This is a genomic window from Xanthobacter autotrophicus, assembly GCF_005871085.1.
GTDB classification, from domain to species: domain Bacteria; phylum Pseudomonadota; class Alphaproteobacteria; order Rhizobiales; family Xanthobacteraceae; genus Xanthobacter; species Xanthobacter autotrophicus.
Genome location: NZ_VAUP01000015.1, coordinates 674644 through 774583, shown reverse-complemented (window position 1 = coordinate 774583; position 99940 = coordinate 674644). Strand labels below are relative to the sequence as shown.

The window sequence follows — 99940 nt, the reverse complement described above, 5'->3', positions numbered from 1 at the left end:
CAAACTCGTCAAGCGCCAGATGTACGGCAGAGGAAAGCTCGATCTCCTTCAGGCCCGTCTCGTCGGTGCGCCTTAGATCTTCTTCACCAAAACTGCGTCAGACCCAGGTTTCCGTGCCGATTGACACCCTTGCCCCACGACGTCTTCATGCAAGCCCTTTGTGAGGCGATCGGAGCAAACACCTTTCCAGCCAGGAACGGCACTCACCGTGGGCTTCCGGGCGCACCCCAAGACGGAGTGAGCTGAGGCAAGAGGCCGCAGTACGACAACAGGTCCGGTGGCGTTCTCGCTTTGGAGGAGGCAACGCTCTGGGAGATCCCATCCGTCCGGCATGTGCGCGACCGGATAACACGCTCGGAGGTACTGGCTCACTCGGGTCGGACCACGCGCTGCTGACCCTTCAGATCACGGTGCGATCTGAAGGGTGCATGGTTTCAGTTCATGGCCGGAGGAGAAAAGACGTCAGGGGAGCGCGGCGTGTGCCGGGTGCTCTGTATCCGCCGTGGCCGCTCAGCGGGGCTTCAGGAAGGACATGAGGAAGTTCTCTTCCTTCGGTGCGTTCCCAAGCTGGGCAACCACAACCATCTTCTTCACCTCGCCCCGTTTGAAGGCGGTGAGGAACTTGTCGTAGTCCTTGAAGGAGACGCAGCCGTTGGAATCCCCGCGCGGACCGAGCAGGTAGGTGTGGGCGAGGATGCCGGTGCGCCCGTACATCTTGCCGGTGCCAACCGGATTGAGGCGAACTGCCTCCACGCCGTGGAAAAGAGATTCGCGCATGGTCAGCGAATAGGTGTTGGGCGGCGTCGGACCCACCATGCGCTTGGAGACGTGGCGCGGGTCGTCGAACATGTCGCCGTAGCCCGAATGGGCTTCGAGCTTATCACCATTGGGCATGTACACGACCTTGCCCTTGATGTCGTAGAGCGCATAGCCCGAGCCCGGCGTCGGCAGCGCCACCTCGCTGTCCGACTCGAGCGGCGTATCCGTGGCGGCAGGCGCGCTGGGAGCGGCAGGCGTGTCGACGAGCGGCGCGGACGGATCGGGCAGAGAAGCGTAGGCGAGGCGCTGTTCGCGCACCAACGGGTTGCGCTGGGGCAGCGGCGCGCCACCCTGGTCAAGCTGCTGGAGGGCGCGGATGCCGTCGCCGGCCGCCAACTGTGGGCTGCGGTTGGGCAGGGGATTCGCCTGGGGCAGCGGTATGGCGCGAGCGAGCTGGGTGTCCATGTTCGCGGGCGCGGAGGCTTGCCGTACGGCATTCGATGTCATGAAGGGCCCGCCTTCGATGGACAGGCTGGTCAGGTAGATGCGCCCGGGCTTAAGCTCCAGCGCACCGGAGGAGACGATCAGGGATACTTCGGTGACCGTCGTTCCGGCTGGGGCGAGCGCAAGCTCGCGTACAGGGCGCTCCACCACCTGCGGCTCGGAAACGCCGAATGCGAACGAGCCCTGGGTCACCCAGACGGCACCGGCCGCCACCAGCAAACCGGCGAAAATGCCAGTGCCGATACCGACAAGAGTCGCGTGCCTTGATCCGCTGCGCGGACGGCCCTCCGGACCCAGCGGGTCGAAGGGGGCGTCCTCGTCCGGTGTCCAGCTCGTATGCCTCATGGTCCCCGCTATCAGCGTTGCCGGACGTTTCCGGCGCTCATTCCTCATGGGCAGGGTCCCACGCTGCGGGTGCGACGAACGCTCTTGCATCGCACAAACCTCGCCCCGTGCGGATCGCTCCGCCCGAATCGCCGGCTTGGTGAATGCGCGGCCCGGATTGTCCCGAACCGTTCGCCAGCCCCGCAAACCTGCCTAAACTCGGTAACTTTTCCCTTTACGACCTCCGTAACACCAGATCACGAAGGCGAGAACAAGGCCATCGAAGGCGGACTTTAGCAATCGACGGCCAGCTTGGCGAGGGCACCCTATTCCGCTGCGTTACGCCGCGGCGCGCCATCACGGACCCGAGATCCGACCCGCGCCGGTGCGCATGATCGGGCTGGCCGATGCTCGCCCCGGCGCGAGGCTCAGCCGAATTTCGCCGCGTAGTCCTCGGGCTTGAAGCCCACCAGAAGGTCGCGTCCCGTCTCCAGCACCGGGCGCTTGATCATGGAGGGCTTCTCCAGCATCAGACCGATGGCCTTGGCCTCGTCGATGCCCTCCTTGTCGGCGTCGGGCAGCTTGCGGAAGGTGGTGCCGGAGCGGTTGAGAAGCTTTTCCCAGCCCACCTTCTTTACCCAGCCTTCCAGCGTTTTCCGCTCGATACCGGCGGTCTTGTAGTCGTGGAAGGCATAGTCGATTTCCTGCGCCTCAAGCCAGCTGCGCGCCTTCTTCATGGTCTCGCAGGCCTTGATTCCGTAGATCGTCGTTGCCATCGCAATGCCCCGTATTGAAAGCGCGGACTTTACCTGAGCCGGGCGCAGGGCGGTATCGTGTGCATCAAGTCCGGTGCGGACCTTGCGAGCGGTGTAAAGTCGCGGCAACAGCGGCAAAAAGCGAGGGAGGAGAACGTGATCGCCATCATCTTCGAGGTCTGGCCGGCCGAGGGCCAGAGGGAAACCTATCTCGATCTCGCCGCCCGGCTGCGCATCGAGCTGGAGAAGATGGACGGCTTCATATCCGTGGAGCGCTTCGAGAGCATCACTGAGCCGGGTAAGATGCTGTCCCTGTCCATCTGGCGGGACGAGGAGGCGGTGAAGACCTGGCGCAACTTGCCCTTCCATCGCAAGACGCAGGCGGCCGGGCGGGCCGGCATCTTCCGGGATTACCGGCTGCGCGTCGCCGCCGTGCTGCGCGACTACGGCCTCGAGGCCCGCGAGGAGGCGCCCGAGGACAGCCGCGCCGCGTTCCGCCCCCGTATGGAGCCCGATCCGGCCTTCTGATGGCTGGCCGCTTGCCGGTCGCGGGGCGCTGCTAGCGCAGCTCTGGCGGCCAGGCGAGGCCCGAGCGGCCCTCGCCTTCATCCGGCGCAGCGGCGGCGCGGGCCTGTTCGTCGCTGAGCCCGATCTCGCGCAGAACCTCGGCGGTGCGGTCGGAGAGATCCAACGGGCGCGCCTCGGCCGGAGTGCGGGACAGGCGTGGCACGGCGGGCACGCGGTTGGGGCCGCATGCGGGGTGGCGCGCGGCGACGTGGGGATCGTTCCACACCTCGTCGGGCGCCAGCACTGGGGCGACGCAGGCATCGGTGCCGGCGAACAGAGCGGTCCAGTGGTCGCGTGGCGCGCCGATGAAGGTCTCCGCGAGCTGGCGCTCAATTTGCGGCCACAGGTCGCGGCGCATGTGGTCCGGCGGTTCGCCAAGGCCGAGGGTGCGCCACAGGGTCTCGAAGAAGCCGCGCTCCAGCGAACCGACAGCGATGAAGCCGCCGTCGGCGCAGGCATAGGTGCGGTAGAACGGCGCCCCGCCGCCCAGCAGCCCATCGCCGCGCTCGGGCCAGTGGGGCGTCTTCCACAGGGGCAGGTGCATGGCCATGAGCGAGAGCGCGCCGTCCATCATGGCGGCATCGATGAACTGGCCGCGTCCCGACGCTTTGGCCTCGATCACCGCCGCGAGGATGCCGATGGCGGCGATGAGGCTGCCGCCGGCGAAATCCGCCACCAGGTTCAGGGGCGCCTCCGGCGGCGCTCCCTTGGGGCCGAGGCCGCCAAGCACGCCGGACAGGGCGAGATAGGTGATGTCGTGGCCGGCCTCCTTCGCCCGCGGGCCATCCTGGCCGAAGCCGGTGAGGGCGCAAAAGACGAGGCGGGGGTTGAGCGCCGACAACTCGGCATATCCCGCGCCGATGCGCTCCGCCACGCCGGGGCGGAAGCCCTCCACCAGCACGTCAGCCGTCTTGACCAGCGCATGGAGCGCGGCCCGGCCTTCGGGGGCCTTGAGGTTGAGGGCCACGTGGCGCTTGCCGCGGGAGAATTCCGCGATGGCCACCCCGGCGCGCCCGCCGCCGACCACGATCACCTCGGCGCCGAGGTCCGCCAGCAGCATGGTGCAATAGGGGCCGGGCGCGAGGCGCGACAGGTCGATGACGCGCACCCCCGCCAGCGGGCCGCGCGGGGCGGGGGAATGGGAGGGGATGGCGTCCACCATCACAGCCCCCGCGCGATGACGATGCGCTGCACGTCGCTGGTGCCCTCATAGATCTGGCATACCCGCACGTCGCGATAGATGCGCTCCACCGGGAAGTCGGCGAGATAGCCGTAGCCGCCGTGGATCTGGATGGCGGCGGAACACACCTGCTCGGCCATCTCGGAGGCGAACAGCTTGGCCATGGAGGCCTCGGTGAGGCAGGGCTGGCCGGCCTCGCGCAGCGCCGCCGCGTGCAGCACCATGTGCCGCGCCGCCGCGATGCGCGTCGCCATGTCGGCGAGGCGGAAGGCCACCGCCTGGTGCTCCATGATGGGCTTGCCGAAGGTGATCCGCTCGCCGGCATAGGCCTTGGCCGCCTCGAACGCCGCCCGCGCCATGCCGACGCACTGGGAGGCGATGCCGATGCGCCCGCCCTCAAGATTCGAGAGGGCGATCCTCAGCCCCTCGCCCTCGGCGCCGAGGCGCAGGTCGGCGGGGATGCGCATATCGTTGAAGGCGAGCTGGCAGGTGTCGGAGGAATGCTGGCCCAGCTTCTCCTCCACCCGCACCACCTCGTAGCCGGGGGTGTCGGTGGGCACGATGAAGGCGGAGATGCCTTTCTTGCCCGCATCCGGATCGGTCACCGCGAAGACGATGACGAGATTGCCGTTCTTGCCCGAGGTGATGAACTGCTTGGCGCCGGAAAGGATGTAATGGTCGCCGTCGCGCCGGGCGCGGGTCTTCAGGTTGGCGGCGTCCGAGCCCGCCTGCGGCTCGGTGAGGGCAAAGCCGCCGATCCATTCGCCGGAGGCAAGCTTCGGCAGGAAGCGCTGCTTCTGGTCCTCGGTGCCGAACTTCACGATGGGCATGCAGCCCACGGACGAATGGACCGCCACGATGGTGGAGCACGCCCCGTCCGCCGCCGCGATCTCCTCCAGCGCAAGGGCATAGGAGACAAGATCGGTCGCCACGCCGCCCAGGGCCTCCGGCACCAGCATGCCAAGGAAGCCGAGCGCCCCCATCTCGGTCAGCTCGTCGCGGGGAAAGCGGTGCTCCCGGTCGCGGGCGGCGGCGCCGGGGGCGAGGCGCTCCTGCGCGAAGGACCGCACCGCATCACGGATCTCTGTCTGGGTCTCGGTGAGGATCATTGGCGTGTTTCCTCCGGGTTTTTGTTTTGGTGGTGGCGTTCTCTCGCCCCGCCTGCGCGAGAGGGGGCAGGTGTGGGGTCGAAGACAGGGTTCGCGTAGCTCAGAGCCGGCGAACCCTCTCCCGCTTGCGGGGGATGGCAGGGTGGGGGCGGGCCCTCTCCGCATTCCCTATGCTGGTATTCTGCCCCGGCGCCTCTGCCCCCACCCCAACCCTCCCCCGCAGGCGGGAGAGGGGGCCGTTCTGCTCGGGGTGGAGGGAACGGTTGGCACCTACTTGAGAAGCTTCCCGCGCCAGCCTCAGTGCGCCAGCTCCAGCGCCACGGCCGTGGCCTCGCCGCCGCCGATGCACAGGGAGGCGATGCCGCGCTTCAAGCCGTATTTCTGGAGCGCCGCCAGCAGCGTCACCATCACCCGCGCGCCCGAGGCGCCGATGGGGTGGCCGAGCGCGCAGGCGCCGCCGTGAACGTTCACCTTGTCCGCCGACAGGCCGAGGTCGTGGATGGCGGCCATGGGCACCACCGCGAACGCCTCGTTGATCTCGAACAGGTCGACGTCTTTCAAGTCCCAGCCGGTGCGCTCGGAGAGCTTGCGCACCGCGCCGACGGGAGCGGTGGCGAACAGGTTCGGCGCCTGGGCGTGGGTGGCATGGCCGACGATGGTGGCGAGCGGGGTGAGCCCGCGTGCTTCCGCCTGCGACCGGCGCATGAGCACCAGCGCCGCTGCGCCGTCCGAGATGGAGGAAGAATTGGCCGCCGTCACCGTGCCGCCCTCGCGAAAGGCGGGCTTGAGGGTGGGGATCTTGTCGAGCTTCGCCTTCGGCGGCTGCTCGTCGGCGGAGACGATGCGCTCGGCCTTGCCGGCCTTCACCGTGACCGGGGTGATCTCGGCGTCGAAGGCGCCGTCCGCCATGGCCTTCTGAGCCTTGGTCAGGGAGGCGATGGCGAAGGCGTCCTGCGCCTCGCGGGTGAACTGGTAGGCCTCGGCGCAATCCTCGGCGAAGGTGCCCATGAGGCGGCCCTTCTCGTAGGCGTCCTCCAGCCCGTCGAGGAACATGTGGTCGAGCACCCGGCCATGGCCCATGCGATAGCCGGCGCGGGCGCGGTCGAGCAGATAGGGGGCGTTGCTCATGCTCTCCATGCCGCCCGCCACCGCCACCTCGGCGGAGCCGGCCAGCAGCAGGTCATGGGCGAACATGGCCGCCTTCATGCCGGAGCCGCACATCTTGTTGACGGTGGTGGCGCCGGTGGAGAGCGGCAGGCCGGCCCCCAGCGCCGCCTGGCGGGCCGGAGCCTGGCCCTGTCCGGCGGGCAGCACGCAGCCGAACACCACCTCGTCCACCGCTTCCGGCGCGAGGCCGGCGCGGGCCAGCGCCGCGGCGATGGCGGTTGAGCCGAGGATGGGGGCGGCGACATCCTTGAAGTCGCCCTGGAAGCCGCCCATGGGGGTGCGGGCGGCGCCGACGATGACGATGGGGTCTTCGGAAAGCGACGGCATGGCGTGTCCTCCTGTTGGTTGAGGGTCAGCGCGGCGGCAAAGTCAGCGCGGGGGCATGCGCAGGGCGCCGTCGAGGCGGATGACCTCGCCGTTGAGCATGGTGTTCTCGCAGATGTGCCCGACGAGGGCGGCATATTCCGCCGGCCGGCCGAGCCGGGGCGGGAAGGGGACGGTCTTGCCCAGGGAATCCTGCACGTCCTGCGGCAGGCCCGCCATCATGGGCGTCTCGAAGATGCCCGGCGCGATGGTGACCACGCGCACCCCGAAGCGTGCCAGCTCCCGCGCCACCGGCAGGGTGAGGGCGGCGACACCGCCCTTGGAGGCGGCATAGGCGGCCTGGCCGATCTGGCCGTCGAAGGCGGCGATGGAGGCGGTGTTGATGATGACGCCGCGCTCGCCATCGGCGTCGGGCTCTTCCTTCACGATGGCGTCGGCGGCAAGGCGCAGCATGTTGAAGGTGCCGATGAGGTTGATGCTCACGGCCCGCGCGAAGCTGTCGAGCCGATGCGGCCCCTCGCGGCCCACCACCTTCTCGCCGGGGGCGACGCCGGCGCAATTCACCAGGCCATGGACATGGCCGAAGGCCTCGCGGGCCAGCGTCACGGCGGCGAGGCCGTCCGCTTCGCTGGTCACGTCCGCGCGCTGGAACCGGGCCTTGTCGCCCAGCTCGGCGGCGACGGCGCTGCCGGCCCCGGCATTGATGTCCACGATCACCACCCGCGCGCCTTCGCCCACCAGCATGCGCGACACCGCCGCGCCAAGGCCGGAGCCGGCGCCGGTGACGATAAAGACGCGACCGTCGATCTTCATGAGGTCCTCCCCGTGATGGCTTCTATGGGCTCTTGCGGCCGTTCCGGTTCGCAGGGCCGGTTGCTGTCTCATCTAGCGAAAGGCGAAGTGGCATTCGATGGCGCAATCGATCTAAAGTGATGAGCGGTTTTGCCATGTAGGAGCCTCGCCTTGGAACGGCGCATGATTTCCGCCGGCTTCGTGGACGACGCGCTGGACTGCCTCGTTCGGCGCGGCATCGATCCCGCGCCGGTATTGGCGCAGGCGGGGCTTGCCGTGCCGTTCGGGGCCGCGGTCTCCGCCGAGCAGTATGGCGCACTGTGGCTGGCCGCGTCGCAGGCGCTGGACGACGAATTCTTCGGCCTCGGCGGCCGGCCCATGCGGCCGGGCAGCTTCACGCTGTTGTGTCACGCGCTGATGGGGGCGGCGACATTGGAGCAGGCCCTGCGCCGCGCGCTGCGCTTCCTGAAGGTGGTGCTGGAGGATCCCGAAGGCGAGCTTCAGGTGGCGGACGGGCTCGCCGCCATCGTGCTGAAGGACACCGGCGCCGCGCGCTCGGCCTTCGCCTATCGCACCTACTGGATCATCGTCCACGGCATCACCTGCTGGCTGGTGGGCCGGCGCATCCCGCTGCGGCAGGTGGATTTCCGCTGCGGCCCGCCGGAGCATGGCGCCGACTATCGCCTGTTCTTCGGCGCGCCGGTGCGCTTCGACCAGCCGCAAAGCCGGCTCGCCTTCGATGCCGCCTTCCTCACCCTGCCGGCGACCCGTGGCGCGCGGGCGCTTAAGGATTTCCTGCGCGGGGCTCCGGCCAATATCCTGGTGCGCTACCGGCACGACCAGGGCCTTGTCGCCCGGGTGAAGGCGCGCCTGCGCGCCGTGCCGGCCGCCGCCTGGCCCGGCTTCGAGGACCTCGCCCGGCAACTGCGGCTTCCCGCCTCCACCCTGCGCCGGCGCCTCGCCGACGAGGGAAGCACCTATCGCGACATCAAGGATGAACTGCGCCGGGTGCTGGCCGAGGCGCTGCTGCGGGACGGCGCAAAGCCGGTGGGCGAGATCGCGGCGGAGCTGGGATTTTCCGAGCCCAGCGCCTTCCATCGCGCCTTTCGCAAATGGACGGCCCAGAGCCCCGGCGCCTATCGGCGGGGCTCAGCCTGAGGCGCTGTCAGCCCGCCAGGGTCTGCGCCTGTGCGGCGACGGTTGCCTGGCCAATCTCCTTCAGGTGCTCCTGGAGGGCGAGGCGGTCGAGGCTGCTCAACGGCAGCGCGACAAAGATGGCAATGCGCCGGTGGAGCAGCCGGTAGGCATCCGCGAAGGCAAAGGACAGCTCCGTGGCGGTGCCATTTGCAAGCTTGGGGTCGGGAATGCCCCAGTGGGCCGACATGCGCCGCCACGGCTCGCCGGGCAGCACCGGGCAGGTCTCGTTGCCGGCATCGTCGCAGACGGTGAAGACGAAATCGAAATGCGGCGCATCCGGCCCGGTAAATTCGGCCCAGCTCTTCGAGCGCAGGCCGCTGACGTCGTAATTGAGGCCGGCGAGAAGCTTTGTCGTTTCCGGATGGACCTCTCCGGTGGGAGCGATTCCGGCGGAATAGGCCTTGAAATGGCCTTGGCCGAGCCGGTTGAGAATGCTCTCGGCCATAAGCGAGCGCGCCGAATTGGCCATGCACAGGAAGAGGACATTGAAGACGTGATCGTCAGGCATGCTTTCCTCCACCGACCTTTTTTACATGATGGTGCTGGTCTGGCTAAGTAACGCAAGCGCTGCTTTGCCCGGCTGTCAACTCGCGGTGCCGCAAATCTTGGGTACCCGTGAATCGCGGCGGTACGGGGCGGGGCGAAACCGTCCGACAGCGCCACCTTCGGTGGCCTTTCGCGCGGGGCATTTGACGGCTGGCCGCGCCCTCACTACCTCTTGCCCGGTTCGGCGCCGGTGCGGCGCACTGGAGGCCGTGTTGTCCGTCGTCACATCCATCCGCAAGTCGCTGGTTCCCATCCATCGCGAAGGCTACCCCTTCATCGCCATCGCGGTGGTGATCGCGCTCGGGCTCATGGTCTTCTCCACCTTCCTCGGCATGATCGGGGTGGGGCTGGCCATCTGGACCGCCCTGTTCTTCCGCGATCCGCCGCGGGTGACGCCGGTGCGCGACGGGCTGGTGGTGGCGCCGGCCGACGGGCGCATCTCCCAGGTGGGCCTCGCCCGGCCGCCGCGGGAGCTGGACCTCTCCGACGAGCCGCTGCTGCGCGTCTCCATCTTCATGAACGTGTTCAACGTGCACGTGAACCGGGCCCCGGTGACCGGCCGCATCGAGCGCCTCGCCTACAAGCCCGGCCTGTTCCTCAACGCCGACCTCGACAAGGCGAGCGAGGACAATGAGCGCAACGGCCTCGTGATCTCGACGCCCTTGTGCCGCGTGGGGGTGGTGCAGATCGCGGGCCTCATCGCCCGCCGCATTGTCTCCTTCGTGCGGGAGGGCGAATCGATCGGCGTCGGCGAGCGCTTCGGCCTGATCCGCTTCGGCTCGCGGGTGGATGTCTATCTGCCGGTGGGGACACGGGTTCTGGTGTCCGAAGGCCAGCTGACGGTGGCCGGCGAGACGGTTCTGTGCGATCTGTCCGCCCAGCAGCCGCGTGAGACGGCCTACCGGGTGAGCTGATGGAAACCCCCTTTCCCCCGTTCGATCCGGAAGGCCGGCCGCGCCCCCGCTTCGGCCGCCTCGGCCGGGTGCCGCTGCGGGTGCTTTTGCCCAATCTGGTGACGCTGCTGGCCCTGTGCTCCGGCCTGACGGCGGTGCGCCTCGCCATTGAGGAGCGGATCGAGCTGGCGCTGGCCGCCATCGTCTTCGCCGCCCTGCTCGACGGCATCGACGGCCGGCTGGCCCGGGCGCTGAAGGGCACGTCGCGCTTCGGCGCGGAGCTGGACAGCCTCGCCGACTTCGTGAACTTCGGCTGCGTGCCGGCGCTGATGCTCTATTTCTGGGGGCTCAAGGAGACCGGCTCCGTGGGCTGGATCGCCGCGCTCGCCTATGCCATCTGCGCCGCGCTGCGCCTCGCCCGCTTCAATGTGATGCTGGACGATCCCCACAAGCCGCCGTTCGCCGGCGACTTCTTCACCGGCATCCCGGCGCCGGCGGGGGCCATCACCGTGTTGCTGCCCATCTATCTGGAGCTGATCGGCGTGCCCCACGGCGGGGTGAGCGCGCCTATCGCCCTTCTTTATTGCCTGGCCATCGGCTTCCTCATGATCTCTACCGTACCGGCCTGGTCCGGCAAGACGCTGGGGCGGCGGGTGCGGCGGGACATGGTGCTGCCGCTTTTCGTGGCGGTGGCGATCTTTTTTGCGCTGCTGGCGAGCTATCCATGGATCGTGCTCTCGGCGTGCTCGATCATCTACCTCGCGCTGCTTCCGGTTTCCACCTTGCGATACCGTCGGCAGATGGCGGCATGGCGCGCCGCGCGCCCCGAGGACCTCCCCGCCGCCTGAGGGCGGGGAGAGAGGTCGAACTGTCGGCAATCAGATTGCATGCAATTGGCGCAATAATGCATAACTATTGTGCATAACGATCCGCTTTCGCGTGGCGTGGAGCCCTATGCAAGCCACCCTAGGTGCTTGATATTCAATATAAGTCACATTTTTGTATGCAATTGGCACGCGGTTTGAATGGGGAGGGGCGACAGTCACCATTGGGGATGCCGTCCGATGAACCGCCGCGAATTCGTGAAGTCTGCTTCTGCCACCGCCGTCGTCACCGGAACCGGTGTTGCCGCCCCGGCGGTCTTCTCCTCGGCGCAGGCGCAGGCGCGCAACGAGACGCTCCTGATCGTTTCGGAAAGCGGCCCCAACAACCTCGACATCCACGGCGTCGGCACCAACGTGCCGGGCTATGAGGCGAGCTGGAACACCTACGACCGCCTCATCACCCACGAGATGACCGAGAAGGACGGGGTCCGCTACTACGACCGCGACAAGCTGAAGGGCGAGCTGGCCGAGGACATGAACATCGGCGACATGTCGGTGACCTTCAAGCTGAAAAAGAACGCCACCTTCCAGGACGGCACGCCGGTCACCGCCAAGGACGTGAAGTGGTCGCTGGACCGCGCGGTCTCGGTGGGCGGCTTCCCCACTTTCCAGATGAAGGCCGGCTCGCTGGAGAAGCCCGAGCAGTTCGTGGTGGTGGACGACCACACGGTGCGCGTGGACTTCATCCGCAAGGACCGCCTCACCATCCCCGACCTCGCCGTGATCGTGCCCTGCGTCATCAATTCCGGGCTAGTGCAGAAGAACGCCACCGAGAAGGACCCGTGGGGCCTCGAATACACCAAGCAGAACACGGCGGGTTCCGGCGCCTACCGCGTCACCAAGTGGACCCCCGGCACCGAGGTGGTGTTCGAGCGCTTCGACGACTGGAAGGGCGGCCCGCTGCCCAAGATCAAGCGCGTGATCTGGCGCATGGTGCCCTCCGCCGGCAATCGCCGGGCGCTGCTGGAGCGCGGCGACGCCGACATCTCCTATGATCTGCCCAACAAGGACTTCGTGGAGCTGAAGCAGGCCGGCAAGCTGAACATCACGTCGGTGCCCTATTCCAACGGTGTCCAGTACATCGGCATGAATGTGAAGAACCCGCCCTTCGACAATCTGAAGGTGCGCCAGGCCATCGCCTACGCCATTCCCTACCAGAAGATCATGGACGCCGCCCTGTTCGGCCTTGCCAAGCCCATGTTCGGCGCCCCGGCGGATGCCCAGACGCAGGTGGCCTGGCCGCAGCCCACCAAGTTCGTCACCGACCTCGCCAAGGCCAAGCAATTGCTGGCGGAAGCGGGCTATCCCAACGGGCTGGAGACGACGCTCTCCTTCGACCTGGGCTTTGCCGGTGTGAATGAGCCGCTGTGCGTGCTGCTGCAGGAAAACCTGGCGCAGATCGGCATCAAGACCACCATCAACAAGATCCCCGGCGCCAACTGGCGCACCGAGCTGACGAAGAAGGTGCTGCCGCTGTTCACCAACGTCTTCTCGGGCTGGCTGGACTATCCAGAATACTTCTTCTTCTGGTGCTACCATGGCAATAATTCGATCTTCAACACCATGAGCTACCAGTCGGCGGCCATGGACGCCTTCATCGACGCCGCCCGCGCCTCCGCCGCCAATGGCGACAAGGCCGCCTACGACGCCAATGTGAAGGGCATGGTGGACCTCGCCTTCGCCGACGTGCCGCGCATCCCGCTCTACCAGCCCTATGTGAACGTCGCGATGCAGAAGAACATCACCGGCTACGAATACTGGTTCCACCGTCGCCTCGACTATCGCGCCTTCCAGAAGGGGTGAGGGTTCCACGCATCCCGGGCCGGCGCGCGTGGTCGGGTTTTTCAACCGCCGTCATCCCCCGGCTTGACCGGGGGATCCACGGAGCGGCCGGGCCGGCCGCTGGAAATCTGGTGCGCTTTGACGCCGGGTGCTTTTGCGGCCCGGCGTGGATGCCCCGGTCAAGCCGGGGCATGACGGGGTGAGACGTTTTGGGAGAAGGGCCGGCGGGCTATGGGCGGTTCCCGCCCTAGGACAACAGGCGGCCTCCGCCTTCGGACAACAGGAGACACCATGCTGAAGCTCATAGGCAGTCGTCTTGCCACCGCCGTGCCGAGCCTCATCGGCGTGGTGATCGTCACCTTCATGCTTACGCGGGTGCTGCCGGGCGACACCGCGGCCTATTTCGCCGGCCCCGCCGCCACGGCCGAATCCATCGCCGAGATCCGCACCAAGCTCGGCCTCGACAAGCCGCTGCCGGCGCAGTTCGTGGATTATGTCTCGGCGCTGGCGAAGGGGGATCTGGGAAGCTCCCTCTCCACCGGCCAGCCGGTGGCGGCGGAGATTTCCGCCCGACTCCCGGCCTCCGCCGAGCTGACGCTGGCCGGGCTGGTGCTGGCATTGGCCATCGCGGTGCCGTTCGGCATCATGGCGGCGGTGAAGCAAGGGTCATGGGTGGATCATGCCTGCCGTCTCATCACCACGGCGGGGGTGTCGCTGCCGGTGTTCTTCACCGGCCTGCTGCTGGTCTATGTGTTCTACTTCAAGCTCGGCTGGGCGCCGGCGCCGCTGGGGCGGCTGGACGTGTTCTTCTCGGCGCCCGAGACCGTCACCGGCTTCTATCTCATCGACAGCCTGATCGCGCGGGACTTCGAGACCTTCCGCGCCGCGCTGGCGCAGCTCGCGGTGCCGGCCATCACGCTGGCCATCTTCGCGCTGGCGCCCATCGCCCGCATGACGCGCGCTTCCATGCTGTCGGTGCTGTCCTCCGAGTTCGTGCGCACGGCGCGGGCGGCGGGGCTGACCGATACCACGGTGATCATCACCTATGCGTTCCGCAACGCCATGCTGCCGGTGGTGACCACGCTGGGCATGGTGTTCTCCTTCCTGCTCGGCGCCAACGTGCTGGTGGAGAAGGTGTTCGCCTGGCCCGGCATCGGCTCCTATGCGGTGGAGGCGCTCATCACCTCCGACTACGCGCCGGTGCAGGGCTTCGTGCTCGCCATGGCGATCCTGTACGTGGTCCTCAACCTCCTGATCGATATCGCCTACGGCATCATCGACCCCCGCGCGCGGAGCGAAGCATGACCCTCGCCACGGCCGACACCCCCGCCCCCCGCGGCCTTGCCGCGACGCTCGCCCACGCGCGCTACGTCATCTCCGACAACCCGGTCACCGGCATCGCCTTCGGCATGTTCCTGGTGCTGGTGGTGTGCGCGCTGCTGGGGCCCTTCATCGTGCCCTATGATCCGCTCGCCAGCGACACGGCGGCCGCGCTCCAGGCGCCGTCCGCCGCCCACTGGTTCGGCACCGACAACCTGGGGCGGGACATCTTCTCCCGCGTCATCGTCGCGACACGGCTCGACATGGCCATCGCAGTGTTCTCGGTGGCGCTGGTGTTCGCGGCGGGCGGCATCGCCGGCATCGCCTCGGGCTTCTTCGGCGGGTGGACCGACCGCATCATCGGCCGCATCTCCGATACCATCATGGCCTTCCCGCTGTTCGTGCTGGCCATGGGCATCGTGGCGGCGCTGGGCAACACGGTGACCAACATCGTCATCGCCACCGCCATCATCAACTTCCCGCTCTATGTGCGCGTGGCCCGCTCGGAAGCCGCCATCCGCCGGCAGGCGGGCTTCGTGCAGGCAGCGCGCCTCACCGGCAACTCGGAATGGCGCATCCTGCTCACGACCATCCTGCCCAACATCATGCCCATCATGATGGTGCAGATGTCGCTGACCATGGGCTACGCCATCCTGAACGCGGCGGGCCTTTCCTTCATCGGCCTCGGCGTGCGCCCGCCCACCCCGGAATGGGGGATCATGGTGGCGGAAGGCGCAGCCTACATCGTCTCCGGCGAATGGTGGATCGCCCTTTTCCCCGGCCTCGCGCTCATGTTCGCGGTGTTCTGCTTCAACCTGCTGGGTGACGGTCTGCGCGACATCGTCGACCCCCAGCGTCGCACCTGAGGGAGGCGAACATGCATGGCATCGTGGACGTGACGGCGCAGGCCGCCAAGACCTCCGAAGCCCCCAGCGGCCCGCTGCTGGAGGTGCGCGACCTCACCGTCGAATTCGCCACCCGCCGCGGCGTGGTGACGGCGGTGAGCCAGGTCAACCTCACCCTCGCCAAGGGCGAGACCCTCGGCATCGTGGGCGAGAGCGGCTCGGGCAAGTCGGTGACCTCCTACACGGTCATGCGCATCCTCGACCGGGCGGGGCGCATTGCGGAAGGCTCCATCACCTTCTCCGGGATCGATGTGGCCCACGCCCCGGAAAGCGCCATGCGCGACCTGCGCGGGCGCGAGATGTCCATGATCTTCCAGAACCCGCGCGCGGCGCTGAACCCGATCCGCACGGTGGGCCGGCAGATCGGCGACGTGCTGCTCCAGCACGTGCAGGCCGACGCCCGCAACGTGAAGGAAAAGGTGATCGACATCCTCAAGCAGGTGCGCATCGCCCGGCCGGAGGAGCGCTACCACGCCTATCCGTTCGAGCTGTCGGGCGGCATGTGCCAGCGCATCGTCATCGCCCTGGCGCTGGCCTGCCGGCCGCAGCTGATGATCGCCGACGAGCCCACCACCGGCCTCGACGTGACCACCCAGAAGGCGGTCATGGACCTCGTCACCGAGCTGACGCGCGAGCGCGGCATGTCCACCCTCCTCATCACCCACGACCTGGGCCTCGCCGCCGCTTATTGCGACACGGTGATGGTGATGGAGAAGGGCAGGGTGGTGGAGACCGCGCCGGCCGAGCGCATCTTCCGCGATCCCCAGCACCCCTACACCCGCAAGCTCATGCGCGCGACGCCCCGCCCGGGCATCACGCTAAAGGATCTTTTGCCCGAAGAGCCGGATGTGCCGCCCGCCCCGGCGGAGAACCCTCTCCCGCTTGCGGGGGAGGGCAGGGTGGGGGCTGGTGCTTCCACCATGGCCACTGTATCGGGCGCAGGCGCCGTCCCCCTCCTCAAAGTCGAAAACCTGCTGAAGGAATATCCCCGCCAGGGTGCGCCCTCGGCGTTCCTCTCCGGCCTCTTCGGCAAGAAGGCGCCGCCGGAGGAGCGCATCTTCCGCGCGGTGGACGGCATCTCCTTCGAGGTGAAGAAGGGCGAGAGCGTCGGCCTCGTGGGCGAGAGCGGCTGCGGCAAGTCCACCACCTCCACCATCGTCATGCGCCTCATCGATCCCACGGCGGGGAAGATCACCTTCGACGGCGAGGACATCAGCGCTATCCCGGCGAAGGATTTCGCCCACCATCCCCTGCGCGGGCGCATCCAGATGGTGTTCCAGGACCCCACCGAGAGCCTCAATCCCCGCTACACGGCGGAGCGCGCCATCGCCGATCCGTTGCTGCGGATGGGCGGCATGTCCGGCGGGGCCAAGCTGCGCGCCCGCGTGGCGGAGCTGGCCGAGATGGTCGGCCTGCCGCAGAACCTCCTGGAGCGCTTTCCCCACCAGCTGTCGGGCGGGCAGAAGGCGCGCATCGGCATCGCCCGGGCCATCGCGCTCGACCCCGACCTCGTCATCCTCGACGAGCCCACGGCCGCCCTCGACGTGTCGGTCCAGGCGGTGGTGCTCAACCTGCTGGAGGAGCTGAAGCAGCGCCTCGGCATGAGCTACCTGTTCGTGTCCCACGACCTGCATGTGGTGGGCCTGCTGTGCGACCGGGTCATCGTCATGCGGCAAGGGCGCATCGTGGAGGAGGGCAGCTCGCAGCAGGTGCTCGACGCTCCCAAGGACGCCTATACCCGCGAGCTGATCGCCGCCATTCCCCATCCCCCGGTCTGAGGTCCCCCATGAGCAAGGAATTGGAACTCCCAAGGGTGGAGGACACGGCGCTGGAGCAACTGCTCGACGGTGCGCTTAGCGCCCATGCCATCGCCCCGCGCCCGGAATGGCGCGCCGAGGCGCTGTCCTATCTGCGCGCCATCGCCGATGCGGCGACCCTGGTGCGTAGCCTCGACCTCGGCGACGCCGAGGAGCCGGCCCCCGTCTACCGTCCCTGAGGCCGTGTCCATGAACGCCCCAATCAACGCCCCGATAAATGCAACCGCCGACGCCGCCAGCCTTGCCACCGCCACCGCCGCCGAGATCGCGACGGCCGTCGCCTCCGGCGCCGTCACCGCGCGTGCGGTGATCGAGGCGACGCTGGCGCGCATCGCCGCCGTCGACCCGAAGGTGAACGCCTTCACCGACGTGACCGCCGAGCGCGCCCGTGCGACCGCCGATCGCATCGATGCCCGCCGCGCCGCCGGCGCGCCGCTGGGACCCCTCGCCGGCGCGCCCTTCGCGGTGAAGAACCTGTTCGACGTGAAGGGCCTGCCCACCCTCGCCGGCTCGAAGATCAACCGCGACCTCAGCCCGGCGGATGGCGACGCGACCCTGATCGCGAAGCTGGAAGCCGCCGACGCGGTGCTGGTAGGCGCCCTCAACATGGGCGAATACGCCTATGACTTCACCGGCGAGAACGTCCATGACGGCGCCTCGCGCAACCCCCACGACCTCACCCGCATGACCGGCGGCTCTTCGGGCGGCTCGGGCGCGGCGGTGGCGGCGGGGCTGGTGCCCATCGCGCTCGGATCCGACACCAACGGCTCCATCCGTGTGCCGTCCTCCCTGTGCGGCACGTTCGGGCTGAAGCCTACCTATGGCCGCCTGACGCGGGGCGGCAGCTTTCCCTTCGTGACGGCGCTGGACCATCTCGGCCCGCTCGGCCGCTCGGTGGCCGACCTTGCCGCCTTCTACGACGCCATGCAGGGCGAGGATGCGCGCGATCCGGGCCAGACGCCGCGCCCGTTCGAGCCGGTCTCCGGGCTGATCGGGCAGGGGGCCGACGGCCTGCGCATTGCCATCGCCGGCGGCTGGTTCCGCTCGCGGGCGCTGCCGGAGGCGTTCGCGGCGGTAGACCACGTGGCCGCCAGTCTCGGCGTCACCGAAGTGGTGGACATTCCCGACGCCGCCCGCGCCCGCGCCTCGGCCTTCATCATCACGGCGGCGGAGGGCGCGAGCCTCCATGCCCGCCGCCTTGCCGCCCGTGGAGGGGATTTCGATCCCGCCGTGCGCGATCGCCTGCTCGCCGGCCTTGCCATCCCCGCCTCGTGGGTGGATGCGGCCCAGCGCTTTCGCCGTCATTTCCGCGAGGAGATGCTGAAGCTGTTCGAGGCCTGCGACGTGCTGCTGGCCCCTGCCACCCCCTGCCGGGCGCCGAAGCTGGGGCAGAAGACCTTCGTGCTCGATGGCGAGGAGATGCTGGTGCGGCCCAACATGGGCCTGTTCACCCAGCCCATCTCCTTCATCGGCCTGCCGGTGGTGGCGGTGCCGGTGCGGGTGGATGTGGGGGAGGCGCCGGAGCTGCCGCTGGCGGTCCAGGTCATCGCCCCGCCGTGGCGGGAGGACCTGGCGTTGCGGGTTGCGGCGACCTTGGAACAGGCCGGCGTCGCCGCCGCGCCCGTGGCCTCACTGTGAGTGGGAGAGCGTGGTGGAGATCGACATTCCTGAGGTGAAGGCCGAGGTCGAGAACGCCTTCGCCCGCTACGAGGCGGCGCTGGTGAACAACGACGTGGCCACCCTCGAAGCCCTGTTTCACGACGACGGCCGCACCATCCGCTATGGCGGCGGTGAGAACCTCTACGGCATGGACGCCATCCGGGAGTTCCGCCGCGCCCGCTCGCCGGTGGGGCTTGAGCGCACGCTGGCACAGACGGTGATCACCACCTACGGGCGCGATTTCGCGGTGGCCTCGACCCTGTTCCGCCGGGACAACGCGCCGGGCCGCATCGGGCGGCAGCAGCAGAGCTGGGTTCGCTTTCCGCAGGGCTGGCGGGTGGTGGCCGCCCATGTGTCGGTGATCGTGGACGCATCGGTGATCGCCGACGAGGGAGTGGCGTGAGAATTGCTTTTTGTCCTGTGTTCTTTAGCGCGTTCTCTTTTCTCACGTTTAGGGACGGGCTCGCTGATCAGCCTGCTTCAAGCTGGTCGGTTCTTCCGGCTCTAAGCCGCGCCTTTTCCCGGTTCCCCCGCATCGGGGCAGGGGCGCGGCAACCAAGGCGGGGAGGGGATGCGGCATGGTCCGGTTTCCTCCCCGTCAGGATTTCACCGGAATTCGCGCGGCCATCGAATCCAGGTAGCTTGTAACGTCATGACCCTGCTTCCGCCGCAGCCGCTCAAGGCTTCCACTGCCGCTTCCCGCCCCCGCCGGCGTCGTGCCGCGGGCCGGCCGGTGACGCGGACGGAAGAGCTGCGGCTCCAGATCGCCGACGATATCGTGCGCGGTCGCCTTGCCCCGGGCACGCCGCTGGAGGAGGTGGAGATCGCGAAGCGCTATGGGGTGTCCCGCACTCCGGTGCGCGAGGCGTTGCGCGACCTTGCCGCCTCCGGACTGGTGGAGGCACGTCCCCATCGCAGCGCGCTGGTGGCCCAGCCGTCGCTGGAGCGGCTGCGCGGCATGTTCGACGTGATGGCGGAGTTGGAAGCCCTGTGCGCCGGCCTGTGCGCGGTCCACATGACGGCGGCCGAGCGGGCCGGGCTGGAAGCCACCCATGCGGAACTCGCGGACCTGACACGCCGCGGCGACGAGGGCGGCTATACGGTGCTCAACGAGCGCTTCCACACCACGCTCTATGCCGGCTCCCACAATGATTATCTGGCCGAACTGACACTGGCGACCCGGGCCCGGCTCCAGCCGTTCCGCCGCGCCCAGTTCCGCACCCTGGGGCGGCTGGCGCGCTCCTACGAGGAGCATGACCGGGTGGTCACCGCCATCCTGCGCGGCGACAAGGCCGAGGCCGCCGCCGCCATGCGCGCCCACATCCTCACCGTCGAGGTCGCCTACGAGCGTTACGCCGAGAGCGTGTGAGGGCGGTGCGGCGTGACTGGCGTCACTGCGCCGCTTCGGCGTCGGTGAGGTTGTCGAGACCCTGCACGATGTGCTGGGCCAGCGCGTCCGCCAGCAGCGACGGCTCGTGGCGATTGCGCAGCAGGCCGATGTCGCACGGGGGCAGGGGCGGATAGCCGTCGGCGCTGCCGAGCACGCGCATGCCGGTGCGCAGCGCCGATTCCGGAAATACCGAGACCGCGAGCCCGGCCAGCACCGCCGCCGCGACCGCACCGCTGTTGGGGCTGGTATAGAGGATGCGGTGGCTGCGCCCCGCTCCGGCGAGCCGGGAGACGGCGATGTCGCGCCACTGGCAGGTGGTCCGGCCCAGCGCCAGCGGCACCGGCGTTTCCAGATGCACGCTGTGCCGCGCCGAGGACACCCACAGCAGCCGCTCGCGGCGGATGACATGGGCGTTGCGGGCGGTGATCTCGGTGGCGGTGATGATGGCGAGATCGATGGTGCCGGCGGCGATGTGCTGCACCAGCTCGCTCGACGGCTCGCACAATACGGTCAGTTCCACGGAGGGATGGGTCCGCGAAAAGCGGGCCATGATGTCCGGTAGGTAGCGGTCGGCATAATCGTCCGGGACGCCCAGGCAGACCCGCCCCGACAAGGCGGCGTCGGCGAAGCTCAGCACCGCCTCCACGTTCAGCTTGACGATGCGGCGGGCAAAGTCGAGCAGGCGCTCGCCATCCTCGGTTAGGCGCGAGGCGCGACCGTCTCGCATGAAGACCGGCCGGCCCACGCGCTCCTCCAGGCGCTTCATCTGCATGGAGACGGCGGACTGCGTCTTGTGCACCACTTCCGCCGCGCGGGTGAAGCTGCCGGTCTCGGCAATGGCCACAAACGTGCGCAGCTGATCGGGGTCGAGCATCGCCGTCATGGGGGGTGGTTCCAGTCTATTCATCACGAGGAATGATACGTGAGATGAAAAACATTCGCTAGCGTGATTCATTCCGGGGAGTCACAAAGGGCGCGCCGAAGCGGCGGGATGCGAAATCGGGTGGCTCAAAGAGCTCCCGGGCTCCACGAAAGGACAGTCCGCGATCCCCACCCCGGCGATGGAGATGAAGATGAGCGTTCATGGTGAAACCCGGAAGATTGCCTTTGCCCCCGCGGGCGAGATGCTGGCGGCCCTGTGCCTGGCAGCCGTCTCCCTGGCTGGTCACGCGGCGAAGACGGCGGGCGTCATCGGTCGCGCCATCGACCGTCGCCGTGTCATGTCTGAACTCGCCAATCTTGATGATCGCATGCTGCGCGACATCGGCGTGACCCGCTCGGACCTGCGCGACGCCACCTCCGGCCCGCTGCTCGATGACCCGACCCGCGTGCTCATCCTGCGCGCCACCGAGCGCCGCGCGGCCGCAAGGCTTGCAGGCCGCGCACAGCAGCACTGAGGTTTTCGCGCAGCTTAAAGCGAAACGGATGCCGTGGGCGTGATGCGCACGGGCCAAATCAAATGCTTGGAGCGCGATCCGGCCGGGCGGTTTCAAGCCGGCTGGGTCCGTCCAGAAAGATCCGGCGGGAACGCCCCTCGATTCCGCCGAAACTCGACCCGCGCCGACCGCAACCGGCGCGGGTCGTTTTGTGTCTGGAGGTCTCGTCTCGTCGCGCCGGCGCGACGCTATTTCGCGTCGCGGCCGCCGGTGCGGTTCTGGGATGAGGTGTTGACCAGACGGGGCCGCTCGGGCGGCAGGGTCTCGGCTTCCTGCACCGGCTGCGCGGGGTAGGTCCCTGCGGAACGCATGATGTCCAGCCAGAAGTCCGGGATGGAATAGCCCCGCTGCTGTCCGTCCGTGCCCGGAAAGGCCGGCGGGAAGCCCTGCGCGAACAACTGGGCGAAGAAATTCTGGAACGGGGCCAGCGGCGGGGGCGGCGGCTCCGGCGGCGGGGTGCGCGCGGGGGGGACGCCAGCCTGGGTCATGGTCTTGGTCATGGCGTTGACCACGTCCTGCCAGGCGTCCATCGGATTGGTGCTGCGCTGCTGCGGTGCCGGCTGGGGCGCGCGCTGGAACATCATCTGGGCATAGGCATCGGCCCAGGGATTGCCGGTGGCGAAGGCCTTGGGGCTCTGCTCGGTCGCCGTGCTGGTGAAGGCCAGGAAGGCGTCGATGAAGGGATTGCCGGAGGAGATGGGCGCGATGCGCTGCGTGGTCTGGCCGGGCATGCGGCTCAGCATGGCCGCGAGCATCTGCTGGAGCGCGCCGGAGGCTGCCAGCGACTTCGCCAGACCGCCGACCACGAGGGTGGCGAAAGTGGGCATCATCTGCCGCACCACGGTGACGCCCAGGCCGGTGGATGAGGCCACGTGCGCGGCCACGGCCCGGCTCACGTCGGACGATCCGAACACCGTGTCGAGCGCCTCGGTGCCGGCACGCGACAGCTCTGCCGGCGCGGCGGGCTGCTGGGTATAGAAGGCGCCGTAGGGTCCGCTGGTCATCAGCGCCATGAGCGAGGCGAGGGCTTCGGGAGACTGGGTCGCCTGCTTGAAGGCCTCGGTGAAGGCCGGCATCACCGCCTCGGCCGTCGCCTGTGCCTGCTGGGGCGAAAGGCCGTACATGCGCCCGATATTCTCGAGCCCGTGGCCGCCCTGTGCCGCCCGGAGCATCTCCAAGAATTGATCCATACGCCAACTCCGCAGGAGCGCGGCGTCCAGATGTGCGATCTGGCGAGCCTGTCCGTCCCGTTTCCCGTTGCCCGATCGCGAACCCGGTGCTGCGACCTTACGCCATCGTCTCGCCGAAATCACGAAATGGTTGCAACAGCCTCGGGGCTATCCAAAGACTCCGGCGGGCCCGGCCGCAGCCGCGTCCAGGCTGCCACGGCTCAGCCGGAGAATTCGGTTTCGTGGGACAGGATGTCCTGCGCCTCCGGGTTCAGCGGGCGGGCCGGTTTCTCGGGCTGGGTCAGCGGCTCGGGCTCCACCTTGTGGCCGCTGAACACCTCGGCACCCGCGAAGATGCCTTCCTCCAGCTGGCGCTCCAGGCGGGCACGGTCGCGCACGCGGACGTCGGCGATGCGGGCGGCGGCGGCGGTCTGCGTCACGCCCAGCGCCTCCAGGGTGCGGGCGCCGAAGGACAGGGCCGATTCGAGGGTCTCGCGCAGCTCGAAATCCACGCCGAGGCGCAGCAGCTCCATGGAATGTACCCGGTCGAAGCTGCGCACGAACAGGCGCGCGTTGGGAATGGAGGCACGTACGATCTCGACGATGCGATTGGCGTCTTCCTTATTGTCCACGCACACGCAGATGACTTCCATGGTCTCCGCGCCCGCAGCCCGCAGCACGTCGAGCCGCGTGCCGTCGCCGTAATAGATGTGCACGCCAAAGCGCCCGGCGCTCTGGATCATCTCCACATCCTTGTCGATGATGGTGACGCTCACGTCCTGGGCCAGCAGGCACTGGGAGACGATCTGCCCGAATCGGCCGAATCCGATCACCAGCACCGAGCCATCCGCATCGGCGAAGTCGTCGGCCGGTGGCTCGGCCACAGGGCGTGCGAATCGCGGAAGCAGGCGTGACAAGGCGGCAAACAGCAGCGGTCCGAGGATCATGGTGAGCGCGGCCAGGGCGATCAGAAGGTCCGCCTGCTCGGCTTTCAGGATGCCGTTGTCGAGCCCCAGTGGGAACAGCACGAAGGCGAATTCGCCGGCGGACAGCAGCGCCACCGCCGCGCGCATGGAATCCTGGGGAGCGATGTTGTCGGCCCGGAACACCAGATAGACGATCACCGACTTGACCACCGCCACCGCCAGCGTCCCCACAAGCAGGCTCGGGATGTGGCCCAGCACCACGTTGATGTTGAGCGACATGCCGATGCTCATGAAGAACACGGCGAGCAACAGGCCGCGGAAGGCGTCCACATTGGCTTCCAGCTCGTGGCGGAACGTGCTTTCCGACAACAGCAGGCCGGCGAGGAAGGCCCCGAGCGCCGCCGACAGGCCCGCCGCCTCCATCAGGCCGGCGGCGCCCATCACCACCAGCAGGGCCGCTGCCGTCATGGCCTCACGCGCCCCGGAGCGAGCCAGCACGCGGAATAGCGGATTGAGCAGGTAGCGCCCGGACACCACGATGACGGCGATGGCCGCCACCGCGATAGCGGCCGCCAGCAGCGTCGCCTTGGGATCGCGCGTCACCTCGGCCTCGCCGCCCGGCGCCAACAGGGGCACCAGCGCGAGCAAGGGCACCACCGCGATGTCCTGGAACAGCAGGATGGAGAAGGTGCGCTGGCCATAGGGAGAGGCAAGGTCGCCGCGCTCGCCCAGGAGCTGGAGGGCGATGGCGGTGCCCGAGATCGACAAGGCGAGCCCGCTGATCACCGCTGCGGCCACGCCGAAGCCGAGGCCGAAATAGGCCAGGAGCGCGAATGCCAGCGATGTGAGCATGAGTTGCGCGGTGCCCAGGCCGAAGATGAAATGGCCCATGGACAAAAGGTTGGATGGCTTGAGCTCGAGCCCGACCAGGAACAAGAGCATGACCACGCCCAGCTCGGCGACAGTGGAGACCACCCCCGGATCGGCGACGTTGAACCCCACCGGACCAATGGCGATGCCGACCAGGAGGTAGCCGACAACGGGGGAAAAGCCGAGACGCTTGGCGATGGGAACGGAGATGACTGCTGCGGCTAGGAAGGCGAGCGCCGCGCCGAAAAGTGCGTGTTCATCCCCGTGCATCCACCTCTCCCTGCCGGCCCCCGAAGCCATCTGCTCCGGCGCCGCTCAGGTCGCCCCAACGACCCGAACGTCGCTACCCCGCTCCGCTCCAGCTTTGTGCGCAGCAAGCATGTCCAAACCGTGCCGATGCTGCGGCGCAGCGATGGCTCCGCGCAAGCCATCCGCTGGTATAGCCCCAGAGCACTCGCCTCTGGAGCGTTCGTCTCTAGCGCACTCGCCTGCGGTGCATTTGCCATCTGGCACGTCGTTCCGCCCGCCCGGCCTGTCTGCCGGGCGATTTCACGCAGCATGCATCTGCCCGGCGCGTTCCTGCTCTCCGGCCATCGGCCGGCGCCGGTTCAGCGCAGGGTGTCGAAGCCCGGTCCGAAGCCGTTGAGGCTGAGGGGGACGCCGATGCCTTCTTCCGGGGTCTGGAAGATGATGAAGGTCGCCTGCTTGCCGGCCTTCAGGCGGGCAACGAGCGTGTCGTCCATCACCACCTCGGCGACACAGCCGTTGGGTAGGCAGCGGACGAATCCGGCCCGGCCCACGTCCTGTTCGTCGATCTTCAGGCCGAGGCCCGCCGGCAGCAGTACGCCGAGGGGCGCCAGGACGCGCAGCAGGCGGCTTTTCTGGTCAGCGGTCTTTAGCACGATGACCGTGAGGCCCACGTTCGGCCGGTCTTCCGCCTGAACCGACTGGAGCAGGACGCATTGCTCGCTCTGGGCGCCCGGCGGCGTGTCGCAGCGGATCTGCCACTCGCCGTGCACCGACTTCACGACGCCCTGCGCAACCGCAGGCTGTGCTGACGCGAAGGCGGCCGCGACGAGCGCGCCGAAAAGAATAAGCAGCGCACCAGCACTCGTCCCGGACCGGGCCCTCGCGGCACGGCCCGAAAGGAAGAGGCGGCGGGCAGGGAACGACACGACCATCGCAAGCTCCGGCAGGAACCCGGCGGGCGCCAGGCAAACCTGCCTTATCTGATTTAGTGAACCAATGCCTTAATGGCCTAGCCATCCTGTCAACAATGCGGCAGCAGCGTGGCGTGGATGCATGCCAGGGGGATTCTCCCATGGCTCGGTTCTCAGGCGTAGCAGAGGCGCCTTGCGACGGTATTTAGAAACCAATCGGGCGCGCCATTTTGTCTCTGTCACGTCGCGGCATACCCCGGTGCCGACCCGGAGCCGCCACGGCAGGGGTACCTGCCGACCAAGGCAGCACAAGGGGCAGTGCAGGACCCGATGAGGAGGCTCCTGTATCAGGCGTCAATCCGCTGTCTTATTGTCGCACCGAGGGCGAAGCTTGGGCGATTGCAAGGCGGACCCAATTATGTTTGATGAACCATAGGGAGAGTGACTGCCTATAAAACAGTGCACCTGCCAGCGGTTTTAGCCAGATGGGTTTGTTCATTTGAACAAGTGGTCCCGGTGGCACGTCGCTGAGCGTGCAGGGCGGGTCCAGTAAGACGGTGGTTCGATCCGCCGGGCCAGGGAGAGCCGTTGAAGATGAAGTCGTTCCTTCGCTCCGCTGCCCTTGTCATGGGCACGTGCGCCGCGGGCCTTTTCGCGGGCGCCGCCTCCGCCGAGACCGGACAGCCATCACCGTGGCAGATCAATCTCCAGGCCGCCGTGACGCCGGTGATGGAGAAGATCCACGACTTCAACACGTTGATGCTGATTATCATCACCTCCATCGTGCTGTTCGTGCTGGTGCTGCTCGCCATCGTGGTGGTGCGCTTCAATGAGCGTGCCAATCCGGTGCCCTCCAAGACCAGCCACAACACCCTCATCGAGGTAGCCTGGACCGTCATCCCGGTGATGATCCTGGTCCTCATCGCCATTCCGTCCTTCCGGCTGCTGCACCTCGAGCTGAACATTCCCAAGCCGGACATCACCGTGAAGGTGACGGGGCACCAGTGGTACTGGTCCTACGAATATCCCGACAATGGCGCCTTCGGCTTCGACTCTTACCTGGTGCCGGAAAAGGACCTGAAGGCTGGCCAGCCGCGCCTGCTCGCGGTGGACAATGAGGTGGTGGTGCCGGTCAACAAGATCGTGCGCATCCAGGTCACTTCGTCCGACGTGATTCATTCGTTCGCGGTGCCCTCGTTTGGCGTGAAGATCGACGCCAACCCCGGCCGCCTGAACGAAAGCTGGTTCAAGGTAACCCGCGAGGGCATCTATTACGGCCAGTGCTCCGAGCTGTGCGGCCGCGACCACGCCTTCATGCCGATCGCGGTGCGGGCGGTGAGCGAGGCGGACTTCGCGGCCTGGGTCGCCCAGGCCAAGGCCAAGTTCGCGTCCGCGGCCGATGCCGCCGGTCAGCTGGCCGACGCCGGCGAAACCGCCACTCTGGCTGCCGGCCCTCTGGCGCGCTGAGATTTTGGCCGGCGCCGGGCGCCGGCGCCTCATGAAATTGCGTCACCGGTCGCGTCCGGTGATGGGAGCAGGCAAGCGACGGCGTGGCGAGACGGGCGCCAGTGCCGGCAGACAAGGATAGCGGGAATGGCCACCGAGGCAGTCACCCACAGCCACTACGGTAACGACGACCACGACGCGCACATCCCCACCGGTTGGAAGCGCTGGGTCTTCTCGACCAATCACAAGGACATCGGGATCATGTACCTGATCTTCGCCATCGTGGCGGGGATTGTGGGCGGCATCCTGTCGATTGCCATCCGGATGGAGCTGCAGCAGCCTGGCTTGCAGATCTTCTCCAATCCGCAGACGTTCAACGTCTTCACCACGGGCCACGGCCTCATCATGATCTTTTTCATGGTGATGCCGGCCCTGATCGGCGGCTACGGTAATTATTTCGCCCCGCTGATGATCGGCGCGCCGGACACCGCCTTCCCGCGCATCAACAACATCGCCTTCTGGCTGCTGCCGCCTTCCTTCATCCTGGCGCTGTCGTCGCTGTTCGTGGAAGGCGCGGCCGGCTCCAATGGCTTCGGCGGCGGCTGGACTATCTATCCCCCGCTGTCGTCCAAGCTCGGCCATCCCGGCCCGGCCATGGACCTGCTGATCTTCTCGTTGCACATCGCCGGCGCGTCCTCGTTGCTCGGCGCCATCAACCTGATCACCACCATCTTCAACATGCGCGCGCCGGGCATGACGCTGCACAAGATGCCGCTGTTCGCCTGGTCCCAGCTCATCACCGGCTTCCTGCTGCTGCTGTCGCTGCCGGTCCTGGCGGGCGCCATCACCATGCTGCTGACCGACCGCAATTTCGGCACCACCTTCTTCGATCCGGCCGGCGGCGGTGACCCGATCCTGTTCCAGCACCTGTTCTGGTTCTTTGGTCACCCCGAGGTGTACATCCTGATCCTGCCCGGGTTCGGCATCGTCTCCCACATCATCTCCACCTTCTCGCGCAAGCCCATCTTCGGCTATCTCGGCATGGCTTACGCCATGGTCGCCATCGGCGTGGTGGGCTTCGTGGTGTGGGCGCACCACATGTACACGGTGGGCCTCTCCAGCGGCACGCAGTCCTACTTCGTGGCCGCCACCATGATCATCGCGGTGCCCACGGGCGTGAAGATCTTCTCCTGGATCGCCACCATGTGGGGCGGCTCGCTGCAGTTCCGCACCCCCATGCTGTGGGCCATCGGCTTCATCTTCCTGTTCACCGTGGGCGGCGTGACGGGCGTGGTGCTCTCCAACGCCGGTATCGACCGCTCGCTGCACGACACCTATTACGTGGTGGCCCACTTCCATTACGTGCTGTCGCTCGGTGCCGTGTTCGCCATCTTCGCCGGCTGGTACTACTGGTTCCCCAAGATGAGCGGCTACATGATCCCGGAATTCTGGGGCAAGCTGCACTTCTGGGTCACCTTCGTGGGCGTCAATCTGGTGTTCTTCCCGCAGCACTTCCTCGGGCTCGCCGGCATGCCGCGCCGCTATGCGGACTATCCCGATGCGTTCGCGGGCTGGAACTTCGTCTCCTCCATGGGCTCCTACATCTCTGGCGTGGCGGTGCTGATCTTCCTTACCGGCACGGCGCTCGCCTTCATCCGCAAGGAAAAGGCCGGCGACAATCCGTGGGGTCCCGGCGCCAGCACGCTGGAATGGACGCTCTCGTCGCCGCCGCCCTTCCACCAGTTCGAAGTGCTGCCGCGCATCAAGTGAAGCCTTGGCCCATGCGGCCATGATCCAGGGGAGCCGCGGGCGACCGCGGCTTCTTCCGCCTTCCGGCTCGAACGGCGCCGCCACTCGCGACGCCCTGCCGGAAAGGCACTTTGAGACAGGGGTTCGAAGCGCCCAAAGAGGCGCGTGGGATCCCGCCGGACCAAGCGTAGCCGGGTCGATCGTCCCAATGCGCAAAATGGTTTGGGCAGGCCGGGTTTGAGGGAGTTTCGGGATGCGTGACGAACCAGCGAGCCTGACCAATTCCGAGCCGTATGCCTTCGTGGCGGCCGGAGAGGGCCTAGCGTCGCCGCGCGACTATTTTGAGCTTCTGAAGCCGCGCGTGATGTCGCTCGTCATCTTCACGGCGCTGGTGGGTCTCGTCCGTGCGCCGGGGGATGTGCATCCGGTCATCGCCTTCACCGCCCTTTTGTGCATCGCGGTCGGCGCGGGCGCGGCCGGCGCCCTCAACATGTGGTGGGATGCGGATATCGACGCCATCATGTCGCGCACCCGCAAGCGGCCAGTGCCGTCGGGCCGGGTCTCCGCCCGCGAGGCGCTGGCCTTCGGACTCACCCTCTCGGCGTTTTCGGTGGTGGTGCTGGGTCTGCTGGTCAATGCGCTGGCCGGCGCCCTGCTCGCCTTCACCATTTTCTTCTACGTGGTGATCTACACCATGTGGCTGAAGCGCTCGACGCCGCAGAACATCGTCATCGGCGGCGCCGCCGGCGCCTTTCCACCGCTGGTGGCCTGGGCGGCTGCATCTGGCACCGTTTCGCTGGAGCCGGTGCTGCTGTTCGCCATCATCTTTTTCTGGACCCCGCCCCACTTCTGGGCCCTCGCCCTCTACCGGGCGGATGACTACGCCCGCGCCGGCGTGCCCATGCTGCCGGTGACGGCGGGCCCGGACGAAACGCGCCTCCAGATCCTGCTCTACACGCTCTTCCTTGTGCCGCTTGCCGCCAGTCCCTCCGTTCTCGGCTATGCCGGATACGCTTATGGCGCCGTCGCGGTGCTGGCGGGGGCCTGGATGATCACGCTTGCCTGGCGGGTCTTTCGCCGCCGCGAGGGGGAAACCGCCGTCAGGGCGGCAAAGAGCCTGTTCGGCTTCTCGATCGTTTATCTGTTCGCGTTGTTCGCCACACTCCTCGGCGAGGCGGTGATTGGTGGGCTGCTGCGATGAACGCTGGAAAGAAGATGCCGCGTCCTCCGGAAGAGGAGGGCGTGGTCTTGACGCCGGAACAGCTCAGGCGGCGACGGGCGCGCAATATCGCCATCGCCTCGGTGCTGGGGTTCCTGGCGGTGCTGTTCTACGTGGTGACCATCGTGAAGCTGGGACCCAACGTGCTGAACCGGCCGCTTTGAGACGGTCAGTCAAAAGGGGCCATTCGACAGGGTGTGATGACGGGGGAAGGGGATCGGGGGCGATCCGGATGGTGAGGGTGAAGGATGGACGCGGGCAAGGCTGAGGCCGCAGCAGGCAAGGAACGTGGCACCAACGGGCAGAGCGCCCGCCGCGACGGCCGCCGCCATGTGGTCGTCGCATCGGCCTGCGCGGCCTTCATCGCCGCCATGGTGGGTGTCACCTATGCGTCGGTGCCGCTTTACGCCATGTTCTGCGCCCTGACCGGCTTCGGTGGTGCCACGCGGGTGGGCGCGGCGCCCTCTGCCGCCCCCATTGATCGCGAGATCACCATTCGCTTCGATGCCAATGTGGCGCCCGGCCTGCCTTGGGCCTTCGCGCCGGTGGAGCGCGACCTGACCATCAAGGTGGGGGCCACCAGCCTTGCCCACTACACAGCGGCGAACCGCTCCGCGCTGGAGACGCACGCCAACGCCACCTACAACGTCTCCCCGCCCCAGGCGGGGGCCTATTTCGTGAAGCTCCAATGCTTCTGCTTCGACGAGCAGACGCTGGGGGCGAACGAGAAGCTGGAGATGCCTGTCGTCTTCTACGTGGACCCGGCCATCGCGCAGGATCCGGATCTGAAGACGCTGACCGATATCACACTGTCCTACACATTCTTCCCCGCCAAGACAGCCGACAAGCCGGTGGCGCGGGCGAGTGGAACGGGGGCTGACGGCAGGCCGCTCTGACGTCGGCGCAGGCGCTCCGCACGGCGCGGCGCAATGTTTTAAGGCGGCCGAAAGGGCCGTCGATCAGGGATGGGGCCACGCGCCGGGTCTTCGGCGGGGCCTTCACGTGACAGGGGAAGGGAGGCCTTTCGCGATGGCCGAGGCACACGTCAAGAAACACGATTACCACGTCGTTGATCCGAGCCCCTGGCCGATCATCGGGGCCGTCTCGTCGCTCATACTCACCGCCGGCGCGGTGGTGTGGATGCATGGCGGCACCGCCATTGCCATGGCGGTGGGCTTCCTCGGCGTCCTCTACACCATGTTTGGCTGGTGGCGGGACATGGTCCATGAGAGTCGCGCCGGCTTCCACACGCGCGTGGTGGTGCTGGGCCTGCGCTACGGCATGATCCTGTTCATCGCCTCCGAGGTGATGTTCTTCGTCGCCTGGTTCTGGGCGTTCTTCGATGCTTCCCTCTTCACGAGCGAGGCCATCAACTTCCAGCGGCTGGAGTTCACCGGCGGCGTTTGGCCGCCCAAGGGGATCGAATCGTTCGACCCCTGGCACCTGCCCCTGCTCAACACGCTGATCCTGCTGACCTCCGGCACGACGCTCACCTGGGCTCACCATGCCCTCGTGCACGGCGACCGGCAGGGCATGAAGTGGGGCCTGTGGTGCACCGTGATCCTTGGCGTCCTGTTCTCGACGCTCCAGGCCTACGAATATGCCCATGCCCATTTCGCCTTCGCCGGCAACATCTATGGCGCCACCTTCTTCATGGCCACGGGCTTCCATGGCTTCCACGTGATCGTCGGCACCATCTTCCTCGCGGTGTGCCTGCTGCGGGCCTATCAGGGCGACTTCACCACGCAGAAGCATTTCGGCTTCGAGGCGGCGGCCTGGTACTGGCACTTCGTGGATGTGGTGTGGCTGTTCCTCTTCACCTTCATCTATGTGTGGGCGTCCGGCGGTTCCGCCGGTCACTGACCAGAGAACTGGCAGGGCAGGGCGGCACGTCGAACCCGCCCTGCCTTCGGTCCGCGCTGAGACGTTCCGTCCGTCAGCTCGGACGCAAGGATAGCGATCATGCCCCTCGACCCTCATTTCGCGCCGATCTCCCCGTGGTCGGCCGGTCTCGGCTGCCGCTGCCCCCGGTGCGGGCGCGGGCCGCTATTCAAGGGGTTTCTGGATCTGGCGCCGTCCTGCTCCGCCTGCGGGCTTGATTATAGCTTTGCCGACTCGGGCGACGGTCCGGCGGTCTTTGTCATCTTGATCGGCGGTTTCGTGGTGGTGGCGCTCGCCTTCTGGGTGGAGATGAAGTTCGAGCCGCCGCTCTGGGTCCATGCGCTACTTTGGATCCCGGCCATCCTGGTGGTGACGCTGGGCCTGCTGCGCCCCTTCAAGGGCGTGATGGTGGCGCTGCAATACCGCAACAAGGCCGCCGAGGGGCGGCTTGATTCGCACACTCCGTGAGCGCCGCGCCGGACGATGCTGCCGCTCGCGTCCGGCGGCCGGCTGGTGGCTTGGTGCTGCCGGCCATCGTCGCCCTGGCGGCCTTCCTCATCCTGATCGGCCTTGGAACCTGGCAGTTGGAGCGGCTCGCCTGGAAACAGGAATTGCTTGCCCGGGTCGAGGCGCGGGTGCATGCGCCGCCCGTGGCTGTTCCAGCGCCCGCGCTCTGGCCCAATCTCACCCGTGAGGAGGACGAGTATCGCCGTGTCCGCGTGCGCGGCACCTTCGACCACGGCCGGGAAACCCTCGTTTATACGGTGCGCGGCGAGGATGCGGCTGGTCCCGTGAAGGGGCAGGGCTATCTGGTGGTCACCCCGCTGCTGCGCTCCGATGGGCCGCCGATCCTGGTCAACCGCGGCTTCGTCCCGTCCGACCGGCGCGATCCCGCAACCCGCGCCGCCGGCCAGGTGACGGGCGAGGTGGAGGTGGTCGGCCTGCTGCGCCTGCCGGAGGAGGCGAGCTGGTTCGTGCCGGCCAACGATCCGGCGCGTGGCGGTTTCTTCCGCATGGATCCCGCCGGCATAGCCGCGGCCCGCCGCGTCCCGGGCGCGGCGCCTTTCGTCGTCGACGAGGAAGCGAATGCGGTGCCGGGGGGGCTGCCCCTGTCCGGGGGCACCCGCCTCGCCTTCCCCAACCGCCATCTGGAATATGCGCTCACCTGGTATGGCCTTGCCGCGGCGCTGGTGGGTGTGACAGCCGCATTCCTGTGGACCCGGCGCCGGGGCGGTGGTTCGGGTTGAGCACCACCCTCCGTGGCGTCGATCCAGCGTGGCGTTTTTGCAACGCCCTTCCGCTATCGCCGGCAAGCTCTTGACGCAACACGTCGTTAGCCATCTTTTCGTTGAGCTACCTTTGGGTTCGCTCCGTTCGGAATTTGCAAACGGCTCGGCCGCAGGATGGCCGCGGTTCAGTCAGAGGTCTTTCATGCATCGGTCGCTGCGTTTCGCCCTTCTCGCCACGGTGTTTTCCGTGGGTGGGTTGGTTTCCGCCACGGCGGCCGACCTGTTCTCGCCGCCGCCGGCCACCCCGGTGGCGCCCTCGGCGCAGGAGGACTGGTATCTCACCATCGGCGGCGCGGGCCAGCTGGAGCCCAAGTATCCCGGCTCGGACGACTACACGGTGCGGCCCGGCCTCATCTTCTCCATCAGCAAGGCCAGCCAGCTCAACGTCTTCCGCAGCGTGGACGACAATCCCTCCATCGCCCTGTTCGATACCGGCACCTTCCGCGTCGGCGCGGTGGGACGGCTCGACTGGGGGCGCAACGCGAGCGATGCGGATACGCTCACCGGCCTCGGTGATATCGGCGTGTCGGTGGAAGCCGGTGGCTTCGCCGAGTGGTACGTGACGCCCTGGCTGCGGACCCGCGCTGAGCTGCGCTATGGCGTCGGCGGCTTCGAGGGTGTGCGGGGCCTTCTCGGCGCGGATGTCATCGTGCCTTATGGCCAGTGGCGCTTCGCCGTCGGTCCGCGCCTGACCTACGGCGGCTCGGGCTATATGGAGACCTATTTCGGCGTCACGCCGGTGCAGTCGGCGGTGGCCACGGCATTCGGCAATCCGCTGCCGGTTTATAGCGCGGGCGCCGGCTTCGACCTGGTTGGCGCCACGGCCCAGCTCACCTACAATTTCCGCAACGGCTTCGAGGCGGGTGTCTACGGCACTTACGGTCACCTGCTCGGGGACGCCTCGTCCTCGCCGCTCACCAACGATGCCAACCAGTTCATGGCCGGCCTTTCGCTGAGCTACACCTTCAACATCGGCAAGGCCTGGTGGTGATCAGGTACCGGGCGCTCTGAGCTGCCCGTCTTCGGTCACTCCTTGACGTGCGTCGGGACGACCTGACGCTCGCGGCCATCGCCGCGCCTGAAGGGCGAAGCCGTCTCGAAAACATCTCTACCGCGAAGCAATTATCCGATCCGCTGCGATGCAATCTGAGCGCCGGTCAGCCTAACCGCCGCCACCAGAACCCGAATCGCCACCGGAATCCGGCCCGTGGCCGTGCCGCTGGCCGGCCTCGGTGGATTCGCGCTCGCCCGCATGCTGCCGCGCCGCCTCAACGGCAAGGATGAAGGCACCGCCGGCGGCTGCCGCAGCCGCGCCTGAAGCGGGGGCGGCCGAGGCCTGATCCGCGGTGGGGGCCGGTGCATCATGGCCTTCCCGCGCCATGCCGAAATCGGCGGGCGGCCGGCGCACCGGCACAGCGAGCGCGACCTGCCGCTCCGCCTTGGCCGGTCCCTTGGTTCGGCGCAGGGCGAAGAACATGGCCAGCGGCACGCCGACCACCAGCAGCGTCACGAGAAAACCGATGGCGTCCATGGGCAACGGCGGCTCCGTCAGCGCTGTTCGCGGCGGGCGAGGAAGGCCAGGCGTTCGAATAGGTGCACGTCCTGCTCGTTCTTGAGCAGTGCGCCGGCCAGCGGCGGAATGGTCTTGCGCAGGTCCTGCTGGCGCAGGGTCTCGCTGTCCACATCCTCGGCCAGCAGCAGCTTCAGCCAGTCGATCAGCTCGGAGGTGGAGGGCTTCTTTTTCAGGCCGGGCACTTCGCGCAGCTCGTAGAACAGGCGCATGGCCTCGGCCACGAGCCGCTGCTTGATGCCGGGAAAATGCACCTCGACGATGGCGCGCATGGTCTCGGCGTCGGGGAAGCGGATGTAGTGGAAGAAGCAGCGGCGCAGGAAGGCGTCCGGCAACTCCTTCTCGTTGTTGGAGGTGATGATGACCAGAGGACGCTGGCGCGCCTTCACCTGCTCGCCGGTCTCGTAGACGTGGAATTCCATGCGGTCGAGCTCCAGCAACAAATCGTTGGGGAACTCGATGTCGGCCTTGTCCACCTCGTCGATGAGCAGCACCGGCCGCACGTCCGAGGCGAACGCCGTCCACAGCTTGCCACGGCGGATGTAGTTGGTGATGTCGTGCACCCGGGGGTCGCCGAGCTGGCTGTCGCGCAGGCGCGCCACGGCGTCATACTCGTAGAGGCCCTGCTGCGCCTTGGTAGTGGACTTCACGTGCCATTCGATGAGCGGCGCGCCAAGCGCCCCGGCCACCTCCTGCGCCAGCACGGTCTTGCCGGTTCCGGGCTCGCCCTTCACCAGCAAGGGGCGTTCGAGCACGATGGCGGCGTTAACCGCCACCTTCAGATCATCGGTCGCCACATAGCTCTGCGTGCCCTCGAAACGCATGGATACACGTCCTCCCGGCGGCCATCTCGCCGCACCGCAGCAGGGTCGGGGGCCGAGCGCGCGGCGTCAAGCCCCGAGAACCCTGCGATGCCGGTTGTCGGAAACCTGCGGCGTGGATATAAGCGCCCCCGACAATGGAGCGTCATTCCTGTCCGGAAGGGTCCGGCTCCGCCGGCCAGGTCGCCAGGAGGTCGCTTCAGGTCGTTGACTCGGCACGGTTCGCCCGGATCCTGCATCCTTGGGATGCAAGGGCCCGAAGCGACACCGTGCCAGGGGTCAGCGACGCTTATTGAGGACCTTGCTGATGTCGATCCAAATCGACGAGGACTATCGGCCCCGCGAGGACGAGCCTTTCATGAACGACAGGCAGCGCGAGTATTTTCGCGTGAAGCTGTTGCGCTGGAAGGAAGATATCCTGAAGGAGGCCCGCGAGACCCTGCAGCACCTTCAGGACGAGAATCAGAACCATCCCGATCTTGCCGATCGGGCCTCGTCCGAGACCGACCGGTCCATCGAGCTGCGCGCCCGCGACCGCCAGCGCAAGCTCATCGCCAAGATCGATGCCGCGCTGCTACGGATCGAGGACGGCACATACGGTTATTGCGAGGACACCGGCGAGCCCATCTCGCTGAAGCGCCTGGAGGCCCGCCCCATCGCCACCCTTTCGGTGGAAGCGCAGGAGCGGCACGAACGGCGCGAGCGCGTCTATCGCGACGACTGACGCCTGCGACGAACGCCGTCTCGGGCACTTGGGTAAAACAAAAAGGGCCGGCGATGCATTGCGTCGCCGGCCCTTTTTGTTCAATCGGCCTACCTCATGCCGGCGGCGCCGATCCATGACCGGTGCCGAGACGCATTGCTCAATGCCCGCGGGCGCTGCTGCGGCCGAGCAGGTTGGCCATCTCCGCATCGAAATCGTCGAGCGGATCCTTCGCCTTCGGCTCCGGTGCTACAACCGGGGCATCAGGAGCGGTCTCGGTAGCCTTGGGCGCGACGGTCGGGATGAAGCCGGCACGGGACGGGGCATCTTCCTCCGCCTTGGCCTCGGCTTTCACCTCGTTGGCGGTCTCGGTCTTGGTGTCGACGGTGCCCTGCGGACGGGGAAGGGTCGCTGCGGGCTCGCTGGTGCGCAGCGGTTCGCGGGTGATCTCGCGCAGGGCCGGCGGTTCGCGGCGGGACGCGTCCAGGGCAGACGCCTCCCGGGTCGCGGGTTCGCGGGGGCTGGCTTCCAACGGGCGGAACGCGAACTCGCGCGGACGCAGCGGCGGCTCGACGCGGGCGGGTGCGGCCGGGCGGGCGCCATCCTCCGACGGGCGCTCCGCCCGGAGCGGATCCAGACGCGGTCGTACCTCGTCGCCGACGCGGGGCTCCGAACGGGAGCGCGACTGGTAGAGGAAGCGCGACAGCGGGCGGTCAGACGGGCGCACCTGCGGGCTGTCGATCGCGGGCTCGGGCTGGATGGCCGGTTCGGGCGCAGATTCGGACTTGTGTGCCACTCCGGGTTCCGCCTTGGGGGCGATGTCCCTGGGGGCGGTCTCCTTGGCTGCGGCGTCCGACTCGACGGGCTTTTCGGGCGTCTCGCCGAGCAGATCGGCCAGGCTCAACTGGGGCTCGGGGGGGGCGGGGTGCGCCGGCGCGGAATGGGCGAGGGCCGCATCAAGGCGATGCGCCAGATCGTCGAGACGGCCATCGATGGCCGGGGCTTCGGACCGGGCGGGTTCCATCCGCGGCAGAGGTGCCGGCTCGACCCGCGCGGGCGGCGCGAGCTCGATCTCGGGCGCCTTCCGGGGCTCGGCGGGCGCGAGCCGGACGGCGTCCGGCTCAACCGCCGGTGCGGGGGCCATCAGCGGCGACTGTGACGCCGGCCGTGCCGTGTACGCAGAGGGCGCGGGAGGGGTGATGGCTGGGGCCTCGGCAGCAGGGCGCACGGCCCGCGGCGCCGATGCGGGGCTTTCGTTGCGCAGCAGGGGGCGGCGGGAGGGCAGGGGGCGCCGGTCCTCGCGGGGGGCGGCCGGTGCGGGCGCAGTGGCGGCGGGGGGCGGCGCAAAGGCCGCCGCAGGGGCGGGTTCCGGCGTCGGCAGGGTCGGCGCAATTTGGGGCGCAACGGTAGCTGCGGCGAGAGCTTCGGGAGACGGCGGCGCGGCCGGGGCCTGGAGGCCACGGCGTCCGGCGGCGCGCTGCAACGCGGGCGCCTCGCGGGAGGCAGCGAGGGCCGGTGCGGGAGAAGCCGCAATGGCCGCGTCCTCGTCCTCGACCGCAATCTGGTGCTCCACTACGATGTCGCTGGCGCCGCCCACGAGGAGCAGGTGTTCCACTTCGTCACGGCGCACCAGGACAAGGCGCCGGCGCTGGTCGACCGCCACGCTGTCCAGAACCGCAAGGCGAGGACCGGCGCGGCCGCTCCGGACGGGGCCGCGTCCACGGCTGGTGAGGCGTCGCATCACCAGCACTGTCACGGCCAACAACGCACCGATCACGACGACGGCGATCGCCAGGCGGATCGGAAGCGCCAGCTGGGACCCGAACAACTGCTGTAGCATCATGCCTCCGCTCTGATGTAAGGCGCTTTCGTGTGCCTGTGGACCACGAAACGCTGTCGGGGAAACCCCCATGCCGACGACGGCGGCTTTAACCTCAAGAAAGAGAATGCGTTATCCGAACAGATTGCGGTGCAATCCGATCAGCGCGCGCTCTAGCCTCTCGTCACCGGCTCGATATGTGCGTCAGCCTCGGACCCGCACACGCCGCCCGGCGCACAGGCTGTGATCCTGAAGCTCAAGGCCTAAGCTTTTGTTGATAATCATGGCAGGAATTAAGGCGTATGCGCATTTGGCGGCACAATGCAGGCGCACCATCGGGGAATGCTTCGTTCTGACCTTACGGAAGATGATCGGTTAACGTGTTCTTTTGTCATGAGTTTAGGGGCAGATTCACCAAATGGGCCGATTCACCCTCGTGGGATCGGATTTTTTGCGGTGCGGTGTGACGGAGCAGGACGGCTGCAATGAGCGGTGAGCGACGGACCGAAAATGGCACCGGCGGGCGGGTGAGCCGCGGCAGGGCGGCGAGCCGGGCAGCACGTTCTGTTCTGGCCGTCGTCGCGGCACTGGCCGGCGGCTTCGCGGCGGGGCTGTTCCTCGGCGAGGGGACGAATGCGGTGGTCTCGGCGCTGGTGGTGGCGCTTGCCGTGGTGGGCGGCATCGAGCTGGTGCTCGCCGTGCGGCGCGCGCTGACCGGCGGCGAACCGGAGGATCCCCTTGCGGGGGCCGTGCTGGCCGCCTCAGGCGACGCCATGGCGGTGGTGGAGGACGGTGAGCGGGTGGTGGAGTCCAACGCCGCCTATCTGCGCATGTGCCGCAGCGGGGTCGACGCGCCACCCGTGCCCGAGCGCTTCCTGGCGCGCATTCCCGGTAGCCAGCCCATGGTGGGTGAGCTTCTGAATGCGGTCGCGGCCAACGCCGAGGGCCGCAGCGCCGTCGCCTTCGCCACAGGTCCCGGCGGGCGGCGGCTGGAGGTCAGCGTGCATCCCCTGGGTTCGCCCCGCCGGGTGCTGTGGACGCTGCGCACGGCCCAGGACCCCCAGGACGTTGCGATGTCGCCCATCGCCCCCGAGGCCCCGGCGCACCCTGCGGTGGAGGCGCCGCAGATTTCCGAGCTGGTTCCCGGGGCGGATCTGGTGGCCGTCTGGGAACGGGCGCCGGCGGGTCTGCTGCATCTGTCGGGCGGCCGTGTGCTGGCGCCGAATCTCACTTTGTGCCGCATGCTCGGCTATGTCCTCGCCGATTGGGGACCGGACGGTCGCGATGTGCGCGAGGTGGTGGCGCCTGACGATCTCGGCCGCCTGGAACAAGCGCTGGCTGCTGGAACGGAAGCCGCCCTCGCCGTCGCGCTGACCCGCAAGGATGGCACGCGCCTTCCCGCGCTCCTTCGCCTCGCGCCGGCCCAGGCGCCGGCCGAGGGCATGGTGGCCGCCGCCATACCCCTCGACGGGCTCGCGCACGCATTGCCCGAGCGGGAGGGGGAGTCCCGGCGGGTGATGACCGACGCGCCGGCGGCATCATCGGACCTGTTCTTCCTGAACGCGCCGTTGGCTTTGGCATTGGTGGACCCGGCCGGCCACGTTCGCGCCGCCAATGCCGCCTTCGCCCGCCTGTTCGGCCGCGATGCCGCCGGACGGCCTCTGGGAACCCTTGTGGCCGATGCGGCCGGAGCCGAAAGTCTTCTGGCCGGCGCGGTACAAGGGGGCGAGCCGCCCGCGCCCTGCGACGTGACTCTCGCTGGCCCGGCCGGCCGCTCGGCCCGCCTTTACGCCGCCGCGCTCGGGCCGGGCGGGGGCGGGGACATCGCCCTGTGCGCCATCGACACCAGCGAACAGAAGCAGTTGGAGGCGCAATTCGCCGAATCGCAGAAGCTGCAGGCAGTGGGCCATCTGGCGGGCGGTGTCGCGCACGACTTCAATAATATCCTCACAGCGATTCTGGGCTATTGCGACCTGCTGCTGGTAAAGCATCGCCAGAGCGACCCGTCCTTCCCGGACATCATGCAGATCAAGCAGAACGCCAACCGTGCCGCCGGCCTGGTGGGGCAGTTGCTCGCCTTCTCCCGGCGCCAGACCCTGCTGCCGCAGGTGATCGAACTCACCGATGTGATTTCCGACGCGGCCGCCCTGCTGCGCCGTCTCATCGGCGAGCGCATCACGCTGGAGGTCCAGCACGCCCGCGACCTGTGGCCGGTGAAGGTGGACAAGAACCAGTTCGAGCAGGTGATCATCAACCTCGCGGTGAACGCCCGCGACGCCATGCCGGACGGCGGCACGCTGACGGTGCGCACGTCCAACGTCCCGGCCGCCGCCTCCACGTCCTACGGGCAGCGCCTGCCCGAAGGCGACTATGTGCTGGTGGAGGTTGCGGACACCGGCACCGGCATCCCGCCCGAGATCATGGGCAAGATCTTCGAGCCCTTCTTTTCTACCAAGGAGGTAGGCAAGGGCACCGGGCTCGGCCTCTCCACCGTCTACGGTATCGTGGAGCAGACCGGCGGCACCATCCTCGCCGAGAGCGAGCTTGGGGCCGGCACCACCTTCCGCGTGTTCCTGCCGCGCCACACCGGCGCGGTGGAGGAGGAGGCGCCGCGCCCCGCCGAGCCGGAATCCAAGGTCGCTGACCTCACAGGTCAGGGGCGGGTGCTCCTGGTGGAGGACGAGGACGCGGTACGGGCCTTCGCCAGCCGCGCACTGGCCAATCGCGGCTACGAGGTTCTGGCAGCGGCGAGCGGTGTCGAGGCGCTGGAGCTGTTCGAGGCCGCCGGCACTGTGGATATCGTGATTTCCGACGTGGTCATGCCGGAGATGGACGGACCCACCCTGCTGAGGGAATTGCGGGCGCGTGACCCTGCGCTCAAGGTCATCTTCATCTCCGGCTACGCCGAGGAGGCCTTCGCCCGCAACCTGCCGCCCAGCGAGCGCTTTTCGTTCCTACCCAAGCCCTTCTCCCTCAAGCAGTTGGTGGCGGCCGTCAGCGAGACGTTACGCGCTTGACCCGAGTAGACGGGGGCTCGGGAATTGCGCATTGTTTGGCGCGTGCGGGCCTTCGTGGCGGCCGATTAAGGGCTTTGCCCAGGTCTGTGCCAACCTGCCCGGGCCCCTGACGCGTGCGTTTTCAGGCGTCCGGGGACAAGGGAGGTCGTTATGGCAATGTCGGGTCGTCGCCGGGAACTCGCGGGCTGGTCGCGCCTCGCGGTCGCATTGGCATTCGGGTGGACCACCAGCGTTTATCCAGCCCTGGCGCAGTCGCCGCCGCCCGATGCGGGGCCGCCGGCCGTCGTCGCCCCGCAGCCACCGGTTGCCGCTCCGCCGGTGTCTGCTGCTCCTGTGCCGGCCGCTCCCATGCCGGCCCCCCCAGTGCCGGCCGCGCCGCCGGATGCCAGCGCCGCCGTGCCGCCCGCTCCGGCCGCGCAGGACACCCAGTTGCGCTATACGCTGGCTGAACTGGAGACGCTGCTCGCCCCCTATGCGCTCTACCCCGACACGCTGCTGGCGCAGATGCTGCCGGCGACCGCCTATCCCCTGGAGCTGGTGCAGGCCCAGCGCTGGATCGAGCGTAACAAAACGGCGGTGAACAAGGGCAACTTCGCTGGCGCCGATGCGCAGAAGTGGGACCCCTCAGTGAAGGCGATGGTGCGCTTTCCCACCGTGGTCGCCAAGCTGAACGAGGACCTGGAATCGACCCAGTCCATCGGCTTTGCCTTCGTGATGCAGCCCGAGGACGTGTCCGTGGCCATCCAGGCCCTGCGCGCCAAGGCCGAGGCCGTGGGCTCGCTCAAGACCAACGACAAGCAGGTGGTGACGCGGCGCGAGGAGGGCGGACGCAGCGTCGTCTACATTACCTCGTCCGATCCCACCGTGCTCTATGTGCCCGAGTATGACTATTCGACCATCTACACCGCCGCGGGCGTGGGGCTGCTGGCCTTCGGCGCTGGCGTGCTGGTGGGCAATGCCTGGAACAATTCGTGGAACTGGGGACGCGGCTGGGTCTATCCGCCGGTATGGCCCGGCTATCCCGGCTGGCGCCCGCCGCCGCCGCGCCCGCCGGGTGGCTGGCCGGGCGGTCCCGGTGGCCCCGGCGGCTGGCCGGGAGGCCCAGGAGGCCCCGGCGGTCCGGGAGGGCCCGGTGGTCCGGGTGGCCCTGGAGGTCCGGGAGATCCTGGTCATTGGGGTGGCCCGGGTCCCGGGGGCGGGCAGCCCTGGAAGCCGAATCCCGGCAAGCCGATGCCCGGCAAGCCCGGCGGTCCCGGCGGTCCCGGTGGTCCGGGCGGGCCGGGTAAGCCGGGCGGCCCCGGAGGCCCGGGTGGGCCAGGGTTCATCGGCGGTGCAGGTGGCCCGGGCGGTCCGGGCAAGCCAGGCGGACCGGGTGGTCCGGGAGGTGTCGGTGGGCCGGGCAAACCGGGCGGCCCCGGCGGTGTCGGCAAGCCCGGCGGCGCCGGTCAGTTCGGTGGTCCGGGCAAGCCGGGTGGCGCTTCAAGCCGGCCGGGTGGCTCTGCTGGCGGCCCAGGGAAGCCGGCCGGCGCCAGCGTGAAGCGCGCGCCCAAAGGCCCGCCCGGCGGCGGGGCGCAGCAGATCAAGAGGGGGGGCGGCGCGAGGCCGACCGCCCATTCTCCGCAGATGCGATCCGGCGGGGGGCACCCCGGTCGCGCGCCGCAGATGCGGTCCGGTGGCGCGCCGAGGAGTGGTGGCGCCGTCAGGCCGCATGGCGGCGGTGGCCGCGGCGGGCGTCGTTGACTCAGGCGATACCGGCCGGCGCGACTCACCTCGCGCCGGCCGGTATGCTGCGCTGCACATGAGTGCGCTCCAAAAACAGGCGTCCCGTGCTCGCCAGGCTCCGGGCCTCGCAAACACGGGTGATGCAATACGGGGCGGGGCCAACCATCCGATCCGGGCTTCGCGGGCATCCCCGTTCCGTCAGCCGCGGTCAGGAATTTGGTACGCGGCCCGGGGCATCGACAAGGCATTGTGTCGCATGGCGCCGTACAAGGCCCGAGGCCCCGGGTTGCCGGCTCATCATCCCAGGTGTCCGCGTGGGCTGTGAAGGCACATTCCTGTCCTATTTGCGCCCTCTCCAAGCTGAGACGAGGCCGCAAGCTGGGACGTCGCGCGCTGCCCGTTCCCCCTCGTTGCCGGGATGGGGCAGCACCTTCGCCGAAGCGCGCACTTGCCTCCCATCTGGCGCTGCGATAAGGCTGCGGCGTCGTTTCGAATTCCTCTAGCCGAACGGCGCGGTACCGCTTCAAGCGCATCGCCCGATCGTCGCGATGTGACGATCTGCGCCGCTTCTAGCCCCGATCCAGCGCCCCGAGGTGCGAGCAAAATGAACGCGTTGCTCATGGATTATCTGCCGGTGGTCATTTTCATCGGCGTGTCGCTGGTGATCGGGCTCGCCCTGCTCGCTTCGCCCTTCATCGTGGCCTATCAGAATCCGGATCCGGAGAAACTGTCGGCCTACGAATGCGGCTTCAATGCGTTCGACGATGCGCGAATGACCTTCGACGCGCGCTTCTATCTCGTCGCGATCCTCTTCATCATCTTCGACCTGGAAGTGGCCTTCCTGTTTCCGTGGGCCATCACATTCGGTGGCCTCGGCGACCTCGGATTCTGGTCGATGATGACGTTCCTCGGTGTCCTCACCGTTGGCTTCATCTACGAATGGCGCAAGGGAGCTCTGGAATGGGACTGACCCCTTCGGCCACCAAGCCCGAGATCGCGCCTGCCCCCAAGGGCATCGTCGATCCCTCCACCGGCCGCCCCGTGGGTGCGGATGATCCCTTCTTCAAGGAGATCAATGCCGAGCTGGCGGACAAGGGCTTCATCCTCACCACCGCCGACGATCTCATCACCTGGGCGCGCACCGGCTCGCTCATGTGGATGACCTTCGGCCTCGCCTGCTGCGCGGTGGAGATGATGCAAGTCTCCATGCCGCGCTATGACGTGGAGCGCTTCGGTTTCGCGCCCCGCGCCTCGCCGCGCCAGTCGGACGTGATGATCGTCGCCGGCACGCTGACCAACAAGATGGCCCCGGCACTGCGCAAGGTCTACGACCAGATGCCGGAGCCGCGCTACGTCATCTCCATGGGCTCCTGCGCCAACGGCGGCGGCTACTATCACTTCTCCTATGCGGTGGTACGCGGCTGCGATCGCATCGTGCCGGTTGATATCTACGTGCCGGGCTGCCCGCCCACTGCGGAAGCGCTGCTCTATGGCGTGCTGCTGCTGCAGAAGAAGATCCGCCGCATCGGCACCATCGAGCGCTGAGCCGGGAGCAATTCGATGGATGAAGCCCTCAACGACCTCGCGACGCACGCATCGGCGGCCCTTCCCGGCGCCGTGCTCGGCGCCGCCGTGGCCCATGGCGAGCTGACGCTGCAGATCGAGCCGGCGCAGATTGTGAAGGTCGCGACTTTCCTGCGGGATGATCCGGCCTGCCTGTTCCACTGCATCGTGGACGTGTGCGGCGTCGATTATCCGGCCCGCGAGAAGCGTTTCGACGTGGTCTATCACCTGCTGTCACTGAAGCAGAACGTCCGTATCCGCCTGAAGGTGGAGACCGACGAGGATACCCCGGTTCCTTCCATCTGCTCGGTCTTTCCCGGCGCCAACTGGTTCGAGCGGGAGGCCTACGACATGTATGGCATCCTGTTCACCGGCCACCCGGAACTGCGCCGCCTGCTCACCGACTACGGCTTCGACGGGCATCCCCTGCGCAAGGACTTCCCGACCACGGGCTTCGTGGAGGTGCGCTACGACGACGAGCAGAAGCGCGTGGTCTATGAGCCGGTGCGCCTGCCGCAGGAATTCCGCAACTTCGACTTCCTCTCCCCGTGGGAGGGCGTCGAATACGTCCTTCCCGGTGACGAGAAGGCCTCGGGCCAGCCGCCCGTTCCCCCCAAGGCCGGCTGAGGGAGCGCCTTATGGTTGACATCGCCGACGAGCTGAAGCCGGCCGACAAGGTCCGCAACTTCCAGATCAATTTCGGCCCGCAGCATCCTGCTGCGCACGGCGTGCTGCGCCTCGTGCTGGAACTGGATGGCGAGGTGGTCGAGCGGGTGGATCCGCATATCGGCCTCCTGCACCGTGGCACCGAGAAGCTGATCGAGGCCAAGACGTATCTTCAGGCCGTGCCCTATTTCGACCGGCTCGACTATTGCGCGCCCATGAACCAGGAGCACGCCTTCTGCCTGTCGGTGGAGAAGCTGCTGGGCATCGAGGTGCCCAAGCGCGGCCAGCTCATCCGCGTGCTGTATTCCGAGATCGGGCGCCTGCTCTCCCACCTCCTCAACGTGACCACGTTCGCCATGGACGTGGGCGCGCTGACCCCGCCTTTGTGGGGCTTCGAGGAGCGCGAGAAGCTCATGATCTTCTATGAGCGTGCCTCGGGCAGCCGCATGCATGCGGCCTATTTCCGGCCCGGCGGCGTGCACCAGGACCTGCCGCGGGCGCTGGTGGAGGACATCGGCGCCTTTTGCGACCCGTTCCTGAAGCTGCTGGACGATCTCGACGGCCTCGTCACCGAGAACCGCATCTTCAAGCAGCGCACCGTGGACATCGGCGTGGTGACGCTGGAAGACGCGCTGGCCTGGGGCTTCTCGGGCGTGATGGTGCGTGGCTCCGGTGCCGCCTGGGACCTGCGCCGCGCCCAGCCCTATGAGTGCTATTCCGAGCTGGATTTCGACATTCCCATCGGCAAGCACGGCGACTGCTACGATCGCTACGTGGTGCGCATGGAAGAGATGCGCCAGTCCACCAAGATCATGAAACAGTGCGTGGAGCGCCTGCTGAAGGAGACCGGCCCGGTCTCCACCACTGACAACAAGATCGTGCCGCCCAAGCGGGGCGAGATGAAGCGCTCCATGGAAGCGCTCATCCATCACTTCAAGCTCTATACTGAGGGCTTCCACGTGCCCGAGGGCGACGTGTATGCGGCCGTCGAGGCGCCCAAGGGCGAGTTCGGTGTCTATCTCGTCTCCGACGGCACCAACAAGCCGTATCGCTGCAAGATCCGCGCTCCGGGCTTCGCCCACCTGCAGGCGATGGATTTCCTCTGCCGCGGCCACATGCTCGCCGACGTTTCGGCGGTGCTGGGTTCGCTCGACATCGTGTTCGGCGAGGTGGACCGCTGATGGCCCGCCTTTCCGCTTCCCTCCGCCCGATGCCGGCGTGCGCTTCGCGCCCGGCTCGTTCCGGGATCTGACCCCATGTCTGTCCGCCGCCTCGCCGCCGAGCAGCCCGAGAGCTTCGACTTCACGCCGGAGCTTGAGGCCGTCGCCCAGAAGCTGATCGCGAAATATCCAGAAGGCCGGCAGGCCAGTGCCGTGGTCCCGCTCCTGTGGGAGACGCAGAAGGCCGCTGGCGGCTGGCTGCCTGAGCCGGCCATCCGCGCGGTGGCGGAGCGCCTCGGCATGGCCAACATCCGCGTGCTGGAGGTGGCGACCTTCTACACCATGTTCAACCTTGAACCGGTGGGGAAGTATTTCGTGCAGCTCTGCGGCACGACGCCCTGCATGCTGCGCGGCGCCGAGGCGATCCGGCATGTGTGCGAAAGGAAGATCGGCCACGAGCGGCACGTTTCCGCCGATGGCACCTTCTCCTGGCTTGAGGTTGAGTGCCTGGGCGCCTGCACCAATGCGCCCATGGTGCAGATCAACGACGATTACTACGAGGACTTGACGCCCGAGAACTTCGAGAAACTGCTCGATGATCTCGCCGCCGGTCGTCCTGTGAAGGTGGGCCCGCAGAATACGCGCCAGGGCTCCGAGCCAGAGGGCGGCGCGCGGGTGCTCATCGATCCTGCGCTCTATGCCTTCAAGTCCAACGTGCCCGGCTTCGCCGACGCTCCCGCCACCGAGACCCCGGACCTGCTCGCCGCGGGTCTGCCGCGCGCTGCGGCCGAGAGCCCGGTGGATCCCACGGCCGCCCTGTCTGCGGCGCAGGAGAAGGCGGCGGACGGAGCGGATACCCGCGAAAAGCGCGAGGCCGTCGCGGCCGAAGCCACCAAGCCGTCCGGCGCAGGGGAGTGACCGCCATGCTCGCCGACAAGGACCGCATCTTCACGAACCTCTACGGTCTCCATGACTTCGGCCTCAAGGGCGCCCTCGCCCGCGGCAACTGGGACGGCACCAAGGCCATCCTTGAGAAGGGCCGGGACTGGATCATCAATGAGATGAAGGCGTCGGGCCTGCGCGGCCGCGGCGGCGCAGGCTTCTCCACCGGCATGAAGTGGTCCTTCATGCCCAAGCAGTCCGATGGGCGTCCCCACTATCTGGTGGTGAACGCCGACGAATCCGAGCCCGGCACCTGCAAGGACCGGGAGATCATGCGCAACGATCCGCATACGCTGATCGAGGGCTGCCTGATCGCCTCCTTCGCGATGGGCGCGCATGCCGCCTATATCTACGTGCGCGGCGAATACATCTACGAGCGCAACCGACTGCAGGCAGCCGTCGATGAGGCCTACGAGGCCCGCCTGATCGGCAAGGACAATATCTACGGCTACCCGTTCGACCTCTACGTGCACCACGGCGCCGGCGCTTATATCTGCGGCGAAGAGACGGCGCTGCTGGAGAGTCTCGAGGGCAAGAAGGGCATGCCGCGCCTGAAGCCCCCGTTCCCGGCGAACATGGGCCTTTATGGTTGCCCGACCACGGTGAACAACGTGGAGAGCATCGCGGTTGCTCCCACGATCTTGCGGCGCGGGGCGGCCTGGTTTTCCTCCATCGGTCGGCCGAACAACGTGGGCACCAAGCTGTTCAGCCTGGCCGGCCATGTGAACACGCCCTGCGTGGTGGAAGAGGCCATGAGCATCCCGTTCCGGGAGCTGGTGGACAAGCATGGCGGCGGCGTGCGCGGGGGCTGGGACAATTTGCTTGGCATCATCCCCGGCGGCGCGTCCTGCCCGGTGATCCCGGCCGAGCAGTGCGCCGACCTGATCATGGATTTCGACGGCACCCGCGCGGTGAAGTCGTCCTTCGGCACGGCGGGCGTGCTGGTGATGGACAAGTCCACGGACATCATCAAGGCCATCGCTCGCATCTCTGCCTTCTTCAAGCACGAGAGCTGCGGCCAGTGCACGCCGTGCCGCGAGGGCACCGGCTGGATGTGGCGGGTGGTCAACCGCATGGCCGAAGGCCGCGCCCAGAAGCGCGAGATCGACATGCTGCTGGAAGTGACCACCCAGATCGAGGGCCACACCATCTGCGCGCTGGGTGATGCCGCCGCGTGGCCGGTGCAGGGCCTCATCCGTCACTATCGTCACGTGATCGAAGAGCGGATCGACCAATATGCCGCCAACCCGCATCCGGACCCGGTTGCGGTGGCGGCGGAGTGAGGTGATGAAGCAGAAGCTCGCTGTGCTGCTGATCGGCACTGGCATTGTCGCCGTGGCGGTGGCCCTCGTAGGGGGCATCGCCGCTGTCGGAAAGCTCGTGCTGCTTGTCTGCCTCGTCGCCGCATATGCCGCGCTTTCGCAGATCGCCGCGTTGCTCGGAGCGGCGACGTGGTTGTCGGCGGCGGTGATTTCGCCCGCGGTTTTCCTGCTTGTGTTCGGCTTCGTGAAGGCCTTCGTCCTGTCGGGTCCTATGAAGCCCGTGACCTACATGACGTTGACCATGATCGAAGCCGTCGGATTGCCCCTGTTTTCCGTGGTCGGTGCCTTGGCTCTGCTGAAGCTCGCACGGGCAACGAAAACTGTGCAAAGCTGACGCCGTGGCCCGTATAGCAGAGCTTTACCTCACCCTTCAGGCCGCCGATCCTGTGGCGTGGGGCATGCGCGAATTCCATTTGTGGGACCCGGACGGCAACCTGTTGCGTGCCGGCGCTCCCGTTGCAGCGCACGGCGCGGCTAAGGCGAGGTGGAAGTGATGGCGAAGATCGTCGTCGACGGCACAGAAGTCGATGTACCGGCCGAATACACGCTACTCCAGGCGTGCGAGGCGGCGGGCGTCGAGATTCCGCGCTTCTGCTTCCATGAGCGGCTGTCCATCGCCGGCAATTGCCGCATGTGCCTGGTGGAAGTGAAGGGCGGGCCGCCCAAGCCCACCGCCTCCTGCGCCATGGCGGTGAAGGACCTGCGTCCCGGCCCCAATGGCGAGCCGCCCGTGGTGCTTACCAAGAGCCCCATGGTGAAGAAGGCCCGCGAAGGGGTGATGGAGTTCCTGCTCATCAACCACCCGCTGGATTGCCCGATCTGCGACCAGGGCGGCGAGTGCGATCTGCAGGACCAGGCCATGGCCTACGGCGCGGACACCTCGCGCTTCGCCGAGAACAAGCGCGCCGTCGAGGACAAATACATCGGCCCGCTGGTGCGCACCTCCATGAACCGGTGCATCCAGTGTACCCGCTGCGTGCGCTTCTCTACGGAAGTGGCCGGCGTGCCGGACCTCGGCGCCATTGGGCGCGGTGAGGACATGGAGATCACCACCTATCTCGAGCACGCCATGCGCTCGGAGATGCAGGGCAACGTGGCGGACCTGTGCCCAGTGGGCGCCCTCACCCACAAGCCCTACCAGTTCCATGCCCGGCCGTGGGAGCTGATCAAGACCGAGTCCGTCGACGTGATGGACGCGGTGGGCTCCAACATCCGCATCGACACCCGCGGCCGTGAAGTGATGCGCATCCTTCCGCGCAACAACGACGTGGTGAACGAGGAGTGGATCTCCGATAAGTCCCGCTATGTGTGGGACGGCCTGAAGGTCCAGCGCCTCGACCGGCCCTATGTGCGCAAGGACGGCAGGCTGGTCGCCGCATCCTGGTCCGAGGCGTTCGCCGCCATCGCCGCCAAGGTGAAGGCGGCTCCGGCCACGAAGCTGGGCGCCATCGTCGGCGACCTCGCCAGCGTGGAAGAGGTGTTTGCCCTCAAGACGCTGATCGGCAAGCTGGGCTCGGCCAATATCGACTGCCGCCAGGACGGCGCGGCGCTCGATCCCGCGCTGGGCCGCGCGACCTATGTGTTCAACCCCACCATCGCTGGCATCGACGAGGCCGACGCCATCCTGCTGGTAGGCACGGATCCGCGCCACGAGGCCTCGGTCCTCAATGCGCGCATTCGCAAGCGCTGGCGGCAGGGCGGGCTCAAGCTGGGCCTCATCGGCACCAAGGTGGACCTCACCTACCCCTATGAGTATCTCGGCGCCGGCCCGGACAGCCTCTCCGATCTCGCCGGCACCGGCGCCTTCGGCGAGGTGCTGCGCAAGGCCCAGCGTCCGCTGATCATCGTTGGGCAAGGCGCTCTGGCGCGGCCGGACGGCGCCGCGGTGCTGGCGCTGGCGGCCCGCGTGGCGGTCGCCTGCGGCGCGGTCAAGGACGGCTGGAACGGCTTCGCGGTGCTCCACACCGCCGCGGCCCGTGTCGGCGCCCTTGACGTGGGCGCGGTGCCGGGCGTGGGCGGGCTGGATGTGGCGGCCATGACCGCCCCGGGCGGCCTCGATGTCGCCTTCCTCCTGGGCGCCGACGAGGTGGAGATCGCCCCCGGCGCCTTCGTGGTCTATCTCGGCACCCATGGCGACGCCGGCGCGCACCGGGCGGACGTGATCCTTCCCGGCGCGGCCTATCCGGAAAAGTCCGGCCTCTATGTGAATACGGAAGGCCGGGTGCAGTTCGCCAACCGCGCCGCTTTCCCGCCTGGTGAGGCCCGCGAGGATTGGGCCATCCTGCGTGCTCTGTCGGATGTGCTGGGCCAGACCCTGCCATTCGACAATGTGCTGGCGCTCCGGGCTCAATTGGTCGCCGCCTATCCCCACCTCGGCCATATCGACGAGGCGGTCGCGGCGGATCCGGCGGCTCTGGCCACCCTGGCCCAGGCCGGGGGTACCGTGGACAAGGCAGCGTTCGCGCTGCCCATCGACGATTTCTTCCTCACCAACCCCATCGCCCGCGCCTCCGCGGTGATGGCCGAATGCTCTGCCCTGCGCCTCGCGGCGACAGCGCAGGCTGCGGAGTGACGGGGATGGCTGCGTACGTGAACGGGACAGCTGCAAGCGGCACGGGATCGAGGACATGAACTGGCAGGATACCCTTATCCAGGTGCTGATCATCCTCGGGCAGAGTCTTGCTCTGCTCGTGGCGCTCCTGATTTTCATCGCCTTTATCCTGCTTGCCGATCGCAAGATCTGGGCGGCGGTACAGCTGCGGCGCGGCCCGAACGTGGTGGGTCCCTTCGGCCTGCTGCAGTCGTTCGCCGACCTGCTGAAGTTTGTCTTGAAGGAGCCCACCATCCCGGCGGGTGCCAACAAGGCGATCTTCCTGCTCGCCCCGCTGGTGACCTGCGTATTGGCACTCGCCGCCTGGGCGGTGGTGCCCATCGCCAAGGGCTGGGTGATCGCCGACCTGAACGTTGGCGTGCTCTATATCTTCGCAATTTCATCGCTGGGCGTGTACGGCATCATCATGGGCGGCTGGGCTTCGAACTCGAAGTACCCGTTCCTGGCGTCCCTGCGCTCCGCGGCGCAGATGGTGTCCTACGAGGTCTCCATCGGCTTCGTGATCATCACGGTGCTGATGTGCGCGGGGTCGTTGAACCTGACGCAGATCGTCGAGGCACAGAACGGCCGGTTCGGCTTCCTGAACTGGTACGTCCTGCCGCTCCTGCCCATGTTCGTGATTTTCTTCATCTCGGCCCTGGCCGAGACCAACCGCCCGCCCTTCGACCTCGTGGAAGCGGAGTCGGAGCTGGTGGCAGGCTTCATGACCGAATACGGCTCGACGCCCTACCTGCTGTTCATGCTGGGTGAGTACGTGGCCATCGTGACCATGTGCGCCATGGCGACCATCCTGTTCCTCGGCGGTTGGCTCTCGCCGCTGCCGTTCGCTCCCTTCACCTGGGTGCCGGGCCTTGTGTGGTTCGTCATCAAGGTGTGCTTCATGTTCTTCCTCTTCGCCATGGCGAAGGCCATGGTGCCGCGCTATCGCTACGATCAGCTCATGCGACTCGGCTGGAAGGTGTTCCTGCCGATCTCGCTGGTCGCCGTGGTGGTGGTTGCGAGCGTGCTGCACTTCACCGGGACGGCGCCGCGATGACCGCGCCCGCCCTTCTTCCGCACTGCCCTTCGGGAGAGCGTTCATGAAGCTCGATCAGGCCGCGCGCGGCCTCTTCCTGACGGAGCTCGTCTCCGGCTTCTTCCTCGCCATGCGCTATTTCTTCAAGCCCAAGGCGACGCTGAACTATCCCTTCGAGAAGGGGCCGCTGTCGCCGCGCTTTCGCGGCGAGCATGCGCTGCGCCGCTATCCCAACGGGGAAGAGCGCTGCATCGCCTGCAAGCTGTGCGAGGCCATCTGCCCGGCGCAGGCCATCACCATCGAGGCTGGCCCGCGCCGCAATGACGGCACCCGCCGCACCACCCGTTACGACATCGACATGGTGAAGTGCATCTATTGCGGCTTCTGCCAGGAGGCTTGCCCGGTGGATGCTATCGTCGAGGGGCCGAACTTCGAGTTCGCCGCGGAAACCCGCGAAGAGCTCTATTACGACAAGGAAAAGCTGCTCGCGAACGGCGACCGATGGGAGCGTGAGATCGCGCGCTCCATCGCCATGGATGCGCCGTATCGCTGAGCGCTTCCGGCCGGTGGCCGGAAGGCAGGAATTGATGTTGCCGGCTTTCGGCCGGCAGTGGGGGACAGCCGAGCGTCACGCGTCCTGCGCGACGACACGACAGTGGACTTTTGGGATGCGTCAAGGCAATCGACAGGCCGGCCGCCATTCGGGGCCGGACATGACCGGCGCGAGCGCGCCGCGGGGAGGGGGGCTTCGCGCATGAACGTCGCGGCAGCGTTTTTCTATCTCTTCGCCTTCGTGCTGGTGGCGTCCGCCTTCATGGTGATCTCCTCCCGCAACCCGGTGCAGTCCGTGCTGTTCCTCATCCTCGCCTTCGTGAACGCGGCGGGGCTCTTCATCCTGATCGGTGCGGAGTTCCTCGCGCTGATCCTGGTGGTGGTCTATGTGGGCGCGGTGGCGGTGCTCTTCCTCTTCGTGGTGATGATGCTCGACGTGGACTTCGTGGAGCTGCGCCAGGGCTTCCTGCAATATCTGCCGGTGGGCCTCGTGGTCGGCCTCATTTTCCTCGCCGAGCTTGTGCTCGTCGTCGGCGCTTGGGTGACGGGGCCGGGCGTCGCGTCCGCGGTTGCCTCGGCGCCGCCGTCCGCCGGTGACGTGGGCAACGTCCAGGCCATCGGGCGGGTGCTCTACACCGACTACATCTACTTCTTCCAGGCGGCAGGCTTTGTTCTCCTGGTCGCCATGATCGGCGCCATCGTGCTCACCCTCCGCCACAAGGTGAACGTGAAGCGTCAGAATATCTCGGCGCAGGTCGCGCGTACCGCCAAGACCGCCATGGACGTGGTCAAGGTGCGCCCCGGCCAGGGCCTTTGAGGGAGATGGGCATGGTCATCGGTCTCTCCCACTATCTGACGGTCGCGGCGATCCTGTTCACGCTGGGGACGCTGGGCATCTTCCTCAACCGGAAGAATGTGATCGTGATCCTCATGTCGGTGGAGCTGATCCTCCTCGCCGTGAATATCAATCTGGTGTCGTTCTCGGCATTTCTCGGGAACCTGACGGGCCAGATCTTCGCGCTGCTCGTCCTCACCGTCGCGGCGGCCGAGGCGGCCATCGGCCTCGCCATCCTCGTGGTGTTCTACCGCAACCGCGGTTCGATCGCCGTCGAGGACATCAACGCCATGAAGGGCTGAGGCCATGTATCAGGCGATCGTATTCTTCCCGCTCCTCGGCTTCCTCATCGCCGGCTTTTTCGGCCGCACCATCGGTGCGCGGGCGAGCGAGGTTGTGACCACCTCGCTGCTCTTCATTGCCTGTTTCCTGGCCTGGATCGCATTCTTCAGCGTCGGCTTCGGCGACCATGACACGCGCGTCCACGTGATGCAGTGGATCCATGTGGGCGACCTCAAGGTCGACTGGGCCTTCCGGGTCGACACCATGACCGTGATCATGCTGATCGTGGTCACAACGGTGTCGTCCCTCGTGCACCTGTACTCCATCGGCTACATGCACGAGGACCCCAGCCGTCCGCGCTTCTTCGCCTACCTGTCCCTGTTCACCTTCGCCATGCTGATGCTGGTGACGGCGGATAACCTGCTCCAGCTGTTCTTCGGTTGGGAGGGCGTGGGCCTTGCCTCCTACCTGCTCATCGGTTTCTGGTACGAGAAGCCGTCGGCGAACGCTGCGGCCATGAAGGCCTTCGTGGTCAACCGCGTGGGCGACTTCGGCTTCATGCTGGGCATCTTCGCCATCTTCGTGATGACCGGCTCCATCGCCTTTGAAGAGGTGTTCGCGGCCGCCCCGTCGCTGGCCGGCAAGACCATCCCCTTCCTCGGCCACCATTGGGACGCGCCCACGGTCATCGCCCTGCTGCTGTTCGTGGGCGCCATGGGCAAGTCGGCGCAGTTTCTGCTGCACACCTGGCTGCCGGACGCCATGGAGGGCCCGACCCCGGTGTCCGCCCTCATCCACGCCGCCACCATGGTGACGGCCGGCGTGTTCATGGTGGCGCGCATGTCGCCCATCTTCGAGCTGTCGCAGACCGCGCTCAACGTGGTGATGCTGATCGGCGCCACCACCGCCATGTTCGCGGCCACGGTGGCCCTTGTACAGAACGACATCAAGAAGGTGATCGCCTATTCCACCTGTTCCCAACTCGGCTACATGTTCGTGGCCATGGGAGCAGGGGCCTATTCCATCGGCGTGTTCCACTTGGTAACGCACGCCTGCTTCAAGGCCCTTCTGTTCCTCTGCGCCGGCTCGGTCATCAACGCGATGCACCATGAGCAGGACATGCGGAACATGGGCGGGCTCGCCAAGAAGATCCCCTTCACCTACGTCATGATGCTGATCGGGACCCTGGCCATCACCGGCTTCCCCTTCCTTGCGGGCTATTACTCCAAGGATGCCATCATCGAATCCGCGTGGGCCTCGAAGAATTATTTCGCCCTCTACGGCTGGGTCATGACCGTGGCGGCGGCGGCGCTGACCTCCTTCTACTCCTGGCGCCTGATCTTCCTGACCTTTCATGGCCACCCGCACGATCACCACCATTATGAGGCGGCCCATGAATCGCCCAAGGTGATGACCATTCCGCTGGGCGTGCTGGGCGTCGGTTCGGTGATCGCGGGCTTTGCGCTCTACAATGTGTTCGTGGGCGAAGGCGTGCACGACTTCTTCCGCCACTCCATCTTCATGGGTGCGGAGAACCACATCCTCCACGAGATCCACGAGATCCCGCTGTGGGCGAAATACCTGCCGACGCTGATGATGGTGCTCGGCTTCGTGATCGCCTACTGGTTCTACATCGTTGACCGGACGGTCCCGGCGGCGCTCGCCAAGTCCCAGGACGCGCTCTACCAGTTCCTGCTCAACAAGTGGTACTTCGACGAGCTGTACGACCGCATTTTCGTGAAGCCGGCGCTCTGGATTGGCCGGCTGCTGTGGAAGCGCGGTGACGGCACCATCATCGACGGCTTCGGCCCCAACGGCGTGTCGGCGCGCGTGCTCGACGTCACACGCGGGGTGGTTCGGCTCCAGACCGGCTACCTCTACCACTACGCCTTCGTGATGCTGATTGGCGTCGCGGCTTTCATCACCTGGTTCATGTTCGCCGGAGTGTGACGATGACCGACTGGCCCATCCTCTCCGTCGTCACCTTCCTGCCGCTTGTCGGCGCGCTCTTCATCCTGGTGGTGCGGGGCGACGACGAGGTCTCCGCGCGCAATGCCCGCTGGGTGGCGCTGTGGACGACCCTTGTGACCTTCGTGGTGTCGCTGCTGCTTTTGCCCGGCTTCGATCCCGCCGCGCCCGGCTTCCAGTTCGTGGAGAAGAAGGCGTGGCTCGGCGATCTCGCCGCCTACCATATGGGTGTGGATGGCATCTCGCTGCCCTTCGTCATCCTCACCACCTTCCTCATGCCCTTCTGCATCCTCGCCTCCTGGGAGAGCGTGCATAAGCGGGTGAAGGAATACATGATCGCGTTCCTGGTGCTCGAGACACTGATGATCGGCACCTTCTCGGCCCTGGATCTCGTCCTCTTCTACTTCTTCTTCGAGGGCGGCCTCATTCCGATGTTCCTCATCATCGGCGTCTGGGGTGGTCAGCGGCGCGTCTACGCGGCGTTCAAGTTCTTCCTCTACACCCTGGCCGGCTCGGTGCTCATGATGCTCGCCATCATGGCCATGTACTGGCAGTCCGGCACCACCGACGTGCCGACCCTGCTCGCGCATGGCTTCCCGTCGGGCATGCAGATCTGGCTGTGGCTCGCCTTCTTCGCCTCCTTCGCGGTGAAGATGCCCATGTGGCCGGTGCACACGTGGCTGCCCGACGCCCACGTGGAAGCGCCCACCGCGGGCTCCGTCATCCTTGCGGGCGTGATGTTGAAGATGGGCGGCTACGGCTTCCTGCGCTACTCCCTGCCCATGTTCCCCGAGGCGAGCCACTATTTCGCTCCGCTGGTGTTCACCCTGTCCGTGGTGGCCATCATCTATACGTCGCTGGTGGCCCTCGTTCAGGAGGACATCAAGAAGCTGATCGCCTATTCGTCCATCGCCCACATGGGCTTCGTGACCATGGGCATCTTCGCCATGAACGAGCAGGGCCTGCAGGGCGCCATGTTCCTCATGATCTCCCACGGCTTCGTGTCGGCGGCGCTGTTCCTGTGCGTGGGTGTCATCTATGACCGCCTGCATACCCGCGAGATCGCGGCCTACGGCGGGCTTGTGCACCGCATGCCGCTCTACGCCACGGTGCTCATGGTTTTCACCATGGCCAACGTGGGCCTGCCGGGCACCTCGGGCTTCATTGGCGAGTTCCTGACCATGCTCGCCGCCTTCGAGCGCAACACCTGGGTGGCCTTTTTCGCGGCAACCGGCGTGATCCTCTCGGCCGGCTATGCCCTGTGGCTCTATCTCCGCGTGGTCTTCGGACCGCTCGAGAAGGAGAAGCTGAAGACCATGATGGATCTTTCTCCCCGTGAGATGGTGATCATGGTGCCTCTGGTGATCCTGACCGTGCTGTTCGGCATCTGGCCTGCGCCCATTCTCAATATGACATCCCATGCGGTGAACGCGGTCGTCGCGCGTACCGATTCTGTGGCGGGTGCGGTGAAGACCGCCCTGCTGCTGAGCTTTTAATTCTCGAGGTCGGCTCAATGACGCAGCTCCTGCCACCCATCGGCGCGGTCCTGCCCGAACTGGTGCTTGCCATCTCGGCGATCGTGCTGATCCTGATCGGCGCGGTCCGCGGGGAGGGGTCGGCGAACCTCGTCACCGGTCTTGCCATCGCCGTGCTCGCGGCGGTCGGCGTGCTGGTGCTGCTTCAGCCAGCCGTCGAGGTCACCGCCTTCAACGGCTCCCTCGTGGTGGATGCCTACAGCCGCTTCATGAAGCTCCTGGCGGTGCTCGGTGCGGTGGTCTCGCTGATCATGGCCGTGGACTGGCAGGCGCGGGAGAAGCAGGCCAAGTTCGAATATGCCGTGCTGGTCGTCATCGCCACCCTCGGCATGTGCATGCTGATTTCGGCGGGTGACCTGATCGCGCTCTATCTCGGCCTCGAGCTCATGAGCCTGTCGCTCTATGTGGTGGCGGCGATCAACCGCGACTCGATCCGCTCCACCGAGGCTGGCCTGAAGTATTTCGTTCTCGGCGCCCTGTCGTCGGGCATGCTGCTCTATGGCGCCTCGTTCATCTATGGCTTCACCGGCTCGGTGAACTTCCTGCAGATCGCCGCCGTGGCCAAGGAGCCCAGCTTCGGGCTCATCTTCGGCATCGTGTTCCTGCTGGCCGGCCTGTGCTTCAAGGTTTCGGCGGTGCCGTTCCACATGTGGACGCCGGATGTGTATGAAGGTGCGCCGACCCCGGTCACGGCCTTCTTCGCCTCGGCTCCTAAGGTGGCGGCCATGGCCATCTTCGTGCGTGTCGTCATCGAGGCATTCCCTCACGTCACCCACCAGTGGCAGCAGATCGTGGCCTTCGTCTCGCTGGCCTCCATGGTGCTCGGCGCCTTCGCCGCCATCGGCCAGCGCAACATCAAGCGACTGCTGGCTTATTCCTCCATCGGGCACATGGGTTTCGCGCTGGTGGGCCTGGCAGCTGGCACGCCCGAGGGCGTGCGCGGCGTGCTGCTGTATATGAGCATCTATGTGGTGATGACCCTGGGTACCTTCGCCTGCGTGCTCACCATGCGTCGCAAGGGCCAGGCGGTGGAGACCATCGAGGACCTGTCCGGCCTTGCCCGCCGCAACCCGGTGATGGCGCTGGCGCTCGGTGCGCTCATGTTCTCCCTGGCCGGCATCCCGCCGCTCGCGGGCTTCCTCGCCAAATATTATGTGTTCGTCGCGGCGATCCAGGCGGGCCTCTACGGCCTGGCGGTGGTGGGCGTGCTTGCCTCGGTGGTCGGCGCGTTCTATTACCTGCGGGTCGTCAAGATCATGTATTTTGACGAGCCGGTGGACGACTTCGACCCCATGCCTACGGAGCTGAAGGCGGTGCTGGCGGTGAGCGGGCTTTTCACCATCTTCTATTTCGTCTATCCCGCTCCCCTTATCGAGGCGGCGGGTGCCGCTGCCCGTTCGCTCTTCTGATCGATGGCTCATTACGAATTCCAGGGTTCCACGGTTCCCATCGTCCGCTTCACCCAGATCGGCTCCACAAACGCTGAGGGGATGGCGCGCCTTGCCCGGAGCGAGACCTTTCCGGTCTGGCTGGTGGCCGACATCCAGACCTCCGGCCGTGGCCGGAGGGGGCGTCCGTGGACGTCGGAGCTTGGCAATTTGTTTGCCAGCCTGGTGCTGCCCAATCCCGCGCCGGTAGCCAATCTGGCGCAGCTCTGCTTCGTGGCTGGCCTCGCCCTGCGTGATGCGGTGCTCGCCGCTGCGCCGCAGATCCGGCCGGACGCGCTCAAGCTCAAATGGCCTAACGACCTGCTGCTGGACGGCGGAAAGGTTGCTGGTATCCTGGTGGAGGGCGGCAGCGACCCCTCGGGGCGGCCCGCTGCGGTGATTGGCTTCGGTGTCAACTGCCTCCACCACCCCGACGATCTCCCCTATCGCGCCACCAGCCTTGAGGCATCCGGCGCTCCGACGGCGCCTGATCGGCTGCTGGAGGCACTCGACCTTGCCATGGCGGTGCGGCTCAACCAGTGGAACGCCGGCGCGGGCTTTCCCGCCATCCGCACGGACTGGATGCGCTACGCGCTCGGCATGGGCGACCAGGTGAGCGTCAAGATCGGCGAGCGCGAGGTGGTGGGCCGCTTCGAGAACATCGATACCCGTGGGGCCATGATGCTGCGTCGCAAGGATGGCATCGCCGAAATCATCACCGCCGGAGATGTTTCGCTCGGCAAGTCGGATTGAGCGGCGCCGACTTCGTGCGGCCCCTTGCGTTGCGGCGCTTGCATTGCGGGCCGTGGCCCGCTTCATTGGGTTCGATCCTGATTGCCCGCCCCTGGCTCGAGCGGACCACGTCCGCCAGCCTCCTGATTTTCGGCGCGCCCGCCCGCGTGCTCCGGTCCTTGCCGGGGCCTTCTCGGCGCGGGTGCCGCGTTTGGAAGTGACGCTTTGATGGCACCCACGGACGAACTGGTCTTCGCACCCCTCGGTGGGGTCGGCGAGATCGGCATGAACCTCGGCCTGTACGGCTTTGGTCCGCGCAAGGCCCGCACCTGGCTCATCGTCGACCTCGGCATGAGCTTCGCGGGCGAGGAGGCACCGGGCGTCGACCTCGTCCTGCCCGACATCCGCTTCCTTGAGGGTGAGAAGAAGCACATCGCGGGCCTGGTCCTCACCCATGCCCACGAGGACCATATCGGCGCCGTGCTGGACCTGTGGCCGCGCCTGAAGTGCCCCATCTACACCACCCGCTTCACGGCCGGGCTGCTGGAAGCCAAGCGCGCGGGCGAGCCTGGCGCGCCCTCCCAACTGCCGGTTACCGTGGTGCGCAGCGGCGGCACTGTGGATATCGGACCGTTCGGGGTGGAATTCATCCCGGTGGCCCATTCGATCCCGGACAGCCACGCCCTGGCGATCCGCACCAAGGTGGGGTTGGTGGTCCACACCGGCGATTGGAAGCTCGATCCCACCCCGGTGGTCGGCCTGCCCACGGACATCGCCCGTCTCAAGGCGCTGGGCGACGAGGGCGTGCGCGCCATCATCTGCGATTCCACCAACGCCGTCCGTGACGGCGTCTCGCCCTCCGAGGCGGATGTGGGGGCCTCGCTCCGGGAGATCGTCGGCAAGGCGAAGCACCGGGTGGCTTTCACCACTTTCTCCTCCAACGTGGCGCGCATCCGTGGCATCGCCGAATCGGCCTATGCCAACGGCCGCGAGGTGGTGGTGGTGGGCCGCGCGCTGGAGCGCGTCATCGGCGTCGCCCGCGAGCAGGGCCTGCTGGATGGCGTGCCGGCCTTCCGCACTGCCGAGGCCTACGGCTACCTGCCGCGCGAGAAGGTGGTGGCCATCCTCACCGGAAGCCAGGGGGAGCAGCGCGCCGCGCTGCGCCGCATCGCCGATGACGACCATCCGGAGATTGCCCTGTCGCCCGGCGATCTGGTGGTGTTCTCCTCGCGCACCATTCCCGGCAACGAGAAGGTGGTGAACCACATCGTCAACGCCCTCACCAAAAGGGGCGTTGAGGTGCTGACGGATCGCAAGGCCCTGGTCCATGTGTCCGGCCATCCGCGCCGGGGCGAACTGGCGGAAATGTACCGGATGGTGCGGCCCCAGGTGTCGATCCCGGTGCATGGCGAGGCGCTGCACCTGCATGAACATGCGCAGCTCGCGCGCAGTCTCGGCGTGCCCGAGGTGGTCAATTGCTATGATGGCAACGTCATCCGTCTTGCTCCCGGTCCGGCCGAGCGGGTCGACGACGTGCCCTTCGGCCGTCTCTACAAGGACGGAAGGCTGCTGATCCCTGAGGGCGGTCGCTCGATTCCGGAGCGGCGCAAGCTCTCCTTCGTGGGCGCGGTGTCGGTCGCGGTCGCCGTGGACCGACAGGGTGGCCTGGCCGGCGACCCGTCGGTGGAGATCACCGGTGTTCCCGAGCGGGGGGAGGGCGGCATCGACATGCTCGACCACGTGCTCGACACGGTGGTGGCGACGCTCGACAACCTGCCGAAGGCCCGCCGCCGCGATCCCGATGCGCTGGCGGAAACCCTGGAACGCGCAGTGCGCAGCGCCGTGAACGCGGTGTGGGGCAAGAAGCCGGTGTGCCACGTCCACATCCTGGAGGTGTGAGCGGGGCCGGTCGGCTCCGTCTTCGACCTCCGGCGTGTTCCGCGCCGGCTCCGCTTGCGGTATGGATCGGAAGACCTGAGCGGAGGAAATCATGATCGGACGCCTGAACCATGTGGCCATTGCGGTGCGCGACATCGCCGCCGCCTCCGCGCTGTATCGCGATACCCTGGGCGCTGACGTTTCGGCCGCCGTGCCGCAGGAAGAGCATGGCGTGACCACGGTGTTCGTCACCCTGCCAAACACCAAGATCGAGTTCCTGGAGCCGCTGGGTGAGAACTCTCCCATCGCCAAGTTCCTGGAGCGGAATCCGGACGGCGGCATCCACCACATCTGCTATGAAGTGGATGACATCCTCACCGCCCGGGACCAGCTCAAGGCCACGGGCGCCCGCGTGCTCGGTTCGGGTGATCCCAAGATCGGTGCCCATGGCAAGCCGGTGCTGTTCCTGCACCCCAAGGACTTCAACGGCACTCTGGTGGAACTGGAGCAGGCCTGACCTGACGGTGGGACTTGCCTGTGGGTTCGGTCAAGTCCGCCTCTGAAGCTCAAAAGAGAGAACGCGTTGTCCGGTCCGGTGGCGGTGCTGTCGGATCGGTGCGTGCTCCAACGGGGAATGTCGCGTGTCGATTGGTGCCGTTGTCGCCATCTATTTCATCGTCTGGTGGATCGCGCTGTTCGCGGTCCTGCCTTGGGGCGTGCGCTCGCAGGCGGAGAGCCAGGACATCACGCCCGGCACCGAACCGGGCGCGCCGGTGCGTCCCGCCCTGCTCAAGAAGGCCCTCGCCACCACGATCCTCGCGGCGGTGATCACGGCCGGCATCGTCTGGCTCATCACCAGCGGCACCGTCTCACTCGAAGACCTGCCCATGCCCTTCGACACCAAGGACTGATACAGAGCCGCGCCGGTCGCCCCGGCTGCTGTCTGGGGGAAGGACCAGGCCGGGGTCAATGGAGCAGGGCGCTGCCCGGATGGGCGATCGCGACGACGATCTGTCCCCGTAGCGCGAGGTGCAGGAAGCGTTCGCTGGTTACTGCGCGGCCGAACAGGTAGCCCTGCCCATAGCCGCAGCCGCGTCCCTTAAGGAAGGCGCATTGCTCGGGTGTCTCGATGCCCTCCGCCACCACGTCGAGCCCAAGGGCGCGGGCGATGGAAATGATGGCGGTCGCGATTTCCGCATCTGCCGCGCGCGGCAGGTCGTGCACGAAGCTGCGGTCGATCTTCAGCTTGGAGATGGGAAAGCGCTTCAGATAGGCCAGGGACGAATATCCGGTGCCGAAATCGTCGAGCGCGATGCGCACGCCGCTGTCGCGCATGTCATGCAGCTTGCGCTCGGCTGACGCGGCGGCGCCGAACAGAACGTTCTCGGTGATTTCCACCTCCAGCCGCGCGGCGGGAAGCCCGGTGCGGCGCAGCACGTCTTCCATGTGCGCGCACAGGGCGCCCCGCTGGAACTGGCGCGGCGACAGGTTCACGGCGATGAAATCGAGGTCGGCCCCGGCCTCGGTCCAGTGCACCATCTGGCGGCAGGCTTGCTCAAGCACCCAGTCGCCCAGCGGCTCGATGAGGCCGGTTTCCTCGGCGAGCGGGATGAAGCGGTTGGGCGGGACAAGGCCAAGCGCGGGGCTCTGCCAGCGCACCAGCGCCTCGGCGCCGACGATGCGTCCGCTGGACAGGTCGACCACCGGCTGAAAGTTCAGGCGGAATTCCTCGCGGGCGAGACCGCGCCTGAGATCCGCCTCCATCTCCATGCGGACCCGGGCGCTGCGGGTGAGGGCCTGGGTGTAGAAGGCATAGATCCCGCGTCCCTGCGCTTTCGCCTCCGCTAAGGCGGTATTGGCGTGCTGAAGGAGCTGGGCGGCATCGTCGGCGTCGAACGGATGGAGGCTGATGCCCACGCTGGCGCCCAGATAGATTTCGCCGTCCCCGACGGTGAAGGGGCGCGCCAACTCGTCGATCAGGCGGGTGGCGGTCATGGCCGCATCATGGGGCCCTTCGATCTCCTCGAGGATCACCACGAATTCGTCGGCACCATAATGGCCGAGGGTCGCATCGCCATCGAGCGCGGCGTGGATGCGATCGGCTGCCGCCTTCAGCACGGTATCGCCGGCCATGTGGCCGAGGCTGTCGTTGACCGTCTTGAAGCGGTCCAGGTCCAGGAACAGCACGGCGCAGCTCTTGCCGGCCCGGCTGACGGCGAGGTCGAGGAGGGATGCGAGCAGGGTGCGGTTTGGCAGATCGGTGAGGGAATCGTAGTGGGCGATCCGGTCCAGCTCGAATTCGGAATGCTTGATCTGGGTGATGTCCTGGAAGGCGCCCACATAATTCTGCGGTGCGCCCTTGTCGTCATAGACCGTGCGGATGGCGAGCTGCTGGAGAAAGATCTCGCCGTTCTTGCGGCGGTTCCAGATCTCGCCCTGCCAGACGCCCGTCGACGTGAGCGCCCCCCACATGGCGCGGTAGAATTCGCGGTCGTGCCGGCCGGAATGCATGGTTCGCATGGTCTTGCCGAGGATCTCATCCTCAGCGTAGCCGGTGATTTGGGAAAACGCCGGATTGATCGCGGAAATCACCGCGTCAAGGTCCGTCACCACAAGGCCATCGTGCGAGCTGGCGAACACCGCTGCGGCGAGGCGAAGGTGGCGCTCGCTCCGCTTGTGTTCCGTGACGTCCGTGATCATGCCCACCACGCGGGTCACGACGCGCGCATCGTCGCGGATAGCGAGGCCATGCCACCGGACATCGCGACTTGCACCGTCGGGCTGGCGAAGGGTGATGTCGAGATCTATGGGGGTCTCGTTGCCCCTGACGAGAAGCTTGCGCGCAGCGGCCACCTTGCGCCGATCCACGCCGCCCAACAGCTGCCAGAAGGCATGGCGTACGTCGACCGGCGCGTCGGGTGGAAGGCCGAGGATGTCCCGGGCACGCGGCGAGAGATACAGGCCATCGCGGCGCACATCCATGTCGAAGACGCCCTGGTTCGACCCCCTGACCGCGAGATCCAGGCGCTCCTCGTTTTCCCGCAAGGCCATGTCTGTGCTGCCGGAGGCGCCCGAACCGGTCGCGGTGTGCTCAGGCGTGGCGCGGAGGCTGGCCATCAGGGCCATCGCCGCCGGTTCACGCTCACCGACGTACGGGCGTGGTTTCCGGATGAGCCTTCGCGCGATGACCAGTATCAGCAGAAGCGCACAACTCGCCAGGATTGCGACCTGAAGGGAGGGAAACCCTGGGGGCTCGGTCTCGCCATGCCAAGGCACGGCCGCCGCCGGACCGGTCCATACGGACAACAGGGTCAGACCCCATGAGAGGACGGAGAGGAACATGGCACCGCGGGCCTTCATTGTCCCATCAGTCCAGCACTCCGCCTATCGTCCAGCCGCAAGCGCCACGGAGCGGATCGCGTGGAGCATTTTAATACCTCTATAATTACAGATTCGATAGAGGTTTTTCGCATCAAAAACAACGGCTCAGCCACTTTGGCGTTGTGATGGACCTGCGTCATTTCGGACCGCTGTTCCCACCGGTGCCGGGAGCGCGATGGTCGGTTCGCGCCCATGCCCTCGGCTTCGATCTGGCCCTGTAGAGATCTGGAGCCTTGTGAGCGCGCCTCTCATCCTCCATTTAAGGGAGGTGCCCGCCGTCCTTGAAACGGCAAGGCTCGGAGATTTCCCATGAGCGTTGCTTCAGACCCGTCCGCCGCAGCTCCCGCAAAGACGTCCGCCAAGCGGAGCCTGCCGCCGATTATCCGTATCACCGATGCTGCCGCCGACCAGCTGCGCGAGATCCTCGCCGCGGCCGAGCCTGGCACGGCATTGCGCGTGGGCATCGAGACTGGCGGCTGTGCCGGCATGTCCTACAAGATGGATTTCACCACCGAGATCGCTCCCTTCGATTCCGTCGTGGAAGACAAGGGCGTGAAGGTGGTGGTGGATACCAAGGCCGTGCTCTTCCTCCTTGGCACCGAAATGGATTTCAAGACTGACAAGGTCTCGTCCCAGTTCGTGTTCAACAATCCCAACCAGACCTCGTCGTGCGGCTGCGGGGAATCGGTCGCGATCACGCCGGTCGATGCGGGTGCTCCGTCCGGACAGGGCTGAACGGCGGCTGATTTGAGGGTTCAGCTGCGGTTCATCGGCACTGGGACAAGAGGAGCGGGCGGTGCAGACCGTCCGCGTGAAGCGCGGGCGGGCGTCGCCGCGTTGTCTTAACAGCACGAAAGGTGCCATCTTGACCCCATCTCCTCTCGCCGCCCTCCTGGCGAGCCCCATCTTCGGCGTGGTCGCGCGCCTGCTGCTCACCTTCATCTTCTGGGGCGCGGGCCTCGACAAGCTGATGAACTATCAGGCCACATTGGCCGAGATGTCGTTCTTCGGCGTGGAGCCGGCAGGGCTGTTTGCACCGGCGGTGATCGCCCTGCTGCTGGTCGGCTCGGTCCTGGTGGTGCTGAACCGCGCGGCGTGGCTCGGCTTCGGCATGCTGGCGGTGTTCACGGCACTCACCATCCCCATCGCCCATCCGTTCTGGACCATGGACGGGGAGAAGCGTCTTTTCGAGTTCCACGTGGTGGTGGAACACATCAGCCTCATTGGCGGACTGATGGTGGGCGCGATCCTGTGCCGGAAGCTGGAGCTGGAGCGCCGCGTGCGAGACGGCCGTCCTGCGCGGGGCGCGGCATCGGCGCGGCAGGAGCCTGCGCGTAAGGTGTGAACCCGGGCGGCGGCCGCGTTGCCGGCGGCCGCCATCTTCCCTAAAGTCCCGCTCCCGGTCGTGATCGCGCGCCCGGTCCGGGCGGACGTGGCGAAACCGGTAGACGCACGAGACTTAAAATCTTGCGCCGCAAGGCGTGCGGGTTCGAGTCCCGCCGTCCGCACCAGTTCAGAAAATCTTTTAAAATCAGATATTAAGGGGCCATCCTGGCGGCGTTCGGAGGCGTGTGGCTGGCTGGCTCCGAAGGTCTAGCGGTCAGCCATGTTGCCTTGTCCATCAGCACCTGAATTCTGAGGAACGAGCGCCGGCGCGATGAGCGCCGGCGCTCGTTGTGGTTGGTGCGGCGGGAGCCGCTTGGTGGCTCAGTGGGCCTTATGCCCGCTGTTGGAGGCGCCGACGCCTTCCACCTGATACTGGACGGCGACGGTTCCGGCCTTCTCGAAGGTCAGGGTGCCGTCCACCTTGGTGCCTTCCTTCAGCGGTTCCTTCAGGTTGAGGAACATGATGTGGTAGGAGCCGGGCTTCAGGGCCACGGAGCCGCCGGCGGGAATGGCAAGGCCGTCCGGCAGGGCGCGCATGGTCATCACGCCGTCCTTCACCGCCATCTCGTGGATCTCCACCTTGCCGGCGAAGGGGGCGGTGGCCGAAATCAGCTTGTCCGGCGTCGCGCCGGTGTTCTTGAGCGTCAGGTAGCCTGCCGCCACGGTGGCGCCGCCGGGCGTGGCGCGGGACCAGGGATGGTCGACCTCGATGGCGCCGGCCTTGAACTCATGGGCCATGGGCGCTTGAGCGGTGAGCATGAGCGCGCCGACAGCCAGCGCCGCCGCAGTGAGGACGCCGCGCCGGGATGGAAAGCTGGTGGACATGGAAAACTCCTCAGGTTGGCCGCCGCCGGTGTCCCAGTGGCGGCAGGGCTAGGCTGGAGCAATCACCGTTCGCGCCGGCGCATGGCGATCGCTCCAAAATCTTGTGCTGGCGCCTGTTTCTTCGCGCGAACCGGTATCACTTGGCGGGAAGCCGCTTTGGCACGCGCGCATGGGCGAGGCCGTGATAAGCCGCGCTGCTGGGCGTGCCCTGGGGTGGCAGGAGCGACCCGCGATGGTGAGGGCGCGGCTCACAAGGAACCAGCGCGGGCGAAGGCGGCACGGCCGGTCTCGGCTGCTTCCGCGAGAAAGGTAGTGAACATGCCTTCGATCAGGGCCGTCACCTCCGCCGGCGCGCGCTGCGGCGTCCCGGCGTCGAATGGCGGCTCCGGCGCGTATTCCGCGAGCAGTTGCACCCCCTCCGCATAGGTTCGGTCGCGCAGGCTCCCCACCAGCGCCAGGCCGAAGTCGATGCCGGCGGTCACGCCGCCGCCGGTGATGCGGTTGCGGTCGCGCACCACCCGGCCAGCCGTCGGGATCGCACCAAACTCGGTCAGCAGCGGGCGGGCCGCCCAGTGGGACGTGGCCTTGTAGCCCTGGAGCAGCCCAGCGGCTCCCAGCAGCAGCGAGCCGGTGCAGACCGAGGTTACATATTTTGCCCGGCTGCCGCGATCCTTCAGAAAGCGCAGCGTGTCGTCATCCCGCATGGCGGCGAGCGTGCCCATTGAGCCACCGGGAACGCAGAGAATGTCGAGGTCCGCCGGGCAGTCCTCGAAGGTGGCGGACGGAGTGAAGACGAGGCCGGTGTCGCTCGTGACCGGCGCCTTGGTCTTCGCGATCGCATGCGTCGTCGCCCCCATGAGGCTCGTGAGCATGTAGTGCGGCCCCACCATGTCGAGGGCTGTGAACTGCGGATAGATGAGGAAGGCGATCTTCTCGCTACCCATCCAGTGCGCCGGCATGGCGGACATGTCGTGCGCCGCCGCAGGAGGCTCCGGCAAGGCGGCGGGGGTCTGCGCCTTGGCGGCAAACGGTGCCGCCTGGGCCAGAAGCGGGCCGAGCAGGCCGGCAAGGGCGATGTCGCGTCGGGTCAGGGTCATGGGAGGCCTCACTGGAAGGTCCAGGCGACCTTGCCGTAGATGCTCCTGGCATCTCCCGGCGCGATCCGACCGCCATAATAATTGTAGGGTACGAAATAGTCCTCGCCGGTGAGGTTCTTCGCGGTGACCTGAGCTTTGAAATTATCCTTCTCGTAGGCGATCTTCGCGTCGATGGTGAAATAGGACGAGGTCTCATACTCGTTGGCGAGGTCTACATAGGCGCCAGAGGCGGCATAGATGCCGGCGCCGACGCTCCAGCCCTTCAGCGGGCCGGGATCGAACTTGTAGTTCACCCACAGGCGCCCGGAGTTTGGCGGTACCATGTTGAGCTGGTTGCCCGCGGCGGCGACCCCGGGAATGGCGTCGACGACGGTGGCGTCCACATAGGCGTAGCTCGCGAGCACCTGCCAGTTGCTGTCGGGCTGCCAGAGTAGGTCCGTCTCGAAGCCGCTCGATCGCTGCACGCCGATGGCCTCGGAGGCGATGCCGGTGAATACCGGCACGCCGGTGCGGTTGATCTCGAACAGGGCGATGGAGCCGGTCAGCCCGTAGCCGAGATCGAACTTGATGCCGGCCTCGCTCTGCTCGGAATGCTCCGGCTGGGGGGCGCCCACATAGATCGTGAACGGGTTGGCCTTGAGGCCCTGCGAGTAGCTCGCATAGAGCGAAAAGCCCTTGAACACGTCCACCACGGCACCCACACGCGGCAGCAGCTCGGTCGTGTCCATGCTGGACGAGGTCTGGAAAGCAGGCGAAACGCTATCGATGCGCAGGTTGGCGAGCCGCAGCCCGCCGACAAGGTGCAGCCGCTCCCACACGGCGCTCTGGAGCTGCACATAGGCGCCGGCTGTGTTGTAGACGTTCTGCGCATCCGCGATGACGTTGCCGACGCTTTGCCCCGGCTCCACATAGGGCGGATAGACCGGGTTGAGCAGGTTCACGTAGCCGAGCGTGAAGATGTCGTTGAAGTCTCCATACATGTTGCCGTCGTCGGACACGCGGCTATAGTCGGCGCCGAACAGCAGCTTGTTCTCGGTCGGCCCGACATTGAACTTCGCCAGCGCGTTGGCGACGATGGTCGCCTCCTGCTGCTCCTGGTAGAGCGATATATTGAGTACGTTCCAGTAAGCGAGCGGTGCGGCCGGCGCATTGCCGGCGAAGTCGAAGCCGCTGGTGAAGTTCTGCGCCAGCTCCTTGTACTTGGTGTTGGAAATGCGGGCCTGGATGTTGGCGGACCAGACATCGTCGAAGCGATGATCGAAGGTGGCGGTCAGACTCTGCACCCGCGAGGTGGAATTGGGGATATCGGCAGGACCGATGAACATGTTGGGGTTGAGGCGGAACGCTCCGGTCACGGTCCCGGTGGCGGGAAGCCCCTGGTATTCCTGCTGCTCCCAGCTGGAGATCCGCCCCTGCAGGGTCAGGGTCGTATCGATCTTGTTGGTGAAGGTGAGCGCGGGATTGAACGAGTAACGCTCCGTTTCCAGCACGTCGATGAACGAGCCGGCGGAGGTGTACTCGCCCGTCATGCGGAACAGGACGGTGCCATCCTTGGTGAGCGGCGTGTTCACATCGAAATAGGGCTGCAGATAGGCATAGCTGCCGAAGGTGAGGCCGAGTTCGGCGAACGCCTTATCCGTGGGCAGCTTCGAAACGAGGTTGATGACGCCGCCAAGCGGCGCGCCGGTGCCGCCGCCATAAAGAATGGCGTTCGGGCCTTTCAGCACCTCGATGCGCTCCACGTTCACCAGCGAATCGCGGTCGCCGCCGTTGTAGAAGGTGGTCAGGCCGTCGACCCAATACTCTGCCGGGAAGCCGCGGATATAGGCTGACGTGAAGGCCGGGGTCTGGACCGGGTTGGTGCCCTGTACGCCGCTGACGTTGCGCAGGACCTCCGCGACGCTGAGAGCGTCCTGGTCGTCGATCACCGAGCGCGGGATCACCTGGATGGACTGCGGGATCTCCTGGATGGGGGTGTTGGTGCGCGTAGCGCTCGCGGCAGTCAGCGCGCGGTAGCCCTGCACCGGGCCGGCGGTGGTCTCGGTGACCGGCGGGCCGTTGGCATGCACGGTTTCGGGTGCCGTGGCGTCGGACTGGACGACGACGGTCTCGAGATCGAACTGGGATTGCGCCAAAGCGGCGTTCGGAATCAAGACGTGCGGCATGGCGACGAACGACGCCGATGCCGCCCACGCAAGGCGGAGCCTTCGGGGCATGGGACTACTCCTGCGAAAACATGAAGGTCGATGAGGGAATCGGCCGTCAGGTCGTCAGCGGGGGTCCCTGGGAGGTGCGTGGTTCGCGGCGTGCGTTTCGCGGCAGTGCGACGCGCGCGGCCGGCATCGCGGCCGTCGCGTGGAAGGAGAGCGCGGGCGCGACAAGGCCGAATGCTTCCGGCAGCAGGGGCGTGAGCGCATGGAAGGCGCAGATGGTGCAGCAGGACCGATGATCCGCCGGTGGCGTCTTGCCGGGATCGGTGTTGGTGCCGTCCGAGATGCAAAGCATCTCCTGGCCACCCGCCGCCGCAAAGCTCATGCGTTCGGCGGAGATTCCGGTGAAGACGACCTGGAACAGCAACGCGTAGGCAAGCGCAATGCAGAACGCATTGCGCAGCCACGCCGTCGTGCCGCTCCTCTTAGTCTCCACGCCCCGAACCGCCCCTGAGCAATCTTGTTCTTCGGCGATGATGGGTGGTCCTGTTTCCGGGTGCAACAACGTGTCGGCTGAAAAACATGGCCCGCGCCGTGCCGTTGCTATCGGGTTACACCCAACCGCGGGATGCCCGTCCCGCGCGCCGGGGTGTGGCATGCGGGGGTCTCTGGTGGGCAAGCGGGCCGGCAAGGCAAGCGCGTCCCGCAGCGGACGCGTCATGACCCTTGTGACACGGACGCCGGGTCACGGCTCGCCAGTTGCTGCTTCAATCTGTCTTCTGCAGCGAGGCCCGCGCCGCTTTCACCACCTCCGCTGCCGTCGGCGGATTGGCCGGGTGCCAGCTCAGGCAGAGGGCGGTCTCGATCTTCACCGGCCGGCGCACGCCCTCAGTGGAGAAATAGAAGACGCCGCGCCCGAGCCGGGCCAGGTCATCGGCGGCCCCGCCTTTGGCCGCCATGAGATCACGTGTCGCCTCGATGGTCGCGGGCGAGCTCATGCGGCCATACATGTGGGTGGTGCAGTTGGAGACGATGCCGCTGTCGATGCCGCGCGGCAGCTGGGTCGCGAACACCATGCCGAGCCCGTATTTGCGCGCCTGCGCCGCCAGCGAGCGGGTGCTGGCCTTGCAAGCCGTATTGGCCTGCGAGGGTGCGAAGTTCTGCGCCTCGTCCAGCACGTAGAGCCGGCCGGAGGGACTCGGGTTCTGCTTCACCCAGGTGAAGAGCGTCATCTGCAACTGGTTGACGAAGGCCTGTCGGGCCTCGTCGGTGGCAAGTCCGGCGAGGTTGATCACGGAAATGCGCGTGCGCGCCGGATCGCCGCCGTGGAACAGCCGCGCGGGATCAAGCTTCGGCCCGTTCGACTGAAGCAGCGGATTGGTGGCGATGGCCGCGCGCAGTTGGTCGGCCATGTCGCGGGCGAGCTTTTCCGCATGGCCGATCTCGCTGAGGCCTTCGGGCAGCTCGGAGAGCAGGGCGACGAAGTCCCGCAGCTCCTGCCCGCCGGCCAGGGCGAAGTGGCGCAGGGCGTCGGCGAGCACGCCCTGCTTCAGGTTCGCCTTCTGGCCGCCGCCGCCGAGATAGGGGGTGAGGGTGGCGCGGGCCATTTCCACGGCCTGGGAGCGTTCGTCCTCGCTCTCGGCGTCGCGGCCGCTGCCGATGGCGGAAAAGTCCGGCAGGAGCGCGAGGGCGAGCGGGTTGCCGCTGGAAATGCCGGGGGTCCAGACCACTACCTCCACGCCAGCGTGGTAACGCCCGGCCTTCGCCACGTCGTCGGGGGAGAAGTGCTCCGGCACCTGCGGCCACGCCTCGCCGAGGCGGGCAAGATCGTTGTTGATGTCGAGCACGATGGCGGGAATGCCGAGGAGGGCTGCCTCCTCCACCAGCCGCCGTAGCAGAACCGTCTTGCCTGAACCGGAGCCGGCGAAGATGGCCACGTGCCGGGGCAGCAGGGAGGCGGCGAACTCGACCGCTTCCCCAGCCCCCTGGGGCCCGACACGCCGGCCCACCATGATCTGCGTCGCGGCAACTGGTGGCGGCGCCTTCGTCGGCGTGTCGCGGCGCGGGGGAGTGGCGGGTGGGGTGGGGGGCGGCGGGGTGTCGCCGGCCGAGCTGCCCGCAGGCGTGCCGGATGGCGGTGGCTCCGGTGGGGCGGCGAGGAACGGCGGCGGCGCGAGCCCGGCCGCCTTGAACAAGGGCACTTCGAACAGCGGCTTGCGCTGCTTCAGCCAAGCGGCGAAATCGGGTCGTCCGGAGAGCGCGCGTAGGGCCAGGAAGGCACGCACGTCGTCCTCGGTAGGCACGATGAAGCGCCCGCCGGCCTTGCGGAACTCCGCCGTCAGCTGCTGCGATTTGGGCCCCTGCGGCGGCTCGGAGGTGCGCAGCAGCAAAAGATGGCGTCCCGGCAGCTTCGAGCCGATGCCCGATGCCGTCATCGCCGCCTTGATGCGGGACTGGAAGGCGAGGTGGTTGGGATGCGCCAGCAAGCGGAAGCAATAGTGCTGCTCAAGATCGCCTTCGGCCCGGAAGGTGAAGGACAGCCGGCCGTGGAGCGGCGGCGTCTTCTGGTTCGGATAGAACTGCACCGCCGCATCCACATCGTCCGGCAGGTCGAGCTGCCGCTCGAACAGTCCGAGCGCATGGGAGAAGATGTCGCGCAGCTCGTCTTCCCGGTCGAGATCGAGGAGGCCCGACACGTCCGCCTCTGCGCGGGCCTGATTGTAGTCGGTATCAAGGCCGGAGGGTGTGGGAACGGCGGTTGGCGGCTGCGCCTTGCCGCCGAACGCGGACAGCTCTTCCACCGCGCCCTTGGCTACGCAGGCAATGCGATGCGCCTCGCAATGCCGCAGCAGTTCGCGCGGCGAGAGGCCCACCGCCTGGGCGAATGCCTTGGGCCGGAACGGCCAGGTGGCATAAGGCGGCGTGAAATGGCGCGGGCCATAGGCGGCCGCGAGGCGCGCCTCGACGAGCGCGGCGGCGCGTGTCGCGTCGGGCAGGGCCCGCAGGGGCACCAGCGGAAAGAAGCGGGCGTCCACGGGGACGCTGGAGGTCTGCTCGATCACCTGCCAGGTGGCCTCGAGGCACGACAGCACGACCACCGCGCGATACTTCACCTCGTGAAGGTCCATGAGGCCCTGTGCCAGCGCCTCGAGGATGGATCGCGCCTCGGCCTTCTCCCCCTCAGACAGGGAGGCCGCCGCCTTCGAACCGGCATGGGCAGCGGTGACGATCGCGTCGATCTGGTCCACCGCGATCAGAGTCGGTCCAACGAGGCTCATGAGCCAGCACAGGCCCTTCACCACGGTGATGGGCGCGTTGTCGCCGACGAAGCCGAACTGGCTCACGTCCTGTGCCGTCGCGGGCATGCCCTGCAGCCAGGCATGGGCGATGCTCTGCTGGTCAAGGTCGTTGGAGGTCAGCAGGATCAGGGCCGTCAGCACGTCGCGATGGCGCAACGTGCCTTGCCGGTCGTAGCGGGCCAGCGCATTGCGGAACAGCGCCGACATGTCGTTCATGGCCGAGCGCGGATCGTCGTCGTGCCGCTTGGCGATCGCACTGGCCTGCTCGGCGATGCCGAGCTTGTCGGCGAGCTTCAGGATCAGGAGATCGTGCTGCGTCAGATTTTCGCTGCGGAGCGCATGAAGCGAGTCCAGGAAGCCGAGCGCGATCGAAGACCAGAAATCCTTCACGCCCACAAGGTCGAGGAGAACGAACCAGCCGTCGCGCTCCCACACCCCGGCCCGCAGCCGGCCGACCAGATGGGTCTTGCCGTATCCCGCCGGTCCCACGACCACGCGGCCGAGGGGCTCTGGGTCCGGCTCCTCCTCCCGGGTGCGCTCCTCGAAATAGGTGAGGATGTCGTCGATGCAGCCTTCATGCAGCGCCGCGACCTGGTGGGGAGGATCGCGCCAGACGCTGCGCAACTGCCGTGTCCAGTCGAAGCTGGTAGCGCGGAAGGCCGCGAACCCCGGCGCACCGGGCCCTTCGCTCATGTCGTTCATCGCTCGATCCAGAGAATGTGGCGGGGCTCGCCGGCGATCTCCACCGCCGCGGCGCGATCCGCTTGGGTGATCTCGGCACGGTCGTCGATGCGGTAGAGCCGGGCAGCCCCCTCCGCCTGCATCGCCTTCAGCGTAGCATCGAGCGTCTCGCCCGCGACGTCGGGCAGGTGAGGCCGGAGGCTCTTCAGCAGGGCGCGGGTGTTGAGGCGGCCGCCCGTCACCGCCAGATAGGCCGCCCGGATGCGCGCCGGGAGGTCCGAGGGCGCTGGGTCATCCGCTTCAGGCCCGATCGTTGCGCCGACAGACGCCGGTGGCGTGCCCCTCTGGGGGCCGAGCAGGTCCGAGAGTGCCACCTCCCGCGCCGCCATGTAGGCGGAAAGCCGCTCCAGCACCGCGCGCAGCACGGCGGAGGCGCCGTCCGCATCCTCGGGCAGCAAGGTGTGGAGCGCCGCGCCACCCGCATCCCAGCCCTTGTCCGTCACCTCTATGACATTGCCCCGTCCGCGCTTCGCGGTGCGGATCCAGCCCTCCCGCTCCAGCGGATGGCGCACCGCCGGCTCCGGGGCGGGGCGCAGGTCCTTCTGCGCGGCGATGCCGTCGGGGCGCGCCAGGAGCGCCAGCAGGAGCAGCCCCTGGCGCTCCTTCAGCCGACTCTCGGGGGATCGCGTCGGTTTGGTCGTCGCCTTGGTCGCCACCTATCTCTCCCGGAGCAGGACCTGCCGGCGTTGCCGGACGAGGTCGCGAATCTTCTCCAGCGCAAGCCAGCAGTCCTGCGCGATCTCGTCGTTGGGCAGGCGCAGCACCGCATAGCCGGAGAGCTGAAGCTCGAAATCGCGATGGCGATCACGCAGGAAAGCCGCGCGGGTGCCGTGGTCGGCATAGCCGTCCAGTTCCACCACGAGCCGGCCTTCGGCCCACAGCAGGTCCACCCGCGGCCGCGATCCACGTACCGTTTCCACGGGGATGTTGAAGCCGAACAGCGGTGCGAGTTCTTCATCCGCCTCGATCAGGCGGGCGAGGCGCTGTTCCACCGCGCTCAGGGGATGTGGCCGGCCGCGCCACGGCAGGAGCCATGGCTCCTCCGGTTCCGGTCCCGGCGAGGGCCGCTGGACCGCGTGGGCATCGGCTCCGGGATCGGCTGGCGCCGTTCCGCCCACATCCGCCGCGAAGCGCCGGACCCCGTGGCGAATGCGGTCGAAGGGTGACCTCTCCTCGGGCGGCTCGGGAAACACCACCACCATTGCTCCGCGCAGATGCCGTGCGACCCATTCGAGGCCGTGGACCAGCGCCTCCGCCCGTGGTGACGAGAGGGCGCCCCGGGGGATGTCCACCGCCAGCACCAAGCCGTCCGGACCGATCAGCCGCGCCAACTGGTCGAGCTGCGTCCCCGCCGGCGTCTGCGGAACCCGTGGCGGCCGACCGTCGAGCGCCAGCAGCGCCGCCGCCTCGACCCAGGCGGGTAGGACGCCGGGCATACCGGCGGCTACGCGCCGCGCCACGGCGATGACCGCTAAGCGGGCGAGCGTATCTACGCCCCGCCCGGGGAAGCTCACATCCCGATACCAGACCGGCCACAGCTTCAGGGCGATGTCAGCCAGGGCGGCGATGAGGTTTTCGGCCAGTGCCTCGGAGGAGTCCGCCGCCGCGAGCGGGAGGAAAAGCAGCCTCGACGCATGGGGCGGAAGTTCAATGTCCTCGAAAAGAGCGCGCAATCCGGCAAGGTCGATGCCGTCCACGCAGAGGAGCCCGCCGCGCGGTGCCTCCAGGATGAGATCCGAAAGGGCAAGCACCGACAAGCGGTCGGATGCGAAGCTCTCCTCCAAAAGGTTGCCCCCTCAACCTTGCGATCACCAGAACGCGCAGGGGATCGATAAAGGGGACGCGACGCGGGCGCAACCGCACTTTCGTTGCGGGAGGGGCTGCCCGTGACTTCAGCCGGTGGCCGGCCCTGCCGACGGCCCATCTGCTCACGGGCAGGCTGTCACCGCGTGCTCCCGGCACCGAGCAAGGTCCGAAGCGAGTTTGCGATTGGATGACAGATACGCCCCGGCCATGCCGTCGAGGGCTTTTCATTGCGCGGCGTACCTATCCACCGCAGTAATTTTTATCGTCCGACATAGCAGTCGCATGTTGAGTTTCTGGAATCAGAACTAGTACGCCAGTTTCCATCCCAGTGGTCGCGTCCGCTACAAGGTGCGGTACACTTCCGCTGGACCTCGAAATTTCCACAGATAATTCCTCATTTGACAACAATATTTATGGATAATAGACTTTTTTTTACAAAAAGCGAAATCGTTATGCAGTTGCAGTTTTCAATTATTTATTGATATATGTTTCAAATTTCCGATACTTATTGTAAAATGTAATACAATTATCATGTGGCTTTAAATCAATTATACAATACGATACGTCACAATTACTAAATTATAGTGTGATCTAGGCTATCGCAGTTGCGTAATATTGTATTATCAAACGCAGCAATATTCGGTCGCATGAGCTGTTATATCTGCGCTTGTTTCAGATTCCGGAGCTTTTTTTCGGCCGGCGTGGGCTCATGGCTCGGAAGCGAGATGTGGATAAAGGCTTGATGTGTCACAGGTGGGCGTGCGCTGCCGACCTCCGGTTTCGCAATCGGATCCGCCCGGACTTCCCGAGCATCTTTGTCGAGCCTGTCGGAGCAATCAGAGACCTGACAGCTGCCTGCGCCGTCGACTTTCGGTCGGCAGCTATGGCGCCTCACGGCTTTTCAGCGGGTCTGTTGATTGAAAAGCCTCAGGTTGAATCCGAAGAGGCATAAGGCGTGCGCCGATGCTGTGGAGTCCGATCGCGTCGGGGGGAGTGCCTCAGGCGTCCATCCGCCCAATAGCATCCGTCCGAGCCGCTCGAGAATCAATAGTCAGGCGCAACGCCTTCATCTATGGTGCCGCGCGTTTTTCCAGCCCGATCGTCTCTCCCGTGACTCCCGCCACCCGTCTGCAAGCTACTCTCGAACTGATGCATGAAGTCGATCGTGTCGCGCGTCCTGCCGATGCTGTCGTTTCGGCATGGTTTCGATCCCGACGCCATCTCGGCGACAAGGATCGTGGCCAGATCTGCGATCTGCTCTATGCGTTACTGCGCCATCACGCCCGATTGGGCTGGTGGTTGGCGAAGCACGGACGAAAGGACTTGCCGCGCAACCGGCTTCTGGCCTGGATGGCACTGGATGGCGGTAAGAGCTCGGGGGGCAGAATCTCGGGCGGCAGGACGCCGGATCAGGTCCATGGCCTGTTCAACGGTGGAAGGTTCGCGCCTGCCGTATTGACGGATCACGAGCACGCACTGCTGGTGAAATTGCAGGGCTGTACGATCGATCATCCGGCCATGCCGGACGAGGTGCGTTTTGAATGTCCCACCTGGGCGGTCGAGCCCTTGCGGCGGCGTTTCCATGACGCGTTCGGGAGCGAGATGGCCGCGCTTCTGACCGCAGCCCCCCTCGACCTGCGCGTCAATCCGGTCAAGTCCACGCGCGAGGTGATGCTGCGCGCGCTGCGCGATCTTGGCCTGAAAGCCGAGGCGTCTCCCCTGGCGCCATTCGGCATTCGCGTGCAGGAGCGTCCCGCGCTGGCCAGCCTGCCCATGCTGAAAAGCGGCGAGGTGGAGATCCAGGACGAGGGCTCGCAGCTTGTCGCCCTGCTGGTGGACGCGCGGCCGGGCGAACGGGTGGTGGATTTCTGCGCCGGGGCCGGCGGCAAGACGCTGGCCATTGCCGCGCAGATGGCAAACAAGGGCCACGTCATCGCCTGCGATGTGTCCGATGGCCGCCTGAAACGTGCCGCCGAACGGTTCCGGCGCGCCGGCCTGCACAATATCGAGACCCGGCCCCTGGCCAGCGAAACCGACCGCTGGGTCAAGCGTCACAAGGGCAGCTTCGATCGCGTGCTGGTGGATGCGCCATGCAGCGGCACCGGCACATGGCGGCGCAATCCGGATGCGCGGTGGCGCCAGCAGGAAGCCGGGCTTGATCATCTCCTGCCGCTGCAGGCCCGTATTCTTGCGAGCGCGGCGCGGCTGGTGAAGCCCGGTGGACGGCTCGTCTACGCCACCTGCTCCATGCTGCCCGAGGAGAACGAGGCCCAGGTGGCGGCCTTCCTTGCGGCCTATCCCACCTTTCATGTCACGCCGCTGCACGAAGCCGCACCGCAATTGACCGGGTCGGCGCATCCGGACCACTTGTCGCTCACGCCCGCGCGCCACGATACGGATGGCTTTTTCGCCGCTGTCCTCCAGCGGGAAGCCGCTCCCTCGTCTCCGCAGCCTTCGTCCGAAGAGCCGTAGGCGGCCGGACAAGGCAGGCCACCCGCCGGCCCGGCTGGAGCGCTTATTTGCGGATGGGAACGCCCTTCGTTGTGAAGCGCTGTGCCCCGCCGCTGGTGCTGCGCACCGGCCGCCGCGTGCCGGCGGCTTTGCCGGTGCCGGGCGGCTGGTGGGCCGGCACCAACTGGTCGGGGCGCGAGCCGATCAGGTCGGCGCGGCCCATCTGCTTCAGCGCCTCGCGCAGCAGCGGCCAATTCTCGGGATCGTGGTAGCGCAGGAACGCCTTGTGCAGCCGGCGCTGGCGCAGCCCCGTGACCGTCACCACCTTGTCGCTCCCCCCGTGCCGCACGCCACGCAGCGGATTGACGCCGGTATGGTACATGGCCGTGGCCGTGGCCATGGGAGAGGGCAGGAAGGTCTGCACCTGATCTGCGCGATAGCGGTTCTTCTTGAGCCAGAGCGCGAGGTTCATCATGTCCTCGTCGGTCGTGCCCGGATGGGCGGCAATGAAATACGGGATGAGGTAGTATTTCTTGCCGGCCTGCTTCACCGCGGCGTCGAACATCTCCTTGAAGCGGTCATAGGTGCCGATGCCCGGCTTCATCATCTTGTCGAGCGGGCCGCGCTCGGTGTGTTCGGGCGCGATCTTCAGATAGCCGCCGACGTGATGGGTCACCAGCTCCTTGATATATTCGGGGCTCTTCACCGCGAGGTCGTAGCGCACGCCGGACGCCACCATCACCTTCTTGACGCCCTCGGTCTCGCGCACCTTGCGATAGAGCCGGATGAGTTCGTCGTGGGAGGTGTTCAGGTTCGGGCAGATGTCGGGAAAGACGCACGACGGCAGCCGGCAGGCCGCCTCGATCTTCGGGTCCTTGCAGGCCATCCGGTACATGTTGGCGGTGGGCCCGCCGATGTCCGAGATCACGCCCGTGAACCCCGGTGTCTTGTCCCGGATCAGCTCGATCTCGCGCAGGATCGAGCCTTCCGAGCGGTTCTGGATGATGCGGCCTTCGTGCTCGGTGATGGAGCAGAACGTGCAGCCGCCGAAGCAGCCGCGCATGATGGTCACCGAGAACTTGATCATGTCCCAGGCCGGGATCTTCGCATCGCCGTAGGAGGGATGCGGCGCGCGGGCATAGGGCAGGTCGTAGACCGCATCCATCTCGTCGGACGTAAGCGGGATCGGCGGCGGGTTCAGCCACAGGTCGCGGTCGCCGTGGCGCTGCACCAGCGGGCGCGCATTGCCGGGGTTGCTCTCCCGGTGCAGCACGCGCGAGGCGCGGGCATAGGCTTCCTTGTCCTGTTCGACCTGCTCGTACGCCGGCAGCCGGATCACCACATCGCCGGGGCGGCGGGCCGCTCCCTCATCGGCGGAGTCGAGATCGTCGGCGTGCAGCTCGGTGTAAGTCTCCGGCACGCGGCGGAACAGCGCGACGCCCCGGATGGACTCCAGATCGCGCGGTGCCTCGCCGGCGGCGAGGCGGTTCGCCACCTCGATGATGGCGCGCTCGGCATTGCCATAGAGGAGCAGGTCCGCCTTGGCGTCCGCCAGGATCGAGCGGCGCACCTTTTCGGACCAGTAGTCGTAATGGGCAATGCGGCGCAGGGACGCTTCGATGCCGCCGAGCACGATGGGCACGTCCTTGTACGCCTCGCGGCAGCGCTGCGTGTACACGATAGTGCAGCGGTCCGGTCGCTTGCCGCCCTCGCCGCCGGGCGTATAGGCGTCGTCGTGGCGCAGCCGGCGATCTGCCGTGTAGCGGTTGACCATCGAATCCATGTTGCCGCCGGTGACGCCGAAGAACAGCTTGGGCTTGCCCAGCGCCTTGAACGGTTCCGCCGACTGCCAGTCGGGCTGCGCGATGATGCCGACCCGGAAGCCCTGGGCCTCCAGCAGCCTCCCGATGATGGCCATGCCGAAGCTCGGGTGATCGACATAGGCGTCGCCCGTGACCAGCACGATGTCGCAGGCGTCCCAGCCGAGCGCCGTCATCTCGGCACGGCTCATGGGCAGGAACGGCGCCGCCGTGCCGGACTGCGGCCGGTGGCGGGACAGGGAACTCAAGGGTTTTGCGGCGTCGGCGTGGGTGTCCATGGGGTCCACGCATAAGGCTCCCCCGCGGCGAATTCAACTCACCGTGCTTGGAGCGCTGGACCAAGACCCTCGGCTATGGCCGGACGGCTGCGGACGAAAGCTAAGCCCAGATCGCCGTCCCCCGCCTTGCCGGAGCAGCGTGGCGCTGGTGGAATAGCGGATGCGCGCCGCGCCCCGCCCATGCCGGCCAATGGCTCGGGGTCACGGCGCAGACAGCCGCCGATTGCGAGGATTCCATGACGGAAGAGCCGAAGGATCAGATACCACCATCTCCTTATCACCCTGAGGAGATGACGGCGACTTGGGACGTGAGGATCGGCAAGAGCATCACACTTCAGGGGAGGGCGCGTTGGACGCCGGCCGGCGTCATCACGGCGGGCATTGCTGCTTCGGCCATGATGCTCGCCATGAGTGCGCTGGTTCGGGCGGCACGGCGGCGGTGACCGGCGCGGTCAGGGCTGCACGCGGCCGGTTGGGCATGCCACGGGCGAGCTTTTCCGCATGGCGGATCTCGCTCAGTCCCCTGGGAAGCTTGGAGAGCAGGGCAACGAAGTTCCTCAGCTTCTGCCCTCCGGCCAGAGCGAAGTGGCGCAGGGCGTCGGCGAGCACGCGCTGTTTCAGGTTTGCCTTCTGGCCGGCGCCGGCGAGATAGGGGGTGAGGGTGGCGCGGGCCATCGCCAAGGTGGTGCATATGAGCACATGCTTCCAGGCCGGCCTCGCCCCGCCCGATCTTTCCGAGCCGGCAGCCCAGGTGTGCCCGCGCCGCGATTGATCGGGGCCGGCGCCAGATCGCCGTCCATTGGGTTTGGAAAGAATACGGCCCGCGACCTTGAAGATCGCGGGCCGGTGCGAGTCGCGTTTCCTCAGAACAGCCAGGCAAACGTGCCCTTGAAGCTGTTGTTCACTGCCTCGTTGGCGAGCTGACCCACATAGGTCACGTTCAGGCTGGCGACGGGGCTGAAGCGGACGCCAAGGCCGGCCTCCACAATCGCCGCGTTCTCGGCGATGGGCGCACCCTCCACCAGGAAGGGCGAGGAGCCGGCGGCGAAGGCAAGGCTCGCCGTCGGGTCCACGTCGCCGAAGGCATGCCGCCAGCCGAGGCCGACGAGGGCGCGCCAGGTGGCGCCACCGACCGCCACCTCGGTCGAAGCGCGCAGCCCGAGGGTGGTGAAGGTGGTGTCCGAATTGGAGGAGAAGCCCGTGAGGGCGGCGGCGCCCCAGGTCTCGTGGAAATCTCCTCCGCTCAGGTTCACGTAGGCGACGGCGGCGTAGGGCTCGAAGGCGAAGGCGCCCACGGCGATGTCGTAGCCGAGATCAGCGAAGACCTGAGCCGTGCCAAGGTCGGAGCCGGACTTCAACACCTCGGCAAAGCCCGGGAACGACACCCCGCGCGAGGTGGACACGTCGTTCCAAGTGTAGGCACCGCCGAGGCGAAGGGCAAAGGCGCCCAGATGACCGCCGGCATAGAGCGCGGCGGTGTGGTTGTCGCTGTCGGCGGAGGAGGCGCGGTCGTCCACGGTAATGGACGTTGCGGAGTAGCCGCCGGCGACGCCCACGCGCCAGTCCGACCCCAGGTGTGCGTCCGCCCCGATGAGGAAGCCGCCCGTGCTCTGGGAGGCGGTCGCCACGTTGCCGTCGTTCCAGGCGCGGCCGAAATTGCCGTAGCCCTGGGACCACAGGCTGTAGGCCGGCTCGGGCGTCGGCGCGAGCGCCTTGGTGATGGCTGCGCTGGCCGCGGATGGGGCCTTCCCGGTCGAGGCGTAGGACGCCACCAGGCCGCCGGTGGAGAGGGCGGCGCCCGCTCCGGTCGGCGCACCCGTCTGCGACCGCAGGCGTTCGATGAGGGTGTCTCGCACGTCCGCGCTGCGCTCGATCAGCACGCCGCGCGTCGCCGCATAGGCTTCTCCCGACAGGGCGTTGAACGCGGTGTTGGCGTCCGTGGCGCTGGACAGCTCGACCAGGGCATCCCATGCGCCGTTGCTGAAGCCCAGGGTATCGAGAGCCCGGGCCGTAGCTGCGGCATTCGGCGTCGCGGCCACGGAAGCGAAGGCCACGCCGTTGCGCTCCAGCGAGACAAAGGCGGCGGTGGCGTCATACGACAGGGCGGCGTCGAGGAAGAGCAGGTTCGGGTTGCCCTCCCAGGTCACGCTTTCGAAAGTGCCGGTGCGGCCGCCGGAGGCGGTCACGATGGCGTATCGCTGGCCGATCTCCCCGAAGTCCGCGCGGGTGGCGTAGACGTCGACCTTGCCGTCCAGCGCGGCGGTACCGGACACGGCGATGCGGTCTGCGCCGCCGCTCTGGAGGTCCACCTCGTAGGCGGCGCTGGCCTTCATCTTGAGGGTGCCGCCGACAGTGAGAATGCCGAGGCCATCGTCGCCGGGCGAGACCGCACCCGCGATCGTGGCGGAGCCGGTCTTGCCGGTGCCGATCAGGGCGGCGCCGCTGGCGACGTCGATGCTGCCGGCAAGCGAGCCGCCGTCGAGGTTGACGATGCCGCCGGCCACGCTGGTCGGTCCGGTGAAGGTATTTGCGCCCGACAAGGTGAAGACGCCGGGGCCGGCGACGACGAGCTCGCCCGGCTGCGCGCCGCCGTCCGCGATCACGCCACCGAACGTTCCGGAGCCGACCGTCAGCCTGCCACCCGACAGGTCGGAGCTGAGCTTTACGGTGCCGGTGCCGTTCAGGGTCGAAAGCGTCTGGGCATAGCCAGCAAGATCGAAGCTGCCGCCGGTCATCTTCAGGGTGGCGGCGGTGGCCAGTCGGTTGTCGGCCCCGAGCTGCAGCGTGCCGCCGGTGATGGTCACGTCCGGCGTGCTGATCTGGCCCTTGAGCAGGGTCACCCCCGTGGACTGGGTGACGGCGCCGGTGGCGCCGAGGTTGGCCGTGCTGTCGAGAAGGCCGCCTTGCAGCAGGTAGGTGGCGGCGGTGAGCGTGCCGGGGCCACCGGTGCTCGTCAGCGTGCCGCCGGTGAGGATGAGACCCTCCGACGTGATGGGAAGCCCGGTGAGGTCGAGCAGTTGCCCGGTCCCCGCCATCCAGATGGCGGCGTCGAACACCTCGATATCGATGATGTTCGAGATCCAGCGGCCCTGCTTCACGTCGCCCGGCACGATCAGGCGGAAATAGCCGCTGGACCCCAGCGAGAGGCCGGCCGCTCCGCCATTCAGGCTGTAGGCGACGATGTTCTGGTCGTTGCCGAAGCTCGGGCTGATCTCGGCGAGGGCGATCACGCCCTGGTAGCCGTCGCTGCCCGTCACCACCACGTAGTCACGCAGGATGTTGTTGTGGATCTGCGGGTTGGTGATGACGCCCGCGGTGTCGAGCAGCGTCCAGAGGGTAACGCCGGTATAGGTATTGGCGCCCACCGTCACACTTGTCGTTGGCAGCGCGGTGATGTTGGCGAGCGTATAGGTCGCCGGCGTGTTGACGAGGCCAGAGACCGTGAACGAGGTCGACACCCCGCCGGCATAGGTGCCGGTGAGGTAGGGAACGTGCAGGACCTGAACGCTCGACACATTCGAGACATAGCGGCCGCCGCGGGTGTCGCCGGGCGCGGTGGTCCGGGCGAAGCCGTCGGTGGTGAGGAGCGCCCCGTTGCTGGCATAGGCCATGAGCGGGACGTTAACCGAGCCGCCGAAAGCCGGATTGAGTTCGCCCGCCGAATAGACCACCTGGTAGCCGTCGCTTCCGGTCACCAGCACCACGTTGCGGATCACGTCGTTCTTGATGGCGGGATTGGTCTTGATCCCGGTTTCATCGTTCAGCAGCGTCCACAGCGGCACACCGGTGAAGGTGCCCGTGAAGCCCCCGCCGCCGGACGTGTAGGTCACGTTCTGGGTGGAGGCCGGCAGCGCCTCGAGGCTCGGCAGGTCGAAGCTCCGGGGATCGATCACCTGCCCGCTGACGGTAAAGCTGGTGGTCGGGTCCGCGGCCAGCGCCGGCGATGCCAGCGCGATGATCAGCGCCGCACCCGCGCGCGCGCCGGCCTTGGCTGATTTCCTGGCGCCGCGACCCCGCCGCGGGGGCCTAGCTTCCGCCGCTTTGCGAAAGCCGCAATGCTTCGCCCGGAGCTCCCGGGGGCTCCAATGTTCGTCTTTGAAATAGCTCATTGCGTCCCGCCCCTGCTTTGCAATCCAGCCCGTCCCCCGACGGTATGATGATTGAAAACCTATTCCCATATGGATATAACGAAATCCATGTTTGAGCATTTTGCAAGGGCTGATGAAGGGGGGCGCAGTGCGGCTTGAAGCCCATCGAAACAGCTCCGCCCAACCTCGCCATTATTCCCGTTGAAATATAACTGGGCTGTTCATTACGGAGGGTGGACGGCGGTTCGTCGCGGCAGCACCCTGATCCGCGGCTCTCCACAATGCCCGACCTGCTTGCGGTCGAGGGCACCGGCCCGCTCGACATCGTCGCGCTCGACGATGTCGCCTCAACCGTCGCCTTCTTCCTGCGGCCCGGGGGCGTCGGCTGGGTTGTGCTTGACCTCGTCGGGCCGGAGCATCCGTCCTTTGTCGATGTCATCCGCGCCTATCGCGCCTGGCTCGGATGCCTGTCCGATTCGCGGCTGCCGGCTTCTGCGAGCAGGTGAAACATCCAAATCAGGACATGCCGGAGATGGTCGCGAACCACGAAGGCCGGTACTCGCCGAAGGGCAAGGCCGCGCTGGCAGCACTCATTCTCAGCCGGGTGGAGACGCGACGCCGCCCGTTCCGCTTATCAGGCGAACCCACTGCTGATGATGGGCCAGCGGGGCACCGGCCGGGAAAATCCGTGCGGCCCCACGTTCGACAGGCAGGCAACTGGCCGCTCCAGAGGCCCGGCAGAAGCCACCGGCCTGAGCAAATTCAGCTGATTTTAGAATTACATATTGTGGTACAGGTGGGTGGGCTCGAACCACCGACCTCCGGTTCCACAGACCGGCGCTCTAACCAACTGAGCTACACCTGCATATCGCCGGAACCCGAGGCTCCAGCGGAGAGCGCGGAACCTACGCGCACGACCCGGCAATTTCAAGGGGCCGGATGGACGCAAATCACAGGGGATTTTTCGTCCCGTTGCTGGGTCTTGCCCATGTCTGGCCAGCCTGCGCGCCAGAGCCGCAGGGCGCCAATGTGCCATGGGGCGCAAGGTGAGGGAGGAGAGGGCAAGGCGCGAAGGCACAGCGGGACAGCAAGACCGCGCTGCGAGAGGGGCGGCAAGGAACAGCGCGAAACGGACGGCGCGCGGGCACCGTCAGTTAGGGCGCGTGAAGCCGGCATCCTCGGCAGTGAGCGTCGCCACTTTGGCGGTGATGGAGGCCCACGCGCGATGCTCCTCCATCTTGCCGCCAATCTCGAAGCTTTCGGCCATGCGTTGAGCGAAGTCCACGCCTTCGGGGCCGTACTGGTCGGCGATGATGAAGGCGGTCCGCCAGACGTCTTCTTCGGAAACCATGGGGCTCATTCCTTGCGCTGTGACCGCAACGGGGCCTGAAGCGTTTTCACGCGAAAATGGATACCGGTTCGCGTGAAGAAAAAAGCGCGAACTCGACTTCGAGAGCGGCTTCGCGGGTTCATGAAACGCGAAGCCGCCCGAAGTGGAATTGTCACAAATCCAACACCAGCAGGTCGCCTTTGGCACGCGACACGCAGGCCAGGAAATAGCCCTGTTCCTTCTCCTCGGGCTTCAGGCGCTTGTCGCGGTGGTCGATCTCGCCTTCCAGCACCTTCACTTTGCAGGTGCCGCAGGCGCCCTGCTCGCATGAAGTGGGCACCTTCACGCCGGCCTCCTCCAGCGCGGCGGTGACCGAGCGGTCGCCGGGGATCTTGATGACCTTGCCGGAGCTGGCGATCTTCACGTCGAACACCTTGTCCAGCAGCGGCGGGGGCGCCTTGGCGGTGAAGCGCTCCACATGGATGCGGTTGACGCCGTAGCCCTTCTGCTGGGCGTTGGCGATCACCGGATCAAGCCACCAGTCCACGCCGCACAGGAACAGATGGGTGTCGTCCGGCCGGTCGGCGAGCAGAGCTGCCGGGTTGAGGCGTGGCTCGGCGGCCTCGAAATAGAAGGTGGTGTTCTCGGCGAAGGTCGAGGCCTCGATGGTGGCGCGGAACGAGCCCGGCGAGCCGCCGGCGAACAGATAATGGAACTCGAACGGGATGTTCTTCGCCTTCAGGTGGTCGGCGATGGAGAGCACGGGCGTCGCGCCGATGCCGCGGGCGAACAGCAGGGCGCGCTTCACGTCGCGGGGCACCGCGAAGCGGTTGCGCGGCTCGCCCACCTGTAGGCGGTCGCCCTCGTTCACCTGCTGGAACAGGGCCTTGGAGCCGCCGCGGCTGTTGGCGTCCTTCCACACACCGATCACGTAGCGATGGCGCTCGCTGGCGCTGTTGCACAGGGAATACTGGCGCATGAGGCCACCGGGAATGGTCACGTCCACATGGGCGCCCGGCGTGAAGGGCGCCAGCTCGCCGCCCTCTGCGGGGACGAGTTCGAAGGAGACCATGTTCTCGGCCTCGACCGTCTTCTTGGCCACGACCACCGACTGCAGGGCTTCGTCCGACATTGCTGACCTCTTCATCCGCGCGGAACGCTGGTGACGAGCAACACGCAAGGTTGGGGCCAACTTCCCGCAGGTGCGGTGGCGTGCGGCATTCAGAAAGAAATGCCGCCGCCGACCACCAGCACCTGTCCGCTGACATAGTTGGATTCCGGCGCGCAGAAGAGATAGACGCCGTCGGCGGCTTCCTCCGGCGTGCCGGCGCGGCCCAGCGGAATGAGGCTGCGGAAGCCGTCCAGCACCTTGGGCGGCAGGCCGATGGCCACCTGGTTGCCCTCCACCGTGATGGAGGCTTTCGTCTCGGAGGCTGCCGTCATGCGGGTCTCGATGAGGCCGAAGGCGACGCAGTTCACATTCACCTTGAAGCGTCCCCACTCCTTCGACAGCGTCTTGGTGAGGCCGATGACGCCCGCCTTGGCGGAGGCATAATTGGCCTGGCCCATGTTGCCGCCGGTGCCGGCGATGGAGGAGATATTCACCACCTTGCGGAACACCTCGCGCCCCTCGGCCGCTTCCTGCGCCGCGCGGATGCGGATGGGCTCGGCGGCGGCCCGCAGGATCTGGAACGGCGCCTTCAGGTGCACGTCGAGGATGGCGTCGAACTGTGCGTCGCTCATCTTGCCGATCAGGCTGTCCCAGGTGTAGCCGGCATTGTTGACGATGATGTCGATGCCGTCGAACGCCGCGATGCCCTGATCGATGAAGCTCTGGGCGAAGCCCTCCGCCGTCACCGATCCGGGAACGGCGATGGCCTCGCCGCCCAGCGCCAGGATCTCGGCGCGGACGGCCTCCACTGGCTCGGAATCCAGATCGTTGAGGACGAGGCGGGCGCCTTCCCCCGCCAGTTTCAGGGCGATGGCCCGGCCGATGCCGCGGCCGGCCCCGGTCACATAGGCGACCTTGCCGGTAAGCTTCGTCATGACTGCGCCTTTCAAAGGTCCTGAAGGCCGAGCGCGAGGATCGCTGCGCCGGACAGTTTCTGTTCGCCGTTCTGGTCGCGGACGGCAAGGTCGAGGCGCATGCGCCGCTCACCCTCTGCCTCAAGCAGCTCCGCCACCGTGGCGGTGAGGGTGAGGCGGTCGCCAAGGCGGGTCATGGCGAGGAACCGCGTCGAGAAGGCGCGCAGGGCGGTGACCGGCGCGTTGGCCGTCAGCAGGCGGCCGAGGAAGGCCATCACGAACATGCCCTGGGCGAACACGTCCTTTTCGCCAGCGGCGTGGGCGAAATCGATGTCGATGTGGATGGGGTTGTGGTCGCCCGAGGCGCCGGCATAGAGCGCCAGCTGGGTGCGGGTGACCGGGGGAAGCTCCAGCGTGGCGAAGATGTCGCCGATCGCGAGGGCAGGGGCGTGCGTCATGGTTGCTTGCCCCTAGCCGTTGCGGATCACCAGGGTGGATTTCAGGTCGGCGACACGCCGGCCGGCCTCATCGTCCACGGAGGTCTCGCGCAGCACGAATTCCAGTGCGCCGTTCTTCTTGTCGTAGATGTCCGCCACCTTCTGGGTGAAGGTGAGCCGTTCGCCGGCGCACACCACCCGCTTATGGGCAAAGGATTGCTCGCCGTGCAGGAGGCGCGCGAAGTCGAGGCCAAGACGATTGAAAAACAAAAACGGGTCCGGCCCGTCCATCTCCAGGCAGAACAATTGCGTCGGCGGGAGGGGCAGGGAGGCATAGCCCGCCGCGTGGGCCGCCACCTCGTCGGTGAAAACGGGATTGGTCTCGCCGATGGTGCGGGCGAAGAAGCGGATGCGCCCCTTCTCCACCTCCACCGTGAACGGATCGAACACGTGGCCGATGAAGCTGCGGTCGATCATCGCGCGCCCCGGTCCGCCGTATAGAGCGTGACCACGCAGGCGCCGCCGAGGCCGAGATTGTGCTGGAGCGCCACCCGCGCGCCCTCCACCTGCCGCGCCTCCATGGTGCCGCGCAATTGGCCGGTCAGCTCGAAGCATTGCGCAAGGCCGGTTGCGCCCAGCGGATGGCCCTTGGAGAGCAGCCCGCCCGAGGGATTGGTGACCACCTTGCCGCCGTAGCTGTTGTCGCCGTCGAGGATGAACTTCTCAGCCCCGCCTTCCGGGCAGAATCCGAGGCCCTCATAGGTGATCAGCTCGTTGGCGGTGAAGCAGTCGTGCAGTTCGGCCACGTCCACATCGTCGGGGCCGAGGCCGGACTGGGCCCACACCGAAGCCGCCGCCGCGGCGGTCATGTCGTAGCCCACCACGCGCATCAGGTCCGGCTCGAAGCTGGAGGGAAAGTCCGTGGTCATGGTCTGGGCGGCGATGGTCACAGTGGTGTCGATGCCGTGGCGGCGCGCGAAGTCCGGCGTGCACAGGATGGCGGCCGCCGCGCCGCAGGTGGGCGGGCAGCATTGCAGGCGGGTGAGCAGGCGCGTCACCGGCGGTGAGGCCATCACCTCCTCCACGCTCACCTCCTTGCGGAAGATGGCGCGGGCATTGTGGACCGCATGCCGGCTCGCCTTGGCGCGGATGGCAGCGAAGGTGGTGTCCTTGGTGCCATACTTGTTCTGATGGGCGATGCCGGCGCCGCCGAACATCTTCGGCGCCATGGGCACGTCGCCGTCATAGGCCACGTCGGTGGTGACCTTTATGAAATCTTCCAGCGGCCCCGGCCGGTCCTTCCAGTGCTCCACGAGGGCGCCTGGCTGCATCTGCTCGAAGCCGAGCGCCAGCACGCACTCGGCCTGTCCCGACAGGATTGCATTGCGGGCCAGCCACAGGGCGGTGGAGCCGGTGGCGCAATTGTTGTTCACATTCACTACCGGGATGCCGGTGAGCCCCACGCCGTAGAGCGCCTTCTGGCCGCTGGTGGAATCGCCGTAGACGTAACCCACATAGGCCTGCTGGACCTTGGCGTAATCGATCCCAGCGTCGGCCAGCGCGCTGCGCACCGCCTCGCGCGCCAGCGCGACGTAGCTCGGGCTTTCGCTCGGCTTCACGAAGCGGGTCATGCCCACCCCGCCCACCACCACCTGTGCCATGCGTTTCCCCTGATTTTGATTGTATCGGCGGTGACGCGCGCCCTGCCCGAGTGCCGCGCCGCGTTTGTCCGATCTTGAGCAGTTTATCGGTTTGTCCGACAAATTATTCTTGCCATCCCTGGCCTTGTCAACACCATGAAAAGGCAGCGCCGCTTCAGTTTGAAAGGTCGCGGCGTCGATCACCCGGCATGGAAATCGTCTCTTGCCGGAGCGCGGCTATCGCTGCCTTTGGATCGCGGGGACAGACGCCGGACACGTCTGGTTTCTGCGGCGAGAGGAGGGGCGAGCGCACTCAGGCGGCGGGCGTGAAGTGGGCGGAGGCAGCCTCTTCCTGCGCCACCTCGCGGCGGGCGGCGTGATATTCCGCGATCAACTGGCGGCATAGCTCTGCGGCCGGCAGCACCTCCCGAACCGAGCCGACGCCCTGTCCGGCTGACCAAACGGTCTTCCAGGCCTTGGCCTCGCTGGCCATGTCCAGCCCGCCCTCGTGCTTCGGCTGGTCGAGGTCGATGCCGGCGGCGGCAAGGCTCTGGCGCAGGAAATTCGCCGGTATGCCGCTGACCTTGGGGGTGTAGACGATGTCGTCGGCATTCGCCGTCACCACCATCTCCTTCTGCGCGTCGGGCACCATGCATTCCCGCGTGGCGAGGAAGCGGGTGCCCAAATACGCCATGTCGGCGCCGAGCATGCGGGCGGCGGCGATGTGGCGGCCGGTGCTCATGGCGCCGGAGAGGACGATGGTGCCCGTGAAGAAGCTGGCGATCTCGGGGATGAGGGCGAACGGGCTCAAGGTGCCCGCATGGCCGCCGGCCCCCGCGCACACGGCGATGATGCCGTCCACGCCGGCCTCCGCCGCCTTGCGGGCGTGGCGCATGTTGATCACGTCGTGGAAGATGGCGCCGCCATAGCTGTGCACCGCATCCACTACCTCGGGCACCGCGCCGAGAGAGGTGATGACGAGCGGCACCTTGTGTTTCACCGTCAGCTCGATGTCGGCGGCCAGGCGCGGGTTGGACTTGTGGACGATGAGGTTGACCCCATAGGGCGCCGGGCGTTGGCCGGCCTGCGTCGCCGCGGCGAGCCGGTCCTCGATCTCGCCGAGCCAGGCCGCATAGGCGTCGCTGGTGCGCGCGTTGAGGGCCGGGAAGGTGCCCACGAGCCCACTGCGGCACACCTCCACCACCAGGTCGGGGCCGGAGGCGAGGAACATGGGCGAGGCGATGGCCGGGATGGCAAGGTCGCGGAACGCGGCAGGCAGGGCCATGGGGTGTCCTCCTTAATCGGGCGAGGCTCAGCGCTTGCGCCGGCGTCGTTCTGGGGTGCGGGGCGCGAGCCCCTGGATGAGAAAGTCGGCGGTCTGGCGGGCGATCTCGGCCGGCGCGAGGGGGCCGCCGGGCTTGTACCAATGGGCGATGGCGTTCAGCGCCCCGGCGATGGCGAAGGCAGCGGTGCGCACATCGCAGGGGGCGATGGAGCCATCCTCGATGCCGCTCTGGATCACGCCGCGCATGGCGCGGTCGATCTGCGATTTCAGGCGCCGCAGCTCGGCGCGGTTCTCGGGCGAGAGGGCGGTGTCCGGGGTACGGGTGATGCTCATGCCGAAATCCATGGTCATGGCCTCGGCATATTGCTCCATCAATGCCCTCAGCCGTTCGAGCCCGCTGGCGCTTGAGCCGGGAACCGGGGTTGCCGCCGCCTCGATCATCTCCAGCCCCATGCGGCAGCATTCGAACAGGACTTCATCCTTGCTGCGGAAGTAATGGTACAGGGTCGGCTTGGTGACATTCAGTTGCCGTGCCACGTCGTCCAGCGAGGTGGCGTGGAAGCCCTTTTCATTGAACAGCCGCGCCGCTGCCTTCAGCACCGCCTCGCGCTTGAGCGCCCGGTCGCGCCCGCGCTGGGCGGGAGAGCGCCAGGGCGAGGGATCCGCCAGCACGGCGTCGGTGGGTTTTGGGGGCGCCATCGCAGGGTCCGGCTCGGGAGGCGACAAGGGCAAAGGGATGCCAGTCGACCTGTCAGAAGGAATGTTACTCATGAGTAACATTTAGGTCAAGCGGATGCGCCTGCACCCCGCCATTTGCCCGCCGTCCCTGCGGTCCATCGGCCGCTCACGGCTCCAGCACCACCTTGCCCACGGTGCGCCGGCCGGCCAGCGCTTCCAGCGCCTCCGGCGCCTCAGCCAGCGGGAAGACGTCGCGGATGAGCGGGACGATGGCCCCGCTCCGGCGTAGCGCGAACAGTTCGTCGAACAGGACGCTTACCAACTCGGAATGATGCTGGCGGTAGGCGCCCCAATGGACACCCATGGCGGCGGCATTCTTCAACAGCAGCCAGTTGGAGGGCAGGTCCGCCACCGCCCCGCCCGCATAGGCCTTCGCCTTCAGCCGCTCGATCAGGTCGAGGGGATAGCGCCCCGCCTCCACCTCCCGGTGCCACTGGGTGTTGGCCGGCAGCACGTGCGCCGCCATGAAGTCGCTGACGCGGGTGCGCAGGTCCTCGACCTTTTCGGAACAGGCGAAATCCATCTGTTGTCTTCCCTGTTCCCGCAGGCGGGCCTCAGGCGGCGCCCGTGGTGATGAGTTCGACCGCGCGGCGCGGGCGGATGGCCATGGTGGGCATGTCCGCGATCACGCCCACATTGTTCTCGTCGATCCAGCGTCGGACGAGGGCACCGCCCCTGTCCGCTTCGTTCCACTCAATGGCGGACGCGAGGGCGGGGCCTTGCCCCATATGATCGGTGAAGACGCTGCTGGGATCGGTGAGCACACCAGCCGTGATGCGCGGCGCCGGCACCTGCGGGGCCGCAGTGGCCGCCGCCGGCTCGCCGCGCGGCGCCGACGAGACCTGTGCGAAATCGCTTCATCGCCAAGCATTCCTCCCCGCGGACGGCATTAACACCTCTCCGGGCGTCGCCATTTGTTTGTCAGACAATCCGATTGTCGATCTGTAATGTCGGGTGTCAAGCAGGGATGCGGCGCCGGTTCAGCGCGCCTGTCAGGCTGTCGAGCGAAGCTCCGTATGGAATTAGCTACGCCCACAAAGGCCGGGGATCGGTGCGAGATGAGAACATATTGCGAACTGAGAACAAAGCATGTACATGTGCGGTGTTCTCATTTCCCCTTGCACCAGCACCGGAGCGCGGCGATGACTCAGTCGACACTCAGACTCGTCGAAGGTTCTTCCATGGATAAGACCAAGGCGCTGGATGCCGCTCTCTCCCAGATTGAGCGGCATTTCGGCAAGGGCTCGATCATGCGGCTCGGCAAGGGCGGCAAGGCCTTGGAAATCGAGAGCATTCCCACCGGCTCGCTGGGGCTCGACATCGCCATCGGCATCGGCGGCCTGCCCAAGGGGCGCGTCGTCGAGATCTTCGGGCCGGAATCCTCCGGTAAGACCACGCTGGCGCTGCACACGGTCGCCGAAGCCCAGAAGCGCGGCGGCACCTGCGCCTTCATCGATGCCGAGCACGCCCTCGACCCCATCTATGCGCGCAAGCTGGGCGTCAATCTCGACGACCTGCTCATCTCCCAGCCCGACGCCGGCGAGCAGGCGCTGGAAATCGCCGACACGCTGGTGCGCTCGGGTGCCATCGACGTGCTGGTGGTTGATTCGGTGGCCGCTCTCACCCCGCGCGCCGAACTCGACGGCGAGATGGGCGACAGCCAGCCCGGCATGCAGGCGCGGCTCATGAGCCAGGCGCTGCGCAAGCTCACGGCCTCCATCTCCAAGTCCAACACCATGGTCATCTTCATCAACCAGATCCGGATGAAGATCGGCGTCATGTACGGTTCGCCGGAGACCACCACGGGCGGCAACGCGCTCAAATTCTATGCCTCGGTGCGGCTCGACATCCGTCGCATTGGCATGATCAAGGAGCGCGACGAGGTGGTGGGCAACCAGACCCGCGTGAAGGTGGTGAAGAACAAGCTCGCACCGCCCTTCAAGCAGGTGGAATTCGACATCATGTACGGCGAGGGGATCTCCAAGACCGGCGAGCTGCTCGATCTGGGCGTGAAGGCCGGCGTGGTGGAAAAGTCCGGCGCCTGGTTCTCCCACGACAGCCAGCGCCTGGGTCAGGGGCGTGAGAACGCGAAGACCTTCCTGAAGCAGAATCAGGAGATTGCCGGCCGCATCGAGGCGGCGATCCGCCAGAATGCCGGCCTCATCGCCGAGAAGATCCTCGCCGGGACACCGGAGGATGATGCCGACGGCGACTCGGCCGACGCCTGAGCCCTCTCGGCCAGGCGTTTCTGGACAAGCGGCGCACCCATCGCTAAACGAACCCGGTTCCGGCGGGCGTCATCGCGCTTCCGCCGGAGCCGCGCGGTGCGCCTTTGGGCAGCGCTGGCGCGAAGCGATCACCAGAGCCGGCTTCCGCGCTGGGACCGGCACCGAAGGATTGTGGCCGGCACATGAGCGGCGTTAACGAGATTCGGTCGAGCTTCATCGACTACTTCGTCAAAGAGGGCCACGAGGCTGTCGCCTCCTCGCCGCTCGTGCCGCAGAACGACCCGACGCTCATGTTCACCAATGCGGGCATGGTGCAGTTCAAGAACGTCTTCACCGGCGTCGAGAAGCGGCCCTATGCCCGCGCGGCGTCGTCGCAGAAGTGTGTGCGCGCCGGCGGCAAGCACAATGATCTCGACAATGTGGGCTACACGGCGCGGCACCACACCTTCTTCGAGATGCTCGGCAATTTCTCGTTCGGCGATTATTTCAAGGACCGGGCCATCGAGCTCGCCTGGAATCTGGTCACCCGCACCTTCGACCTGCCGCGTGACCGCCTCGTAGTCACCGTCTTCAGCGAGGACGACGAGGCCTACGGGCTGTGGAAGAAGATCGCCGGCCTCAGCGACGACAAGATCATCCGCATTCCCACCTCCGACAATTTCTGGTCCATGGGCGACACCGGCCCGTGCGGCCCCTGCTCGGAGATTTTCTTCGACCACGGCCCGCACGTCCCCGGCGGACCGCCCGGCTCGCCGGACCAGGACGGCGATCGCTTCATCGAGATCTGGAATCTCGTCTTCATGCAGTTCGAGCAGTTGCCGGGCGGCGAGCGTCTGGCGCTGCCGCGGCCGTCCATCGACACCGGCATGGGGCTTGAGCGCGTCTCCGCCGTGCTCCAGGGCGTGCACGACAATTACGACACCGACCTCATGCGCGCCCTCATCGCCGAGGTGGCGGAGCTGACCTCGGTGGATCCGGACGGTCCGCAGAAGGCGAGCCATCGCGTCATCGCCGACCATCTGCGCGCCTCGGTCTTCCTCACCGCCGACGGGGTGCTGCCCTCCAACGAGGGGCGCGGCTACGTGCTGCGCCGGATCATGCGCCGCGCCATGCGCCATGCGCAGTTGTTGGGCGCCAAGGATCCGCTGATGCACCGTCTGGTGCCGATCCTGGTCCGGGAGATGGGCCGGGCCTATCCGGAGATCGTGCGGGCGGAAACCCTCGCCGAGGAAACGTTGCTGCTGGAGGAGACGCGCTTCCGCCGCACCCTTGAACGCGGTCTCTCCATCCTTGAGGAAGAGAGCACGGGCCTGACCTCGGGCGGGCAGTTCCCCGGCGAAGTGGCGTTCAAGCTCTACGACACCTTCGGCTTTCCCCTCGACCTGACCCAGGACGCCCTGCGGGCCCGCGGCATCTCGGTGGACATCACGGCCTTCGATGCCGCCATGGCGCGGCAGAAGGCGGAGGCCCGCGCGAGCTGGGCCGGCTCGGGCGAGGCCGCCACCGATACGCTGTGGTTCTCGGTGCGCGACGAGGTGGGGGCCACCGAATTCCTCGGCTACGAGACCGAGAAGGCGGAGGGCGTGGTTGCGGCCCTGGTGCGCGACGGCGCCGTCGTGGACAGCCTTGCCGCCGGCGAGAAGGGCCTCGTCATCCTCAACCAGACGCCGTTCTATGCCGAATCGGGCGGCCAGGTGGGCGATGTCGGACGCCTGAGCGGAGAGGGCGGCGTTGTCGCTCAGGTGGTGGCCACCCAGAAGAAGCTCGGCGACCTGTTCGTCCACGAGGTGAAGGTCGAGACCGGCACCCTGAAGCGCGGCACCGCGCTGGTGCTGGAGGTCGACCATGCCCGCCGGGCCGCCGTGCGCGCCAACCATTCCGCCACTCACCTTTTGCACGAGGCGCTGCGGCGGGTGCTCGGCGATCACGTGGCCCAGAAGGGCTCGCTGGTGGCGCCGGACCGTCTGCGGTTCGACTTCTCCCACCCCAAGCCCCTGAGCGGCACCGAACTCGCCGAGGTGGAGACCATTGCCAACCGCTTCGTGCTGCGCAACGAACCGGTGGAAACCCGCGTCATGGCAGTCGACGACGCCATGACATCGGGTGCGCGGGCGTTGTTCGGCGAGAAGTACGGAGACGAGGTGCGCGTGGTCTCCATGGGCACGGATGACGGCAACGGCGCGCCCTATTCGGTCGAGCTGTGCGGCGGCACCCATGTGAAGCGCACCGGCGACATCGGCCTCATCTCAGTAGTGTCGGAAGGCGCCGTTGCGTCCGGAGTGCGGCGCATCGAGGCGCTGACCGCCGATGCCGCGCGCCGGCACCTCAACGCGGCGTCTGCTGCCCTGGCGGGGACGGCGGCGGTGCTGAAGGCGCCGGTGGCCGAAGTGGAAGCGCGGGTCGCGACCCTGGTGGAGGAGCGCCGCCGGCTCGAGCGTGAACTGGCTGAAGCTCGCAAGAAGCTCGCCATGGGCGGCGGCGGCGGCGAGGCATCGGGCGACGCGGTCCGGACCGTGGGTGACATCAAGCTTTTGGCCCGGCGGGTGGAAGGCATCGAGATCAAGGATCTCAAGGGCCTGGTGGACGAAGGCAAAAAGCAGATCGGGTCCGGCGTGGTGGCCATCGTCGGAGTGACATCCGATGGCAAGGCCGGCATCGTGGTTGGGGTCAGCGCCGATCTCACCGCCCGCTTTGATGCGGTGGCGCTGGTGCGCATCGGCTCGGAGGCGCTCGGTGGAAAGGGCGGCGGCGGCCGTCCCGATATGGCGCAGGCCGGTGGTCCCGACGGCGCCAAGGCGGAAGCAGCCCTCGACGCCATCGCCGCGGCGCTGGCCGGCTGAACCACGGCAGGCGACCGGGTTGATCTGCGCGCCCGGCGCCATATCGATCCGAAGACATCTGCCGTGCGCTTTGGTTCACTGCAGATGCACGTGATTCGACACGGAACTTCGAACTCAAGGCAGAATGCGCGCCGAAGAACGCGTCCACATCGCTCGCGCGCCTTTTGATCTGCGCATGCCTTAGCCTTCGCTCGCCTCCGCGACGCTCGGCGCCGCTGCCGGCGCGGTCGGGCCGAACACGGCCTCGAAGGCTACGCGCAACACCGAATCGACCTCGCCCATGGTCACTGGCAGGCCGAGGTCGGCGAGGCTCGTCACCCCGTGCTCGCGCACGCCACAGGGTACGATACCGCCGAAATGGGACAGGTCCGGCTCCACGTTCAGGGAAATACCGTGGAAGGTCACCCAGCGTCGCACCCGGATTCCAATGGCGGCGACCTTGTCCTCACCTCCGCCGGGCCGCCGCACCCAGACGCCCACCCGGTCCTCCCGCCGTTCGCCGGTCACGTTAAACGCCGTCAGGGTGCCGATGATCCATGCCTCTAGCGCGCTCACATAGCGGCGCACATCCGGCGAACGGCGCTTCAGGTCGAGCATCACATAGGCTACGCGCTGGCCAGGGCCGTGATAGGTGAACTGCCCACCGCGCCCGGTCTCGTAGACGGGAAAGCGCGCGTCCACGAGATCCTCAGGGCGAGCGCTGGTGCCTGCAGTGTAAAGCGGCGGGTGCTCCAGCAGCCACACGCACTCGCGCGCCCTACCTTCGGCGATGGCGGCGACCCGCGCCTCCATGGCGGCCAGGGCGACAGGGTAGGGGATGAGGCCATCGCTGATGGTCCAGTCCACGGGCGGGGCGTCGGCGTCCGTCGGCTGGAACTGGGGTTCGAGGCTGGCGCGGGGCGAGGATGCGATCATGGGGAATGCTTTAATCCATCGCGCCGCGTGGTCCAGCCCCCATGACACGCGGCCGTCGCCTTGCGCGCAGGCGGTGTGGAAACTGCGGAGCGTTCCTGGCGTTGCCGCGCGAGATCGGCTCTTGGTGCCCCGGTCCAATGGGATCTGGCGTACCTACCGGGAAGCGTCATCCACAGGCTGGGGGCGGAACGCGTCGGTGGAGCGGGAGACACTTGTAGCCGCCAATATGATCTGTTAGACGATGGCCCCCGGCTGGGAGCGGTCCACACAGGAACCCCCGGACGGAGCCATCCCTGACTGCGGTCGTGGCGGAATTGGTAGACGCGCTAGCTTGAGGTGCTAGTGGGGAGACCCGTGGAGGTTCGAGTCCTCTCGTCCGCACCAGTGGATTGGTGAGCTTGCCGCGCCCGGCGCGCAAGCCACGAAACAGGCGGCCTCCGGGCCGCCTTTTTCGTCTCAGGCCCCCTGCATCTCACTTCGGCGCTTTCGGCACCACATGCACCACCGTGTAGCCGCGCTCGGCGAGGGCGCGCAGGAAGGCGGGAATCATGGCGGCGGTGTAGGTCTTCGTGTCGTGGAACAGCACGATTCCGCCCCCCGCCGCGTCGAGCCGCTTCAGCACCAGGTCCAGCTCCGCCTCGGGGGTCATCACGTTCCAGTCGCTGGCCCAGAAGTCGGCGCCGAAAACGGCGATGCCTTTGCCGTCCATCCAGGTGAGCTGCTCGGGCGTCGAGGCGAAGCCGGGGAAGCGGAAGAAAGGTACGCGGGGCTCCGGCCCGCTGGCGCCATAGGCGGCCTTCTCGTCGGCGGCGATGCCGCTCTCGATCTCCTTCACCGCTGCCTCGAACGGGATCTTGGCCAGAGTCGCGGCGGGGTGCGTCATGGTGTGGTGGGCGATGGTGTGGCCCTCCGCCAGGGCGCGGCGCACCAGCTCGGGGCGCGCCTTCGCGTTCTCGCCGATGAGGAAGAAGGTGGCGTGGACGCACTCCGCCTTCAGGGCATCAAGGATGGCGGCAGTGGTTTTGGGCCAGGGGCCGTCGTCGAAGGTGAGCACCACCTCCTTCGGGGCCAGCGGCAGGGTGGTGGGAAACGACTTGGTCCCCACCCGCACCCCCCTGGGGTCGAGTTCCAGAACCCGCGCGGTGCCCAGGGCGTCGGCGCGCCCGGGGCAGGGGACGGCGGCCCGCCCGCTCGTGACGTGCAGGGGGAGAAGCAAGCCCAGAAGCACCGCCAGGTGCCGTACGAAGGAGACCATTCCTAAGATACCCCCGCATCCGGCGATTTGTGCCAGATCTTATGAAAAACAATTAATAACAATAAGTTATATGCCATTCCTGAAATGCCAGATGATCATATTCTGCTTTAAGGTGGCAGTTCGGAGAAAGAATGGCAGGCGTTGGCAGCCGTCAGCTCTTTTGTCAGCTTTTTCAAAGAAGTGCAGGCACGGGCTTCACAAATGGCTGGCATGCCTCTAGAGCACATTCCGATCGGTCAACGGTTCTCACGTTTCGCCTCGATGTCCGAGGGAGATTCGGCTTCCGAGCCGGGAACGCTGTGCGATCCTTCCTTGGCCGCGTCCTTGAGGGCATGGCGGGAAGCCTGGCCAAACATCCCCAACACGTGCTCGAGCCCCTGAAGGGAGCGGGCGCCCGACCCCCGCACCGAAGACCGGGAGGACCCCATGCGCGAGGATGCCGACGCGCCTGTCGCTGAAGGTGCGGATGCCGTGCCCGAGGTGCGCGACTCCGACGGCAACCTCGCCCACGGGTTCCGGGAGGCCATCCGCGCGGCGATCGAGGCGCGCGACGTGGACCGGCTGAGGGCGCTCACGGGCGACCTCCACGAAGCCGACATGGGCGATCTCATCGAGGAGCTGGACGGCGACGAGCGCCGCCGGCTCATCGAGATGCTGGGCTCCGCCTTCGACTTCACCGCGCTGACCGAGCTAGACGAGACGGTGCGGGTTGGCATCCTGCGCGGGCTGTCGCCGCTTACCATCGCGCGCGGCATGCGCGATCTGG

General features: G+C 67.1%; 88 protein-coding genes and 3 tRNA genes (1 of these 91 cut by a window edge). 53 read left to right on the top strand and 38 right to left on the bottom strand.

Features of this window, described 5'->3' with window-relative positions:
- Positions 1–510 precede the first annotated feature (510 nt).
- Together FBQ73_RS08360 and FBQ73_RS08355 are read right to left on the bottom strand one after the other, a co-directional pair.
- On the bottom strand, positions 511–1608 hold the full coding sequence (locus tag FBQ73_RS08360; RefSeq protein ID WP_246089617.1) for a DUF2778 domain-containing protein: 1098 nt from the start codon (positions 1606–1608) through the stop codon (positions 511–513).
- Between the two features lie 407 nt (positions 1609–2015).
- Complete coding sequence (locus tag FBQ73_RS08355; RefSeq protein WP_138398984.1) at positions 2016–2363, bottom strand: ArsC family reductase; 348 nt, start codon at positions 2361–2363, stop codon at positions 2016–2018.
- 135 nt (positions 2364–2498) lie between these two features.
- Here FBQ73_RS08355 and FBQ73_RS08350 point away from each other — a divergent pair, with 135 nt between their 5' ends.
- Positions 2499–2870, top strand: a complete 372-nt coding sequence (locus tag FBQ73_RS08350) for an antibiotic biosynthesis monooxygenase family protein (RefSeq protein ID WP_138398983.1) — start codon at positions 2499–2501, stop codon at positions 2868–2870.
- A gap of 31 nt (positions 2871–2901) precedes the next feature.
- On the opposite strand, the gene FBQ73_RS08345 is transcribed toward FBQ73_RS08350, so the two are convergent.
- The 4 genes from FBQ73_RS08345 to FBQ73_RS08330 all read right to left on the bottom strand — a co-directional run bounded on the left by FBQ73_RS08345 (position 2902) and on the right by FBQ73_RS08330 (position 7502).
- Positions 2902–4071: a CaiB/BaiF CoA transferase family protein gene (locus FBQ73_RS08345; protein ID WP_138398982.1), complete on the bottom strand. Its 1170-nt coding sequence runs from the start codon at positions 4069–4071 to the stop codon at positions 2902–2904.
- Positions 4071–5198 carry an acyl-CoA dehydrogenase family protein gene (locus FBQ73_RS08340; protein WP_138398981.1) on the bottom strand — a complete coding sequence of 376 codons (1128 nt, stop codon included), beginning with the start codon at positions 5196–5198 and terminating at the stop codon, positions 4071–4073. The genes FBQ73_RS08345 and FBQ73_RS08340 overlap by 1 nt, the downstream gene beginning before the upstream one ends.
- Before the next feature lie 297 nt (positions 5199–5495).
- Positions 5496–6692 (bottom strand): acetyl-CoA C-acyltransferase, encoded by a 1197-nt coding sequence (locus tag FBQ73_RS08335; RefSeq protein WP_138398980.1) that lies wholly within the window; start codon positions 6690–6692, stop codon positions 5496–5498.
- A 42-nt stretch (positions 6693–6734) separates the two neighbouring features.
- A complete protein-coding gene (locus FBQ73_RS08330) occupies positions 6735–7502 on the bottom strand; it encodes a 3-hydroxyacyl-CoA dehydrogenase (protein ID WP_138398979.1) in 768 nt (255 codons plus the stop codon).
- Positions 7503–7652: 150 nt separating this feature from the next.
- Between FBQ73_RS08330 and FBQ73_RS08325 the strand changes: the two genes are divergently transcribed.
- A complete protein-coding gene (locus FBQ73_RS08325; protein ID WP_170218796.1) occupies positions 7653–8639 on the top strand; it encodes an AraC family transcriptional regulator in 987 nt (328 codons plus the stop codon).
- A gap of 7 nt (positions 8640–8646) precedes the next feature.
- On the opposite strand, the gene FBQ73_RS08320 is transcribed toward FBQ73_RS08325, so the two are convergent.
- On the bottom strand, positions 8647–9186 hold the full coding sequence (locus FBQ73_RS08320) for an arsenate reductase ArsC (protein ID WP_138398977.1): 540 nt from the start codon (positions 9184–9186) through the stop codon (positions 8647–8649).
- 250 nt (positions 9187–9436) lie between these two features.
- Here FBQ73_RS08320 and FBQ73_RS08315 point away from each other — a divergent pair, with 250 nt between their 5' ends.
- From FBQ73_RS08315 to FBQ73_RS08270, 10 genes are all read left to right on the top strand, one after another.
- On the top strand, positions 9437–10138 hold the full coding sequence (locus FBQ73_RS08315; RefSeq protein ID WP_012116632.1) for a phosphatidylserine decarboxylase: 702 nt from the start codon (positions 9437–9439) through the stop codon (positions 10136–10138).
- Complete coding sequence (pssA, locus tag FBQ73_RS08310) at positions 10138–10965, top strand: CDP-diacylglycerol--serine O-phosphatidyltransferase (RefSeq protein WP_138398976.1); 828 nt, start codon at positions 10138–10140, stop codon at positions 10963–10965. The genes FBQ73_RS08315 and pssA overlap by 1 nt, the downstream gene beginning before the upstream one ends.
- A 216-nt stretch (positions 10966–11181) precedes the next feature.
- Positions 11182–12804 (top strand): ABC transporter substrate-binding protein, encoded by a 1623-nt coding sequence (locus tag FBQ73_RS08305; protein ID WP_138398975.1) that lies wholly within the window; start codon positions 11182–11184, stop codon positions 12802–12804.
- 270 nt (positions 12805–13074) lie between these two features.
- Complete coding sequence (locus FBQ73_RS08300; protein ID WP_012116629.1) at positions 13075–14088, top strand: ABC transporter permease; 1014 nt, start codon at positions 13075–13077, stop codon at positions 14086–14088.
- A complete protein-coding gene (locus FBQ73_RS08295) occupies positions 14085–14969 on the top strand; it encodes an ABC transporter permease (protein ID WP_012116628.1) in 885 nt (294 codons plus the stop codon). The genes FBQ73_RS08300 and FBQ73_RS08295 overlap by 4 nt, the downstream gene beginning before the upstream one ends.
- Positions 14970–14980: 11 nt before the next feature.
- Positions 14981–16786, top strand: a complete 1806-nt coding sequence (locus FBQ73_RS08290; RefSeq protein ID WP_138398974.1) for a dipeptide ABC transporter ATP-binding protein — start codon at positions 14981–14983, stop codon at positions 16784–16786.
- A gap of 8 nt (positions 16787–16794) precedes the next feature.
- Positions 16795–17004 (top strand): AtzG-like protein, encoded by a 210-nt coding sequence (locus FBQ73_RS08285; protein WP_138398973.1) that lies wholly within the window; start codon positions 16795–16797, stop codon positions 17002–17004.
- Positions 17005–17014: 10 nt separating this feature from the next.
- Positions 17015–18463, top strand: a complete 1449-nt coding sequence (locus FBQ73_RS08280) for an AtzE family amidohydrolase (RefSeq protein ID WP_246089616.1) — start codon at positions 17015–17017, stop codon at positions 18461–18463.
- Between the two features lie 13 nt (positions 18464–18476).
- Entirely contained in the window at positions 18477–18887 is a 411-nt protein-coding gene (gene hpxZ, locus FBQ73_RS08275; protein WP_138398972.1) for an oxalurate catabolism protein HpxZ, read from the top strand.
- Positions 18888–19136: 249 nt separating this feature from the next.
- Positions 19137–19853: a GntR family transcriptional regulator gene (locus tag FBQ73_RS08270; RefSeq protein ID WP_138398971.1), complete on the top strand. Its 717-nt coding sequence runs from the start codon at positions 19137–19139 to the stop codon at positions 19851–19853.
- A gap of 22 nt (positions 19854–19875) precedes the next feature.
- On the opposite strand, the gene FBQ73_RS08265 is transcribed toward FBQ73_RS08270, so the two are convergent.
- Positions 19876–20757: a LysR substrate-binding domain-containing protein gene (locus tag FBQ73_RS08265; RefSeq protein ID WP_170218794.1), complete on the bottom strand. Its 882-nt coding sequence runs from the start codon at positions 20755–20757 to the stop codon at positions 19876–19878.
- Positions 20758–20947: 190 nt separating this feature from the next.
- On the opposite strand from FBQ73_RS08265, the gene FBQ73_RS08260 reads away from it, so the two are divergent.
- The gene (locus FBQ73_RS08260; RefSeq protein ID WP_170218793.1) at positions 20948–21271 is read left to right on the top strand and encodes a DUF1127 domain-containing protein; all 324 of its coding nucleotides are present in this window, start codon (positions 20948–20950) and stop codon (positions 21269–21271) included.
- Positions 21272–21498: 227 nt separating this feature from the next.
- Here FBQ73_RS08260 and FBQ73_RS08255 read toward each other — a convergent pair whose 3' ends face one another.
- From FBQ73_RS08255 to FBQ73_RS08245, 3 genes are all read right to left on the bottom strand, one after another.
- A complete protein-coding gene (locus FBQ73_RS08255; RefSeq protein ID WP_138398968.1) occupies positions 21499–22500 on the bottom strand; it encodes a DUF937 domain-containing protein in 1002 nt (333 codons plus the stop codon).
- A gap of 200 nt (positions 22501–22700) precedes the next feature.
- Complete coding sequence (locus tag FBQ73_RS08250; protein ID WP_138398967.1) at positions 22701–24545, bottom strand: monovalent cation:proton antiporter-2 (CPA2) family protein; 1845 nt, start codon at positions 24543–24545, stop codon at positions 22701–22703.
- Positions 24546–24883: 338 nt separating this feature from the next.
- Positions 24884–25456, bottom strand: a complete 573-nt coding sequence (locus tag FBQ73_RS08245) for an invasion associated locus B family protein (protein ID WP_138398966.1) — start codon at positions 25454–25456, stop codon at positions 24884–24886.
- Positions 25457–26029: 573 nt separating this feature from the next.
- On the opposite strand from FBQ73_RS08245, the gene coxB reads away from it, so the two are divergent.
- From coxB to FBQ73_RS08205, 9 genes are all read left to right on the top strand, one after another.
- The gene (gene coxB / locus FBQ73_RS08240; RefSeq protein ID WP_138398965.1) at positions 26030–26902 is read left to right on the top strand and encodes a cytochrome c oxidase subunit II; all 873 of its coding nucleotides are present in this window, start codon (positions 26030–26032) and stop codon (positions 26900–26902) included.
- A 126-nt stretch (positions 26903–27028) separates the two neighbouring features.
- The gene (gene ctaD, locus FBQ73_RS08235; RefSeq protein WP_138398964.1) at positions 27029–28651 is read left to right on the top strand and encodes a cytochrome c oxidase subunit I; all 1623 of its coding nucleotides are present in this window, start codon (positions 27029–27031) and stop codon (positions 28649–28651) included.
- A gap of 232 nt (positions 28652–28883) precedes the next feature.
- A complete protein-coding gene (locus FBQ73_RS08230; protein WP_138398963.1) occupies positions 28884–29831 on the top strand; it encodes a heme o synthase in 948 nt (315 codons plus the stop codon).
- Between the two features lie 14 nt (positions 29832–29845).
- On the top strand, positions 29846–30013 hold the full coding sequence (locus FBQ73_RS22725; protein WP_170218792.1) for a hypothetical protein: 168 nt from the start codon (positions 29846–29848) through the stop codon (positions 30011–30013).
- Positions 30014–30097: 84 nt separating this feature from the next.
- Positions 30098–30745 carry a cytochrome c oxidase assembly protein gene (locus FBQ73_RS08225; RefSeq protein WP_138398962.1) on the top strand — a complete coding sequence of 216 codons (648 nt, stop codon included), beginning with the start codon at positions 30098–30100 and terminating at the stop codon, positions 30743–30745.
- A 133-nt stretch (positions 30746–30878) separates the two neighbouring features.
- The gene (locus FBQ73_RS08220; RefSeq protein WP_138398961.1) at positions 30879–31712 is read left to right on the top strand and encodes a cytochrome c oxidase subunit 3; all 834 of its coding nucleotides are present in this window, start codon (positions 30879–30881) and stop codon (positions 31710–31712) included.
- A gap of 99 nt (positions 31713–31811) precedes the next feature.
- A complete protein-coding gene (locus FBQ73_RS08215; protein WP_138398960.1) occupies positions 31812–32198 on the top strand; it encodes a DUF983 domain-containing protein in 387 nt (128 codons plus the stop codon).
- Positions 32195–32977, top strand: a complete 783-nt coding sequence (locus FBQ73_RS08210) for an SURF1 family protein (protein ID WP_138398959.1) — start codon at positions 32195–32197, stop codon at positions 32975–32977. The genes FBQ73_RS08215 and FBQ73_RS08210 overlap by 4 nt, the downstream gene beginning before the upstream one ends.
- Before the next feature lie 184 nt (positions 32978–33161).
- Positions 33162–34010 (top strand): MipA/OmpV family protein, encoded by an 849-nt coding sequence (locus FBQ73_RS08205; RefSeq protein WP_138398958.1) that lies wholly within the window; start codon positions 33162–33164, stop codon positions 34008–34010.
- A gap of 171 nt (positions 34011–34181) precedes the next feature.
- Here FBQ73_RS08205 and FBQ73_RS08200 read toward each other — a convergent pair whose 3' ends face one another.
- Both FBQ73_RS08200 and FBQ73_RS08195 read right to left on the bottom strand, forming a co-directional pair.
- Positions 34182–34550: a hypothetical protein gene (locus FBQ73_RS08200; RefSeq protein WP_138398957.1), complete on the bottom strand. Its 369-nt coding sequence runs from the start codon at positions 34548–34550 to the stop codon at positions 34182–34184.
- A 17-nt stretch (positions 34551–34567) separates the two neighbouring features.
- A complete protein-coding gene (locus FBQ73_RS08195) occupies positions 34568–35413 on the bottom strand; it encodes an AAA family ATPase (protein WP_138398956.1) in 846 nt (281 codons plus the stop codon).
- A gap of 304 nt (positions 35414–35717) precedes the next feature.
- Here FBQ73_RS08195 and dksA point away from each other — a divergent pair, with 304 nt between their 5' ends.
- The gene (dksA, locus tag FBQ73_RS08190; RefSeq protein WP_041576138.1) at positions 35718–36134 is read left to right on the top strand and encodes an RNA polymerase-binding protein DksA; all 417 of its coding nucleotides are present in this window, start codon (positions 35718–35720) and stop codon (positions 36132–36134) included.
- A 139-nt stretch (positions 36135–36273) separates the two neighbouring features.
- On the opposite strand, the gene FBQ73_RS23130 is transcribed toward dksA, so the two are convergent.
- Positions 36274–37956, bottom strand: a complete 1683-nt coding sequence (locus tag FBQ73_RS23130; RefSeq protein WP_170218791.1) for a flagellar biosynthetic protein FliO — start codon at positions 37954–37956, stop codon at positions 36274–36276.
- Between the two features lie 461 nt (positions 37957–38417).
- On the opposite strand from FBQ73_RS23130, the gene FBQ73_RS08180 reads away from it, so the two are divergent.
- The 21 genes from FBQ73_RS08180 (at position 38418) to FBQ73_RS08075 (ending at position 62070) form a co-directional block, all read left to right on the top strand.
- Positions 38418–40949, top strand: coding sequence for a hybrid sensor histidine kinase/response regulator (locus tag FBQ73_RS08180; RefSeq protein ID WP_138398954.1), 2532 nt, complete (start codon positions 38418–38420; stop codon positions 40947–40949).
- 348 nt (positions 40950–41297) lie between these two features.
- Positions 41298–42689 (top strand): DUF3300 domain-containing protein, encoded by a 1392-nt coding sequence (locus FBQ73_RS23370; protein ID WP_138398952.1) that lies wholly within the window; start codon positions 41298–41300, stop codon positions 42687–42689.
- 586 nt (positions 42690–43275) lie between these two features.
- Complete coding sequence (locus FBQ73_RS08165) at positions 43276–43641, top strand: NADH-quinone oxidoreductase subunit A (RefSeq protein ID WP_138399044.1); 366 nt, start codon at positions 43276–43278, stop codon at positions 43639–43641.
- A complete protein-coding gene (locus FBQ73_RS08160; RefSeq protein WP_170218789.1) occupies positions 43632–44216 on the top strand; it encodes a NuoB/complex I 20 kDa subunit family protein in 585 nt (194 codons plus the stop codon). The genes FBQ73_RS08165 and FBQ73_RS08160 overlap by 10 nt, the downstream gene beginning before the upstream one ends.
- Positions 44217–44231: 15 nt before the next feature.
- On the top strand, positions 44232–44861 hold the full coding sequence (locus FBQ73_RS08155) for an NADH-quinone oxidoreductase subunit C (RefSeq protein WP_138398950.1): 630 nt from the start codon (positions 44232–44234) through the stop codon (positions 44859–44861).
- 11 nt (positions 44862–44872) lie between these two features.
- Positions 44873–46081: an NADH-quinone oxidoreductase subunit D gene (locus FBQ73_RS08150; protein WP_138398949.1), complete on the top strand. Its 1209-nt coding sequence runs from the start codon at positions 44873–44875 to the stop codon at positions 46079–46081.
- 75 nt (positions 46082–46156) lie between these two features.
- Positions 46157–46978, top strand: a complete 822-nt coding sequence (gene nuoE / locus FBQ73_RS08145) for an NADH-quinone oxidoreductase subunit NuoE (RefSeq protein WP_138398948.1) — start codon at positions 46157–46159, stop codon at positions 46976–46978.
- Positions 46979–46983: 5 nt separating this feature from the next.
- On the top strand, positions 46984–48285 hold the full coding sequence (gene nuoF, locus FBQ73_RS08140) for an NADH-quinone oxidoreductase subunit NuoF (RefSeq protein WP_138398947.1): 1302 nt from the start codon (positions 46984–46986) through the stop codon (positions 48283–48285).
- Between the two features lie 4 nt (positions 48286–48289).
- On the top strand, positions 48290–48658 hold the full coding sequence (locus tag FBQ73_RS08135) for a hypothetical protein (protein ID WP_138398946.1): 369 nt from the start codon (positions 48290–48292) through the stop codon (positions 48656–48658).
- 159 nt (positions 48659–48817) lie between these two features.
- Entirely contained in the window at positions 48818–50896 is a 2079-nt protein-coding gene (nuoG, locus tag FBQ73_RS08130; protein ID WP_138398945.1) for an NADH-quinone oxidoreductase subunit NuoG, read from the top strand.
- A 55-nt stretch (positions 50897–50951) separates the two neighbouring features.
- On the top strand, positions 50952–51971 hold the full coding sequence (nuoH, locus tag FBQ73_RS08125) for an NADH-quinone oxidoreductase subunit NuoH (protein WP_138398944.1): 1020 nt from the start codon (positions 50952–50954) through the stop codon (positions 51969–51971).
- A gap of 43 nt (positions 51972–52014) precedes the next feature.
- Positions 52015–52503, top strand: coding sequence for an NADH-quinone oxidoreductase subunit NuoI (gene nuoI, locus FBQ73_RS08120; protein ID WP_012116595.1), 489 nt, complete (start codon positions 52015–52017; stop codon positions 52501–52503).
- A 201-nt stretch (positions 52504–52704) separates the two neighbouring features.
- Positions 52705–53319, top strand: a complete 615-nt coding sequence (locus tag FBQ73_RS08115; protein ID WP_138398943.1) for an NADH-quinone oxidoreductase subunit J — start codon at positions 52705–52707, stop codon at positions 53317–53319.
- Positions 53320–53330: 11 nt separating this feature from the next.
- Entirely contained in the window at positions 53331–53639 is a 309-nt protein-coding gene (gene nuoK / locus FBQ73_RS08110; protein ID WP_138398942.1) for an NADH-quinone oxidoreductase subunit NuoK, read from the top strand.
- A 4-nt stretch (positions 53640–53643) separates the two neighbouring features.
- Positions 53644–55569, top strand: coding sequence for an NADH-quinone oxidoreductase subunit L (gene nuoL, locus FBQ73_RS08105; RefSeq protein ID WP_138398941.1), 1926 nt, complete (start codon positions 53644–53646; stop codon positions 55567–55569).
- 2 nt (positions 55570–55571) lie between these two features.
- Positions 55572–57083: an NADH-quinone oxidoreductase subunit M gene (locus FBQ73_RS08100; protein WP_138398940.1), complete on the top strand. Its 1512-nt coding sequence runs from the start codon at positions 55572–55574 to the stop codon at positions 57081–57083.
- A gap of 17 nt (positions 57084–57100) precedes the next feature.
- Complete coding sequence (gene nuoN / locus FBQ73_RS08095; RefSeq protein ID WP_138398939.1) at positions 57101–58531, top strand: NADH-quinone oxidoreductase subunit NuoN; 1431 nt, start codon at positions 57101–57103, stop codon at positions 58529–58531.
- Between the two features lie 3 nt (positions 58532–58534).
- Complete coding sequence (locus FBQ73_RS08090; RefSeq protein WP_138398938.1) at positions 58535–59302, top strand: biotin--[acetyl-CoA-carboxylase] ligase; 768 nt, start codon at positions 58535–58537, stop codon at positions 59300–59302.
- Positions 59303–59509: 207 nt separating this feature from the next.
- Positions 59510–61180: a ribonuclease J gene (locus FBQ73_RS08085; protein ID WP_138398937.1), complete on the top strand. Its 1671-nt coding sequence runs from the start codon at positions 59510–59512 to the stop codon at positions 61178–61180.
- A gap of 91 nt (positions 61181–61271) precedes the next feature.
- Positions 61272–61676 (top strand): methylmalonyl-CoA epimerase, encoded by a 405-nt coding sequence (gene mce, locus FBQ73_RS08080; RefSeq protein ID WP_138398936.1) that lies wholly within the window; start codon positions 61272–61274, stop codon positions 61674–61676.
- Positions 61677–61800: 124 nt separating this feature from the next.
- Positions 61801–62070, top strand: a complete 270-nt coding sequence (locus tag FBQ73_RS08075) for a DUF1467 family protein (protein ID WP_138398935.1) — start codon at positions 61801–61803, stop codon at positions 62068–62070.
- Positions 62071–62125: 55 nt separating this feature from the next.
- On the opposite strand, the gene FBQ73_RS08070 is transcribed toward FBQ73_RS08075, so the two are convergent.
- A complete protein-coding gene (locus FBQ73_RS08070) occupies positions 62126–64276 on the bottom strand; it encodes a putative bifunctional diguanylate cyclase/phosphodiesterase (RefSeq protein WP_170218788.1) in 2151 nt (716 codons plus the stop codon).
- A gap of 573 nt (positions 64277–64849) precedes the next feature.
- Here FBQ73_RS08070 and FBQ73_RS08065 point away from each other — a divergent pair.
- From FBQ73_RS08065 to FBQ73_RS08055, 3 genes are all read left to right on the top strand, one after another.
- A complete protein-coding gene (locus FBQ73_RS08065) occupies positions 64850–65275 on the top strand; it encodes a HesB/IscA family protein (RefSeq protein WP_210236700.1) in 426 nt (141 codons plus the stop codon).
- Positions 65276–65405: 130 nt separating this feature from the next.
- On the top strand, positions 65406–65885 hold the full coding sequence (locus FBQ73_RS08060; RefSeq protein WP_138398933.1) for a DoxX family protein: 480 nt from the start codon (positions 65406–65408) through the stop codon (positions 65883–65885).
- Between the two features lie 81 nt (positions 65886–65966).
- A tRNA-Leu gene (locus tag FBQ73_RS08055) sits at positions 65967–66051 on the top strand.
- Between the two features lie 196 nt (positions 66052–66247).
- On the opposite strand, the gene FBQ73_RS08050 is transcribed toward FBQ73_RS08055, so the two are convergent.
- From FBQ73_RS08050 to FBQ73_RS08020, 7 genes are all read right to left on the bottom strand, one after another.
- Positions 66248–66751, bottom strand: a complete 504-nt coding sequence (locus FBQ73_RS08050; RefSeq protein ID WP_138398932.1) for a copper chaperone PCu(A)C — start codon at positions 66749–66751, stop codon at positions 66248–66250.
- Between the two features lie 248 nt (positions 66752–66999).
- Entirely contained in the window at positions 67000–67848 is an 849-nt protein-coding gene (locus FBQ73_RS08045) for a DJ-1/PfpI family protein (RefSeq protein ID WP_138398931.1), read from the bottom strand.
- 8 nt (positions 67849–67856) lie between these two features.
- Positions 67857–70064 (bottom strand): TonB-dependent siderophore receptor, encoded by a 2208-nt coding sequence (locus FBQ73_RS08040; RefSeq protein ID WP_138398930.1) that lies wholly within the window; start codon positions 70062–70064, stop codon positions 67857–67859.
- A 46-nt stretch (positions 70065–70110) separates the two neighbouring features.
- Positions 70111–70494, bottom strand: a complete 384-nt coding sequence (locus FBQ73_RS08035; protein WP_138398929.1) for a DUF2946 family protein — start codon at positions 70492–70494, stop codon at positions 70111–70113.
- A 271-nt stretch (positions 70495–70765) separates the two neighbouring features.
- Positions 70766–73999 carry an ATP-binding protein gene (locus FBQ73_RS08030; RefSeq protein WP_138398928.1) on the bottom strand — a complete coding sequence of 1078 codons (3234 nt, stop codon included), beginning with the start codon at positions 73997–73999 and terminating at the stop codon, positions 70766–70768.
- Positions 73996–74694: a hypothetical protein gene (locus tag FBQ73_RS08025; RefSeq protein ID WP_138398927.1), complete on the bottom strand. Its 699-nt coding sequence runs from the start codon at positions 74692–74694 to the stop codon at positions 73996–73998. The genes FBQ73_RS08030 and FBQ73_RS08025 overlap by 4 nt, the downstream gene beginning before the upstream one ends.
- On the bottom strand, positions 74695–75822 hold the full coding sequence (locus tag FBQ73_RS08020; RefSeq protein ID WP_138398926.1) for an endonuclease domain-containing protein: 1128 nt from the start codon (positions 75820–75822) through the stop codon (positions 74695–74697).
- A 1132-nt stretch (positions 75823–76954) separates the two neighbouring features.
- Between FBQ73_RS08020 and FBQ73_RS08015 the strand changes: the two genes are divergently transcribed.
- A complete protein-coding gene (locus FBQ73_RS08015) occupies positions 76955–78316 on the top strand; it encodes an RsmB/NOP family class I SAM-dependent RNA methyltransferase (protein WP_138398925.1) in 1362 nt (453 codons plus the stop codon).
- 43 nt (positions 78317–78359) lie between these two features.
- On the opposite strand, the gene FBQ73_RS08010 is transcribed toward FBQ73_RS08015, so the two are convergent.
- From FBQ73_RS08010 to FBQ73_RS08000, 3 genes are all read right to left on the bottom strand, one after another.
- Positions 78360–80393, bottom strand: coding sequence for a YgiQ family radical SAM protein (locus FBQ73_RS08010; RefSeq protein WP_138399042.1), 2034 nt, complete (start codon positions 80391–80393; stop codon positions 78360–78362).
- A 369-nt stretch (positions 80394–80762) separates the two neighbouring features.
- Positions 80763–81068 carry a hypothetical protein gene (locus tag FBQ73_RS22720; protein ID WP_170218787.1) on the bottom strand — a complete coding sequence of 102 codons (306 nt, stop codon included), beginning with the start codon at positions 81066–81068 and terminating at the stop codon, positions 80763–80765.
- Between the two features lie 188 nt (positions 81069–81256).
- Positions 81257–84502, bottom strand: a complete 3246-nt coding sequence (locus FBQ73_RS08000) for an autotransporter family protein (protein ID WP_170218786.1) — start codon at positions 84500–84502, stop codon at positions 81257–81259.
- Positions 84503–84762: 260 nt separating this feature from the next.
- Between FBQ73_RS08000 and FBQ73_RS07995 the strand changes: the two genes are divergently transcribed.
- Positions 84763–84987, top strand: a complete 225-nt coding sequence (locus FBQ73_RS07995) for a Rossmann-fold NAD(P)-binding domain-containing protein (protein ID WP_138398922.1) — start codon at positions 84763–84765, stop codon at positions 84985–84987.
- A gap of 282 nt (positions 84988–85269) precedes the next feature.
- On the opposite strand, the gene FBQ73_RS07990 is transcribed toward FBQ73_RS07995, so the two are convergent.
- The 11 genes from FBQ73_RS07990 to FBQ73_RS07940 form a co-directional block, all read right to left on the bottom strand.
- A tRNA-His gene (locus FBQ73_RS07990) sits at positions 85270–85346 on the bottom strand.
- A gap of 285 nt (positions 85347–85631) precedes the next feature.
- Positions 85632–85832 carry a hypothetical protein gene (locus FBQ73_RS07985; protein WP_138398921.1) on the bottom strand — a complete coding sequence of 67 codons (201 nt, stop codon included), beginning with the start codon at positions 85830–85832 and terminating at the stop codon, positions 85632–85634.
- A gap of 151 nt (positions 85833–85983) precedes the next feature.
- Positions 85984–86943 carry a PDR/VanB family oxidoreductase gene (locus FBQ73_RS07980; protein WP_138398920.1) on the bottom strand — a complete coding sequence of 320 codons (960 nt, stop codon included), beginning with the start codon at positions 86941–86943 and terminating at the stop codon, positions 85984–85986.
- A gap of 89 nt (positions 86944–87032) precedes the next feature.
- A complete protein-coding gene (locus FBQ73_RS07975) occupies positions 87033–87857 on the bottom strand; it encodes an SDR family NAD(P)-dependent oxidoreductase (protein WP_138398919.1) in 825 nt (274 codons plus the stop codon).
- 11 nt (positions 87858–87868) lie between these two features.
- Positions 87869–88294 carry a MaoC/PaaZ C-terminal domain-containing protein gene (locus tag FBQ73_RS07970; protein ID WP_138398918.1) on the bottom strand — a complete coding sequence of 142 codons (426 nt, stop codon included), beginning with the start codon at positions 88292–88294 and terminating at the stop codon, positions 87869–87871.
- 12 nt (positions 88295–88306) lie between these two features.
- On the bottom strand, positions 88307–88750 hold the full coding sequence (locus tag FBQ73_RS07965; protein WP_138398917.1) for a MaoC family dehydratase N-terminal domain-containing protein: 444 nt from the start codon (positions 88748–88750) through the stop codon (positions 88307–88309).
- The gene (locus FBQ73_RS07960; protein WP_138398916.1) at positions 88747–89934 is read right to left on the bottom strand and encodes a lipid-transfer protein; all 1188 of its coding nucleotides are present in this window, start codon (positions 89932–89934) and stop codon (positions 88747–88749) included. Before FBQ73_RS07960 ends, FBQ73_RS07965 begins: the two co-directional genes overlap by 4 nt.
- Before the next feature lie 292 nt (positions 89935–90226).
- On the bottom strand, positions 90227–91198 hold the full coding sequence (locus FBQ73_RS07955) for an NAD(P)H-dependent flavin oxidoreductase (protein ID WP_138398915.1): 972 nt from the start codon (positions 91196–91198) through the stop codon (positions 90227–90229).
- Between the two features lie 27 nt (positions 91199–91225).
- Positions 91226–91897 carry a TetR/AcrR family transcriptional regulator gene (locus tag FBQ73_RS07950; protein ID WP_138398914.1) on the bottom strand — a complete coding sequence of 224 codons (672 nt, stop codon included), beginning with the start codon at positions 91895–91897 and terminating at the stop codon, positions 91226–91228.
- Positions 91898–92042: 145 nt separating this feature from the next.
- Complete coding sequence (locus tag FBQ73_RS23465; RefSeq protein ID WP_170218785.1) at positions 92043–92459, bottom strand: zinc-binding dehydrogenase; 417 nt, start codon at positions 92457–92459, stop codon at positions 92043–92045.
- 31 nt (positions 92460–92490) lie between these two features.
- Entirely contained in the window at positions 92491–92727 is a 237-nt protein-coding gene (locus tag FBQ73_RS07940) for a type 1 periplasmic-binding domain-containing protein (protein WP_138398913.1), read from the bottom strand.
- A 351-nt stretch (positions 92728–93078) separates the two neighbouring features.
- Between FBQ73_RS07940 and recA the strand changes: the two genes are divergently transcribed.
- Positions 93079–94164: a recombinase RecA gene (gene recA, locus FBQ73_RS07935; protein WP_210236699.1), complete on the top strand. Its 1086-nt coding sequence runs from the start codon at positions 93079–93081 to the stop codon at positions 94162–94164.
- 182 nt (positions 94165–94346) lie between these two features.
- Positions 94347–97004, top strand: a complete 2658-nt coding sequence (gene alaS, locus FBQ73_RS07930; RefSeq protein ID WP_138398911.1) for an alanine--tRNA ligase — start codon at positions 94347–94349, stop codon at positions 97002–97004.
- Positions 97005–97184: 180 nt separating this feature from the next.
- Here the strand turns inward: alaS and lipB are convergent, their stop codons facing one another.
- On the bottom strand, positions 97185–97919 hold the full coding sequence (gene lipB / locus FBQ73_RS07925; RefSeq protein ID WP_138398910.1) for a lipoyl(octanoyl) transferase LipB: 735 nt from the start codon (positions 97917–97919) through the stop codon (positions 97185–97187).
- A gap of 299 nt (positions 97920–98218) precedes the next feature.
- Here lipB and FBQ73_RS07920 point away from each other — a divergent pair.
- A tRNA-Leu gene (locus FBQ73_RS07920) sits at positions 98219–98303 on the top strand.
- Positions 98304–98391: 88 nt separating this feature from the next.
- On the opposite strand, the gene FBQ73_RS07915 is transcribed toward FBQ73_RS07920, so the two are convergent.
- Positions 98392–99174 (bottom strand): polysaccharide deacetylase family protein, encoded by a 783-nt coding sequence (locus tag FBQ73_RS07915; protein ID WP_210236698.1) that lies wholly within the window; start codon positions 99172–99174, stop codon positions 98392–98394.
- A 426-nt stretch (positions 99175–99600) separates the two neighbouring features.
- On the opposite strand from FBQ73_RS07915, the gene mgtE reads away from it, so the two are divergent.
- Positions 99601–99940, top strand: partial view of a magnesium transporter gene (mgtE, locus tag FBQ73_RS07910; RefSeq protein WP_138398909.1) — the 5' end (the start) only. The gene runs 1073 nt beyond the window's last position; 340 of the gene's 1413 nt are visible here — the first part of the coding sequence; its start codon is at positions 99601–99603; its stop codon lies off the right edge, out of view.

Bases quoted from the DNA above. Each gene is read 5' to 3' on its own strand.
- nuoF (WP_138398947.1), top strand. From the start codon at position 46,984: ATGCTCGCCGACAAGGACCGCATCTTCACGAACCTCTACGGTCTCCAT.
- alaS (WP_138398911.1), top strand. From the start codon at position 94,347: ATGAGCGGCGTTAACGAGATTCGGTCGAGCTTCATCGACTACTTCGTC.
- FBQ73_RS08280 (WP_246089616.1), top strand. From the start codon at position 17,015: ATGAACGCCCCAATCAACGCCCCGATAAATGCAACCGCCGACGCCGCC.
- FBQ73_RS07985 (WP_138398921.1), bottom strand. From the start codon at position 85,832: ATGGTTTCCGAAGAAGACGTCTGGCGGACCGCCTTCATCATCGCCGAC.
- FBQ73_RS07970 (WP_138398918.1), bottom strand. From the start codon at position 88,294: ATGACGCACGCCCCTGCCCTCGCGATCGGCGACATCTTCGCCACGCTG.
- nuoG (WP_138398945.1), top strand. From the start codon at position 48,818: ATGGCGAAGATCGTCGTCGACGGCACAGAAGTCGATGTACCGGCCGAA.
- FBQ73_RS08250 (WP_138398967.1), bottom strand. From the start codon at position 24,545: ATGCACGGGGATGAACACGCACTTTTCGGCGCGGCGCTCGCCTTCCTA.
- FBQ73_RS08070 (WP_170218788.1), bottom strand. From the start codon at position 64,276: ATGGCCAGCCTCCGCGCCACGCCTGAGCACACCGCGACCGGTTCGGGC.
- dksA (WP_041576138.1), top strand. From the start codon at position 35,718: ATGTCGATCCAAATCGACGAGGACTATCGGCCCCGCGAGGACGAGCCT.
- FBQ73_RS08100 (WP_138398940.1), top strand. From the start codon at position 55,572: ATGACCGACTGGCCCATCCTCTCCGTCGTCACCTTCCTGCCGCTTGTC.
- FBQ73_RS08305 (WP_138398975.1), top strand. From the start codon at position 11,182: ATGAACCGCCGCGAATTCGTGAAGTCTGCTTCTGCCACCGCCGTCGTC.
- FBQ73_RS08115 (WP_138398943.1), top strand. From the start codon at position 52,705: ATGAACGTCGCGGCAGCGTTTTTCTATCTCTTCGCCTTCGTGCTGGTG.
- FBQ73_RS08225 (WP_138398962.1), top strand. From the start codon at position 30,098: ATGGACGCGGGCAAGGCTGAGGCCGCAGCAGGCAAGGAACGTGGCACC.
- recA (WP_210236699.1), top strand. From the start codon at position 93,079: ATGACTCAGTCGACACTCAGACTCGTCGAAGGTTCTTCCATGGATAAG.
- FBQ73_RS08255 (WP_138398968.1), bottom strand. From the start codon at position 22,500: ATGGATCAATTCTTGGAGATGCTCCGGGCGGCACAGGGCGGCCACGGG.
- FBQ73_RS22725 (WP_170218792.1), top strand. From the start codon at position 29,846: ATGCCGCGTCCTCCGGAAGAGGAGGGCGTGGTCTTGACGCCGGAACAG.
- nuoN (WP_138398939.1), top strand. From the start codon at position 57,101: ATGACGCAGCTCCTGCCACCCATCGGCGCGGTCCTGCCCGAACTGGTG.
- FBQ73_RS08360 (WP_246089617.1), bottom strand. From the start codon at position 1,608: ATGAGGCATACGAGCTGGACACCGGACGAGGACGCCCCCTTCGACCCG.
- FBQ73_RS08245 (WP_138398966.1), bottom strand. From the start codon at position 25,456: ATGGTCGTGTCGTTCCCTGCCCGCCGCCTCTTCCTTTCGGGCCGTGCC.
- FBQ73_RS08290 (WP_138398974.1), top strand. From the start codon at position 14,981: ATGCATGGCATCGTGGACGTGACGGCGCAGGCCGCCAAGACCTCCGAA.
- coxB (WP_138398965.1), top strand. From the start codon at position 26,030: ATGAAGTCGTTCCTTCGCTCCGCTGCCCTTGTCATGGGCACGTGCGCC.
- nuoE (WP_138398948.1), top strand. From the start codon at position 46,157: ATGTCTGTCCGCCGCCTCGCCGCCGAGCAGCCCGAGAGCTTCGACTTC.
- FBQ73_RS08205 (WP_138398958.1), top strand. From the start codon at position 33,162: ATGCATCGGTCGCTGCGTTTCGCCCTTCTCGCCACGGTGTTTTCCGTG.
- FBQ73_RS07915 (WP_210236698.1), bottom strand. From the start codon at position 99,174: ATGGTCTCCTTCGTACGGCACCTGGCGGTGCTTCTGGGCTTGCTTCTC.
- FBQ73_RS08285 (WP_138398973.1), top strand. From the start codon at position 16,795: ATGAGCAAGGAATTGGAACTCCCAAGGGTGGAGGACACGGCGCTGGAG.
- FBQ73_RS07950 (WP_138398914.1), bottom strand. From the start codon at position 91,897: ATGGCGCCCCCAAAACCCACCGACGCCGTGCTGGCGGATCCCTCGCCC.
- FBQ73_RS08295 (WP_012116628.1), top strand. From the start codon at position 14,085: ATGACCCTCGCCACGGCCGACACCCCCGCCCCCCGCGGCCTTGCCGCG.
- FBQ73_RS07995 (WP_138398922.1), top strand. From the start codon at position 84,763: ATGCCCGACCTGCTTGCGGTCGAGGGCACCGGCCCGCTCGACATCGTC.
- FBQ73_RS08085 (WP_138398937.1), top strand. From the start codon at position 59,510: ATGGCACCCACGGACGAACTGGTCTTCGCACCCCTCGGTGGGGTCGGC.
- FBQ73_RS08345 (WP_138398982.1), bottom strand. From the start codon at position 4,071: ATGGTGGACGCCATCCCCTCCCATTCCCCCGCCCCGCGCGGCCCGCTG.
- FBQ73_RS08340 (WP_138398981.1), bottom strand. From the start codon at position 5,198: ATGATCCTCACCGAGACCCAGACAGAGATCCGTGATGCGGTGCGGTCC.
- FBQ73_RS08160 (WP_170218789.1), top strand. From the start codon at position 43,632: ATGGGACTGACCCCTTCGGCCACCAAGCCCGAGATCGCGCCTGCCCCC.
- FBQ73_RS07955 (WP_138398915.1), bottom strand. From the start codon at position 91,198: ATGGCCCTGCCTGCCGCGTTCCGCGACCTTGCCATCCCGGCCATCGCC.
- FBQ73_RS08045 (WP_138398931.1), bottom strand. From the start codon at position 67,848: ATGACCCTGACCCGACGCGACATCGCCCTTGCCGGCCTGCTCGGCCCG.
- FBQ73_RS08090 (WP_138398938.1), top strand. From the start codon at position 58,535: ATGGCTCATTACGAATTCCAGGGTTCCACGGTTCCCATCGTCCGCTTC.
- mce (WP_138398936.1), top strand. From the start codon at position 61,272: ATGATCGGACGCCTGAACCATGTGGCCATTGCGGTGCGCGACATCGCC.
- FBQ73_RS08230 (WP_138398963.1), top strand. From the start codon at position 28,884: ATGCGTGACGAACCAGCGAGCCTGACCAATTCCGAGCCGTATGCCTTC.
- nuoI (WP_012116595.1), top strand. From the start codon at position 52,015: ATGAAGCTCGATCAGGCCGCGCGCGGCCTCTTCCTGACGGAGCTCGTC.
- FBQ73_RS08200 (WP_138398957.1), bottom strand. From the start codon at position 34,550: ATGGACGCCATCGGTTTTCTCGTGACGCTGCTGGTGGTCGGCGTGCCG.
- FBQ73_RS08215 (WP_138398960.1), top strand. From the start codon at position 31,812: ATGCCCCTCGACCCTCATTTCGCGCCGATCTCCCCGTGGTCGGCCGGT.
- FBQ73_RS08135 (WP_138398946.1), top strand. From the start codon at position 48,290: ATGAAGCAGAAGCTCGCTGTGCTGCTGATCGGCACTGGCATTGTCGCC.
- FBQ73_RS22720 (WP_170218787.1), bottom strand. From the start codon at position 81,068: ATGGCCCGCGCCACCCTCACCCCCTATCTCGCCGGCGCCGGCCAGAAG.
- FBQ73_RS08300 (WP_012116629.1), top strand. From the start codon at position 13,075: ATGCTGAAGCTCATAGGCAGTCGTCTTGCCACCGCCGTGCCGAGCCTC.
- pssA (WP_138398976.1), top strand. From the start codon at position 10,138: ATGGAAACCCCCTTTCCCCCGTTCGATCCGGAAGGCCGGCCGCGCCCC.
- FBQ73_RS08195 (WP_138398956.1), bottom strand. From the start codon at position 35,413: ATGCGTTTCGAGGGCACGCAGAGCTATGTGGCGACCGATGATCTGAAG.
- nuoH (WP_138398944.1), top strand. From the start codon at position 50,952: ATGAACTGGCAGGATACCCTTATCCAGGTGCTGATCATCCTCGGGCAG.
- ctaD (WP_138398964.1), top strand. From the start codon at position 27,029: ATGGCCACCGAGGCAGTCACCCACAGCCACTACGGTAACGACGACCAC.
- FBQ73_RS07980 (WP_138398920.1), bottom strand. From the start codon at position 86,943: ATGTCGGACGAAGCCCTGCAGTCGGTGGTCGTGGCCAAGAAGACGGTC.
- nuoK (WP_138398942.1), top strand. From the start codon at position 53,331: ATGGTCATCGGTCTCTCCCACTATCTGACGGTCGCGGCGATCCTGTTC.
- FBQ73_RS07975 (WP_138398919.1), bottom strand. From the start codon at position 87,857: ATGACGAAGCTTACCGGCAAGGTCGCCTATGTGACCGGGGCCGGCCGC.
- FBQ73_RS08010 (WP_138399042.1), bottom strand. From the start codon at position 80,393: ATGGACACCCACGCCGACGCCGCAAAACCCTTGAGTTCCCTGTCCCGC.
- FBQ73_RS08355 (WP_138398984.1), bottom strand. From the start codon at position 2,363: ATGGCAACGACGATCTACGGAATCAAGGCCTGCGAGACCATGAAGAAG.
- FBQ73_RS08030 (WP_138398928.1), bottom strand. From the start codon at position 73,999: ATGAACGACATGAGCGAAGGGCCCGGTGCGCCGGGGTTCGCGGCCTTC.
- FBQ73_RS08155 (WP_138398950.1), top strand. From the start codon at position 44,232: ATGGATGAAGCCCTCAACGACCTCGCGACGCACGCATCGGCGGCCCTT.
- FBQ73_RS08150 (WP_138398949.1), top strand. From the start codon at position 44,873: ATGGTTGACATCGCCGACGAGCTGAAGCCGGCCGACAAGGTCCGCAAC.
- FBQ73_RS07960 (WP_138398916.1), bottom strand. From the start codon at position 89,934: ATGGCACAGGTGGTGGTGGGCGGGGTGGGCATGACCCGCTTCGTGAAG.
- FBQ73_RS08265 (WP_170218794.1), bottom strand. From the start codon at position 20,757: ATGACGGCGATGCTCGACCCCGATCAGCTGCGCACGTTTGTGGCCATT.
- FBQ73_RS08040 (WP_138398930.1), bottom strand. From the start codon at position 70,064: ATGCCCCGAAGGCTCCGCCTTGCGTGGGCGGCATCGGCGTCGTTCGTC.
- nuoL (WP_138398941.1), top strand. From the start codon at position 53,644: ATGTATCAGGCGATCGTATTCTTCCCGCTCCTCGGCTTCCTCATCGCC.
- FBQ73_RS23370 (WP_138398952.1), top strand. From the start codon at position 41,298: ATGCCGGCCCCCCCAGTGCCGGCCGCGCCGCCGGATGCCAGCGCCGCC.
- FBQ73_RS08050 (WP_138398932.1), bottom strand. From the start codon at position 66,751: ATGTCCACCAGCTTTCCATCCCGGCGCGGCGTCCTCACTGCGGCGGCG.
- FBQ73_RS08320 (WP_138398977.1), bottom strand. From the start codon at position 9,186: ATGCCTGACGATCACGTCTTCAATGTCCTCTTCCTGTGCATGGCCAAT.
- FBQ73_RS08180 (WP_138398954.1), top strand. From the start codon at position 38,418: ATGAGCGGTGAGCGACGGACCGAAAATGGCACCGGCGGGCGGGTGAGC.
- FBQ73_RS08000 (WP_170218786.1), bottom strand. From the start codon at position 84,502: ATGAGCTATTTCAAAGACGAACATTGGAGCCCCCGGGAGCTCCGGGCG.
- FBQ73_RS08330 (WP_138398979.1), bottom strand. From the start codon at position 7,502: ATGAAGATCGACGGTCGCGTCTTTATCGTCACCGGCGCCGGCTCCGGC.
- FBQ73_RS08335 (WP_138398980.1), bottom strand. From the start codon at position 6,692: ATGCCGTCGCTTTCCGAAGACCCCATCGTCATCGTCGGCGCCGCCCGC.
- FBQ73_RS23130 (WP_170218791.1), bottom strand. From the start codon at position 37,956: ATGATGCTACAGCAGTTGTTCGGGTCCCAGCTGGCGCTTCCGATCCGC.
- FBQ73_RS23465 (WP_170218785.1), bottom strand. From the start codon at position 92,459: ATGGATTTCGCCTGTTCCGAAAAGGTCGAGGACCTGCGCACCCGCGTC.
- lipB (WP_138398910.1), bottom strand. From the start codon at position 97,919: ATGATCGCATCCTCGCCCCGCGCCAGCCTCGAACCCCAGTTCCAGCCG.
- FBQ73_RS08165 (WP_138399044.1), top strand. From the start codon at position 43,276: ATGAACGCGTTGCTCATGGATTATCTGCCGGTGGTCATTTTCATCGGC.
- FBQ73_RS07965 (WP_138398917.1), bottom strand. From the start codon at position 88,750: ATGATCGACCGCAGCTTCATCGGCCACGTGTTCGATCCGTTCACGGTG.
- FBQ73_RS08065 (WP_210236700.1), top strand. From the start codon at position 64,850: ATGAGCGTTGCTTCAGACCCGTCCGCCGCAGCTCCCGCAAAGACGTCC.
- FBQ73_RS08270 (WP_138398971.1), top strand. From the start codon at position 19,137: ATGACCCTGCTTCCGCCGCAGCCGCTCAAGGCTTCCACTGCCGCTTCC.
- FBQ73_RS08220 (WP_138398961.1), top strand. From the start codon at position 30,879: ATGGCCGAGGCACACGTCAAGAAACACGATTACCACGTCGTTGATCCG.
- FBQ73_RS08260 (WP_170218793.1), top strand. From the start codon at position 20,948: ATGAGCGTTCATGGTGAAACCCGGAAGATTGCCTTTGCCCCCGCGGGC.